At 61.7% G+C, this 115,343-nt stretch carries 103 protein-coding genes, 1 tRNA gene and 1 pseudogene (2 of these 105 cut by a window edge); 47 read left to right on the top strand and 58 right to left on the bottom strand.

The features are described 5' to 3' along the window. The 4 genes from NLI84_RS08855 to NLI84_RS08840 form a co-directional block, all read left to right on the top strand. Positions 1–417, top strand: the 3' portion of a protein-coding gene (locus tag NLI84_RS08855; protein ID WP_255989678.1) for an MFS transporter. 825 nt of this gene lie to the left of the window's left edge; the window shows 417 of its 1,242 coding nt (coding positions 826–1,242); its start codon lies off the left edge, out of view; its stop codon occupies positions 415–417. After that, on the top strand, positions 414–935 hold the full coding sequence (locus tag NLI84_RS08850) for a GNAT family N-acetyltransferase (RefSeq protein ID WP_255989677.1): 522 nt from the start codon (positions 414–416) through the stop codon (positions 933–935). Before NLI84_RS08855 ends, NLI84_RS08850 begins: the two co-directional genes overlap by 4 nt. Continuing rightward, a complete protein-coding gene (mnmC, locus tag NLI84_RS08845; protein ID WP_255989674.1) occupies positions 932–2,815 on the top strand; it encodes a bifunctional tRNA (5-methylaminomethyl-2-thiouridine)(34)-methyltransferase MnmC2/FAD-dependent 5-carboxymethylaminomethyl-2-thiouridine(34) oxidoreductase MnmC1 in 1,884 nt (627 codons plus the stop codon). Before NLI84_RS08850 ends, mnmC begins: the two co-directional genes overlap by 4 nt. A 141-nt stretch (positions 2,816–2,956) precedes the next feature. Continuing rightward, entirely contained in the window at positions 2,957–3,349 is a 393-nt protein-coding gene (locus NLI84_RS08840; protein ID WP_255989672.1) for a lysozyme inhibitor LprI family protein, read from the top strand. Positions 3,350–3,420: 71 nt separating this feature from the next. Here the strand turns inward: NLI84_RS08840 and NLI84_RS08835 are convergent, their stop codons facing one another. Beyond that, positions 3,421–4,941, bottom strand: coding sequence for a fumarate hydratase (locus NLI84_RS08835; RefSeq protein WP_255989671.1), 1,521 nt, complete (start codon positions 4,939–4,941; stop codon positions 3,421–3,423). A gap of 177 nt (positions 4,942–5,118) precedes the next feature. On the opposite strand from NLI84_RS08835, the gene NLI84_RS08830 reads away from it, so the two are divergent. Genes NLI84_RS08830 through NLI84_RS08815 form a run of 4 tightly spaced genes read left to right on the top strand, consistent with a single transcriptional unit; the run spans position 5,119 to position 7,191 of the window. Further along, complete coding sequence (locus NLI84_RS08830) at positions 5,119–5,343, top strand: hypothetical protein (RefSeq protein WP_255989670.1); 225 nt, start codon at positions 5,119–5,121, stop codon at positions 5,341–5,343. Next, entirely contained in the window at positions 5,343–6,134 is a 792-nt protein-coding gene (locus tag NLI84_RS08825) for an NUDIX hydrolase (RefSeq protein ID WP_255989668.1), read from the top strand. Before NLI84_RS08830 ends, NLI84_RS08825 begins: the two co-directional genes overlap by 1 nt. Then, the gene (thpR, locus tag NLI84_RS08820) at positions 6,124–6,699 is read left to right on the top strand and encodes an RNA 2',3'-cyclic phosphodiesterase (protein WP_255989667.1); all 576 of its coding nucleotides are present in this window, start codon (positions 6,124–6,126) and stop codon (positions 6,697–6,699) included. Before NLI84_RS08825 ends, thpR begins: the two co-directional genes overlap by 11 nt. Continuing rightward, entirely contained in the window at positions 6,700–7,191 is a 492-nt protein-coding gene (locus tag NLI84_RS08815) for a hypothetical protein (protein ID WP_255989666.1), read from the top strand. 3 nt (positions 7,192–7,194) lie between these two features. Here the strand turns inward: NLI84_RS08815 and NLI84_RS08810 are convergent, their stop codons facing one another. Beyond that, positions 7,195–7,950 (bottom strand): sporulation protein, encoded by a 756-nt coding sequence (locus NLI84_RS08810; RefSeq protein WP_255989664.1) that lies wholly within the window; start codon positions 7,948–7,950, stop codon positions 7,195–7,197. 457 nt (positions 7,951–8,407) lie between these two features. Here NLI84_RS08810 and NLI84_RS08805 point away from each other — a divergent pair, with 457 nt between their 5' ends. From NLI84_RS08805 to NLI84_RS08790, 4 genes are all read left to right on the top strand, one after another. Beyond that, entirely contained in the window at positions 8,408–9,604 is a 1,197-nt protein-coding gene (locus NLI84_RS08805; RefSeq protein ID WP_308445821.1) for an RtcB family protein, read from the top strand. A 28-nt stretch (positions 9,605–9,632) separates the two neighbouring features. Then, positions 9,633–10,112, top strand: a complete 480-nt coding sequence (locus tag NLI84_RS08800) for an ASCH domain-containing protein (RefSeq protein WP_255989662.1) — start codon at positions 9,633–9,635, stop codon at positions 10,110–10,112. A gap of 165 nt (positions 10,113–10,277) precedes the next feature. Beyond that, on the top strand, positions 10,278–11,174 hold the full coding sequence (locus NLI84_RS08795) for a hypothetical protein (RefSeq protein WP_255989661.1): 897 nt from the start codon (positions 10,278–10,280) through the stop codon (positions 11,172–11,174). Further along, entirely contained in the window at positions 11,171–11,326 is a 156-nt protein-coding gene (locus tag NLI84_RS08790; RefSeq protein WP_255989660.1) for a hypothetical protein, read from the top strand. Before NLI84_RS08795 ends, NLI84_RS08790 begins: the two co-directional genes overlap by 4 nt. Positions 11,327–11,390: 64 nt before the next feature. On the opposite strand, the gene NLI84_RS08785 is transcribed toward NLI84_RS08790, so the two are convergent. From NLI84_RS08785 to ybaK, 5 genes are all read right to left on the bottom strand, one after another. Beyond that, positions 11,391–11,834: a hypothetical protein gene (locus NLI84_RS08785; protein ID WP_255989659.1), complete on the bottom strand. Its 444-nt coding sequence runs from the start codon at positions 11,832–11,834 to the stop codon at positions 11,391–11,393. 20 nt (positions 11,835–11,854) lie between these two features. Next, positions 11,855–12,406: a cob(I)yrinic acid a,c-diamide adenosyltransferase gene (locus NLI84_RS08780; protein WP_255989658.1), complete on the bottom strand. Its 552-nt coding sequence runs from the start codon at positions 12,404–12,406 to the stop codon at positions 11,855–11,857. 24 nt (positions 12,407–12,430) lie between these two features. Then, positions 12,431–12,826: a hypothetical protein gene (locus tag NLI84_RS08775; RefSeq protein WP_255989657.1), complete on the bottom strand. Its 396-nt coding sequence runs from the start codon at positions 12,824–12,826 to the stop codon at positions 12,431–12,433. Further along, positions 12,826–13,257 carry a tetratricopeptide repeat protein gene (locus tag NLI84_RS08770; protein ID WP_255989656.1) on the bottom strand — a complete coding sequence of 144 codons (432 nt, stop codon included), beginning with the start codon at positions 13,255–13,257 and terminating at the stop codon, positions 12,826–12,828. The genes NLI84_RS08775 and NLI84_RS08770 overlap by 1 nt, the downstream gene beginning before the upstream one ends. Positions 13,258–13,362: 105 nt before the next feature. After that, a complete protein-coding gene (ybaK, locus tag NLI84_RS08765; protein WP_255989655.1) occupies positions 13,363–13,851 on the bottom strand; it encodes a Cys-tRNA(Pro) deacylase in 489 nt (162 codons plus the stop codon). A gap of 106 nt (positions 13,852–13,957) precedes the next feature. Between ybaK and NLI84_RS08760 the strand changes: the two genes are divergently transcribed. The 7 genes from NLI84_RS08760 (at position 13,958) to NLI84_RS08730 (ending at position 24,236) form a co-directional block, all read left to right on the top strand. Next, positions 13,958–15,409 (top strand): protein adenylyltransferase SelO, encoded by a 1,452-nt coding sequence (locus tag NLI84_RS08760; RefSeq protein WP_255989653.1) that lies wholly within the window; start codon positions 13,958–13,960, stop codon positions 15,407–15,409. Between the two features lie 146 nt (positions 15,410–15,555). Further along, positions 15,556–16,896 (top strand): efflux RND transporter periplasmic adaptor subunit, encoded by a 1,341-nt coding sequence (locus NLI84_RS08755; RefSeq protein ID WP_255989652.1) that lies wholly within the window; start codon positions 15,556–15,558, stop codon positions 16,894–16,896. A gap of 2 nt (positions 16,897–16,898) precedes the next feature. After that, positions 16,899–18,848 (top strand): MacB family efflux pump subunit, encoded by a 1,950-nt coding sequence (locus NLI84_RS08750; protein ID WP_255989651.1) that lies wholly within the window; start codon positions 16,899–16,901, stop codon positions 18,846–18,848. 11 nt (positions 18,849–18,859) lie between these two features. After that, complete coding sequence (locus NLI84_RS08745) at positions 18,860–20,245, top strand: efflux transporter outer membrane subunit (protein ID WP_255989650.1); 1,386 nt, start codon at positions 18,860–18,862, stop codon at positions 20,243–20,245. An 85-nt stretch (positions 20,246–20,330) separates the two neighbouring features. Next, positions 20,331–21,566, top strand: coding sequence for a lipoprotein-releasing ABC transporter permease subunit (locus tag NLI84_RS08740; protein ID WP_255989649.1), 1,236 nt, complete (start codon positions 20,331–20,333; stop codon positions 21,564–21,566). Beyond that, positions 21,559–22,260, top strand: a complete 702-nt coding sequence (gene lolD / locus NLI84_RS08735) for a lipoprotein-releasing ABC transporter ATP-binding protein LolD (protein ID WP_255989648.1) — start codon at positions 21,559–21,561, stop codon at positions 22,258–22,260. Before NLI84_RS08740 ends, lolD begins: the two co-directional genes overlap by 8 nt. Before the next feature lie 233 nt (positions 22,261–22,493). Then, entirely contained in the window at positions 22,494–24,236 is a 1,743-nt protein-coding gene (locus tag NLI84_RS08730) for a DEAD/DEAH box helicase (protein WP_255989647.1), read from the top strand. A gap of 70 nt (positions 24,237–24,306) precedes the next feature. On the opposite strand, the gene NLI84_RS08725 is transcribed toward NLI84_RS08730, so the two are convergent. After that, positions 24,307–24,648 carry a YkgJ family cysteine cluster protein gene (locus NLI84_RS08725; protein ID WP_255989646.1) on the bottom strand — a complete coding sequence of 114 codons (342 nt, stop codon included), beginning with the start codon at positions 24,646–24,648 and terminating at the stop codon, positions 24,307–24,309. Positions 24,649–24,750: 102 nt separating this feature from the next. On the opposite strand from NLI84_RS08725, the gene NLI84_RS08720 reads away from it, so the two are divergent. From NLI84_RS08720 to NLI84_RS08710, 3 genes are all read left to right on the top strand, one after another. After that, complete coding sequence (locus tag NLI84_RS08720; protein ID WP_255989645.1) at positions 24,751–25,251, top strand: GNAT family N-acetyltransferase; 501 nt, start codon at positions 24,751–24,753, stop codon at positions 25,249–25,251. A gap of 68 nt (positions 25,252–25,319) precedes the next feature. Then, a complete protein-coding gene (gene rnk, locus NLI84_RS08715; RefSeq protein WP_255989644.1) occupies positions 25,320–25,697 on the top strand; it encodes a nucleoside diphosphate kinase regulator in 378 nt (125 codons plus the stop codon). A gap of 50 nt (positions 25,698–25,747) precedes the next feature. Beyond that, positions 25,748–26,926: a DUF2863 family protein gene (locus NLI84_RS08710; RefSeq protein ID WP_255989643.1), complete on the top strand. Its 1,179-nt coding sequence runs from the start codon at positions 25,748–25,750 to the stop codon at positions 26,924–26,926. A gap of 162 nt (positions 26,927–27,088) precedes the next feature. Here NLI84_RS08710 and NLI84_RS08705 read toward each other — a convergent pair whose 3' ends face one another. The 6 genes from NLI84_RS08705 to NLI84_RS08680 all read right to left on the bottom strand — a co-directional run bounded on the left by NLI84_RS08705 (position 27,089) and on the right by NLI84_RS08680 (position 33,957). Beyond that, positions 27,089–28,234: a Gfo/Idh/MocA family protein gene (locus NLI84_RS08705; protein ID WP_255989642.1), complete on the bottom strand. Its 1,146-nt coding sequence runs from the start codon at positions 28,232–28,234 to the stop codon at positions 27,089–27,091. Beyond that, complete coding sequence (locus tag NLI84_RS08700; protein ID WP_255989641.1) at positions 28,231–29,295, bottom strand: sugar phosphate isomerase/epimerase family protein; 1,065 nt, start codon at positions 29,293–29,295, stop codon at positions 28,231–28,233. The genes NLI84_RS08705 and NLI84_RS08700 overlap by 4 nt, the downstream gene beginning before the upstream one ends. 144 nt (positions 29,296–29,439) lie before the next feature. Further along, on the bottom strand, positions 29,440–30,393 hold the full coding sequence (locus tag NLI84_RS08695; RefSeq protein WP_255989640.1) for a substrate-binding domain-containing protein: 954 nt from the start codon (positions 30,391–30,393) through the stop codon (positions 29,440–29,442). Positions 30,394–30,483: 90 nt separating this feature from the next. After that, positions 30,484–31,473, bottom strand: coding sequence for an ABC transporter permease (locus NLI84_RS08690; RefSeq protein ID WP_255989638.1), 990 nt, complete (start codon positions 31,471–31,473; stop codon positions 30,484–30,486). Further along, complete coding sequence (locus NLI84_RS08685) at positions 31,454–32,941, bottom strand: sugar ABC transporter ATP-binding protein (protein WP_255989637.1); 1,488 nt, start codon at positions 32,939–32,941, stop codon at positions 31,454–31,456. Before NLI84_RS08685 ends, NLI84_RS08690 begins: the two co-directional genes overlap by 20 nt. Next, positions 32,941–33,957 (bottom strand): LacI family DNA-binding transcriptional regulator, encoded by a 1,017-nt coding sequence (locus tag NLI84_RS08680; RefSeq protein WP_255989635.1) that lies wholly within the window; start codon positions 33,955–33,957, stop codon positions 32,941–32,943. The genes NLI84_RS08685 and NLI84_RS08680 overlap by 1 nt, the downstream gene beginning before the upstream one ends. 295 nt (positions 33,958–34,252) lie before the next feature. Here NLI84_RS08680 and ettA point away from each other — a divergent pair, with 295 nt between their 5' ends. Continuing rightward, positions 34,253–35,920, top strand: coding sequence for an energy-dependent translational throttle protein EttA (gene ettA / locus NLI84_RS08675; RefSeq protein ID WP_255989633.1), 1,668 nt, complete (start codon positions 34,253–34,255; stop codon positions 35,918–35,920). Positions 35,921–35,994: 74 nt separating this feature from the next. Here the strand turns inward: ettA and NLI84_RS08670 are convergent, their stop codons facing one another. Together NLI84_RS08670 and NLI84_RS08665 are read right to left on the bottom strand one after the other, a co-directional pair. Beyond that, positions 35,995–36,588 carry a hypothetical protein gene (locus tag NLI84_RS08670; protein ID WP_255989631.1) on the bottom strand — a complete coding sequence of 198 codons (594 nt, stop codon included), beginning with the start codon at positions 36,586–36,588 and terminating at the stop codon, positions 35,995–35,997. 68 nt (positions 36,589–36,656) lie between these two features. Beyond that, positions 36,657–36,998: a hypothetical protein gene (locus tag NLI84_RS08665; RefSeq protein WP_255989630.1), complete on the bottom strand. Its 342-nt coding sequence runs from the start codon at positions 36,996–36,998 to the stop codon at positions 36,657–36,659. Here NLI84_RS08665 and NLI84_RS08660 point away from each other — a divergent pair. After that, positions 36,991–37,884: an alkaline phosphatase family protein gene (locus tag NLI84_RS08660; RefSeq protein WP_255989629.1), complete on the top strand. Its 894-nt coding sequence runs from the start codon at positions 36,991–36,993 to the stop codon at positions 37,882–37,884. The genes NLI84_RS08665 and NLI84_RS08660 overlap by 8 nt on opposite strands. Positions 37,885–37,901: 17 nt before the next feature. On the opposite strand, the gene NLI84_RS08655 is transcribed toward NLI84_RS08660, so the two are convergent. From NLI84_RS08655 to coq7, 3 genes are all read right to left on the bottom strand, one after another. After that, positions 37,902–38,516 (bottom strand): histidine phosphatase family protein, encoded by a 615-nt coding sequence (locus NLI84_RS08655; protein WP_255989628.1) that lies wholly within the window; start codon positions 38,514–38,516, stop codon positions 37,902–37,904. Positions 38,517–38,578: 62 nt separating this feature from the next. Then, positions 38,579–39,442 carry a formate/nitrite transporter family protein gene (locus NLI84_RS08650; protein WP_255989626.1) on the bottom strand — a complete coding sequence of 288 codons (864 nt, stop codon included), beginning with the start codon at positions 39,440–39,442 and terminating at the stop codon, positions 38,579–38,581. 139 nt (positions 39,443–39,581) lie between these two features. Then, positions 39,582–40,217, bottom strand: coding sequence for a 2-polyprenyl-3-methyl-6-methoxy-1,4-benzoquinone monooxygenase (gene coq7 / locus NLI84_RS08645; protein WP_255989625.1), 636 nt, complete (start codon positions 40,215–40,217; stop codon positions 39,582–39,584). An 83-nt stretch (positions 40,218–40,300) separates the two neighbouring features. On the opposite strand from coq7, the gene NLI84_RS08640 reads away from it, so the two are divergent. From NLI84_RS08640 to NLI84_RS08630, 3 genes are read left to right on the top strand one after another with little or no spacing between them, the layout of a single operon-like run. Then, positions 40,301–40,897: a peptidylprolyl isomerase gene (locus tag NLI84_RS08640; RefSeq protein ID WP_255989624.1), complete on the top strand. Its 597-nt coding sequence runs from the start codon at positions 40,301–40,303 to the stop codon at positions 40,895–40,897. 18 nt (positions 40,898–40,915) lie between these two features. After that, positions 40,916–41,416: a peptidylprolyl isomerase gene (locus NLI84_RS08635; protein ID WP_255989622.1), complete on the top strand. Its 501-nt coding sequence runs from the start codon at positions 40,916–40,918 to the stop codon at positions 41,414–41,416. 60 nt (positions 41,417–41,476) lie between these two features. Next, a complete protein-coding gene (locus NLI84_RS08630) occupies positions 41,477–42,229 on the top strand; it encodes a UDP-2,3-diacylglucosamine diphosphatase (protein ID WP_255989621.1) in 753 nt (250 codons plus the stop codon). 13 nt (positions 42,230–42,242) lie between these two features. Here NLI84_RS08630 and NLI84_RS08625 read toward each other — a convergent pair whose 3' ends face one another. From NLI84_RS08625 to gloB, 5 genes are all read right to left on the bottom strand, one after another. Beyond that, positions 42,243–43,259, bottom strand: coding sequence for a hypothetical protein (locus NLI84_RS08625; protein WP_255989619.1), 1,017 nt, complete (start codon positions 43,257–43,259; stop codon positions 42,243–42,245). 96 nt (positions 43,260–43,355) lie between these two features. Next, the gene (locus NLI84_RS08620; RefSeq protein ID WP_255989613.1) at positions 43,356–44,165 is read right to left on the bottom strand and encodes a hypothetical protein; all 810 of its coding nucleotides are present in this window, start codon (positions 44,163–44,165) and stop codon (positions 43,356–43,358) included. Between the two features lie 8 nt (positions 44,166–44,173). Further along, complete coding sequence (locus NLI84_RS08615) at positions 44,174–44,818, bottom strand: GAD-like domain-containing protein (protein WP_255989721.1); 645 nt, start codon at positions 44,816–44,818, stop codon at positions 44,174–44,176. A 125-nt stretch (positions 44,819–44,943) separates the two neighbouring features. Next, positions 44,944–46,497 carry a lytic transglycosylase gene (locus tag NLI84_RS08610; RefSeq protein WP_255989612.1) on the bottom strand — a complete coding sequence of 518 codons (1,554 nt, stop codon included), beginning with the start codon at positions 46,495–46,497 and terminating at the stop codon, positions 44,944–44,946. A 138-nt stretch (positions 46,498–46,635) separates the two neighbouring features. Then, positions 46,636–47,379, bottom strand: coding sequence for a hydroxyacylglutathione hydrolase (gene gloB, locus NLI84_RS08605; protein WP_255989611.1), 744 nt, complete (start codon positions 47,377–47,379; stop codon positions 46,636–46,638). Here gloB and NLI84_RS08600 point away from each other — a divergent pair. Further along, complete coding sequence (locus tag NLI84_RS08600; protein ID WP_255989610.1) at positions 47,378–48,139, top strand: class I SAM-dependent methyltransferase; 762 nt, start codon at positions 47,378–47,380, stop codon at positions 48,137–48,139. The genes gloB and NLI84_RS08600 overlap by 2 nt on opposite strands. Then, positions 48,136–48,606: a GNAT family N-acetyltransferase gene (locus NLI84_RS08595; protein ID WP_255989609.1), complete on the top strand. Its 471-nt coding sequence runs from the start codon at positions 48,136–48,138 to the stop codon at positions 48,604–48,606. Before NLI84_RS08600 ends, NLI84_RS08595 begins: the two co-directional genes overlap by 4 nt. Here NLI84_RS08595 and NLI84_RS08590 read toward each other — a convergent pair. Together NLI84_RS08590 and NLI84_RS08585 are read right to left on the bottom strand one after the other, a co-directional pair. Then, positions 48,599–48,886, bottom strand: a complete 288-nt coding sequence (locus tag NLI84_RS08590) for a hypothetical protein (protein ID WP_255989608.1) — start codon at positions 48,884–48,886, stop codon at positions 48,599–48,601. The two genes, NLI84_RS08595 and NLI84_RS08590, sit on opposite strands and share 8 nt — an antisense overlap. Before the next feature lie 75 nt (positions 48,887–48,961). Continuing rightward, positions 48,962–49,399, bottom strand: a complete 438-nt coding sequence (locus NLI84_RS08585; RefSeq protein WP_255989606.1) for a host attachment protein — start codon at positions 49,397–49,399, stop codon at positions 48,962–48,964. A 177-nt stretch (positions 49,400–49,576) separates the two neighbouring features. Here NLI84_RS08585 and rnhA point away from each other — a divergent pair, with 177 nt between their 5' ends. From rnhA to NLI84_RS08550, 7 genes are all read left to right on the top strand, one after another. Beyond that, positions 49,577–50,029, top strand: coding sequence for a ribonuclease HI (gene rnhA / locus NLI84_RS08580; RefSeq protein ID WP_255989605.1), 453 nt, complete (start codon positions 49,577–49,579; stop codon positions 50,027–50,029). Positions 50,030–50,293: 264 nt separating this feature from the next. After that, positions 50,294–51,031, top strand: coding sequence for a DNA polymerase III subunit epsilon (gene dnaQ / locus NLI84_RS08575; RefSeq protein WP_255989603.1), 738 nt, complete (start codon positions 50,294–50,296; stop codon positions 51,029–51,031). Next, the gene (gene ispD, locus NLI84_RS08570) at positions 51,028–51,726 is read left to right on the top strand and encodes a 2-C-methyl-D-erythritol 4-phosphate cytidylyltransferase (protein WP_255989601.1); all 699 of its coding nucleotides are present in this window, start codon (positions 51,028–51,030) and stop codon (positions 51,724–51,726) included. Before dnaQ ends, ispD begins: the two co-directional genes overlap by 4 nt. A gap of 13 nt (positions 51,727–51,739) precedes the next feature. Then, on the top strand, positions 51,740–52,228 hold the full coding sequence (gene ispF, locus NLI84_RS08565; protein WP_255989600.1) for a 2-C-methyl-D-erythritol 2,4-cyclodiphosphate synthase: 489 nt from the start codon (positions 51,740–51,742) through the stop codon (positions 52,226–52,228). 136 nt (positions 52,229–52,364) lie between these two features. Next, positions 52,365–52,583 carry a hypothetical protein gene (locus NLI84_RS08560; protein ID WP_255989598.1) on the top strand — a complete coding sequence of 73 codons (219 nt, stop codon included), beginning with the start codon at positions 52,365–52,367 and terminating at the stop codon, positions 52,581–52,583. 126 nt (positions 52,584–52,709) lie between these two features. After that, complete coding sequence (sstT, locus tag NLI84_RS08555; protein ID WP_255989596.1) at positions 52,710–53,924, top strand: serine/threonine transporter SstT; 1,215 nt, start codon at positions 52,710–52,712, stop codon at positions 53,922–53,924. Between the two features lie 88 nt (positions 53,925–54,012). Beyond that, entirely contained in the window at positions 54,013–54,789 is a 777-nt protein-coding gene (locus NLI84_RS08550) for a secretin N-terminal domain-containing protein (RefSeq protein ID WP_255989594.1), read from the top strand. Positions 54,790–54,935: 146 nt separating this feature from the next. On the opposite strand, the gene NLI84_RS08545 is transcribed toward NLI84_RS08550, so the two are convergent. Further along, entirely contained in the window at positions 54,936–55,655 is a 720-nt protein-coding gene (locus tag NLI84_RS08545) for an LOG family protein (RefSeq protein WP_255989593.1), read from the bottom strand. Between the two features lie 380 nt (positions 55,656–56,035). Here NLI84_RS08545 and NLI84_RS08540 point away from each other — a divergent pair, with 380 nt between their 5' ends. Then, a complete protein-coding gene (locus NLI84_RS08540) occupies positions 56,036–57,589 on the top strand; it encodes a cellulase family glycosylhydrolase (protein ID WP_255989592.1) in 1,554 nt (517 codons plus the stop codon). A 497-nt stretch (positions 57,590–58,086) separates the two neighbouring features. On the opposite strand, the pseudogene NLI84_RS08535 reads toward NLI84_RS08540, so the two are convergent. Then, positions 58,087–59,040 (bottom strand): annotated as a pseudogene (locus NLI84_RS08535) (integron integrase). 186 nt (positions 59,041–59,226) lie between these two features. Here NLI84_RS08535 and NLI84_RS08530 point away from each other — a divergent pair. The 4 genes from NLI84_RS08530 to NLI84_RS08515 all read left to right on the top strand — a co-directional run bounded on the left by NLI84_RS08530 (position 59,227) and on the right by NLI84_RS08515 (position 61,748). After that, the gene (locus tag NLI84_RS08530; protein ID WP_255989586.1) at positions 59,227–59,520 is read left to right on the top strand and encodes a toxin-antitoxin system YwqK family antitoxin; all 294 of its coding nucleotides are present in this window, start codon (positions 59,227–59,229) and stop codon (positions 59,518–59,520) included. Positions 59,521–59,624: 104 nt separating this feature from the next. Then, positions 59,625–60,005, top strand: a complete 381-nt coding sequence (locus NLI84_RS08525) for a hypothetical protein (protein ID WP_255989584.1) — start codon at positions 59,625–59,627, stop codon at positions 60,003–60,005. Between the two features lie 600 nt (positions 60,006–60,605). After that, entirely contained in the window at positions 60,606–61,091 is a 486-nt protein-coding gene (locus tag NLI84_RS08520; protein ID WP_255989583.1) for a hypothetical protein, read from the top strand. 90 nt (positions 61,092–61,181) lie between these two features. Next, a complete protein-coding gene (locus tag NLI84_RS08515) occupies positions 61,182–61,748 on the top strand; it encodes a hypothetical protein (protein WP_255989581.1) in 567 nt (188 codons plus the stop codon). A 409-nt stretch (positions 61,749–62,157) separates the two neighbouring features. On the opposite strand, the gene NLI84_RS08510 is transcribed toward NLI84_RS08515, so the two are convergent. Continuing rightward, positions 62,158–63,177 (bottom strand): IS110 family RNA-guided transposase, encoded by a 1,020-nt coding sequence (locus NLI84_RS08510; RefSeq protein ID WP_255989580.1) that lies wholly within the window; start codon positions 63,175–63,177, stop codon positions 62,158–62,160. A gap of 146 nt (positions 63,178–63,323) precedes the next feature. Here NLI84_RS08510 and NLI84_RS08505 point away from each other — a divergent pair, with 146 nt between their 5' ends. Continuing rightward, positions 63,324–63,623 (top strand): hypothetical protein, encoded by a 300-nt coding sequence (locus NLI84_RS08505; RefSeq protein ID WP_255989579.1) that lies wholly within the window; start codon positions 63,324–63,326, stop codon positions 63,621–63,623. A 583-nt stretch (positions 63,624–64,206) separates the two neighbouring features. Beyond that, positions 64,207–64,539 carry an ankyrin repeat domain-containing protein gene (locus NLI84_RS08500; protein WP_255989578.1) on the top strand — a complete coding sequence of 111 codons (333 nt, stop codon included), beginning with the start codon at positions 64,207–64,209 and terminating at the stop codon, positions 64,537–64,539. 136 nt (positions 64,540–64,675) lie between these two features. Here NLI84_RS08500 and NLI84_RS08495 read toward each other — a convergent pair whose 3' ends face one another. From NLI84_RS08495 to NLI84_RS08370, 26 genes are all read right to left on the bottom strand, one after another. Then, positions 64,676–65,416, bottom strand: coding sequence for a transglutaminase-like domain-containing protein (locus tag NLI84_RS08495; RefSeq protein ID WP_255989577.1), 741 nt, complete (start codon positions 65,414–65,416; stop codon positions 64,676–64,678). A gap of 112 nt (positions 65,417–65,528) precedes the next feature. After that, on the bottom strand, positions 65,529–66,401 hold the full coding sequence (locus NLI84_RS08490) for a rhodanese-like domain-containing protein (RefSeq protein WP_255989575.1): 873 nt from the start codon (positions 66,399–66,401) through the stop codon (positions 65,529–65,531). Beyond that, entirely contained in the window at positions 66,398–66,988 is a 591-nt protein-coding gene (locus tag NLI84_RS08485) for a type II secretion system protein (protein ID WP_255989574.1), read from the bottom strand. The genes NLI84_RS08490 and NLI84_RS08485 overlap by 4 nt, the downstream gene beginning before the upstream one ends. Continuing rightward, entirely contained in the window at positions 66,963–67,355 is a 393-nt protein-coding gene (locus tag NLI84_RS08480) for a type IV pilin protein (protein WP_255989573.1), read from the bottom strand. Before NLI84_RS08480 ends, NLI84_RS08485 begins: the two co-directional genes overlap by 26 nt. A gap of 1 nt (position 67,356) precedes the next feature. Further along, positions 67,357–67,851, bottom strand: coding sequence for a type II secretion system protein (locus NLI84_RS08475; protein ID WP_255989571.1), 495 nt, complete (start codon positions 67,849–67,851; stop codon positions 67,357–67,359). A gap of 3 nt (positions 67,852–67,854) precedes the next feature. After that, entirely contained in the window at positions 67,855–70,206 is a 2,352-nt protein-coding gene (locus NLI84_RS08470; RefSeq protein ID WP_255989569.1) for a secretin GspD/PilQ domain-containing protein, read from the bottom strand. Beyond that, complete coding sequence (locus NLI84_RS08465; RefSeq protein ID WP_255989567.1) at positions 70,203–70,691, bottom strand: hypothetical protein; 489 nt, start codon at positions 70,689–70,691, stop codon at positions 70,203–70,205. Before NLI84_RS08465 ends, NLI84_RS08470 begins: the two co-directional genes overlap by 4 nt. Then, positions 70,688–71,227 (bottom strand): hypothetical protein, encoded by a 540-nt coding sequence (locus NLI84_RS08460; RefSeq protein ID WP_255989566.1) that lies wholly within the window; start codon positions 71,225–71,227, stop codon positions 70,688–70,690. Before NLI84_RS08460 ends, NLI84_RS08465 begins: the two co-directional genes overlap by 4 nt. An 8-nt stretch (positions 71,228–71,235) precedes the next feature. Next, positions 71,236–72,516: a hypothetical protein gene (locus NLI84_RS08455; RefSeq protein ID WP_255989564.1), complete on the bottom strand. Its 1,281-nt coding sequence runs from the start codon at positions 72,514–72,516 to the stop codon at positions 71,236–71,238. Then, complete coding sequence (locus NLI84_RS08450; RefSeq protein WP_255989563.1) at positions 72,503–74,182, bottom strand: GspE/PulE family protein; 1,680 nt, start codon at positions 74,180–74,182, stop codon at positions 72,503–72,505. Before NLI84_RS08450 ends, NLI84_RS08455 begins: the two co-directional genes overlap by 14 nt. Further along, on the bottom strand, positions 74,179–75,366 hold the full coding sequence (locus NLI84_RS08445) for a type II secretion system F family protein (RefSeq protein WP_255989561.1): 1,188 nt from the start codon (positions 75,364–75,366) through the stop codon (positions 74,179–74,181). Before NLI84_RS08445 ends, NLI84_RS08450 begins: the two co-directional genes overlap by 4 nt. 146 nt (positions 75,367–75,512) lie before the next feature. Continuing rightward, a complete protein-coding gene (locus tag NLI84_RS08440) occupies positions 75,513–79,361 on the bottom strand; it encodes a hypothetical protein (RefSeq protein WP_255989560.1) in 3,849 nt (1,282 codons plus the stop codon). 217 nt (positions 79,362–79,578) lie between these two features. Further along, a complete protein-coding gene (locus NLI84_RS08435) occupies positions 79,579–81,189 on the bottom strand; it encodes a hypothetical protein (protein ID WP_255989559.1) in 1,611 nt (536 codons plus the stop codon). 20 nt (positions 81,190–81,209) lie between these two features. Beyond that, positions 81,210–83,498 carry a choice-of-anchor Z repeating domain-containing protein gene (locus tag NLI84_RS19290; protein ID WP_255989558.1) on the bottom strand — a complete coding sequence of 763 codons (2,289 nt, stop codon included), beginning with the start codon at positions 83,496–83,498 and terminating at the stop codon, positions 81,210–81,212. A gap of 134 nt (positions 83,499–83,632) precedes the next feature. Further along, the gene (locus NLI84_RS19155; RefSeq protein WP_255989557.1) at positions 83,633–84,007 is read right to left on the bottom strand and encodes a glutaredoxin family protein; all 375 of its coding nucleotides are present in this window, start codon (positions 84,005–84,007) and stop codon (positions 83,633–83,635) included. Between the two features lie 222 nt (positions 84,008–84,229). Further along, entirely contained in the window at positions 84,230–84,760 is a 531-nt protein-coding gene (locus NLI84_RS08420; RefSeq protein ID WP_255989555.1) for a hypothetical protein, read from the bottom strand. Next, positions 84,757–89,934 carry an RHS repeat-associated core domain-containing protein gene (locus NLI84_RS08415; protein ID WP_255989554.1) on the bottom strand — a complete coding sequence of 1,726 codons (5,178 nt, stop codon included), beginning with the start codon at positions 89,932–89,934 and terminating at the stop codon, positions 84,757–84,759. The genes NLI84_RS08420 and NLI84_RS08415 overlap by 4 nt, the downstream gene beginning before the upstream one ends. After that, positions 89,931–96,518, bottom strand: a complete 6,588-nt coding sequence (locus NLI84_RS08410; RefSeq protein WP_255989553.1) for an Ig-like domain-containing protein — start codon at positions 96,516–96,518, stop codon at positions 89,931–89,933. Before NLI84_RS08410 ends, NLI84_RS08415 begins: the two co-directional genes overlap by 4 nt. 127 nt (positions 96,519–96,645) lie before the next feature. After that, positions 96,646–98,187 carry a hypothetical protein gene (locus NLI84_RS08405; protein WP_255989552.1) on the bottom strand — a complete coding sequence of 514 codons (1,542 nt, stop codon included), beginning with the start codon at positions 98,185–98,187 and terminating at the stop codon, positions 96,646–96,648. A gap of 91 nt (positions 98,188–98,278) precedes the next feature. Continuing rightward, the gene (locus tag NLI84_RS08400) at positions 98,279–102,073 is read right to left on the bottom strand and encodes a choice-of-anchor Z repeating domain-containing protein (protein WP_255989550.1); all 3,795 of its coding nucleotides are present in this window, start codon (positions 102,071–102,073) and stop codon (positions 98,279–98,281) included. A gap of 666 nt (positions 102,074–102,739) precedes the next feature. Continuing rightward, positions 102,740–103,747, bottom strand: coding sequence for a LacI family DNA-binding transcriptional regulator (locus tag NLI84_RS08395; RefSeq protein WP_255989548.1), 1,008 nt, complete (start codon positions 103,745–103,747; stop codon positions 102,740–102,742). Between the two features lie 135 nt (positions 103,748–103,882). Next, a complete protein-coding gene (gene rbsB / locus NLI84_RS08390) occupies positions 103,883–104,821 on the bottom strand; it encodes a ribose ABC transporter substrate-binding protein RbsB (RefSeq protein ID WP_255989547.1) in 939 nt (312 codons plus the stop codon). A gap of 123 nt (positions 104,822–104,944) precedes the next feature. Then, positions 104,945–105,883 carry an ABC transporter permease gene (locus NLI84_RS08385; protein ID WP_255989546.1) on the bottom strand — a complete coding sequence of 313 codons (939 nt, stop codon included), beginning with the start codon at positions 105,881–105,883 and terminating at the stop codon, positions 104,945–104,947. A gap of 16 nt (positions 105,884–105,899) precedes the next feature. Then, the gene (locus NLI84_RS08380; RefSeq protein WP_255989545.1) at positions 105,900–107,381 is read right to left on the bottom strand and encodes a sugar ABC transporter ATP-binding protein; all 1,482 of its coding nucleotides are present in this window, start codon (positions 107,379–107,381) and stop codon (positions 105,900–105,902) included. 30 nt (positions 107,382–107,411) lie between these two features. After that, positions 107,412–107,810: a D-ribose pyranase gene (rbsD, locus tag NLI84_RS08375; RefSeq protein ID WP_255989544.1), complete on the bottom strand. Its 399-nt coding sequence runs from the start codon at positions 107,808–107,810 to the stop codon at positions 107,412–107,414. Further along, positions 107,807–108,700: a ribokinase gene (locus NLI84_RS08370; RefSeq protein ID WP_255989543.1), complete on the bottom strand. Its 894-nt coding sequence runs from the start codon at positions 108,698–108,700 to the stop codon at positions 107,807–107,809. Before NLI84_RS08370 ends, rbsD begins: the two co-directional genes overlap by 4 nt. 408 nt (positions 108,701–109,108) lie before the next feature. Here NLI84_RS08370 and NLI84_RS08365 point away from each other — a divergent pair. Beyond that, positions 109,109–109,199 (top strand) — tRNA-Ser (locus NLI84_RS08365). 894 nt (positions 109,200–110,093) lie between these two features. Here the strand turns inward: NLI84_RS08365 and NLI84_RS19245 are convergent. Beyond that, positions 110,094–110,438: a hypothetical protein gene (locus tag NLI84_RS19245; RefSeq protein ID WP_255989723.1), complete on the bottom strand. Its 345-nt coding sequence runs from the start codon at positions 110,436–110,438 to the stop codon at positions 110,094–110,096. A 342-nt stretch (positions 110,439–110,780) separates the two neighbouring features. Between NLI84_RS19245 and NLI84_RS08350 the strand changes: the two genes are divergently transcribed. Beyond that, positions 110,781–111,014 (top strand): hypothetical protein, encoded by a 234-nt coding sequence (locus tag NLI84_RS08350; RefSeq protein WP_255989542.1) that lies wholly within the window; start codon positions 110,781–110,783, stop codon positions 111,012–111,014. Positions 111,015–111,169: 155 nt separating this feature from the next. After that, positions 111,170–112,228 (top strand): substrate-binding domain-containing protein, encoded by a 1,059-nt coding sequence (locus NLI84_RS08345; protein WP_308445820.1) that lies wholly within the window; start codon positions 111,170–111,172, stop codon positions 112,226–112,228. A 179-nt stretch (positions 112,229–112,407) separates the two neighbouring features. Here NLI84_RS08345 and NLI84_RS08340 read toward each other — a convergent pair whose 3' ends face one another. Together NLI84_RS08340 and NLI84_RS08335 are read right to left on the bottom strand one after the other, a co-directional pair. Then, positions 112,408–113,754, bottom strand: a complete 1,347-nt coding sequence (locus NLI84_RS08340) for a GntP family permease (protein WP_255989540.1) — start codon at positions 113,752–113,754, stop codon at positions 112,408–112,410. A 191-nt stretch (positions 113,755–113,945) separates the two neighbouring features. Continuing rightward, the gene (locus NLI84_RS08335) at positions 113,946–114,458 is read right to left on the bottom strand and encodes a gluconokinase (protein ID WP_255989538.1); all 513 of its coding nucleotides are present in this window, start codon (positions 114,456–114,458) and stop codon (positions 113,946–113,948) included. 794 nt (positions 114,459–115,252) lie between these two features. Between NLI84_RS08335 and NLI84_RS08330 the strand changes: the two genes are divergently transcribed. After that, on the top strand, positions 115,253–115,343 hold the beginning of the coding sequence (locus tag NLI84_RS08330) for a GntR family transcriptional regulator (protein ID WP_255989537.1). Its footprint extends 641 nt past the window's final position; 91 of the gene's 732 nt are visible here — the first part of the coding sequence; it begins with the start codon at positions 115,253–115,255; the stop codon falls past the right edge of the window.

Here is a 115,343-nt window from a genome sequence, read left to right as displayed (position 1 = left end):
CTCACGCATTACGCCGACCGGGCGCCGGTCACGCGGCTGGTGTGGCTGGCGCTACCGCCGGTGCTGACAGGCCTCGTGATCGCCTGCGGCGCGCTGCTGCAGCCGCAGGCGTGGGGCTGGCTGGTGGCGGGCATCAGTATCTATGCCTTTGGCTTAGGACTGGCCAACGCCGTGCTCTACCGCTTGACGCTGTTCGCGAGCGAGATCAGTAAGGGCACGGTGTCGGCCACGCTTGGCATGATTACGCTGGTGTCGTTCTCGCTCGCCATCGAATTCGTGAAGGCCGGTTACAGCTGGGGCGGTAACATCTGGTTCGCGCTGGTTTCGCTCGCCACCGGCGTGCTGTTCGCTGTGGCCGTGCGGGCATTCCTGAATTATCCCACCGTGAACAACCCGCTGATCAGGACTACCCCGTGACTGCGTTCACCACACTGCTCGGTACCGGCATTGCGCTGCGCCCTCCCTATGCAGCGGATGGCCCGGCGGTCTGTGCTGCGGTCACCGAGTCGTTGACAGCGCTACGTGCGTGGCCTGTTTCTTTGCCATGGGCACAATATCCACCATCCGAGGCCGCAAGCACTCAATGGTGTGACGAAAGCCGAGCAGCATGGCAGGACAGCGCCTCGCTGCAATGGCTGATGCTGGATCGCTCAAGCGAATCCTTGCTGGGCGCCTGCGGTATCCATCATATCCGGGGCGCCCAAGGACAATTGGGCTATTGGGTGCGCCAAGCCGCGCATCGCCGGGGACACGCGGCAGAAGCAGTGCAGCTCATGACCGAATTCGCTTTCCATACGCTGCGCCTTGAATCACTGCGTATCCATATCGAAGCTGCCAATTTGGCTAGCCGCCGCGTCGCAGAGCGCGCTGGCTTCCGTCTTACCGATACAGCATCCAACAACGGCATGCTGATCTACGCCCGCTCCCGAACATGAACCATCTCACTCCCGCCACGCTCGGTCTGACGGATGCCGGCGTGCCCTATTCCGCCGCCTTCGACGACGTCTACCACTCGGCCGATGGCGGCCTGGGTCAGGCGCGGCACGTGTTCATGGCCGGCAACGGCCTGCCTGCCGCCTGGCAAGGACGGCAGCACTACACCATCGTCGAGACCGGCTTCGGCCAGGGGCTCAACTTCCTCGCCACCTGGCAGGCCTGGCGCATGGATGCCGCGCGCTGCCAGCGGCTGCACTTCGTCTCGGTCGAGCAGTTTCCGTTCACTCGCGACGACCTCGCGCTGCTGCATGCCCGCTACCCGGAACTCGCGGCAGTCTCGGCCGAGCTCTGCGCGCACTGGCCCGACCTGACCCAGGGCGTGCACCGCATCTGGCTCGACGAGGGCCGGGTCAGCCTCACCCTGCTGCTGGGCGACGCGCAAACGCTGCTGCCGCAACTGCAGGCGGTGGCCGACGCGATCTATCTCGATGGTTTTTCCCCGGCCAAGAATCCCGAGCTGTGGTGCCTGCCGATCTACAAGGCGCTGTGGCGGCTCGCCCACGCCGGCACCACGCTGGCGACCTATACCGTGGCGGGCGACGTGCGCCGTGGCTTGACCGAAGCGGGCTTCGCGGTCGAGCGCGTCGACGGTTTCGGCGGCAAGCGGCAGATGCTGCAAGGCCGCGTGGCCCGTGCAGCACGCCGTGAGCCTGCGCATCAGGGCGAGCGCCATGCGCTGGTGATCGGCGCGGGGCTTGCCGGCTGCAGCGTGGCCGAGCGCCTCGCCGCGCGTGGCTGGCAGGTGACGATGCTGGAAGCTGCCGCCGAAATCGCTAGCGCATCGTCGGGCAACGCCGCCGGGCTGATGCATGCCTATTACTCGCGCGACGACAACCTACAGGCGCGCCTCACCCGCGCCGGCTGCGCGCTGACGCGCCGACACTTGGCCGTGCTTGCCGGCGCCAGCCACACGGTAGCGCACGACGCCGGCGGCATCCTGCAACTGGCCAAGACAGATGCGCAGGCCGCGCTGATGCGGGAAATCGCCGAGCGCGGCAACTGGCCGGCGCTGCGCTACCTCGATGCCGACGCCGCCAGCGAACTTGCCGGCACAGCGCTGGCACGCGGCGGCTGGTGGTTCGCCGACGGCCTGACCATCGCGCCGCCCAGCCTGTGCCGAGCCAACCTCTCACGCCATGCCGAACGGATCAACCTGCGCACCGCTTGCCACGTTGAGGCGCTGCGGCAACACGAGGGTGGCTGGCAGGCGCTGGCCGCTGACGGCAGCATTTTGGCCTGCGCGCCGGTACTGGTCCTCGCCAATGCCACGGCGGCCGCCCAGCTGCTGCCCCAGCCCATGCTGCCTTTGCAGGATGCCAGGCGCGTCGCCACCCGCGTCGATGCTGCCACGCTGACCGCCCCGCGGGTGGCGCTGGCGGGCGATGGCTACGTCACCGCTGCGCTGGAGGGTGTACGCGTCATCGGCGCCGCCGACTACGACGGTGACCTCGCTGCCGCCGAGGCGAGCAATCTGGTCGAACTGGCAGCACTTGCGCCCAGCCTCGCTCCGCCCGCTGTCGTCGCCAGCCGCGCCTGCGCCCGCCCCGCCTCGCCCGATCGCCTGCCCCTGATCGGCCAGCTCGCCATCACTCCGCCGCCGGAGCAGCCCGTGCACCAGCTCTACCACCTGCCGCGGCTCACCGGCGCCTACGCCGTATTGGGCCTGGGCGCGCGCGGCCTTAGCTACAGCACGCTGGCCGGCGAGATCATCGCCGCCCAGCTCGATGGCGAGCCCTTGCCGCTGGAGAGCAAATTGATCGACGCCATCGATCCCGGCCGTTTCCTGTTGCGGCAGCGACGCGGTGCGCAACCAGGCTGAGAGCCAGCTCAAAGACGCCCTGCGACGCGACGGTTCCTGCATAAAGCGCGCTGCAAAACAGGCCGCGCGCCATGTATTACATCCCGCTTGCGCTACACTGCGAGGCGCTACCTGACAACCATTCCAAACAGGGAAAACACCATGAACAAGTTTGCACTCACCTTGTCCACCGCACTGCTCGGGACCGCCCTCTTCGCCGGGCACGCCCAAGCCGCTGGCTGTGGCAAGCCGCGCAATGCCTTCGATACCGTCTACTGTGCTGGCAACCTGTTTACGCAAACCGACAAGACGCTGAATCAGACCTATACCGAGCTGCGCAAGCAATTGAACAGCGCCCAGCAAAGCACGCTGAAGCAATCGCAGCTGGCCTGGATCAAGCAGCGCGATGCGCAATGCAGCCGCGAAGACAGCACCGGGTATTTCGTCAATCTCGACTGCGCCAACAGCATGACGCAGGAGCGGCTGGACTTCCTGAAGGAGCGCCAGCGCGAGTGCAGCAGCACCGGCTGCGAAGCCAGCAAACTGGCGCAGTAAGACCGCCCGGCCTGCATGCTTCTAGAAAAAACGCCCCGTCTTCGCGGGGCGTTTCTCTTGGGCCTGATTAATCAGGCCGTTGCGACCGGGATCTTGCCGATCCTGGTCTGCCATTCCTTCGGCGCCACCGCGTGCACCGAGGTGCCGCCCGAATCGACCGCCACCGTTACCGGCATGTCGACCACGTCGAATTCGTAGATCGCCTCCATGCCCAGGTCCTCGAAGCCGACGACGCGTGCGCCCTTGATCGCCTTGGACACGAGGTAGGCGGCGCCGCCCACGGCCATCAGGTAGACCGACTGGTGCTTCTTGATCGCTTCCAGCGCAGTTGGGCCGCGTTCGGCCTTGCCGATCATGCCCAGCAAGCCCGTCTGCGCCAGCACCTGCTCGGTGAACTTGTCCATGCGCGTCGCGGTGGTCGGGCCGGCCGGGCCGACCACTTCGTCGCGCACCGGATCGACCGGACCCACGTAATAGATGAAGCGGTTGGTGAAATCGACCGGTAGCTTCTCGCCCTTGTTCAGCATCTCGACCATGCGCTTGTGCGCGGCATCACGGCCGGTGAGCATCTTGCCGTTCAGGAGCAGCGTCTGGCCCGGACGCCACGATGCGACGTCTTCGCGGGTGACTGTATTGAGATCGACCCGAGTTGCAGCAGCGGACGGGGTCCAGGTCACATCGGGCCAGTCCTCCAGCCTCGGCGCTTCGAGCACCGCCGGGCCGGAACCGTCGAGTATGAAGTGCACGTGGCGGGTGGCGGCGCAGTTCGGAATCATCGCCACCGGCAAGCTAGCGGCGTGGGTCGGGTAATCCTTGATCTTCACATCCAGCACGGTGGCCAAGCCGCCCAGGCCCTGCGCGCCGATACCGAGCGCGTTCACCTTTTCATACAGCTCGATGCGCAGTTCCTCCGCGCGGTTTTGCGGGCCACGCTCGATCAGCTCATGGATGTCGATCTCTTCCATCAGCGCTTCCTTGGCCATCACCATGGCCTTCTCGGCGGTGCCGCCGATGCCGATGCCCAGCATACCGGGCGGGCACCAGCCGGCCCCCATCAGCGGCACGGTCTTGAGCACCCAGTCGACGATGGAATCGGACGGATTCAGCATCACGAACTTGGTCTTGTTCTCCGAGCCACCACCCTTGGCGGCGATATCGATCTCGACCGTATCACCCGGAACGATCTCGTAATGGATCACCGCCGGCGTATTGTCCTTCGTGTTCTTGCGGCCACCGGCCGGGTCCATCAGGATGGACGCGCGCAGCTTGTTGTCCGGGTGCAGGTAGGCGCGGCGCACGCCTTCGTTGACCATGTCGGTCACACCCATGGTACAGCCGGCCCACTGCACGTTCATGCCGACGCGCACGAAACAGGTGACGATGCCGGTGTCCTGACAGATCGGCCGCTTGCCTTCGGCGCACATGCGGCTATTGGTCAGGATCTGCGCGATCGCATCCTTGGCGGCTTCGCTTTCCTCGGCCTCGTACGCGCGGCCGAGCGCCTGGATATAGTCTTTGGGGTGGTAGTAGCTGATGTACTGCAAGGCATCGGCGATGCTGGCGATCAGATCGTCCTGGCGGATCACGGCCATGGCAAAACTCCGGGTAACGGCGGGTCGGGCAAAGCCGCGATTGTAGCAGCAGCGCCGGCACTGCCCCTATGTGGGAAGCCGGACATCTGGCGGCGCCGGCCAATCTATCCGATCATCCCAATGAGATGCGCCGCGCCTGCCTTGCGCGGCCGCTCGACTGCGGGAAGCCATGAGTCCATGAACAACGAGATCGAATCCAGCGCAGGTGTATCTTTGCGGCGACAGATCAAAGCCGTGCCGGCTGGCGACATTGGCACCCAGTGCCTCAACGGTTTCCGCCACAACGCGCTAACGCTGGCCACACGCTTGGGCGCGAGCGGCCATGCCATCGGCCGCGTGCTGCAAGCGCGCAGCCTCGTGCGCATTCTGCAGCCGATACTCAAACCGGATCGGGCCAGCTGATGGGCACCGCCACCTACCTTGCCCAGCAGCCGGTGTTCGATCCAGCGGATCTCACGCGGCTTTTCGTACTTGGCCTGCCGCTCGGTTGGTTGGAAGCACCCACCGCGCGTTTCCTCGCCCATTTCGACGTGGCCTTCGTGCCACTGGGCGACGCCGGTATGACGCTAACCGCCGAGACCGCCAGGCAGGCCGAGGCGTTGCTTGCTCGCGCCACGCTCGCGATGCGTGAGAATGGCCTGGTACGCGGCTGGCGCAACGAGCGCTATACGGTGTTCGTTCCCGGCGCCGATGGTGCACCGGACTTGCACCAACCCTTGTTCGCGCTGGAGCGCGCCGCCTTTCGCCGCTTCGGTTTCACCAGTCGCGCAGTGCACGTCAATGGTTACACGGCCGAGGGCGCGCTATGGATAGGCCGGCGCGCCGCCAGCAAGAGCATCGATCCCAACCGGCTCGACAACCTCGCGGCCGGTGGCCTGCCGGAGCAGGAAGATGAATTCGCTTGCGTGATTCGCGAGCTGGCCGAGGAAGCCGGCGTGCCAGAGCACCTGGCACGGCAGGCGATCAAGACCGACACCCTACGCGTCACGCGCAACGAGGCGGACGGCACCCACGACGAATGGCTGTACGGCTACGATCTGCTGCTGCCGGATGACTTCACGCCGCGCAACACCGATGGCGAAGTGGCGGGCTTCATGCAGCTGAGCCGCGAGGCGGTGATCGCGCGGCTCGAGGATTTCACCTGGGATGCCGGCGTCATCACCTGCGGCTGGCTGCAACGCCATGGTGACTGAGACAGAGCGCCTCTTTATCGCGCTGACGCCGCCCAACCGGGTGCGGCAGTCGCTCGCCCGATTGCGCGATACCTTGCTGCGCGAACGTGGCGGGCGCGGCATGGTGACCGACAACCTGCACCTGACGCTCGCCTTCCTCGGGGTCACTCCTAGTCACCGCATTCCCGAGCTGTTGACGCTACTCGCCAGCCTGCCGCCTGCCATATTCAGCCTGACGCTCGATTGCTATGGCAGCTTCAAGGCCAACAGCCCCAAGGGCAGCATCGTCTGGGCCGGTTGCCAGACGCCACCCGAGCTGGCCGCCCTCGTCGACACGCTATGGCAACGCTTGAGCGACGCGGGCTTTGCCTTCGATGCCAAGCATTTCGTGCCGCATGTCACCCTGCTGCGCGATGCGAGCCCCGACGCCGGCCCGTGCAAGGCCATCGTGTGGCCGGCAGGTGCGCCAGTGCTGTTTCGCACCGAAGCTACAGCCAAGGGGCCGCGCTACCACGTGATTCCGGGCTTGGCAGCGGCCGGCAAAGATGCTGCAATGCCGCTGTCACCTTTGGATCCGGACCGTTGAATGTCGCTCCAGCACATCGTCGATGAACTCGTGCACAGCCACCAGCTGGCGGAGCATGATCTTTACCTGCTGAACCTCGTGCCCATCATCGAGCTGATGTGGGCCGACGGCAAGGTACAGCCGGCCGAAACCAGCCTGCTGTACGAATACGCGATCAGCTGGGTGGCCCATTTGTCGAGCGAGGCCGGCGGCGAGGTCATCGTCTCGGCCGAGGACGTGAACCGTTTCATCCTGCGCTTTCTGGAACAGCGCCCGGACCCGGCGCTGCTGGCGCGCCTGTCCGAGCTGGCACTGGAATGGCTGAACGCGTCACCGGGGCTGATCCGCAACAACGGCCGCGATCGCGAGCTGATCGATTACTGCCTCGATATCACCGCGGCGGCCGTCGCCAACTATCCGTACGAGAAGCGCGAGCGCATCGTCGCCGCCGAAAAGACCCTGCTGCTGAAATTGATCCAAGAGCTGGGCTACTCCGCGCACCGCGCCGCCTGAGCCTTAGCCGAGCATGCGCTGCAGCTCGGCTTCCCAGTTCACCGATTGCCAGTTCGACCCTATGGTCAGGCTGAGATAGCCATCGCCGCGAAAGCGTCGGTCGATCTCGATCAGCACCGCGATATCGTTCGGCCCCGGCACGAAAGTGACTTCCACCTCGGCAATGCTCCAGCTGCCACCGGCCGGCTTGAATTCGAACTCCTGATAGCAGCCCAGCGTGCTGCTGCGATTGGCCGCGCGCACGGCGCCCTGTTCGATGTCGACCCGCACCAACGTGAAGCCGACGTTGTCCATCGCAGCAAGGAAACGCTGCATCGCCGGCGTTGGCTGCACCGCGAGGAAGTCGCGGTCGGTGGCGTCGATCGCGCGTTCGATCGCCAGATCGGTCTCGACCCACACCGGCGCCTTGATATGCGGCTGGTAGCCGCTGCGCGACGGGAAGCCCGCATTGAGCGGCAACTCCAGCGGCAGCGTGAACGAGAACGGCAGGCGGATTTCCTGCCCCGGCTGCACGTCCTGGCGACCGGCAACGCGGATCGAGCCCAGCGTATGGCTGCTGCGGTACTCGGTATCGTCGCGCTCCACTTCCACCTCGGTCATCAGCGCCAGCACCACATGCTCGATGGTCTGGGCGACATCGCCGCCACGAATCACCACCTCGCCGGTAAGCGGGCCGCCGGGCTGCACCGTACTCTGGTGCAATCGGGTATCGACACTGGCGCCGCCGACGCCCAGCGACGCGAACAATTTCTTGAACATGCATGCTCCTTGTGGTTGAGGCCGCGCTGGGACCACGGCCGCGCAGCGGCAGTTCCCCGGCAAGTCGCGCAGCCTATGGCAAACGCATGTCGGCGGGCAATGGGGTGCTTCACCGGCCCTCCCGTTACGGCTGGCAGTGGCAAGTTGACGTTGCGCTGACGCAACAGCAAAACCTGTCTTCATCGAAACACCATTGACGGCGAGCCTGTGCTGCGGTGGAATGCCGGCTCCGTCAACCCGCAACCGAGAGGAGTACCCCCGCATGACCCAATACCACGCTCCGCAAACTCTGCGCTGACCCCCATTCCGTAACACGGCGTGGGGAGGTCTGCCCCACGCCGGTGAGCAAAAGCCCCGGCAATCCCGGGGCTTTTTTGTGCCCGCTCGCCGCGCATCCGGTCCACAAGGCCGGGTCCGCGTGGCGAGGGGCTTGCAATGGAAAACCATCATGCCTGTCATGAAAACCCTGGCCGGCCGCGTGCCGGTCAAAGTCTGGACCGACGAGATCGAACCCGCCGCGATCCAGCAACTGAAGAACGTCGCCCAACTGCCCATCGTGCACGGCCATGTGGCCGCCATGCCCGACGTGCACCTGGGCATCGGCGCCACCGTCGGCTCGGTGATCCCCACCCGCGGCGCCATCATTCCGGCCGCCGTCGGCGTCGATATCGGCTGCGGCATGAACGCGGTGCGCACTTCGCTCACCGCCGCCGACCTGCCCGACAACCTGGCGAAACTGCGATCCCACATCGAGGCCGCCGTGCCGGTGGGCTTTAACCAGCACGCCTGGGACAAGGTGCGCGGTTCGGCCCACCAGCGCGCGGCCCGGCCGCTTGACGACAGGCTCGATCGCATCGTCGGCAAGCATCCTGGCCTGATGAAGATGCAGCGCCAGTTCGCCCAGGCCTGGATCTGCCAGATCGGCACGCTGGGCGGAGGCAACCACTTCATCGAGCTGTGTCTCGACGAGGAGGACCGGGTGTGGATCATGCTGCACTCGGGCAGCCGCGGCACCGGCAACGTGATCGGCCGCTACTTCATCGAGGCGGCGAAGAAGGACATGCGCCGCCACCAGGTGAACCTGCCCGATCGCGACCTCGCCTATCTGAGCGCGGGCTCGACGCTGTTCGACGACTATGTAGAGGCGCTGGAATGGGCGCAGGACTACGCGCTGACCAACCGCCGCGAAATGATGCGACTGGTGGTCGAGGCCATGCGAGTGCAGCTGCCGACGTTCACGCTGACCGACGAGGCCATCAATTGCCACCACAACTACGTGGCGCGCGAAACGCACGACGGTGAAGCGCTGTTCATCACCCGCAAGGGCGCGATCGCGGCGCACGCCGGGCAGCTCGGCATCATTCCCGGCTCGATGGGCGCCAAGAGCTACATCGTGCGCGGCCTTGGCAACGCGGCATCGTTCTGCTCGTGCTCGCACGGTGCCGGCCGCCGCATGAGCCGCAGCGAGGCCAAGCGCCGCTTCAACCGCTTCGATCTTGCCGCGCAGACCGAGGGCGTGGAATGCCGCAAGGACGGCGGCGTGGTCGATGAGATCCCCGGCGCCTACAAGGACATCGATACGGTGATGGCGCAGCAGGCCGATCTCGTCGAAGTCGTCCACACCCTCAAGCAAGTGTTGTGCATCAAGGGCTGATCGCCCGCAAACCATCAGGAGTCACACCATGGAACAGACCCTCGCGGTAATCCCTGCGCCAGTTACCCCGTTCTGGCAAGCCTTTCTGGCCCACGCCGGACTGACGGAACACACCCCGCTGTACGAGACCTTCGCCTTCAGCGACAACCCGGCCGATGCCGATGCGCTGGCCGCGCTGGTACTGGCCGGCCGCAAGACCGGCACTGCCTCACTGGCCTGGGAATACGGCGCCGACCGGCCGCTACCACGCGCTGGCGACTACAGCCTGGTCATCGATTGGCAAGGGACCCCGCTGTGCGTGATCGAAACGCAGCGCGTCGATCTCAAGCCTTTCGACCATGTCGACGCGGCCTTTGCCGCAGCCGAGGGCGAGGGCGACGGCTCGCTCGCCACCTGGCGCGAGGGGCACTGGCAGTATTTCGAGCGCCTCTGCGCGCGGCAGGGCTGGCAAGCCTCGCCCGGCATGATCGTGGTCTGCGAGAGTTTCCGCCGCGTCTGGCCAGCGTAACCGTGAACGCGCCCGTGCGCGACAAGACCACCCGATAAACCCGGGCCGCCGCCGCGAGGCGGTCCCCAGCCCAAGGAAAACCCGATATGAGCCAGCCGCATCTGCCGCTACGCCCTCACCATCAATACACGGCCGCGCGCCTGACGCGCGACCTGGAGCCCCCATATGGAAACGAAGCTGGTCGACGACATCGTCGCCATCCTGCCGCAAGGCCGGACCCGATTTGACTACTATCCCGAGCGCTACGCCTGGCTGTTGCTGCGCCACGCCGTCGGCGAGGGCTGCCGCATTGCCGATCTGAAGCAATCGCCGTACGCCGGCCTGCTGCAGAAACCCCGCGTCAAGGCCTGGCTCGCCCAGCTCGGCAATACCCGGCTGCAGCCGGACGACGTGCTCGCCGCCGATGGCGATGCCACGCCGCTGCACTTCACGCTGACACTCGGCCGCTGGCAAGGCCAGCAGACCACGCGCGACGGCGGCAACCTGGTGCTGCAACTCAACTTCGACCGCAGCCACGATCAGCGCTACCAGGCAGAAGTTGCCCCCGGCAAGGATTGCAATCCGTTTTCCTGGTCTTGCCACCCGACCAACCGCAGCGGCCGTAGCACGCTGGCCTGGGCACGGCTGGATATCGACCTCGACACCGGCGAAGTGCTGATCGAGGAGATCCAGAACGACTGGCTGCGCGAGGTGCGCTACTACGCAGATCACCCGCGATGGTTCGATGGCGAGGGTGATACTGCCGGCATGCAGCGCTACGCCGCTTGGCTGCTGCCGCGCTACCAGCGCATCTGGGCCGAAGCCATGCTGGCGGCCGCCGTCTGGTTCGTGCGCGAGGAGCTGGGTATCGCGCGCATGTTCTACCACTCGCCCGAGTCGAACCTGCGGTTGAAGAACCTGGAGGCCGACTGGGCGCCGCCGCGCTCGCTCTACACCGATCTGCCGCGCCAGTTCTGCTTCCGCCAGCAAGGCACGGTGCCGCATTTCCTGCGGCACAAGCGCGCCAAGCTGTCACGCCACGCACCACTCTATGAACTCGACCTGGGGAGGAAGGCCGCATGAAGATCAAACTCACGCTACCCAAACCACGCAATCCGGTCGCGCAGGCTGCCCGCCAGCGCCATGCTGGGGTGCACGATCGCGGGCACAAGGCCCGTCGGCAGCAGGACCGGCAAGCGCTGCAACAGTGCCTGCGCCGGGACGACCACGAGTAATGTAACTTGAGCGGCGTGACGTAGACGGCGAAGCCGGCTGTGTCACGTGTGCTCGAAGGCGCGGTCAGGCGTCGCTGTCCGCATTGTGAGACCCTCTCCATGAGCGCACGCGAACTCGCGAGTAGACAACATCGAGCGGCGGCTTCAAAGACTCGCCGGGTTCAAGCTGCGAACACACCTTGCACGCTTCTTCTTGCCACCACGACGCAACGGCAACCTTTTCATCAAGCACTGACTTGACGTAAAAGAGCGCGGACGTGTGCCTGTTATCGCCTTCCACCGGGTTCCAGCGATCGAAGTGGGTGTGGTAGTAGTCAAATTCGACCGTCACCTCGTCATCCCAGGTGCTGATCCGAAGCGGGTGATCAGACTTGGCCTCTGGTGGAGCTGGCACGGTGACGACCAGGTAGGGCCCGCTGCCCTTGAATGCCTGTTCAACGGCGAAGGCTGACCACTCGGGGAAAGTGGCGAGTACTTCTTCTCTGATACGAATGGAGAACGGGCTCATTGACGACACCTAACATTGGCTCAGGCGTGCTGGCCAGGTTGCCACAGTACATCGGGCACCCCGGCCTCGACATTGGCGACACGGGCCAGCACGAACAGCAGGTCAGACAGGCGATTGAGGTAGCGCGCGCCCGGCGCCAGCTCGCCGTCATCACGCGCCAGCGGCGTCAGCGCCCGCTCGGCACGGCGGCATACGCAACGCGCCACATGCAAGAGGGCCGCGGCGCGGCTGCCACCGGGCAGGATGAACTCCTTGAGCGGTGGCAGCGCGGCGTTGAACGCGGTCACTTCTTCTTCTAGGCGCGAGAGCTGCACATCGGTGATGGCGCGGTGGCCGGGTATGGCGAGCTCGCCGCCCAGGTCGAACAGGTCGTTCTGCACGCGCCCGAGGCAGTCGTGGATGGCGGCCGACACCGGCTCGCAAAGCACCACGCCGAGCGAGGAGTTGAGCTCGTCGACCTCTCCGAGCGCATGGATGCGCGGGTGGTCCTTGGCGACGCGGGTGCCGTCGGCAAGGCCAGTCGTGCCGTCGTCGCCAGTGCGGGTGGTGATCTTGCTGAGGCGGTAGCCCATGGTGTTGCCCTGGTGATGAGAAACTCAGGCCGGTTCGCTCTGACTGCGGTAAGGCGTGTCGCCGGGGTTCCAGATGCCGAGCCGGCCGTTGGGCGCAACATCAAACTGCCCCCCCAGTGCCTCGACCAACCGGTTGACCGCACTCGTATCGTCGACGCTGGCAAACTCGAATGCCTGCACGTCGGCAATCACGTCGCCGTAGTGCTTCTCGGTGAATACGCGCGCAGCCTCCACCGTCAGCGGCGCTGCCTGGTGATGGACGTGGATATCGAAATCGACCCCGAAGGTACGCACGCGCCACGCTTCATCGCTGGCCAGCCACCACTGCACGGTATCGACATCATTGCCCTCGGCCTCGTACTCGGTGTTCTCGACGTAGCTGCTTACCACCTGCAGCCGGCAGACCAAGAGCGTCGCCATCACAGCACCAGCCCGACGCGTTCCTTCAGGAACGCAAGATAGTGCGCGTCCTCGTCCTCGAACACGTCAAGGCCGCCGCTCTCGAACGCCTGGCCCAGCTGGTCCGCTGCACGCGCTTCGTTGCCAAGCTCGAGTGCGCATTGACCCAGCCGCAGGTGGATGAAGGGATTTCCTTCGCCATCGGGGCAGCGCAGCGCCAGGATCAGCGTATCGGACGCTGCGGAAAAATCGCGTAACTGAAACAGCGTGTCGCCAATGGCGGTGAGCACAATGGTGCTGGCCTCGAAACGTTCGCGCTCGGTGGGCAACAGCGCCTCCGCCTCCCGGTACTTGGCAAGCGCCTGCTCGTCGCGCCCCTTCTCGAAATGCTTGTCACCCTCGTCGAGCAAGGTGGTGATCTGTTCGTGCAGGATGGCGGGCAAAATGGTCATGGTCTGGGTGTCGTATGAAGGTAAGGGTCGCTATGGCCAACCGAAGTATGAAAGCGCGCCACCGCTTGCGCCAGCCCTGCGTCAATCGCGCTGGCGCGGTATGGCTCAATCGTGGGGGATGGCCACCTCGACCAGGGTAGGCTGCAACACGGCCACGAGATCGGCTGGCGCCAAGCCCACCAGAAAGCCGCGCTTGCCGCCATTGAGATAGATTCTGTCGAGCGCTGCGATACTGCGCTCCATATAAACCGGCATCGCCTTCTTGGTCCCCAGCGGCGAGGTGCCGCCCACCATATAGCCGCTATGCTTGTTGGCGATATCGGGCGCGCATGGCTGGATAGTCTTCCTGCCGGTCAGGCGCGCCAGGTTCTTGGTCGAGGTCTCGCAGTCGCCATGCATCAGCACCACCAGCGGCTGCTTGTTCTCGTCTTCCATCACCAGGGTCTTGATCACCGCGTGCTCGGGCACGCCGAGCTCGCGCGAGGACACGGCGGTGCCGCCTTTTTCCTCGTAATCGTAAAGATGCTCGGTGTAGGGCACCTTGTGCTGGCGCAGCACGCGGATGGCGGCGGTAACGGGGGCTTTTTCGCTCATACGGGGCAAGGGGTACAATACCCGACTATTGAACTCAACTAATGGAACCACACTGGTCCAAGTGTGATTCCCGCATCCAAGGTAAACGGCGGTTGCGCCGCAAAACATGAAGCATACCTTCCCCGCCCTGCCCCTGGCACGCCGATACGCCGCGCTGCCGCCTCGTTTCTACACCGCCGTGCCATCGACGCCGCTGCCCGAGCCACAGCTTGTTGTTTTCAACACGGCGCTGGCGGACGAGCTGAACCTCGCGAGCGACGCCGTCGCGCAAGCGGCGCTGACCGATTTTCTCGCCGGCAACAGCGCACTGGCGGGCTACCCGCAGCTCGCGTCGGTATATTCCGGCCACCAGTTCGGCGTCTGGGCCGGGCAATTGGGCGATGGGCGCGCACTCCTGGTAGCGGAGATCGACACCCCCACCGGCATCCGCGAATTGCAGCTCAAGGGCGCCGGGTTCACGCCCTACTCGCGCATGGGCGACGGTCGCGCGGTGCTGCGCTCGTCGATCCGCGAATACCTCGCCTCCGAGGCCATGCACGCGCTGGGCATCCCGACCACCCGCGCGCTGGCGCTGGTGGCGAGCCCGCAACCGGTGTGGCGTGAAACGCGCGAAACCGCGGCAGTGGTCACCCGGGTGGCGGCTAGCTTCCTGCGTTTCGGTCATTTCGAGCATTTCTACTATCGCGGCGAATTCGACGCCGTGGCCGAGCTCGCCGACTTTGCCATTGCCCACTACTACCCCGAGTGCGCGGCTGCCGATCAGCCTTATCTCGCACTGCTCGATGGCGTGATCGAACGCACCGCAGAGCTGATCGCGCGCTGGCAGGCGGTTGGCTTCTGCCATGGCGTGATGAACTCGGACAACATGTCGCTGCTTGGTCTCACGCTCGACTACGGCCCCTATGGCTTCATCGATGGCTTTGACGCGCACCACATCTGCAACCACTCGGACGAGACCGGTCGCTACGCCTACGATCAGCAACCGGCGATTGCGCTGTGGAATCTGCATTGCTACGCCCAGACCCTCCTCAAGCTGATCACCAAGGAAGAGGCGCTGGACGCCTTGCGCCGCTTCCAGCCGCTGTTCGAGGATGCGTTCGCCGAGCAACTGCGTGGCAAGCTCGGCCTTCTCGCCTGGCAGGAAGACGACTGGACGCTGTTCACCGATCTGCTGGCACTGATGCAGGCCGCGCATACCGACTGGACGATCTTCTGGCGCCAGCTCGCGCGCCAGCACGAGGACGCCACGCTGCGCGACCTGTTCCTCGATCGCGACGCGTTCGACGCCTGGCTCCTCCGCTATCGCGCGCGGCTGGCAAATGAGGACCGCCCGCACGGCGAGCGCATCGCCGCGATGAACGCGGTCAACCCGCGTATCGTGCTGCGCAACCACCTGGCCGAGACGGCGATCCGCGCGGCCGAAGCGGGTGATTACACCGCGCTGCATCGGCTCGCTAGCGCGCTCTCCCGCCCGTTCGACGATGCACCGGAATACGACGACTACGCGGCGCTGCCGCCCGACTGGGCCAGTCAGCTGTCGGTATCCTGCTCATCCTGATAGGCACGTACGATTTGTGCTGCCTTGGCAACAGCGCTGCGAGAATGCGAACCGATCACGTGTCAACGCGTCACAATGTCGCCGCGTTATGCTCGCCGACCGACCCGCCAAGCTGACGGGTCGTAGAAAACCAACAGGACTCCTTGATGTCGAAATCCCCTGCCAGCCGGCTTTCCTGGCTGAAACGCTATCGCCTGTGGCTGATACTCGCGGCCTTCGCCATTGCCGCCATCGTCTGGTGGCGTATCTCGGCCGCCCAGCCCGATGCACCCGCAGTGCTGACGGCAACAGTCACCCGCGGCGACATCGAGGTCTCGGTGCTCGCCAGCGGCAGGATCGAGGCCTCCAAGCAGGTGGATGTCGGCGCGCAGGCCTCCGGCCAGGTGCAGAAGCTGCACGTGGCGCTCGGTGACACGGTGAAGAAGGGCGACCTCTTGGCCGAGATCGATCCCACCGTGACCCGCAACGAATTCGACGAAGCCCAGGCCAGCATCGACAACCTCTTGGCCCAGCAGGAAGCGGCCAAGCTAGACTTGCTGCTGGCGGAGCGGGAAAACCAGCGCCAACAGGACATGCTGGCCGCCGACGCCACGCCGAAGAAGACCGCCGAGGACTCCGCCATCGCCGTACGCTCGGGGCGCGCCAAGCTCGCGCAGATCGCCGCGCAGATCAAGCAGTTGCAGATCCGCCTCGATACCGCCCGCGCCAACCTGGGCTACACCCGCATCGTTGCACCGATGGATGGCCAGGTGGTCAGCATCACCACCCAGGAAGGCCAGACCGTGAACGCCGCGCAATCGGCGCCGACCATTCTCACGCTGGCGCAGATGGACCCGATCACCGTGCGCGCCCAGGTAGCCGAGGCCGACGTCACCCGCCTGTCCGCCGGCATGCCGGTCTACTTCACCGTGCTCGGCGCACCCGACCGGCAGATCGCGGCCATGCTGCGCACCATAGAGCCGACGCCGCAGACCATCAACGACGCCATCTTCTACAACGCGCTGTTCGATGTGCCGAACGCCCACAGCCGGTTGCGCCTGCAGATGACCACCCAGGTGTCCTTCGTGATAGCCCGCGTGGACAATGCGCTGACCATCCCGGTGACCGCACTGGCGGGCAAGGGTGATTCGGGCGCCGACGGTCAGCGCGATGCGGCTGCGGGGGAACGCCGCAATGGCGGCGCTGCTGCCGCGACCGGCGAGCGCAAGCCGCGCGCCGGTGACGCCGGCAAGCGTGGCGAGCACCGCGCCAAGCGTGAACGCGGCGAAGGCGAGCGCGACGGCGGCCGCCCCCAGCTGCGCACGGTGCGGGTGAAGCTCGCGGATGGGTCGATCGCCGAGCGAGAGGTCGAGATCGGCCTCAACAACAACGTGGTGGTCGAGGTGAAGGCCGGCCTGAAGGAAGGTGACGAAGTCGTCACTGGCGGTGGAATGGGCAATACCCGGCAGCGCGAAGGTGGCAACCGCCGTCCGGGGCCGGGCTTCTGAGCATGAGCGAAGCACTGATCGAACTCTCGGGGCTGTATCGCCGTTTTCCGGCGGGCGAAACCGAGGTCACCATCCTTGACGACGTCAATCTCGTGATCGAGCGTGGCGAAATGGTCGCCATCATGGGCCAGTCGGGCTCGGGCAAGTCCACGCTGATGAATATCCTCGGCGGGCTCGACAGCCCCACGATCGGCTCGTTCCGCTTCGCCGGGGTGGAAGTGGGCTCGCTCGACGATGATGGCCTGGCCGCACTGCGCCGCGAGCACTTCGGCTTCATTTTCCAGCGCTATCACCTGATCCCGGCGCTCAATGCCGAGGAAAACGTCGCCATGCCGGCCATCTACGCCGGCATGGACAGCAATGATCGCAGCGAGCGCGCACGGGCATTGCTGGCCCGGCTGGGCCTGGAGGAACGCACCCACCATCGGCCGAGCCAGCTCTCCGGCGGCCAGCAGCAGCGCGTATCGATCGCGCGGGCATTGATGAATGGCGGCGAGGTCATCCTTGCCGACGAGCCGACCGGCGCGCTCGATTCCCGCAGCGGCGAGGAAGTGCTGAAAACGCTGAAAGAGCTGCACGCGCGTGGCCACACGGTGATCCTGGTCACCCACGATGCGCACGTGGCGGCGCAGGCCGAGCGCGTGATCGAGATCCGCGATGGCCGCATCGTTGCCGATCGGCGCAACGACGCCGGTCGCGACGAGGAAGCCGCGCCCGATCGCCCCGCCCCGCCGGTTCACCCCAAGGGTTGGGCTGCCAACTGGGGGCGCTTCGTCGAAGCGTTCAGCATGGCCTGGCGCTCGCTGGTGGCCAACCGCCTGCGCACGCTCCTGACCATGCTCGGCATCATCATCGGCATCGCCTCGGTGGTGTCCATCGTTGCGCTGGGCGAAGGCATGCAGCACTCGGTGCTCGCCAACATGTCGTCGCTGGGCGCGACCAATATCGACATCATGCCGGGCTCGGGCTTGTCCGATGACCGCAGCGGCGGTGTACGCACCTTGCGCGAGCCGGATCTCGTTGCGCTTGCGGCCGAGCCCTATGTCGATGCGGTCACGCCACTGAACCAGAAGGGCCTGCGCGTGCGCTATCGCAACAGCGACGCCAACGCCACCGTCTATGGCGTGGCGCCGAGCTACTTCGACGTGCGCGGCCAGGCGATCAGCATCGGCAGCAACTTCAGCACGCAGGACGTGCGCCGGCAGGCCCAGGTGGTGGTGATCGGCGAGAGCACGCGCAAGGCGCTGTTCAGCGACGGTAGTGGCCTCGGCGAGATCATTCTGGTGGGTAACGTGCCGCTGCAGGTCATCGGCGTGGCCGAGGCCAAATCGAGCGGCTGGGGCGGCGACAGCCTGGAAGTGTGGATGCCCTATTCCACCGCGGCGAGCCGCGTGCTCGGCCAGCAGCATTTTCGCCGCATCACGGTGAAGGTGCGCGAGGGCGTGCCGATGAAGGCCGCCGAAGAAGCGTTGACGCAGCGGCTGCTGCTGGCGCATGGCAAACAGGATTTCTACACCCGCAACATGCAGGACATCCTCGATTCGGTCGAATCGTCGACGCGCAACATCAAGCTGTTCCTGACCATGATCGGCGTGATCTCGCTGGTGGTCGGCGGCATCGGCGTGATGAACATCATGCTGGTCTCGGTGACCGAGCGTACGCACGAGATCGGCATCCGCATGGCGGTGGGCGCAAGGCAGAGCGACATCATGCGCCAGTTTCTGATCGAGGCCATCGTCGTGTGCATGCTGGGCGGCGCCATCGGTATCGGCATCTCGCTCGGTATCGGCGCGCTGGTGGCGCACTTCCTCACCGATTTTTCGATGATCTTCTCCGCGCAATCCATCCTCACAGCCGTGCTGTGCGCCACCGCCGTCGGCGTGGTGTTCGGCTTCTTGCCCGCCCGCCGCGCGGCCAGGCTGGCTCCGATCGAGGCCTTGGCACGCGAATGACCCCCAAGAACATGACCCAACCGTTCCCCCAACACGCGCTGCTCGTGGCGCTGCTGCCGCTCTTCGTCGCCTGCGCCGGCAACCCGCAACCGCAAGCAAACGTCGCCATCCCCGCCACCTGGCAGAACGCCGGCGCGGCAGGCACACTCGCCGAGGCTGATATCTACTGGGCAAGCTTTGGCGACACGCAGCTGGATGCGCTGCTCAGCCAGGCGCGCGCCAGCAATGCGGACCTCGCCACCGCGGTACTCAAGCTCAAGGCCGCGAGCTACGCGCTCGATGCGGCCGGGCTGGATAGACAGCCCGACATCGACGTGTCCGGCCGGGTCAGCAGCAGCCGCAACCTGCGCCGCAACGAGGCACTGGGCGAGAACTACAACGTGTCGGCATCCCTCTCGTGGGAGCTCGATATCTGGGGACGTCTTGCCGACCAGCAGGACGCCGCGCGCTGGCGGCGCGATGCCACCGAGGCCGATCTGAACGGCGTGCGCGTGGCGCTGGAAGCCAATGTCGCCACGCTGTACTGGCAACTGGCGCTGAACGACGCGCAGGTCACGCTGGCCGAACAGGATCGCGAGACCGCCCGCAAGACCTTTGCCCTGGTTGAGGCGCGCTATAAGGCCGGCACCGTATCCGGCCTCGATCTTGCGCAAGCGCGGCGCGCGCTCAGCAGCAGCGACAGCGCGCTGGAATCGGCCAGACTCACACGCGGTAACACCGCCCGCGCGTTCAACCTGCTGTTCGACACGCCGCCGCAGCAGGCCGCCGTCGATGCGCCGCCCCGCCTGCCCGAACTGGAGCCGGTGGTGCCGGCCGGCCTACCCAGCGATCTGCTCAGCCGTCGCCCGGACCTCGCCGCCAGCAGCGCCCGGCTCGCCGCCTCGTTCAAGGACACGGAAGCGACGCGCAAAAGCTGGTTGCCGACCTTCTCGCTGACCGGCAGCGTCGGCAGCACAAGCAGCACGCTGGTCGACGTGCTCTCGGACCCGGTCGCCACGCTGGGGCTGGGCCTCGCCCTGCCCTTCATCCAGTGGAACGAGCGCGAGCTGGCGCTCAAGGTGAGCCAGAACGAATACGAACAGGCGGTGATCGCCCACCGCCAGACGATCTACACCGCGTTTGCCGAGGTGGAGGATGCGCTGGCTGCGCGTGGTCAGCTCGATGGCGAAACAGCGCGCCTCGTCGCGCAGCGTGACGACGCCGCCACGGCCGAGCGGTTGACCGCTGTGCGTTACAAGGCCGGCGCGGTCGATTTCTCGACCTGGCTTACCGCGCAGGACACGCTGCGCGCCGCCGAGCGCACACTGCTGCAGCATCGCTACCAGAAGGCCGCCAACCTTGCCACGCTGTACAAGGCGCTGGGCGGCGCGCCGTTAGTGGCAGCCACGCCGGCGTGACCGGCCGCCGTCAACGCCAACCCTGCACGCGGCCCGATAGCGGCCGCGTGATAAACTCGCCGCGCTTTACTCCACTTGGGCAGCCATGTACGAACTGCTGATCGGCCTGCGCTACACGCGCGCCAAGCGCCGCAACGGCTTTATCTCCTTTATCTCGCTGATCTCCATCGTCGGCATCGGGCTGGGCGTGGCCGCGCTCATCATCGTGCTCTCGGTGATGAATGGCTTCCAGGAAGAGGTGCGTAATCGCATCCTCGGCATGGCGGCGCACGTGCAGCTCACCGGCGGCGACGGCACGCTGCGCAACTGGCAGGACGTGGCGAACCCCGTGCTCAAGACCGAACACGTGCGCGCCGCCGCGCCCTATGTGCTGGGCCAGGGCCTGTTGAACTACAGCGGACAGGTGAAGGGTACGCTGATCCGCGGCATCGACCCCGAGCTCGAGCCGGGGGTATCGGAAGTCACGAAGAAGATCATCGGCGGCACGCTCGATCAGCTGCGTCCCGGTCAGTTCAATATCATCCTGGGCTGGCAGCTGGCCGCCGAACTGGGCGCCCAGGTGGGCGACAAGATCACGCTGATCACGCCGCAAGGCCAGGTGACCCCCGCCGGCCTCGTACCCCGGTTTCGCCAGTTCACCATCGCCGGTGTGTTCAAGGCCGATTACTATCCCTACGACGCCGGGCTTGGCCTTGTCGCGCTCTCTGACGCGCAAAAGCTCTACCGCACCGGCGAGGCCGTAACGGGCCTGCGCTTGCGGCTCGATGATCTCTTCAATGCGCGTAGCGTCGCCATGCGCATCACGCGCGAACATCCGGGCGTGGTCGCGAGCGACTGGACACAGGAAAACCCCACCTATTTCCGCGCGGTGGAAATCGAAAAGCGGATGATGTTCATCATCCTGACGCTGATCGTCGCGGTGGCCGCGTTCAACCTGGTGTCCACGCTGGTGATGGTCGTCACCGACAAACAGGCCGACATCGCCATCCTGCGCACGCTGGGCGCGACGCCCGGCTCGGTGATGAAGATCTTCGTGGTGCAGGGTGCGATTTCCGGTTTTGTCGGCACCGCCACCGGTGTGATCGCCGGCGTGCTGGTTGCGCTCAATCTTGGCACCATCGTGCCCTTTATCGAGCGCATCATCGGCACCCATATCCTGTCACCCGACGTCTACCTGATCACCGAGCTGCCCTCGCGCGTCGAGTTCACTGATGTCGGCAGCATCGCCGCCATCTCGCTGCTGCTGGCCCTCGTCGCCACGCTATACCCATCCTGGCGCGCCTCACGCATCAACCCGGTGGAGGCGTTGCGCTATGAATAAGCCGATTCTCGAAGCCATTGCCCTGTGCAAGACCTACCGCAGCGGCAAGCTCGACACGCCGGTACTGCACGAGGTGAGCCTCACGCTGCACGCTGGCGAAACCGTGGCCATCGTCGGCGCCTCGGGCTCGGGCAAATCGACGCTGCTGCATTGCCTGGGCGCGCTCGATACACCCACCAGTGGCCGGGTCACCTTGCTGGGGCAGGATCCATTCGCCGTCGGCGAAGCCGAACGCGGCAGGCTGCGCAACCAGCACCTCGGTTTCGTTTACCAGTTCCACCACCTGCTGCCCGAATTCACCGCCGTGGAGAATGTGGCGATGCCGCTGCTGATCCGCCGCCATGACCGAGCCGCCGCGTACGCAACCGCCAGCGAGATGCTGGCGCGGGTGGGTCTGGGCCATAGGCTGGAGCACAAGCCGGGCGAATTGTCCGGTGGCGAGCGCCAGCGAGCGGCCATCGCCCGCGCGCTGGTGACCCGGCCGGCGTGCGTGCTCGCCGACGAGCCTACCGGCAACCTCGATCGCGGCACGGCCGACGCAGTGTTCGCGCTGATGATGGAACTGAACACCGAACTTGCCACCGCCTTCGTCATCGTCACGCACGATCCCGATCTCGCGGCGCGCTGCCAGCGCGTGGAGCACATTCGCGATGGCCGGCTGCTCGATGTAGAGGCGATTGACGCGGCACCGTAGTCGATCAGTGGCTACTACTTTTTAAGAAAAATCAGAAACTTGTTGCCACATCTGCCCCTTGTGTGGATAATCCGCAACCTTCGAGCCACGACCGATCGTCGGCGTGGCCGATAGCTTCATCGCCTCTAGCCTTTCCGCGGTTTTACGCCCAGTCCGGGTGGTAGTTCTGAGTTGCGGTAGTTCCGGTTAGCGTCGATGCCATGCGCACATAGCGCCTAACCGAGGAATACTGCATGACTCAGCCCATTGAGGCGGGTAGCGGCTTTGCCGCGCTCGGCCTTTCCCCCGAACTCGTCCGCGAACTCTCCAAGCAAGGCATTTCCGAGCCGACGCCGATCCAGGCGCAGGCCATTCCTGTCCTGCAAGCCGGCCACGACATCATGGCCTCGGCCCAGACCGGTACCGGCAAGACCGCAGCGTTTCTGCTGCCTGCCCTCAATCGCCTGTCGCGTCAGCCGACCCATCACGGCAAGGGCCCGCGCATTCTGGTGCTGACCCCGACCCGCGAACTCGCCGAACAGGTTTCCAAGGTCGCGATCACCTTTGCCCGCAGCACCCAGCGTTGCAAGGTCGTGACCATCACTGGTGGTGTGCCCTACCCGGTACAACATCGCGAACTGGCGCTGCCGGTGGAAGTGCTGGTGGCAACGCCAGGCCGCCTGACCGACCTGATGCAATCGGGCCGCATCGATTTCCGCCGCCTGGAAATGCTGGTGCTCGACGAAGCCGACCGCATGCTGGACATGGGCTTCATCGATGAAGTGGAAGCCATCGTCGCCAAGCTGCCGGCCGAACGCCAGACGGCACTGTTCTCCGCCACGCTGTCGGACGCCGTGCAACGTTTTGCCGCGCCGATGCTGAAGGATCCGCAAAAGGTGGAACTGGCGCCGCAAGGCCTGCCGACCGCCAACGTCGAACAAGCCGTGCACTACGCCGACGGCTACGAACACAAGCAAAAGCTGACCGCCGCGCTGCTCAAGGCTGCGCCGGAAACCCAATCCATCGTCTTCGTCGCCACCAAGGCCGACGCCGACAGCATGGCCGACTGGCTGCGCCTGGAAGGCCTGCGCGCCGACGCCATGCACGGTGATTTGCAACAGCGCATGCGCCGCAAGGTGCTCGATCGCCTGCGCCGCAGCGAGATCGACGTGCTGGTCGCCACCGACGTGGCCGCCCGCGGCATCGACGTGGCCGGTATCGGCCAGGTGATCAACTTCGATCTGCCCAAGTTCGCCGAGGATTACATCCACCGCATCGGCCGTACCGGTCGCGCCGGTCGCAAGGGCCGCGCCGTTTCGTTGGTGACCAAGAACGATTTCGGCGCCTACACCCGTATTCGCCGTCGCTACGAGATCGAATTCGAACAAATGACGCTGGAAGGCCTCGAAGCGCGCTTCCGCCCGGGCCAGGGTCGCCCGCAAGGTGGCGGTACCGAACGCAAGAGCTATGGCGGCAGCAAGCCGCGTAGCGGCGGTTACGGTGGCAACGGTGGTGGTTACGCCGGTCGCCGCGAAGGTGGCTACGAAGGTCGTGCCCCGCGCGAAGGCGGTTATGAAAACCGTGCGCCGCGTGAAGGTGGCGAGCAACGCGCTCCGCGTGAAGGCTACGGCCAGCGCGCACCGCGCGAAGGTGGTTACGAAAACCGCGCGCCACGCGAAGGCGGCTATGCCGATCGCGCGCCGCGCAGCTACGGTGACCGTCCGGCCGGCGACCGCGCCCCGCGTGAAGGTGGCCCGTTCGAGCGCGCTCCACGTCCGTACGCCGATCGTGCACCGCGTCCGCAAGGCGAGCGCAGCGATCGTCCGCAACGCACCTTCGACGAGCGCGCTCCGCGCAGCTTCGATCGTCGCGAAGGTGGCAACGAGCGCAGCTTCGACCGTGCTCCGCGTGAAGGTGGTTTCAAGCGCGAAGGCGTGCGTCGCGATGGCGACTCCGCCCGCGCCCCGCGCACCGGCGGCAACCGCTACGAGAGCTGATCCCGGCGGCGGTTGAATGAAAACGGCGCGGATTCCGCGCCGTTTTTTATTGTCGCCGGATCAACGGCGGCTAATCGCGATCAACGGGCAAGGGTGGCAGGCCATGCCGCGCCCGCGCGCGGTTGCAGGCGTCGGCAAAGTGACCGATCTCGGCCAGCGGCGCGAACTCGCGGCAAGGCCCCGGGCGCTCGCGGTAGATGCCGCAACGCACTTCCCGGCCGATCTCGCCGATCAGCGCCACGCAGCGCGGCCGGGCGTAGTCGGTGCCGCGCAAGCGAGCCAGCGTCGCGTTCTCGCGATCGGCGAGGCCATCGGGCACGCAGCCGCCCTCACTTTCCAGTTCGGAAACATCGAAACTGACGCGGAACGCGGCGCAACAGGCGCCGCAACTCAAGCAGGTATTGGTACTCACGGCGGATAGTGGACCAGGCAAAGCACGGATTTTACCGGTAGCCCCCGATTGCCGCGAGCGGGCGATCCGGGCTACCCTGACCCTTCCCGGAATTATTTAGAAATGAACATGCAGATTCGGCTGCTGACCGAAACCGATCTCGACGCCGTGCTGGATATCCAGCACCAATGCTACCCCGCAGCGTGGCTGGAGGCGCGCGCGACGTTCGCGCGCAAGCTGGCGCTGTCGCCGCAATCGAACTGGATTGCATTGGACGACGCAGGTGCAGTCGGCTATTTCTTCACCCATCCGTGGGCCGGCAACGGCCTGCCCGCGCTCGACGAAGCCCGGCTCACGCTGCCCGCCCAGGCACATGCCCATTTCCTGCACGACCTTGCCGTGCATCCGCGCGCGCGCGGTCGCGGCGTCGCCGCCCGGCTGGTCGCACAGGCGCTGGCCTGGGGCGTGGCGCAGGGCCTTGCCGAGGCGCGACTCGTCGCCGTGCTGGGCGCGGAATGTTTCTGGCGCGGCCTCGGTTTTACCGCGCAGGCAGAGCGCGACGCGCGCCTTGCCGCATACGGCGCGGACGCCATCGTCATGCAGCGTGCGCTCTCTCCACCCTGACCGATTGTTGAACGTCGATCAGGGCCGGCCACCACGCCGGCCCTTTTTCTTGCCCGAAGGAGGCAACCATGAAACCCAATATCATCCTCAGCGAAACCGACCTGGAGCGCCTGGAAACGCTGATAGCCCGCCAGACCCCGCGCACCGCAGCGCTGGATGCGCTGGAAGGCGAAATCGCGCGTGCCGAGATCGTCGCGGCGAGTGAGCTGCCCGCCAACGTGATCGCCATGGGCCGCAGCGCCTGTTTCGTCGATGAAGGCAGCGGCCGCGAATACCGTTACACCCTGGTCTATCCGCACGAGGCTGATCTGGAACACGGCCGCATTTCGGTGCTGCTGCCGGCCGGCAGCGCGCTCTTGGGGCTGCGCGTCGGCCAATCGATCGACTGGCCCTTGTCTGATGGCAAGACATTACGCCTGACCGTGCTGGCAGTCGAAGAAGCCTGAGCGCCGCATGCGCTACAATCGCGCTTAACCCGCAACCTTCAGGAAAGTTCATGATCAAGCGCAACCGCCCGTCCCGACGCGGCCGCAGCACCGCCGACGAAGTCGATCTGGTCCGGCTGGCCGAAGGGCTCGCCGATTCGTCGAGCCGCATCGAGGATGCGTTCTGGAACGCGCGCATTTCCAGCGTGGTCGCCCGGCTGATCGCCGATCGCGACGAGGACACGCTGAACGCCGTGCTCGATCAGCTGAGTCAGCACGATCCCGAGGCGTACAACGCGCTTGCCGACGTGGTCGAGGCCGCCAGCGAATCGACGCGCATCGAGCGCAACGGCGCGGCCTGGGACGTGCTGCTATTCACCGCGCCGGTACTGGCCTGGTCGCGCTGGCAGATTCCGAGCGAGCGCATCACAGGTAGCCGGCTGCAGAACCTGAAGGTGCAACTGGGCGCGCATATCTTCGCGCGCGATGTGAAGCTCGGTTTTGCCGACGTGCTGTTCAGTCCGGACCAGTTGCCGCGCGGCTTTGTACCAACGGCCGAGCTGACCCAGGCGCTGGCCGAAGCCGCCTTCGACGATGGCACGCTGGAAATCGACGACAAGGAGCTGGCAGAGACCAAGCAGTTCCTGTCCGATACCCGCTACGTGATCGGCGCGGCCGTGGTGCCTGCTGGTGGCGCCATCTTCCGTTGGCAGGAAGATGACGGCGACCGCGAGGAGAGCCTCAAGCAATGGCAGAAACAGGGCGGCGCCGTGCTGCAATCGCTGATGCCCGGTTGCGCCACCGAACCCTGCCTGCCCGGCGCCTACCATGCGGCCTGGCGCGAAGCTGATCGTGCTTCGCGCGCCTATTCTCTGCAGGCTACCGTGTCATTCTTGATGCTGGCGCTCAATGTCCAGCCGCAACAGCTGCGCGCCACCATCGGCCCCTTCGTCGGCCGCCAGCTGGAGGAATACCGCGTCGGCTTCGTCAAGCGTGGCGAGGATCAGGTCCTGCATGGCGTGGTGTGGCCGCTGCTCGACGGTGAGGACGAGAACACCGACATCGCCGGCGAGATCGAGGCAGTGTTGAAGGAAATCGGCATCACCGATATCCGCGTACTGGAACACGATCTGCCGCTCGACTATTGCGACGATTGCGGCGCGCCGTTCTACCCCAATCCGGAAGGCGAGCTGCTGCATGCCGAGCTGCCGGAAGAGGAAACGCCGGATCAGCCGCACCACCTGCACTGAACGCCGCCAACAAAACCCTGCTGGCTACGTTACGCTCACTGGCCGTACAACTTGTACTGTCTGCGTTTCGCGTGCCTTGCCAGCACCGTTGCACTGGGTTTTGTTGCCGGCTCCAACTGCGCTGAACCGCAGACCACGCCACCCTCGGCCGCATGCTAGAGATCAGCCCAACGCCGTCCAGGCGCTACCGGCATCGTGGCTGGCAAGTGCCGCCTCGATGAAACGCATTCCCGCCACGCCCTCAATCACCGTGGTCAGGTGGAGCGTAGCTAGCGGCAGCGGCTCGCCTGCGTTGATCGCGTGGATCTGCAACGCGGCATCGGTGTAGATCTGGGCGAACGCCTCGAGGTAGCCCTCCGGATGACCCGCCGGCACACGGCAGGCATGGCGCGCCGCATCTCCACTCGCCCGCCCGCGCGTGAGCCGCTGCGTCTCGCCACCGAGCGGCGTCAGCCACAGCGTGTTGGGCTCCTCCTGGCTGAACACGAGGCTGGCGCGCGTGCCATAGACGCGCAACACCAGCCGGTTCTCCTCGCCACTCGCCACCTGGCTCGCCACCAGCGCGCCGCGCGCGCCGCCCGCGTAGCGCAACCAGACCTGCACATGATCATCGACCCGCCGCCCCGGCACGAAGGTATTGAGTTCGGCCGCGAGTGCACTCGGCTGCTGGCCGCAGACGAAGGCCGCGAGCTGCCAGGCATGCGTGCCGATATCACCCAAACACCCTGCACGCCCAGCGCGCGCCGGATCGGTGCGCCAGTCGGCCTGCTTGTTGCCACCGGCCTCAAGCGGTTCGGCCAGCCAATCCTGCAGGTATTCGACCTGCACATAGCGCAAGTCGCCGATCTCGCCTGCAGCGACCAACTCACGCGCGTGGCGCACCATGGGGTAGCCGGAATAGGTATGCGTCAGAGCGAATACCCGGTTCTGCCGCTTTGCCAGTGCGGCCAGCGCTTCGCCCTCGGCCACGCTCAGCGCCAGCGGCTTGTCGCAGATCACGTGGATGCCGGCTTCAAGGAACGCCGTCGCCACGGGGGCATGCAGGGAGTTGGGCGTGACGATGGCGACGACGTCGATGCCATCACCACGCGCCGCCTCGGCCTGCGCCATGGCGCGGTAGTCGGTGTAGCTGCGCGCCGGATCGAGCCGCAGCTCGGCGGCGCTGGCTGCCGCGCGCACAGGATCGCTGGACAGCGCACCGGCCACCAGTTCGTAGTGATCATCGAGCCGCGCAGCGAGCCTGTGCACGGCACCGATGAAGGCGCCCTGCCCGCCGCCGACCATCCCTAAGCGCAAGCGTCGTGTCATCGCCCACCTCCGGTGCCCAGCAACTGCTTGAGCTGTGCCGCATCGACGCCGCTGCCGGCAAAGTCGTCGAAAGCCCGTTCGGCCACGCGGATGATATGGCTGCGGATGAAGTCCGCGCCTTCCGCTGCGCCATCTTCCGGGTGCTTGAGCGCGCATTCCCATTCCAGCACCGCCCAGCCGGGGTAGTCGTACTGCGCCAGCTTGGAGAAGATGCCGACGAAGTCGATCTGCCCGTCGCCCAGCGAGCGGAAACGCCCGGCGCGCTCCACCCAGCCGCTGTAGCCGCCGTACACGCCCTGGCGGCCATCGGGGCGGAACTCGGCGTCTTTCACATGAAAGGCCTTGATTCGCGTGTGATAGAGATCGATGAACGCCAAGTAATCGAGCTGCTGCAGCACGAAATGGCTGGGGTCGTAGAGGATGTTGGCGCGAGGGTGATCGCCCACGGCAGCAAGGAAGCGCTCGAAGGTCACGCCGTCGTGCAGGTCCTCGCCCGGGTGCAGCTCGTAGCAAAGATCGACCCCGGCATCGTCGAACGCATCGAGGATGGGCCGCCAGCGCCGCGCCAGCTCAGCAAACGCCTCCTCGACGAGCCCCGCTGGTCGCTGCGGCCACGGGTAAAGATAGGGCCAGGCCAGTGCGCCACTGAAGGTGACGTGCGCGGCAAGCCCCAGCCGCTGCGAGGCCTTCGCTGCTGCCTTCACCTGGGCTATCGCCCAATCGGTACGCGCCGCTGGCCTGCCTCGCACCTCGGGCGCGGCAAAGCCGTCGAACAAAGCGTCATACGCCGGATGCACCGCCACCAGCTGGCCTTGCAGGTGGGTCGACAACTCGGTGATCGCGAGACCGCGGGTGGCGATGCGCCCGGCGATTTCGTCGCAATAGGTCTGACTTTGCGCGGCCAGCGCCACGTCGAACAGGCGCGGATCGTTGGTTGGCAGCTGCACGCCCTCGAAACCGAGACCAGCGGCCCAGCCGGCCAGCCCATCCAGCGTATCGAAGGGCGGTGTATCACCGACGAACTGCGCCAGAAAGATCGCCGGACCCTTGATGGTTTGCATGTTGAACTCCTTGTAAGGGCGTACGCTGCGCGGCAAGCTGCCCCGCAGCGGGTCCACGGCCGCACCAACGTTCGCTTGGCGAGCCCGGCGTTGCCCAGGCCCGCCCTGCATCCCCACCCATCGCCGATCAGTTCAAACAGGCACTCAGAACGGCGAATCCGGGAAGTAGAAGTCCTTGGCGTTCTGCTTGGTGATCAGCACCGAAGGAATGATGGTGTTGGCAGGCAGCTTCTTGCCGGCCAGGCGCGCCTCGGCGGTGAGCTTGATCGCGTCGTACATGAACTTGGGCGAGTACGACACATTGGCCTGGATGCGCGGATCGCTGCCATCCATCAGCGTCTTGATCGCGCCCTTGGCACCGGCGCCGCCGAATACCACCTTGATGTCCTTGCGCTTGGCCTGGTCGATGGCCTTGAGCACACCCACCGCCATGTCGTCATCGGCCGCCCACACCGCATCGATCTGCTTGAAGCGGGTCAGGTAATCCTGCGTCACCTTGAACGCATCGTCGCGGTTCCAGTTGCCGTACTTGGCATCGAGGATCTTGATGCCCGGGTGCTGCTTCATCACGCTGGTGAAGGCATCGTAACGCTCGTTGTCGAGCGTGGTCGGAATGCCGCGCAGCGCCACGATGTTGCCCTTGCCGCCCATGGCCTTGGCCAGGTACTCGGCCGGCAGCTTGCCAAAGGCGGTGTTATCCCCAGCCACGTAGGCATCCTGCGCGCTAGTGTCAGTCAGGCCCCGATCGACCACGGTCACGTACACCCCCTTGCCCTTCACCTGCGCCACGGGCTTCGTTAGCGAGGCCGATTCGAAGGGGAAGATCACCAGCGTGTTGATCTTGTTCACCGTCAACAGATCCTGCAGCTGATTGGCCTGCTCGGGGGCGTTGGCGGCGGTCTTCACGATCACCTTCAGGCCCGGGTTGGCCTTTTCCAAATCGGCCTTGGCCTTGTTCGCCCACCAGACGATGCCGGCGGTGAAGCTGTGGGTCGCCGCGGGGATCGATACGCCCAGGGTCACTTTCTCCGCGGCCCAGCTGCTGCCGACGGTCAGTGCCAGTACGCCGGCACTGATTGCACGAATCACGCTGTTCATGGTGTTGCCTCCTGTCTATCGGGCCTGCGCCCGTGGGTCCGTCTGTAAACGATTACAAATTGGGCCGGCGTCGCCGTCGACCCCGCACGATCACCGCCCGCGCTGCATGAAGGCGACGATGATGATCACCACGCCCTGCACCGCGGCGTTGAGATACACGCTGATGATGCTGGTGAGGTTGAGGATGTTGCTGATCACGGAGAGCAGGATGGCGCCGATCACGGTGCCGAAGATCCGCCCCTCCCCGCCCTTGAGCGCCGTGCCACCGACCACCACGGCAGCAATGGCTTCGAGCTCCCACAACAGGCCCGTGGTCGGCGAGGCCGAGCCCAGGCGCGGCACGTAGAGCAGCGTGGCGATGCCGACGCACAGGCCCAGCAGCGAGTAGGTGGCAAGCTTCACGAAGTCGACCCGGATCGCCGCATAGCGCGCCACCTGCTCGTTCGAACCTATGGCCTGCACATGGCGGCCGAAGGCGGTGCGATTGAGCAGCAGCCCACCTGCCAGCGCGACGGCGGCGAAGACCCAGACGGGAATGGGAATACCGAGCACGCTGCCGTAATAGACAGGGCTGTAGAGATCCGACAGCGCGCCATCGAGCGTGAGCGCGCCGCCATCGGCGAGGTAAGTAAGATAGGCGCGGAAGATGCCTAGCGTGCCCAGCGTGACGATGAAGGGCTCGATTCGCCCCTTGGTGATCAGCACGCCGTGCACCGCACCGAACGCGCTGCCCAGTACCAGCGCCAGCACGATGCCGGCGCTCACCGCCAGCACGGCGCTGCCGCTCGCGCCCAGGTGGTTCATGAACATAATCATGCAGCCGGCGATCAAGGCCGCCATCGAGCCCACCGACAGGTCGATGCCGCCCGACATGATGACGAAGGTCATCCCGACTGCGATGATGCCGATGAAGGCGGTGCGGGTCAGCACATTGAGCAGGTTGTCGACAGTGGCGAAATCCGGGTTCAGCAGCGTGCCGGCGATGCACAGTGCAACGAGGCCCAGCAAGGGGCCGATGCCGGATAGCCGCGACAGCAGATGGCGCCAGGCAGGCAGCGCTTCAGTGGGTACCGGTGGCATGGGCGATCAATTCCTCTTCGGTCAAGTGTTCTGCGGTCAGTACCGCCTGCAGCCGGCCGGCCCTTAGCACCGCGACGCGGTGGCACAGGCCGATCAACTCGATCAGTTCGCTGGAAATCACGATCACCGCACGGCCTTCCGCGGCCAGGCGCTGGATCAGAAAATAGATGTCGCGCTTGGCGCCGACGTCGACGCCCCGCGTGGGCTCGTCGAGCACGATCACGCGCGGGTCCGGGTGCAGGAACTTGGCGAGCGCGAGTTTCTGCTGGTTGCCGCCTGACAGCATCCGCGCCCGCGCGGCGAGATCGCCGGTGCGGATGCCGAACCCTTCCACCGCCTGCTTTAGCGCAGCGTGCTCTGCCGTATGGCTGAGCCAGGGCTGGGCGTAGCGCTCCAGCGTCATCAGCGTCAGGTTCTCGGTCAGGCCCAGGTTCACATGCAGGCCCTTGCCCTTGCGGTCTTCCGATAGATAAGTGAGCCCGTGCTTCATCGCCATGCGCGGGTTGGAGAGCGCGAGCTCGCGTCCGGCGAGCGCGATGCGGCCGGCGCTTCTTTCGCGTAGGCCGACGATGGCCTCGAATGCCTCGGTTCGGCCGGCACCGACAAGGCCGGCAAAGCCGTAAATCTCGCCGGCTTGCACCTCGAAACTCAGATCGTCGACCCAGCCCGGCACCGCGAGGCCCTGCACCGTCAGCGCCGCTGGCGCGTCCGGTGGCGGCGGCGCCTTGTCCGGGAACATGTCGGAAACATCGCGGCCCACCATCAGGTTGGCCATCTGTGATCGTGTGAGACTGGCCGTGGCTTCACGAGCGACGAAGCGGCCATCGCGCATCACCACTACCTCGTCGGTGATGCGCTCGACCTCGTCGAGCTTGTGCGAGATGTAGATGATGGTGACGCCGTCCGCCTTCAGCTTGCCGATCAGCGCGAACAGCCGCTCGGTCTCGCCCGGCGTCAGCGTGGCAGTGGGCTCGTCCATGATCAACAAGCGCGCCTTGCGCGACAGCGCCTTGGCGATCTCGACGAGTTGCTTCTCGGCAACAATGAGCCGCCGCACCGGTGTATCCGCGTCGGCCGCGAGCCCCACTGCGGCGAGATGCTCGGTGGCGGCGCGACGCATTCCCGCGTCGTCGAGTAGCCAGCCGCGCTTCTGCTCGTGGCCGAGGAAGATGTTCTGCGCGATGGTCAGGTGCTCGGCCAGGTTGAATTCCTGGTGGATCAACACCACGCCGGCACCTTCGGCCTCGCGCGATGAAGCGAAGCGACGGGACTCGCCGTCGATCTGGATCTCTCCCTCGCTCGCCGCCTCGTAGCCGGAAAGGATTTTCATCAGCGTGGACTTGCCGGCGCCGTTCTCGCCCAACAGGCCATAGACCCGGCCCGGCTCCAGCGCGAAATCGACGCCATGCAGCACGCGCACCGGACCGAAATCCTTGCAGACCCCGCTAAACCGTACCGAGAGGCTCATCAGGCAGTCCCCCGCTTGACCAGCCGGTGCGGCAGCAGCACGCCGGGTACGGCGAGCTGCGGCTGGGCCAGCCGTTGCAACAGCAAGCGCGCGGCGGTCTCGCCCAGTTCACGCATCGGTTGGGCGATGGTAGTGAGGGGAGGATCGATCTGCGCCGCCATCGCGATATCGTCAAAGCCCATCACCGCCACATCGCGCGGCACGGCCAGCCTGGCCTCGCGCAGGCCGCGGATCACGCCGATGGCCAGCGTGTCGGACACCGCAAAGATCGCCGTCGGCGCCTCGTCGCGCGAGATGAGTTGCCGCGCGGCCTCGGCACCAGCGTCGAAATCGAGGCTGTCCACGGTGACGTGCCACGCCGCCGGCAGGGTCAGCCCCGCCTCGGCCAGCGCATCGCGCATCCCGGCCTCGCGCTGGCGCGCATAGAGGTAGCGCGCGTCCGTATTGATCAGCGCGATGCGGGTATGGCCTTGCGCGATCAGGTGGCGCACCGCGTCGGCAGCGGCGGCCCGGTTGTCGATGCCGACATAGGGAACGGCGACATCGGGATCGAATTCGCAGCAAGCCACCCAGGGCACGCCGTTCATTTCCTCGGCCAGTGCATGCTGCACCGTGTCGGGATCGAGGCAGATCGCGCCATCGGCTCGGCGGGTACGCAGCAGGTCGAAATAGCTGCGCTCGCGCCCCGGATCGGCACCGGTGTCGCACAGCAACACGAAGTAGCCCTGCTGCCGCGCCACGCTGTCGATGCCGCGCACGATCTCGGCATAAAACGGGTTGCCCACGTCCGGCACCATGGTCAGCAGCATGCGGCTCTCCGCCGTGCGCAGGTTGCGCGCCAGGTGATTCATGCGATAGCCGAGTGCTTCCACCGCCGCCAGCACCTTGTCGCGCGTCGCGGGCTTGACCACGCCCTGCCCGTTCATCACGCGGGACACGGTCGCGACCGACACGCCCGCCTGTTCGGCCACTTCCGAGATCGACACCGCACCACCGGATGCACCACTTTCAGCCATCACCCGCACCAGTCAATGTAATCGATTACATATTGCGTGCAGGCATTGAGGAAACGCAAGAAAAATGTAGCTAAGTAAAAACCACTACATCGCTGCGGTGCCGCTTTGCGGCTGGCGATGGCGCTGGTGTAGTCACCATTGGCAACGGCCTGCAGGCATGTCGGACGCACTGGTTTTGTGCACGCAGCGGCCTATCGTCGTCACAAAGGCAGCCATTGCGTACAAGCTCGATTGGGCAGCGCCACGCGGCTCGATTAAACTCTCGGCCATCGTTGCAACCTCTCAGGTTTCCCCCATGGCCCAATACGTGATGTCCATGCTCCGCGTGAGCAAGATCGTTCCGCCCAAGCGTCAGATCATCAAGGATATTTCCCTCTCCTTCTTTCCCGGCGCCAAGATCGGCCTGTTGGGCCTGAACGGTGCCGGTAAGTCCACGGTGCTGCGCATCATGGCCGGCGCCGACAAGGAGTTCGATGGCGAGGTGCAGCACCTCGCTGGCGTGAAAATCGGCTATCTGGAGCAGGAACCCAAGCTGAACAACGAAGCGACCGTGCGTGAGGAAGTCGAGGGCGGAATGGGCGAAGTGATGGCCGCGCAGAAGCGACTGGAGGAGGTCTACGCCGAGTACGCGCTGGAGGACGCCGATTTCGACGCGCTGGCCGAAGAACAAGCCCGGCTGGAAGCCATCATTTCCGCCGGCGCCGGCGACAACACCGAGCTGCAGCTGGAGCTCGCCGCCGACGCGCTGCGCCTGCCGCCGTGGGACGCCGTCATCGGCAACCTCTCCGGCGGTGAAAAACGCCGCGTTGCGCTGTGCAAGCTGCTGCTCTCCAAGCCCGACATGCTGCTGCTCGACGAGCCGACCAACCACCTGGATGCCGAATCGGTCGAATGGCTGGAGCAGTTCTTGGTGCGCTTTCCCGGCACCGTGGTCGCCGTCACCCACGATCGCTACTTCCTCGACAATGCCGCCGAATGGATCCTGGAACTGGACCGCGGCCACGGCATTCCCTGGAAGGGCAATTACTCAAGCTGGCTGGAGCAGAAGGAAGCGCGCCTCAAGCAGGAGGAATCGCAGGAATCGGCCCGGCAGAAGGCGCTGCACAAGGAACTGGAGTGGGTGCGCCAGAACCCCAAGGCGCGCCAGGCCAAATCCAAGGCGCGGATTGCCCGCTTCGAGGAGCTTTCCAGCTTCGAGCACCAGAAGCGCAACGAAACGCAGGAAATCTTTATCCCGGTGGCCGAGCGCCTCGGCGACAAGGTGATCGAGTTCAAGGGCGTCTCCAAGAGTTTCGGCGATCGCCTGTTGATGGATAACTTCAGCTTCGCCGCACCGGCCGGTGCCATCGTCGGCATCATCGGCCCCAACGGCGCCGGTAAATCGACGCTGTTCAAGATGATAGGCGGCAAGGAGCAGCCCGATAGCGGCGAGGTCGAGATCGGCTCCACCGTGCAGATGGCCTTCGTTGAACAGAGCCGCGAAGGGCTGGAAGGCGACAAGACCGTGTTCGACGATGTCTCGGGCGGGCACGACATCCTCAACGTCGGCAAGTTCGAGATGAGCAGCCGTGCGTACCTTGGCCGCTTCAACTTCAAGGGTGGCGACCAGCAGAAGAAGGTCGGCATGCTCTCGGGCGGCGAGCGCGGCCGCCTGCATCTGGCGAAAACGCTGCTCAAGGGCGGCAACGTGCTGCTGCTGGATGAACCGTCGAACGATCTGGACGTGGAAACGCTGCGGGCGCTGGAAGACGCACTGCTGGAATTTGCCGGCACCGTGTTCGTGATCTCGCACGATCGCTGGTTCCTCGACCGTATCGCCACCCACATCATCGCTGCCGAAGGCGATAGCCAGTGGACCTTCTTCGACGGCAACTACCAGGAATACGAAGCCGACAAGAAGAAACGCCTGGGTGAGGAAGGCGCGAAACCGAAGCGCATCCGCTACAAGCCGGTCACGCGCTGATCGAAATGCGATCCAATAGAAGACCGGCCGAAAGGCCGGTTTTTTCTTTCTTCAATAACACCGGACTCTGACCACTACAGCAGCTGCCTCGCCAGCTGCTTCCAATCGCGTTCTGGTGCCAAGCCAATGGATTCGATAAATCGCGCAAGACTGTCAGCCAGTGCGACAGGAGGGATGTTCGAGCTTGCACTCCATTCCACTTCGTAACACAAGAAGCAAATATCCATCTGGCTCAATAATTTATCACCCGCATAAAACCGGATCGTATGATGCGGCTCGAAAATACACGCGGACACGGCTTCCGGTATCTGTGTCTCCAGCGCCTGTATCGCTGTGAGAAAGTGGCTTTTCTGCGCGGCATTCAGCGTCACCCTGCGGTATACGATTTCTTCCTTGAGCAAGGAGCGTCCAGTGTTTTCATCAATTGCATCATATTCATATGAGTGCTCAGTCACCACAATGCGATCGGCTCGAGCTATCGTTTGAGCCAGTGCATCGCGATATTGCGCACCCTCCATGTTCTGGCTCGCCAGTTCCGCTGGTTCCTGCGGCGATTCCGAATCAGAAAGGCAGCCTGATATGCTGCCCACGCACGCAGCGCTCAATATCAATACACCAGCAAATCGAACAAGCACAGACCAGCGAAAATGGATGTCATTGAAAATCATGTAGTCTCTTGGCTGGCAATAGCCGGTTGATCGAAGATACGGTTCAAAAAGCGTAATGGCTCGATAAACTATTGCGCGCGATGGATACTCGGATAAGCTGTGTCGACTCCAGCCTGTTCAAGACGATAATGCCGCAACGCGATCACTGCAGCGATATTTACTGGCCCAACTACCACGGCAACAGCCTGCTCAACTTGATGAGCACGCTGAGCCGCGAACTCGCTGGCCCCACGCTTGGGCACGCAGTGCTTACCCATCCATTGCTCGACGGCGTCGGTCGGCATCGCCACGTGGTGATGATACTGGTCGATGGCCTGGGGCTGGCGCAGCTTGATCGGCTGGCTGCACGCGGCGCCACGCACGGTGATCGACAGCGTGTTTCCACCCACCACGGCGGCGGCCGTGACCACGATCCTGACCGGGCGCTCGCCGGCCGAGCATGGATTGATCGGCTGGCACCAGCTGCATGGTGACGAGATCATCGCGCCGTTGCCGTTGTACGTGCGCCATCCTGCGGCATCGCCCAGCACGCCCGATGCACTGGCTGCTTCGCTTTATGTAACTCCACCGCTGTTCGATCGCCTGGACCGGCCGGCCACCTTGCTGATACCCGATTTCATCTGCGATACACCGTGCAGCCGCCATCATGCTGGCCAAGCCGGGCGCCTGCCCTATCGCGATTTCGACGATGCCTTCGCCCAGTTGGCAGCGCGGCTGGCGCAGCCCGAGCCGGCCTTCCATTACCTCTACCTGCCGCAGCTCGATACGCTGATGCACGAACGTGGGCCGGAATCGTCAGACGCTGCGGCGCTGCTTGCCAAGCTGGAGGTGCATCTCGCACGACTCGCGGATCACGCCAGCCGGCACGATACGGCCATCGTCATCACCGCCGATCACGGCTTCGTATCCGCACCGGCTGCGCAGTGGGTCGATGTGGATGACATCGCGCCGCTGGCTGCGTTGCTGGCTCGGCCGCTATCCGGAGAAACACGGCTCGCCTATTGCCATGTGCTGCCAGGGTGCATCACGCTTTTCATCGCGCTGGCGCAGACGCATCTAGGCCACGCCTGCTGGCCACTCGAGAGCCGTCCGTTGCGCGAAGCCGGTGTGTTCGGCCCTGGCATCCCTCACCCGGAGCTGGCACGGCGTTGCGGCGACGTGATCTTGATTGCCAAGCCGGGCTGGAACCTGCGCGATACGCTGCCGGGGGAACGACAGCTGCAGCTGGCCGGTGTACACGCAGGGGTGACGGCGGAGGAAATGCAGATTCCGCTGATCGTGCTGCGACCGCACTGAACCGGGTGGCGGCAAGATCAGGCGCTGGCGCTGGCTGCCTCGTCGGCCACGCAGGCGATCCGGCCAACCTGCCCGCCATGCAGGTGAAACAAGGCATCCTGCGGCATGTCCTGCTGCCACATCGCCGCAGGTTCGAGGCCGAGGTAGATGCCACGCAGTACGCGGCCGAGCATGCCGTGCGCGATCACGATCAGCCGCTCGGGCCGTTCAGCGTCATCGAGAAAATCCATCACGCGGGCGGCAACATCGGCATAGGACTCTCCCCCGGGCGCGGAGAACAGCCAGTCCGGCCGGGTGGCCAGTTCCGGTTGCACGGCGTGCAAGGTGGGCACGTGCATCGTTTCCCAATCGCCCAGTCCCACTTCCACCAGCCGCGGCTCGGCGCGAACGGCATCAGGCGCCAGTCCGAGCTGATCGCTCACCAACCTGGCCGTCTGCATGGCCCGGCCCAACGGGCTGGCCCACACCTGCCAGCTGTTGGTGTCGCCCAGCTCGCGGCGCAGCGTGGCGCCCATGGCACGGGCCTGCTCGATGCCCAGTTCCGTCAGCGGGGAATCGCACTGGCCTTGCAGTCGTCGATCGCGGTTGTATTCGGTCTGGCCGTGGCGTAGCAGGTAGAGGGTGCGGGACATCGGAAGTCTGGAGCGGGGAAAGTAGATAGTTTAATGGTCGCCGAGGCCGGCGCCAACGCGGCTTACTGCACCGGTCTTGCCGTATGGGCCAGCGGTACCGACGCAGGACGAGTGGCTCCCGCCGCCTGCTTGGCTGGGTAAAGTACAGCGTACGCAAGGCCGAATACCACGGCGCCGCCAACGATGTTGCCCAGCGTCGCCGGGACCAGGTTGGCCCAGATGAACTGGCCCCAGCTCACATCGAGCCCGGCGAGCATGGCAGCGGGAATGAAGAACATATTGGCGATGCTGTGCTCCAGACCCAGCGCAACGAAGGCCATCACCGGCAGCCAGATCGCCGCCATGCGACCCAGCGTATCGCGCGCGCTGTAGCCTTGCCACGCAGCAAGGCACACCAGCAGGTTGGCAAGCACGCCTTTCATAAAGGTCATCCAGAACGGGTGCGACAGCTTGCCGTGTGCCAGTTTCATCAGGTAAGCGGTCCAGGGTTCGCCCGGCACCAGGATGCCGGTCAGCCAACCGAAGCACAGCGCGGCGAGCATGGCGCCGACAAAATTGCCGGCGTACGACACGCCCCACACCCGTGCGAGATCGCCCCAGCCGATCTCGCGGCGCCAGGCAGCCACCGTCTGCGTTGCGCAATTGGAGGTAAAGAGATCGACGCCGGTGAGCACTACGGCGATGAAGCCCAGCGGGAACACTGCGCCGAACACCAGTTTGACAAGGCCCGGATCGCTGCTCGAGAGCCCGATCATGCCGCCCGCCACCACCAGCGCCAACAGGCCACCCAGCGCGATATAGACGCCGCCCAGCACCGCCATCAGCCCGAGGCGAGGCAACGGCAACGCTGCCTTGTCGACGGCGCCGTGCGCCACATAGTCAACGATTTCGGAAGGGGTACGCAGGCTGGGAGCGATGTCAGACATGGCGGTAACGGGGCGGGGCTATGCAATGCCATCGTTATACCGCCGAGCCACCACGCCAGCATGTGGCAAAAACACAAAGCGCCGTCGAATGCGGCGCTTTGCTGATCCAGATCAAACGCGCCCTGCTAGCATGCGGCGATCACAGCCGGTAAGCCAGCGTCGTCATCACCTTGGAGCTGGCTTGCATCAGCGATTTCACCGGCAAGGGCAAGTCGGCTGCGCCCAGCTCCACCGCGAGTTCGGCATGCTCGGTCTCGTCGGTGTGCATCTGGCTGACAATGGCGCGGCTCTTGGCATCCTCTACCGGCAGCGTCTGTAGGTGGCCTTGCAGATGCGCGCCCACCTGACGCTCGGTTTCGGCCAGAAAACCGAGGTTCCACTTGTCACCGATCAGTCCGGCGGTGACACCAATGGCCAGACTGCCGGCATACCACAGCGGGTTGAGCACGCTGACGTGGCCGCCCAGTTCGCGGATACGGCGCTCGGTCCACGCCAGATGCTCCACCTCTTCGTGCGCAGCTTCACGCAGCGCTTCGCGCGTGGCCGGATCGCGCGCCGTGAGCGACTGTCCTTGATACAGCGCCTGTGCACACACTTCGCCGCAATGATTCACGCGCATCAGCCCAGCGGCGTGCGCCTTGTCCTCGGCTGAAAGCTCGGCGTCGTCAATATGGGCATCGGGGTGCGGACGGGCACTGCTGGCGCTGGCGGCCAGCGTGCGCAGGGCAACGTCGAATTCGGTGATCAGAGTGTCGAGCGTGGGCAGTTTCAGCATGGGAGGATCTCTGGCGGAACGCGGATTCCGGCGGGGGTGCGTGCTATGATACCCGCCATTTCCCCATACCGAGTCCTACGTCGATGAAATCGCTGCTTTGCGCCGCTCTGCTCTTCGTTGCCAGCACCGCCCTCGCTGCCGACCCACAGGTCGAACTCGTCACCAACAAGGGCAAGATCGTGCTGGAGCTCTATCCGGAGAAAGCCCCGGCCACCGTTGCCAACTTCCTGCAGTACGTGAAGGACAAGCACTACGACGGCACGGTGTTCCACCGCGTGGTGCGCGATTTCGTGATCCAGGGCGGCGGCTTCGATACCAAGGGCAACCAGAAAGCGACCCGCCCGCCGGTGAAGAACGAAGCCAAGGCCACTGTCGAAGCCGGCCTGAAGAATGATCGCGGCACCGTGGCCATGGCCCGCACCAACGATCCGCACTCGGCCACCAGCCAGTTCTACGTGAACCTGAAGAACAACGATACGCTGAACTGGCCGTCGTTCGACGGCTGGGGCTATACCGTATTCGGCAAGGTCGTCGCCGGCATGGATGTGGTCGACAAGATCGGCCAGGTGCAGGTGATGCCGGGCGATGCGCCGGCCGACGAGATCGTGATCCAGAGCGCGCGCGAGCTGCCGGCCAAGGAAACGGCCAAGTCCCCGAAAAAAGACAGCAAGAGCAAGTAACCAGAGGAAAAACCACCCATGACCCAAGTCAAGCTCACCACCAGCCTCGGCGAGATCGTGCTGGAGCTCGATGAAGCCAAGGCGCCCAAGACCGTCGCCAACTTCGTTCAGTACGTGAACGACGGCCACTACGATGGCACCGTGTTCCACCGCGTGATCAACGGCTTCATGATCCAGGGCGGCGGCTTCGAGCCCGGCCTCAAGCAAAAGCCGACCCGCGACAACATCGAGAACGAGGCCGCCAATGGCCTGAAGAACGATGCCTACACCATCGCCATGGCGCGCACGCCCGATCCGCACTCGGCGAGCTCGCAATTCTTCATCAACGTGGCCAACAACGATTTCCTGAACTTCCAGCAACCCACGCCGCAAGGCTTTGGCTACTGTGTGTTCGGCAAGGTCGCGAGCGGCCAGGATGTGGTCGATGCGATCAAGGGCGTGAAGACCGGCAGCCGCGGCTTCCACCAGGACGTGCCGAACGAGGACGTGTCCATCGTCAAGGCCGAAGTGCTGGCCTGATCGCGTTTCGACGCAGTTAAAAACGCGGCTTCATGCCGCGTTTTTCTTTAACATCGCCCCATGCCTGCCGCGCAACGCCCCATCCTCTTTATCTCCGACCTGCACCTGTCGCCGGCCGACCCGGCCACGGCGGACGCCTTCGTCCGTTTTCTCGCAGATACCGCACGCGAAGCTGAGGCGCTCTACATCCTGGGCGATCTGTTCGAGGTCTGGATCGGCGACGACCAGTTGCACGAGACGTTCTATGCCGACGTGGCCCGCCAACTGGGGGCGATCGCGGACGGTGGCGTAGCGGTGTACTTCATGGCGGGCAACCGAGATTTTCTCTGCAGCGATCGCTTCGCCAGCGCAGCGGGGCTGACGCTGCTGGCCGACCCCACGGTCGCGACGTTGGCAGGCCAGCGCCTGTTGCTCACCCACGGCGATGCGCTCTGCACCGACGATGCGAGCTACCAGCGCTTTCGCCGCATCGTGCGCCACCCGCTCACCCAGTGGCTGTGGCTGCGGCTGCCCTACCGCTGGCGCATCCGCCAAGCCGCGCAGATCCGTGACCAATCGAGCAGCATGAATCGCAGAAAGGCCGCCTACATCATGGACGTGAACCCGGATGCAGTCGCAGAGCTGATGCGGGAGAGGCATTGCGACGCGCTGGTCCACGGCCACACCCATCGGCCCGCACGCCACGCGGTCGGCACCGGTACGCGCTGGGTGCTGCCGGACTGGCACGCGGGGGTTGGGGGCTATCTGCGTGTGGATGCCGACGGCCTGAGCTTGCTTACGCTGGATGGGCTGCCGTGGCCTTTGCTGGACTAGGTCGGCGGGGCCGTTAACGGATGAGGTCGAAGCGGCCAATGCCGGTCTTCACGCCATGCAGCCGGCGCCGGGCGTTCACCTCGAACTCCATCCACCCTTCCATCCCTTCCACCTCGGGCTGCAACAAGTCCAGTTCCATCCACAAGCCGCCCTGGCGCGAGTAGTAACCGAAACGATCCACCAGCTGACTGACATAGCACTCCCCGTCAATCCAGACCGGGAAGCTGGCGGCGCGATCGAGATAAGAGGAGATCGCCCCCGCACCAAACCAGTAATCCCTGCGCTGCGGGTCTACATCTTCGGGGATGGGGCACACCGGCTGACCAGGACGCGGCCACTTGGCCAACGTGCCCGCCTCCAGCCGGGCTACGGTCTGTGCAAGCAGGGTAGTTCTGGCTGCAAGCTCGGGTATGTTCCAGACATCGTGACGCATTTGTTTATCGGTCACGACAATTTGAACGTAACGATAACTCAGCGTGATGACGGGCACCTTCCGGTTGGTCACGAACGGCCGTACGAGATACACCCGGTCCTGACCGTGGCTGCCATCGCGAAATGCCAGATAGCTGCGTCCCTGTAGTCTTACCCAAAGATCCACCTGATTCGCACCGCGCTCGCTGTAGGAGACCAAGGGCTTTCCATCCGGCTGGACCCAGACCACAAAGCGCCCAGCGTGCTGCCATGCCAGATCCACAAAGTTCCAGACGCCCGTTCCGTCCATGAGTGATCTGATGATGAGGTCACGATCGCCGTCGCCGTCCAGATCAAGCAAGCCGTAGTTGGTGTGAGCAACCCCGTCCGCCGCGACCGTCTCTTTCACGCTAGCGCGTAAGGCACGCCATTCCGCTGGACTGACCCCGGCTGGTCGAGCCAACGGAAGATGCCGGGTTTTCCGCTCTTCATCCCATACATCGCCAAACCACGTGATATCCGCTTTGAGCGGGGCCGACTCGACCGCCGTTTCCAGCGCAAACTCCGGCTGCTGGATGGCGGCCCGCCTGATTGCCGCAGCCAGTTGCGCCGCTGCCACCCGGTCGATTTCGTCGGGTGCAGCTGCAACACACCCAACAGCCCAGCACGCGACCAAAGCGACTATTGCACTTATCCGGTAGTGACAACGCACGCCTCAGCGCTCCTGCTGATTCTGGTGGGGTAAAGTTCGGCCCATACGCGCCACCTGCAGCACCGAAGTGCAAAGCCATGCCGGCAGCAACAGATTGAGCACGGGCACCAGCAACACCAAGGGCAGCAGCAATCCCAGGCACAGCAGCACCCTGCTCTGGTGGGCGTTCGGGGAAGGCAGCATCAGCCCGTCCCGCCGGAATTGCCGCCGCGCCGCCGCATACAGGCTGCGCACGTTGATGTAGCAAAGGCCGGCCCACACCAAGAGGCCGGCAAGCACGGGGATGCACAAACCGATCAAGATGGCGCCAAGCCATAACCAGTAACGCGGTCTCGCGGATTGCTCCAGGGGGCTATCAACCGGTGTGAGCGGCACCCGCTCCATCGCCTGGCGCAGCAGTAGCGGCACCGCCACCAGGCGCACGCTGAGCGACACGGCGATCACGTATCCGAGCACGAACACCACGCCGGCGGCCAGGCCCACCAGCACGGCCAGTTGCGCCACCTGCAGCAGGGCGGCGCCCATCTGCCCCATGGCCACCACGCTGCCGGAAGTGCCAGCCGGCGCGCCCCAGAGCGTCAGGCTGCCGCCTAGCAACAGGCCAGCTATCCACAGCGTGGCTGCGCTTAACGATGCCAGCGCCAGCGCCTTGCTGAAATGGATATAGGCCCACAGGCAAAGACCGGCGAGCACCACGCTCCAGCACGCCGAGCGCCACGCCAGACCTGGCGAGCAGGCGTCGACCAGCCCTTTGCCGAGGCAGACCAACGTCGTTTTCGTAGCAGCACCCCAGGTGCGCAGCCAGCTTCTCATGGCCGTGCTCATTCGCCGTTGGCCAGTTGCAGCAGCAAATCGAGCTGGACCGCAGCATCGCCGATTTCGAGCTGCTCCGGCATTTTGGCGCCACCGAGTGCCAGCGCAGGGACGAAGCAGTAGCTTTGCCCTGCCCGCAAGAGCCCAAGCCGGGTAAGCGCAGCGGCGAACAGCTCAGCGTCGAGCAGCTCAGCCTGCGTCTCCGTGCTGCACAGCGCCTCGTTGAACGCTGCCTCGAGCGACCAGGCCAGCACGCCGGCTTCTCGCAGGTTGGGGTCGATGTAAGCGACGTCCTCGGCGTCCTCGCCCAAGCGCCGGTAATAGATCAGCAGGCCAAACCCCGTCACGGCAATCGGCAGCCGGGAAGGGTCCTCCTCGTCATACATCAGCCAGCCATACAGCTGGTCCTTGTAGTCATCGGGATTGACCAGCGTGATCAGGCCATTGCCGTAGCGTCCCAGCCCCACCCGCTGCCAGAGCGCGAGCAGCGGTTCAGGTAGCTGGCCGCGATAACGGGCCAGCAATTCGTCAGATGCGGGACGTACATCGTCCGCGGGTGGATGGCACTCAAGAAAGGGCTGTAGGGACAGCGAGTGAGAAATGCCTACCCTTTGCGCGGGATGCCTGAACAACCGTGACCACCAGGAAGACATCGAAAGCTCCGTGCCAGCAAAGCCCGGTTTGTAACACACCAGATCCACACCTGCCAAAACGACAGGTACTTCGAGTCCGACAAAGAAAAACCCGCCATCGGCGGGTTTGTTCCAATGCAGATCGATCAATTCGCCGGATCGATGACCACCTTCATGCCGGGGCGCAGCGGCTTGGGGTTCCAGCGCTTGAGATCGGTCAGTGCCACGTCGTAACGGCGGGCGATGTCGGCGAGCGTATCGCCACGCTTGGCGGTGTAGGTGCGGGGCTGCTTGCGGCTGGTACGCTTGCCGTCCTTGACCACCGTCTTGGCGTCCCCGGTCACCTTGAGCTGCTGGCCGGCGCGGATCTGGTTGTTGCGCATCCGGTTGAGCGCTTTCAGCTCGTCGACGTTCATGCCAAAGCGTTGCGCCACGCTGTAGAGCGTATCGCCGCGCTGCACACGGTAGCGGTCGGTCTTTTTCGGCACCGGCTTGGGCTGATCCTGCTCACCGGTATCGACCGGGTCGGCCACCTTGTTCACCTTGAGTGCCGCCAGCGCCGTGCGCTCGCGCAGGTCCATGCCCGGGGTCAGCGGCACCAGGATGGTCTGCCCACGCGCCACGCGATCACCACCGGTGAGGTCGTTGATTTCCAAGAGCTCGGAGAGCGCAATGCCGTGGCGCTCGGCCAATGCGCCGAACGTCTCACCCTGCTGGGTCACATAGGGCTGCCAATTGAGCAGTGGCTTGTCGTAAGCGGCGAGGTTGCGCTGGAATACGTCCAGTTTCTCTGCCGGCAGCACCAGCTTGCGTTCGTCCTTGTGCGCGATCACCGGCCGGATGAAGCCCGGGTTGAGCTTGAGCAGCTCGTCGACCGGAATTTCGGCGAGCTCGGCGGCGATCTGCACGTCCATGTGCCGGCCCGTGGTGATGCCGACGAAATACGGGTCGTTGTCCAGCACCGGCAGGTGCACGCCGAATGCGTCGGGGTCGGCGATGATATTGCGCACCGCCAGCAGCTTGGGTACGTAATTCTCGGTCTCCACCGGCTTGCGGATATCGGAGAAGGTGAGCGGCAGGCCGGCTGTGCGGTTCTTCTCCAGCGCGCGGCCCACAGCCCCCTCGCCCCAATTGTATGAAGCCAGCGCCAGCTCCCAGTCGCCGAACATGCCGTACAGCACCTGCAGGTAATCGAGCGCGGCATCGGTCGCGGCAATCACATCGCGGCGACCGTCATACCACCAGGTACGCTCCAGCCCGTAATGCTTGCCCGTTGCCGGCATGAACTGCCACATGCCGCCGGCGCCGACCACCGACACCGCCTTGGGGTTGTACGCCGATTCGATCATCGGCAGTAGCGCCACTTCCATCGGCATGCCGCGTTTTTCCACCTGCGCGACCACGTGATAGAGGTAGCGCGAACCGCGCTCGACGATGCGGTTCAGGTATTCCGGACGGCTGGCGTAGTAATTTTCCCATTTCTCGACCAGCGGGCTGTCGAGATCGTTCATGGTGAAACCGTTGCGCATGCGCTCCCACAGACTGGGGTACTGGGCCCGGTTCGAATCGCCGAACAGATATTCGGTGACCATGGGGTCAGCGGGCTCGACCAGCAAATCGGTGTCGGAGAGCTCGGCGGGATCATTGGCCGATGCAAAGGCGGAAAGCAGCAGGCACGCGGCGAGAAGACGGAATTTCATGGGTGCGCGCACGAAGGGAAGCGGAAACAAGGCTGCGATGGTGCCGGGGCCGGGTATGCCATGTCAACGTAAGCAAGCCATGCCCCGTCGTAGCGCGGACGGACGGGCCATCGCCATTCCCCCGTCATGAACGTACGGCTAGCGAAAACCGTTACGACGCGCCCTGAGCGCGGCAAAGGTGGCGAGCGCATCGCCGGGAGTGCCGGTCACCGTCTGCAGCGCAGCTTCGCACGCGCGCAAAAATGGATTGGTGGCCCGCTCTTCGGTGATGGAGCCGGGCAAGGTGGGCTCACCGCGCTCGCGCCGCGCTACATCGCGCCGCCAACGGTCCGCCAGCGCCGCATTGTCGGGATCGACCTCGCGCGCGAAGCGCAGATTGATCAGCGTGTATTCATGGGTACAGCACACCAGCGTCTCGCCTGGCAGCGCGGCGAGGCTGGATAGCGAGGCATGCATCTGCGCCGGTGTCCCCTCGAACAGCCGCCCGCACCCGGCACCGAACAGCGTGTCGCCGCAGAACAACCACGGCGCGCCGTAGTAGGCCAGGTGATCGAGTGTATGCCCCGGCACTGGCAGCACCGTGAACGACAGCCCCAGCACCGCGATGGTTTCGCCCCCGGCCAGCGGCTGGTTCACCACCGCGACGCTGGCGGGGCCATAAATGGTCAAACCGGGTTGCGTTGCCAGCAGAACCGGCAGTCCCTCCACATGGTCCCAGTGGTGGTGGGTAATGAGCACCGCTTCCAGCGTCAGCCCGCGAGCGTGCAGCCAGGCCAGCAAGGGCTCACCGCGACCGGGATCGACCGCCAGCGCCTGCCGGCCATCGTGCAAAACCCAGATATAATTGTCTTCCAGTATCGGCAAGGCTTCGAGTTGCAGCATGACATCTCCCGATAGCAGCAGCGCCACCCCGTTCCGTCATTTTGCCGACTGGCTCGCCACGCCGCTAGGTACTTATCTCGCGGCCGAAGAGGCGAACTGGTACGGCCGTGTGGCGCAGGACATCTTTGGCTACAAGGCCATCCAGCTGGAGCTGCCCGAGCTCGACTGTCTCAGGACCAATCGCATGCCCTGGCGCGGCTTGGCCGGCGCGGCAGGCGGTTGCAACATCCGCTGCACCCCCGAGGCGCTGCCTTTTTCCAGCCAGAGCCTGGACCTCGTCGCCCTGCCCCACGTGCTCGATTTCTGCGCCGATCCGCACCAGGTGCTGCGCGAAGTGGAACGCGTACTGGTACCCGAAGGGCGGCTCTTGATCACAGGTTTCAATCCGTGGAGCCTGTGGGGGCTCAAGCGCCTCAAACGCAATGGCGGGCAACCGTGGGATGGGCACTTCGTCGCGCAGCCCCGGCTCAAGGACTGGCTGTCGCTGCTGGGGCTGGAGGCGCGCAGCAGCGACTTCCTCTGCTATCGCCCGCCGGTGCAGCGCCACGGCTGGCTGGAGCGGACCCGCTTCCTGGAAACCGCCGGCGATCGCTGGTGGCCGGCCGCCGGCGGTGTGTATTGCCTCGACGTGGTCAAGCGCGTGGCCGGCATGCGCATCATCGAACCGCAATGGCGCCGGGTTTCACCTTCCAAGGCCGCAGCGGCATCGGCGGTCGAGAAGATCAAGCTGCAGGCCGCCAAGGATAAGTGCAAGCCGTGAACCTCACGCTGCGGCAAGCGCGCGAAGGCGACGCCGCCACGCTGCGCCAGGTGTTGCACGCGTCGGTCCACGGTCTGGCCTCCCGCGACTACACACCCGAGCAATGCGCCGCCTGGGCACCTGCCGACTACGACACAACTGCCTGGGCCCAGCGGCTGGCCGGCCTGACCACCTGGGTGGCCGAACGAAATGGCATGGTCGCGGGCTTCGCCTCGTTGCGCGACGATGGCTATGTCGATTTCCTCTACGTTGCGCCAGCGCACGCCGGATGCGGCGTGGGCAGCGCGCTGATGCGCGCGGTACTCGAACGCGCCAAGGAGCAAGGCTGCCCGGTGCTATGGTCTGACGTCAGTGAAACGGCCCGCCCCTGCTTCAGCCATCATGGCTTCACGGTGCAAGCACGCCAGCAACTGGTGCGAGAGGGCGTGGCGCTGCACAACTACCGGATGCGCCACGCGCTCATTTGAGGGCGCCGTCACAGCGCCTGGCGGCCGCCTCCAGATTGGCCAGGAGCTGCCGCCCCTCATCGCGATTCTTGACCAGCAAAACCACATCGTGGCCACTGCCCAGATTGCCGCCACCGAAGACTATGCGGACCGATTCGTCACCCACCTCGACGTACTGCACCACGGTCAGATTGATGTAGCGCTCAGTCCTGGCCTCGCCCGGCACTTTCCAGGGGCAGAACGGCGCCGCCCAACTGGGCGTGCCAAGCAGCAGGAACATCAAAACGGCGGGCAATTTCATGTGGACCTCGACCATAACGGCGTTGGGCGCCAGCATACGTCAAGGGACTGCCCCTGGGCTGAATCGACACGACGCCTAGTGCAGCGCATGCGTTTCGAAATATTGCGCAATCTCGCGCGCGCCGAGTTTGGATACATCCTTGGGCAATTCCTCGTCGATCAACGCCTGCGCTGATCGGCTGAGCTGCTGGCGCATCAAGCCCAGGAACCGGGGCGACGCCACCACCTTGAGCTTGTCGTAGCGATGTTCATGCAACGCTTTCTCCAGGTATTGCCCCAGCTCCTTGGAAAATCGCTGGGCCTCGTGCTCCATGGCATCGACCGCCGGCTGCGCGGTATGACCGGCCCGCCCCGGTCCGCCGCCCCGGTAGCGCCCATACGCATCCGAATTGAGTTCGCGATTCTGCGCCTGTTCGTGCAAGAAGCATTGGACCTCGGTGGCATGATGCTGTAGGTCCATCTCGTAGATATGGGCGCGGCTCGAATCCGCAGCCAGGATCCAGGTGACAGGCATGGTGCTCTCCTTGCGAGGATGGAGTAGGTGCGACCGAGGGCACACGGGCGAGTTCGCCCCATCCGACAGCCCGGCCTGATTGCGCCCGTCGCTGCACTCACCCTCTGCGGCGCCAGCCGATATACTCTGTGCCCGTTTTGCCCCGCCCTCATAGCGACGGCGATATCCTGGAACACCATGACCACACTCGAGATCTACACCGACGGCGCCTGCAAGGGCAATCCCGGCCCCGGCGGCTGGGGCGCGCTGATGCGCTACCGCAGTGGCGACACGCTGCAGGAGAAGGAGCTGTTCGGCGGCGAGCGCGACACCACCAACAACCGTATGGAGTTACTGGCGGTGATCGAGGCGCTGGCCGCGCTCAAGCGCCCGTGCGCGCTGACGCTGTTCACCGATTCGCAGTACGTGAAGAACGGCATCGAAACCTGGATTCACAACTGGAAGCGCAATGGCTGGAAAACGGCCGACAAGAAGCCAGTGAAGAACGCCGACCTGTGGCAAAGGCTGGATACCGAAGTGGCCAAGCATCAGGTCACCTGGCGCTGGGTGAAAGGCCACGCCGGCCATGAATTCAACGAACGTGCCGATCAGCTCGCCAATCGCGGCGTAGACGCGGCACTGGGGCGCTAGCCCCAAGCGCTCTGACCCCAAGCGGCCAAACCGCTCGTGCGCGCAAGAGCACCGCTCTGCACTTCCCTCGCATTGAGCGCTGCCCTTGCTAGCTGCCGGAGATAGACACGCCTGCCCTCCGCTCGCTGTGGCGCAGCGTATCTTGCTGATAGATGGGGACTTTATGGCAGTACGCGGCGTGGCGCCCGGCCGGGCCGGAAACCCGCGCTTTGCCAGTTGCGGCGCGCGGGCGATAATCTGCGCTTTGCTCCACCGGTCCCACCCATGCGCCAGATCATTCTCGATACCGAAACCACCGGCCTCAGGGTCGAAGACGGCAACCGCATCCTGGAAATCGCCGCGGTCGAGATGATAGACCGCAAGCTTTCCGCGCCCGATCGCCACCTGCACCGCTACATCAACCCGGGGCGCGACTCCGAGGAAGGCGCGCTCAATGTGCACGGGCTGACCACCGAATTTTTGGCCGATAAGCCCAAGTTCGCCGACATCGTCGATGACTTCCTGACCTTCGTCGATGGCGCCGAGCTGATCATCCACAACGCGCCGTTCGACGTCGGTTACCTCAATATGGAGCTGGAACGTGTCGGCCGCGGCAAGATCACCGATTACGTCTCGGGCATCATCGATACGCTGCGCGAAGCCAAGGATATGTTCCCAGGCAAGCGAAATAGCCTCGACGCGCTGTGCGATCGCTTCGAGATCGACCGCAGCGGCCGTACGCTGCATGGCGCACTGATCGACTGCGAGCTGTTGTCCGAGGTCTACCTGGCGATGACGCGCGGGCAGGACAGCCTGCTGATCGATTTCCACGTCGATGCCGCCGGCAATGGCGCCAGCGCCGCCGATCTGTCGCGCCGCGCCGCGAGAAAGCCGCTCAAGGTATTGCAGGCTAGCGCCGAGGAAGCCGCCGCGCACGAAAGCTACCTCGCCGAGCTCGACAAGGCGGTCAAGGGCGATTGCCTGTGGCGGCAGTACGAGCCCCGGCCGGAGAACGCCGCGTGAGCTGCGTCGCCCTGCTTCCGGCCGCCGGCAGCGGCAGCCGTATGGGTTCGGACACGCCCAAGCAATATCTCGACCTGCTGGGCAAACCGCTGATCTGGCATACGCTGGCCGCGCTGTCCCGTGTGGAGGAGCTCGCGCGCATCGTCGTAGTGCTCTCGCCCGATGATGCCTGGTGGGATAGTTACGACTGGTCGGCCTTCCCGACACTGCAGGTGCTGCGCGTCGGCGGCGCCAGCCGTGCCGAGTCGGTGTTGAACGGCTTGCAAGCATTGTCGACGCAGATCCCGGCCGATAGCTGGGTGCTGGTGCATGATGCCGCGCGCCCCTGCCTTGCTCCACAGCTCGTGCGCAAGCTGATCGACACGCTGCTAGGTGATGCCGTCGGCGGCATCCTGGCGGTCCCGGTGGCCGATACGCTCAAGTTCGCCGCACCCGATCAGACCATTGCGCACACGCATCCGCGCGGCGGCCTGTGGCAGGCGCAGACGCCGCAGATGTTCCGTCTGGCCGATCTTGCCGGCGCGCTGGAAACCGGCATGGGCCCGGACATCACCGACGAGGCCAGCGCCATGGAAAAGCTGGGCCTTGCGCCCCGGCTGGTACACGGCAGCCCGTGGAACCTCAAGGTCACGTATCCGCAGGATCTGGCGTTGGCCGCCTTGATCCTTCAGGCGGGCGATGCGCTCACCCATTGATAAGGATAAGACGATGAATCTCCCGTTTCGCGTGGGCCAGGGCTGGGACGTGCACCGGCTGGTGCCGGATCGCTTGCTGATCCTCGGTGGCGTAAAGATCGAATTCGAGCTCGGCCTCCTGGGCCATTCGGACGCCGACGCACTGCTGCATGCGATCACCGATGCCGTACTCGGCGCGGCGGGACTGGGCGACATCGGCCGGCATTTCCCCGATACCGCCGCGGAGTTTCACGGCGCCGACAGCCGGGTATTGCTGCGCGAGGCGGTGCGCCGGGTACGCGAAACCGGCTGGATCGTCGGCAATGTCGACGCCAGCATCCTGATCCAGCGCCCCAAGATGGCGCCGCACATCCCGGCCATGGTCGCCAATATCGCGGCCGATCTCGGTGTTGCCCCTGAGCAGGTGAACGTGAAGGCCAAGACCTACGAGAAGCTGGGGCATGTGGGCGCCTCTGAATCGGTTGAGGCACAGGCGGTGGCGCTGCTGCTGCCGGCGGCATAGCGTCGCAACTGGAGCTTCATCGTATGCGGCGCCAGTTTCTGTCAGCCGCTTTGCTGTCTGCCGCTATCCTGGCCGGTTGCAGCAAGCCGGCTCCAAAGGAAAAGGCCGCCTATGGGGGTGGTGGCATGGCCCGGGTATGACGCTGCTCATCCGGCAGAATGGCAACGTGGCCTACCGGCGTAACGAGGGCAACTTCGGCAAATCCATTGATGCGCCATTGCAAGGCTTCGATGGCAATCATTTCACCGTCGGCATCGGCCCGCTTGCCACCACATTCACCGTTACGGTAACGCCCCACCCGGAAGCAGGCATCTGGACCATGACAGTCGATGGCGTGGCGCTCGCCCGGCGGTGAAGCGCCACACGTTGATGCGAGTCAAATCCTGAAGCGGCCCTGCCGCACAAGTACCGAAGTCGGGCACAGACGCGCGCCCGGTTCTCGCCGAGAATGCACAGTTGAATACAGCTTTCGCGGGCACCCATGAAAACCCTCACCGCTTTGATGCAACGGCTGCTGGCCGGCAACATCGTGCTGCAGATCCTGATCGGCATGATCGTCGGCGTGTTGTTTGCGCAGGTCTGGCCGGGTGCCGGGCAGTCCGTCAGCCTGCTCGGAGAGCTGTTCGTCTCGGCGCTGAAGGCGGTGGCGCCGCTATTGGTGTTCGTGCTGGTGGCTGCCTCCATTGCCAACAAGCAGCGCAACACCCCCACGCATATGCGCGGCGTGCTGTTGCTCTATCTGATCGGCACGTTTGCCGCCGCCATCGTCGGCGTGGCGGCGAGTTTTCTGTTTCCTTCGACGCTGCACCTGATCGCGCCGGCCACCGCCCAGGGAGCGCCGGGGGGCATCCTGGAAGTGCTGCGCACGCTACTGTTCCAGATCTTCGATAACCCGGTGCACGCGCTGTCCACCGGCAACTACATGGGCATCCTGGCCTGGGCGGTCGCGCTCGGCATCGCGCTGCATCACGCCAGCGACAGTACGCGCGCGCTGCTGGCCGATGGTGCCGATGCGCTCGGGCGTATCGTCCACCTGGTGATCCGCTTTGCGCCCATCGGCGTATTCGGTCTGGTGGCGCATTCGGTGGCGAGTACCGGGTTCTCCGCCCTCATCGGCTACAGCCATCTACTGGCCGTGTTGATCGGCGCCATGCTGACGGTGGCGCTCGTCGTGAACCCCGCCATCGTCTATGCGGTCACGCGGCGCAATCCCTATCCGCTGGTGTTCACCTGCCTGCGCGAGAGCGGCGTCACCGCCTTCTTCACCCGCAGCTCGGCGGCCAATATTCCGGTCAACCTGGAACTGGCGCAGAAGCTGGGGCTCGACGAGGGCACCTACACGGTCTCGATTCCGCTGGGTGCCACCATCAATATGGCCGGTGCCGCGATCACCATCAGCGTGCTGACGTTGGCCGCCACGCACACGCTGGGCATCCCGGTGGACCTGCCGACAGCCTTGCTGCTCTGCGTGGTCGCCAGCCTCGCCGCCTGCGGCACATCGGGCGTGGCCGGCGGCTCGTTGCTGCTGATCCCGATGGCGTGCAGTCTCTTTGGCATCAGCAACGACGTGGCGATGCAGGTGGTCGCCATCGGCTTCATCATCAGCGTACTGCAGGATTCGGCAGAGACTGCGCTCAACAGCTCCACCGACGTCCTGTTCACCGCCGCAGCCTGCCGGGCACGGCAGCCCGCCTGACGGGCTATCGGCGCGGTGTGAACCATACCGCCGCGCGGCGGTATGGCACGGCGTATGCTGCAAGGACCGCCTCACCGGACAGCTCGCCATGCGCCCTCTTGCCTTCCTGCTGACCCTGCTGCTGTCGTTGCCCGTGCTGGCCGACCGCGTTGACGTGATCGAACTGCGCCATCGCACCGCCAACGAGGTGGCGCCGGTATTGCGCGACACGCTGCCCAGCACGTCGATACAGGCCTTCAACAACCAGCTGATCATCAAGAGCCCCGATAACGCCACCTACGAACAGGTGCTGGCGCTCATCGACCAGCTCGACACCGCCCAGCGAAATCTCGTCGTCACCGTGGAGCAACGCCAGGGGCAGAGCCGCAGCGGGGCTGCCATGGCGCTCGATGGCGTGGTGATCTCCAACCGCGGCATCGGCGCCGGGATACGCCTGTTTGGCGGGGGCAGCAACAGCTACAGCGGCGGCACGCAAAGCGTGCGCGTGCTCGATGGCGGCCAGGCCTACATCCGCCTGGGTAGCAGCCGCTTCTATCCGGAGATCGGCTTCGGTTATCGCGACGGTTACGCGATTGCGATCCGCGGCGGCAACTGGGTGGATGTCGGCACCGGCTTCTGGGCCCAGCCGCGCCTGGTGGGCGGCGACGTCATGCTCACGCTTTATCCGGAATCCAGCCGTTTCGAGCGCGATGGCAGCATCGCCAGCAGCGGCGTACATAGCGAGGTGCGGGGCCGCCTGGGCGAATGGCTGCCGGTGGGCAGCAGCGCGCTGTCGGGCAGTGCCAGCAGCGTGGGCACGGTCAGCGGCAGTGGCACACGCGCCAGCAGCTACACCGTATGGGTGAAGGTGGACGAGGCGCCGTGAAACACGAAACGGCGTGCCGCGTGTTGCTTCCGCTTTGTCGTGAGATACGGGCGATCACAACGCGCTGATACGCCCGAGTACCTTCGTACGCGCTGGGGCAGCCGCCCCCCGCCCCATCTGTGAGCAGGGGCACGACCGCAGTCGGCTCAGCCCAACGCCTTGCCATCGGCCTGCCAGCGGCCGTGGTGCTCGCGGATCAGGTGCACGGCATCCTCGACGGTATCGACCACCACCGGGATCTGCATATCCACGGGGCTTGCCAGGCCCGCGCCATTGTCGACCATGTAGCGGCGCGCCCAATCGACCATCTCGTGCCACATGTCGCCGACCAGGATCAGCGGCGTGTCGTAGAGTTTGCGCACCTGCAACAGCTGCCAAACCAGCATCAGCTCCAGCGCGGTACCAATGCCGCCGGGCGTGACGATAAAGGCGTTGGAGCGCTGCACGAAGTGATGCAAACGCGAGAAGAAGGTCTTGTGCTCGTAGGCGCGGCCGACGAAATCATTCACGTGCTGTTCGAAATCCAGATCGACGCGGATGCCGACCGAGGCATCGGGGTTATCCGGTGCCGCCTGTGCCGCGCCCTCGTTGGCCGCCTGCATCAAACCGGGCCCACCGCCGGTGACGATACGGCATCCCATTGCGGCGAGTTCGGCAGCGAGGTGTTTCACGGATTGATACGCCGGCGTGTTCTCCTGAATACGCGCGGAGCCAAACACGGTGACATGGTAGTGCGGCGTATGCGCCGGGCGCAGGCGGGAGAGATCGTCGACGGTATCCCATAGTTTCAGTACGGCATCGGCCACGATACGCAGCGCTTCGTCGTCATCGACCACGCCTATGGGTTTGTTCTTGGGGTTGATCAAGGTGGATTCTCGCGGCTACGGGCAAAGGCGTGAGGTTAGCCGCGGCGGCAGAACAAGTCCAACCACCAGGGCGAATCACGGCGAGATATGCGCCTTGTGCCACTGCCGCACCACGCCTGCCGCGCGCGCGCAATGCCCGAAAATGGCGCTGCCATGACGTCATCCGTGAAATGAAAAGCCGCACACAAACCGAACAAGATATTGATCTTATTGGTTTTTTAATGAGAACCGTGAAACCAGATCGCAACCCGTATAGGCAAGCGCAAGGCCACCCCTGATGATGGCTGCCATGGCTCAAGACGGCGAAGCTGTTCGCGCATTTTGATCCATAAGCCACAGCCATACCCAAACCGAATAATCGGATGGAGGAGATAAACAAAATGAAGCAACTCAACCGGGCCTTAAGACCCATCGCAGCCGTACTTGTTGGCTGCACCTTGCTGGCCAGCGCCGCATTTGCGGCGCCGGCCTGGCAGGAAGGCAATACCTATTCCGCTGGCACAGTAGTCACCTATAACGGCGTCGATTACAAGGCGCTGGTCACCCACACTGCCTATGTGGGCGCCAACTGGAACCCCGCCGCGACCCCCACGCTGTGGAGCACCGTCGGCCCGGCCACCGGCACGCCCACACCGACGGCCACGCCGATCCCGGCCACGCCGCGCCCCGCAACACCGACACCCCAAACGGCCACACCGACCCCGCAAGCGGCCACGCCGACGCCTGCCTCCGCCACCTGCTACGCCGCCTGGAATGCAGGCAGCGTCTACACCGGCGGCCAGCGCGTGACCCATCAGGGCGTCAATTACGAAGCGCGCTGGTGGACGCAGGGTGACAACCCGACACAATCGGGTGACTGGGGCGTGTGGAAGCAGATCAGCCAATGCGGCCCGACCACCCCGGTGCCGGCCACGCCGACACCCAAGCCGGCCACGCCCACCCCGCAATCTGCCACGCCGACGCCAAGCCCTGCCACGCCCACGCCGGTGACCCCGGCCCCGAGCGGCACCCCGGCCGAACGTAACGGCCAGCTCAAGGTTTGCGCCAACAACCTCAACCTGTGCAACGAGCGCAACGAAGTGGTGCAACTGCGCGGCATGAGCACGCACGGCATCCAGTGGTACGGCTGGGGTAACTGCCTGACCACCGGCTCGCTCGATGCGCTGGCCAACGACTGGAAGTCGGATGTGCTGCGTATCTCGCTCTACGTGCAGGAAGGCGGCTACGAGAGTGACCCGAACGGCTACACCGCGCAGGTGGAACGCCTGATCGACGAAGCCACCCGCCGCGGCATGTATGCGCTGGTGGATTGGCACCAGCTCGATCCGGGCGATCCCAACTACAACCTGGAACGCGCCAAGACCTTCTTCACCCGGATTGCCACCAAGTACGGCAACCAGAAGAACATCATCTACGACGTGGCCAACGAACCGAACAACGTGAGCTGGACCAAGATCCGCGAGTACGGCGAAAAGATCATCCCGGTGATCCGTGCCATCGATCCGGATGCACTGGTGCTGATCGGCACGCACGGCTGGGGCTCGTTCGGCGTATCAGATGGCCGCTCGGTCGACGACATCATCAACGACCCGGTGCGTTATTCCAACGTGATGTACACCTTCCACTTCTACGCGGCATCGCACGGGGATCAATACCTGAACGAGCTGAAGAAGGGTGCCGCCCGGCTGCCGGTGTTCATCACCGAGTGGGGCTCGCAAACCGCCAGTGGTGACGGCAGCAACAACTTCACCATGACCCAGAAATACCTGGACTTCCTGGCGGAGAAGAAGATCAGCTGGACCAACTGGAACTACTCGGACGACTTCCGCTCAGGCGCGGTGTGGAAGACCGGCACTTGCTCTAGCGGCAACTGGGCGGCTTCCAGCCTCAAGCCCGCCGGCGAGTTCGTACGCAACGCCATCCGTAACCGCTGATCGCGGCGATGGATATACAAGCGGGGCCGACCGGCCCCGCTTGTTGCGTTGCCCCAGGGCCTGCTCCCCTTGGTGGCAAGGGCACGGGGCCAGCTCAGCAAGCCCGATCGCAATGTGGCGCGTGCGCGAACGATCTGGCAGAATGCGCCGCTTGGAGCGCCCGTGGCGAAATTGGTAGACGCAAGGGACTTATAAATTTGAGCACCGGGATGGCGAAAGCGCCCGCGTGAATGGCGTCAAATTCAGCGAACCCCCTGCCCCACGGCGAGGCAACGCTGAGCGAAGCCCGAGCCAGCTCGGGAACGTGCAGAGACTTGACGGCGCCGACCTAAAGCCTGGCCACCGCCAGAGCCATGGTCAAGGCAAAGTCCAGACCACGAACATCATCAGGTGGCGGCGAAAGCCGAAGTGGTAAGAAAATCCCTCGACATTGTCGTGCCGGTTCGACCCCGGCCGGGCGCACCACCCTCCCCATCTACGCACGGGCGCGAGCCCGTTCAATGCTGTGTCATGCGATCAAGCGGGCTATCCACACCCCGCCCGCCCCGGTTCAGCACGTGGGTATAGATCATCGTGGTGCGCACATCGGCATGCCCCAGCAGTTCCTGCACGGTGCGGATGTCGTAACCCGCTTCCAGCAAATGCGTGGCGAAAGAATGCCGTAGCACGTGGGGCGATACGCGCTAAACCAGCCCGGCCGCACGCACAGCCACCTTGAGCGCCCGCTGCAAGCCTTTCTCATCCAGATGATGGCGCTTGATCACCCCATCACGCGGATCGGCACTGAGCCGGACCGAAGGAAAAACATACTGCCAACCCCAGGCGCGGCTTGCCTGTGGATACTTGCGCGCCAGTGCATAGGGCAGGAACACCTCGCCGAAGCCCTCCTCCAGATCCCGCTGATGCAATTGCCGAACCTTGAGCAAATGTTGCTGCAAGGGCTGCACCAGACTGGCCGGCAGCATGGTGACCCTGTCCTTGAAGCCCTTGCCCTCTCGGATCACCAGTTCGCGCCGATTGAAATCGATATCCTGAACGCGCAAGCGCAGACCTTCCATCACCCGCATGCCCGTGCCATACAGCAATCGCGCCAGCAAACCCCAAGTACCTTGCATCAGCGACAATAGCTGCCCCACCTCATGCTGCGTCAACACGACCGGCAAGCGCTTGGGCTGCTTGGCCGCCACCAGATCGTTCAACCAGGGTAAATCAATACGCAGCACTTCCTTGTAAAGAAACAACAGCGCCGACTTGGCCTGTGATTGCGTCGCTGCCGCCACGCGCCGCGCCACCGCCAGATGTGTCAAAAACGCCTCAACCTCCTGCTTGCCCATGTCTTTCGGATGCCGCTTGACGTGAAAATGGATAAATTGGCGTATCCATCCCAGATACGCCTCTTCCGTGCGCAAGCTGCAATGCTTGACGCGGATACGCTCACGCACTTGCTCCATCAGCCGTGGGGAATTGGATAGGGTGTTCGCCAAGGTGTGTTTACCCACTTTTTTAGGGTGCCTAACACCAGGCCTAGCCTGCCAAAGCAAGCGCCAGCAAGGGCTGACTGCCGAACGGCTTAGGGGTAAACACACCCGACACCATGCACAACACACCTTTTAGGGTGTCTACTTAACGTTAGAACTATGGCCGACCTGAATATCGCAGAAATCCCATATCCTTCTGGCAATATCCAATTCCGCTATTCACGGTATCTATCCGATGACGGCTCCAAATGGATTCGGCACGGGCGGTTTGAGGCATACCACCAGAATGGTGCTTTAGCTTCGAGCGGAAACTATGATCACGGCAATGAAAGCGGGTTATGGCGGGATTTCCATCAAAATGGCCAGCTAGCTTCCGAAGGCTATTATGAAAACGGCCAAGAAGTAGGCAGTTGGCAGTACTGGAATGAAGATGGCACATCACATCGAGAATAGTTCTAACCTTTCGGTCAACGTGACGGCCCAAAGCTGCGCTTTGGGTTCCCTCCACGCCTGCGGCGTTCCGGCCGCACGTTACCTCCAACGTTAGGCGTCGCAACATGCATGTAGTTCTCCTCCTGAGAAGTTCAACGCCAGTAGCTGGCCTATCGGATCTCGCCGTCCGGGTATTCGCCGCGTTGGGGCTTACTGAGTACGAGGAACGCGAGAGCTCAAACTACCCACCCGACGATCACTACTTCTGTGGGTACGCTCGCAATGTCACAGTAGAAGTGTGTGATTCAGATGAATCGGAAATGCCGGAGTACGCATATTGGCTCGTGCTAACCGACAAGACTTCTTGGAAAGACTCCAAGACAGAGCTTGTTGCTGAGCCAGATTCAGTTGCCCAAAAGCTAGCGAAAGCAGGCTTCAAGGTCTTCATCCCAACGGAGGGATGGGGACGAAACGACTGGAAACCCGATGGCAAAGTCTTCGAATAGAAACAGCAATCAGGTGGCAGCACAAGCAGCGACGCCTAACCCTTCAATCAACCGGACATGCCCCGGCAAGCCGGGTCATGCCGGTTATCTCAAACGTTAGGCATCGGGGCGGAGCTATGGCAATCTCTCGATTCTCTTGCTTGGTCGCTGCGCTAATATTGTCTGCGCCGGCTATGCTCGGCCTGCTCTCGCTAATTGCGGGCCTTCACAGTTCTGCCGATCAGGGCAGCAGCATCGGGGTAATGGTTCTTCTCACAATTGCAGCACTTGTCGCTGGTTTTAACTTCTACTTGTCGTTCGTTCGGCCTGCACTATTTTCGCACCACAATGGGTCCCTGCAGGGCTATCGCTTTATCTCAGGAATCCCCATTTTGGGGTCCATACTTGCTACCTTCGGCGTGCTCTTCGCATGGGGCCAATTCAGCATTGCAGCCTTCATGTTGCTACTACTTGTCGTTGACACTGGAAGCCCATTGTTCGCTCTCATCGCTATCTATCGTGGGTCATCTTCCAACCTCTCAGTAGGCGGTGACGCCTAACCTTTCATTCAAGCGGGACGCGCTAAAGCGCGCCCCTTAATTCCAACGTTAGACCGCTCTTATGTTCAATCTCCAAAACAAGAAGCGCAGCGCTTACCTCGCAGACGATCTGAAGAGGCTCGAAGCGATGATTGAAGACTATTGGAATAAATCGCGCTCTTTGGAATCGGAGTCAGTAAATGATCTAGAGAAGCATTTGTGGCTTGCCAACGGGGCCGCTGCAACAGCATCCATCGGTTTTATTCAAGCAAAGCAGATCATTGCTTGTTGGCAATACGCGGGGGCTTGGGCATTTGTCTCTGGCATCCTCGCATTGGTAATCATGAAATATGTGTCAGCATCGAACGCATCAAGAGATCGCAATAGATTTCAAAACGCCAAATCACGTTTTGATGCCGAAGAAGTTACAGACATTGTGTTTCGAGATATTCGGGACTGTAAGTTTCGTGTGCTTAAGCGGGTTTACCTTCTACTTCAATGGAGCGCAGGAGCCGCTTTCATTGCAGGTTCAGTCTTCACTCTCATCGGGGTGGGCCATGCGGTCTAACACTACAGTCGAGAGGGACAGCCACAAGCTGCGCTTGTGGTTCCCTGCGCTTCGCTTCGGCTGCCCCTCACTTCCACGTTAGAGCATTCCATGGACGCCAAAGAGGCAATCGATAGGTTTCGGGATGATCTTACTGCGGTAAAAAAAGGCGGTCGAAAGACTGTCCGAATTGAAGCCGTCGAAAAATATCTCCAAGAACTCGAGCAAGAATCGGGAGTGTCGTTAGAGCTGAGGAAGCTTGAAATGCAGCAAACCCTCGCTCACTTCGATGCGGTCACACAGTCTGGCTTTGAAATGTTCCGCGCCGTCATCGAGGCGGGAAAAGAAGCGCTCAACTCGGCATTGCTAGTTAACGGAGGCGCAGTAATAGCCATACTCAGCTTCCTGAGCGCAAGCGCGGCAAAAGAAGGTACTGGCAAGCTGGGGCAAGCTCTTACGGTCTCGCTCTTGTTGTTTGGATGCGGTGTACTTTTAACGGCAGTAGCTTTCGGCGGCCGGTATGTAACCCAGCTTTTGTATCAACACGAAGCCCAAAAATCAGCAATTGCTGCACACATCTTTACTGTTCTTCTTGGTCTTGGTTCTTACGCTGCTTTCTCGTGTGGTGTCTATCGTGCTTATCTGGCCCTATCTGTTCATTTCGGCGCGCTGCTCTAACCCGGCAGTCGAGCGGGACGGCCACAAGCTGCGCTTGTGGTTCCCTACGCTCCGCTCCGGCCGCCCCTCACTTCCACTACAAGGGCTTCCCCGTCCCTTGCAATAGCAAAGTCCGGTTTACTCGCTTTCTTGCGGCACCGCCGGCCAGACTTAGAAGCAGGTGAAGGACTGCAACACTACAAACGGTCATGTTGGGCTGATTCAGCCCGGACCCTGATCAAAGACGCGCTTGGGGGCCTCCATCGTTAGCCGGGAATCTGATCTTCCCCTGGAATTAATCAGGCATTCCCCAAGCAGGTCCAACCTCTTCACAATCAACGCCAGCAGTTCACACTCGATTCACTTCATCCGCTCATCCCAGTCTCCTGGCCTGCAGCCCCACCCTTGCAGGGCGTCGGCGCCGGCCAATTCAATCGGCCAGTACCGTGAACTCATCGCCATAACGCAAGATCGCCCACGCCATCCGTGCGTTCTTGGCCGCAATCGCTACCACCGCTTTCCAGTAACCGCGCCGCGCTTGCAGGCTGCGCACCCAGCGGCTGTAGCGGTCCTGTTTGTCACCCAAGCCCGCCAGCACCGCACGGGCACCCAGCACCAGCAGGCTGCGCAAATATCCGTCGCCGGCCTTGGTGATCCGCCCTAGTCGGGTCTTGCCACCACTACTGTATTGCCCAGGCACCAGCCCGATCCACGCTGCCAGTTGCCGGCCCGAGTCGAAGTCATGGCCGGCACCGATGCTGGCCAGCAGCGCACTGGCGGTGGTGGGGCCGATGCCCGGCTGGCGCGGCAGCCGCTGGGCGCGTGGATCTTGCCGGGCCAGTTGTTCGATGGCTTGACTGTACTGCTCGATCCGTTCGCTGAGCTGGCTGGCGTGCTGCAGCAGATCACCGATGCAGCAGTTGGCCCAGCCCGGTAGCGCTTCCAGGTGGGCGCCAATCTCGCGCCGTAGCCGTTCCACCTTCTGCGGCAGCACGATGCCGAATTCGGCAATCAGGCCGCGGATGCGGTTGTAGCTGGCGGTGCGCTCGGCAACCAGCGCTTGCCGGGTACGATGCAGGGTCAGGATAGCTTGCTGGTCGGCATCCTTGATCGGTACGAAGCGCATGTGGGGGCGGGTCACCGCTTCGCAGATGGCGGCGGCATCGGCGGCATCGTGCTTGCCCTGCTTGCCGCCAAGCCGATAAGGGGCGACAAACTTGGGGGCGATCAGTTTGACGGTATGGCCGTGCTGCTGAAACAGCCTGGCCCAATGGTGGGCGCCGGAGCAGGCTTCCATGCCAATCAGGCACGGCGGCAGCTGCGCGATCAGTTCCAGCAACGCCGCCCGCGGCACCCTGGGTTTGCGCAGCGCCGGTTTGCCCGTTTCATCGACGCCATGCACGGCAAAGACATTCTTGGCGAGATCGATACCAACCGTGATAATGGTCATGGATTTCCCCTCCTGTAAGTGAGGTGATGAATGTGGAAATTCCATCATGGCAGCGCGTGCTGCCCGCGGCTTCCGCCGCAGCCTCGGGACGGGGAAGTCCCTTTGATTCGTTAGACATTTACCTCTCTATATTTCCAAGATAGGCAATGAAAAATTACCTCAACACCGTATTTCTCTCTCGCCGCGAGGGTCAGATCGTTCTGCTTGGTGTGGTTATTTACCTCACAATCTCCCTTCTTCACAATTATGCCCCGAACATCTCGCCGGTGCCGCCTTTTTACGGCATGTTCAGCCTCTGTGTCCTCTTCGCCCTTGGGCTTATCTATCTACAGATGGGCGGCTTCAAGCGCACAAATTTTGAATCCGGCTTGTTTAATATATCGATCCTTATGCTTGTCGTGCTAACCCCGGTCATTATTGCAATAAAATCCTCTCTAGGTCTTTAACATTCTATTTTGCTACAAAATGTCTAACTTTTCGGTCAAGCGGGACGCTCCGCCGGCAATCCGGCTCCGCGCCCCTTACCTTCAACGTTAGGTGAACACAACATGACTCAGCTGCATGAATATGAAGCCTGGCTAGATTCAGTTGACTCAAGATTTCGACTTGAAGAGCACTCGATCGAGTTCAGTTTCGATAAGAACCACTCATTCCATCTATCTTCACTAAACAATTTCGCTGACGTCATGGAGCAGGCAGAAACCCTAAAGGAACTAGTGTTTAGTAACACTGAAGGGTTACCTCTCGAATATATATGCAAACGACTAGTACATCTGACAAATTTGAAGAACAATGCAAACATTGACACTGCGCACATCATCAAAGAGCTCAAGGGAAAATGGGGTAGCTTTTATAAACAGCCCCAGTGAGTCACCTAACAATGCGCTCAAAGCGCTCACTTCGTTCGCTGGGACCGCGTTCCGCGGCCCCTTAACTTAATCGTTATAAGACACCGGCATGAGCGCTGAAAGCTCGAAGGCCCTAAGCCCCGACGTCCTTGCACACCTCGAACCTCATTGGCGGTGCGCCATGGACGAGGATGCGAACTACGTGCCATTGACGCATGTTGATCAACTCAACGCGTTCGGCGAAGCGCCAATTCACCTGGCTGCTTGGAAATGCGGTCCCAACGACATCAAGTGGCTGTTGCAGAACGGGCCGAGCTTGGAGCAGCGCGGCGAGCATGAAATGACGCCGCTCCACTATGCCTACCTGGGAGGAAAGGCAGAAAACGTTGAAGTGTTGCTGTCTGCTGGAGCGGACCAAACCGCGAGAACTGAGTATGGCTTGCTGCCCGCAGGTGGGAGCACTGCGGAAGGTCTGCGAGCGGAAAAGAACCGATACTTGGTCAATGGCAACTGAACGTGGGGGGGACATCACCCCAAGCGTCGCCACGGGAGCAACGAGCGTCTCTCGCCGGTGGAGTTTGAGCGGCGCTATTTCGATAGGCTCGCAAACGTCTAAGAACGTTGTGGCGATTCAATCAGATGACGCGACGTCACTCCATGGTGAGCTTTACCCCACCAGAAGCCCAGAATTTGCTGACCGAATCAATCCCGTCAGCTACGCCACTCTGCAACTCACGATACGCAATATACTCGAGCGATTGCGGTAAAAACATCTGCTTTTGTGCATCCACGACCTGCCAGCCCTCATCTATCCACACCTCAGACCAATTGTGATATTCAGCAGAGCGGATCAGCCCATCGCGATTCAATACATATCCCCCCATCACCCGTGCGGGAATCTGGCAACCCCGAGCCAGTGCAGTGTACAAATAGGCATATTCAGTACAGTCCCCGCGCCGATGGCGCAGCGCATAGGCTGCGCCAAAATCGTCTGCCGTGAACCCGGCGTAACTGAGATTGCCGCTCACCCAGTCATAAATGGCTCGAGCCGTAAGTAATGGACTGTCTTGGCGCAGCATATTGGCCAATGACTGCACAGTGGGATCATCAACCTCAATGAACCGCGAACCGTGCAAATAGAGAGTAGGTTCAAGCAACGTATCATTCCAATAGGGTGACAGGGTTGCCTGGACTCGGATAATCTTGCTGGAAAACGCCGGCAGCTCGGGTAACACGATCTTGACCAAGCTTTGCCCTCGTCCCGCATCGATCAACTGGAATCCCATTCCATGGATATCAAGGGCAGTACGACGTTGTCCCGCTGCAACACGCATTGGGACATAGAACCAAGCCGTGGCATCGTTCAGTGCAAGCTCACTGGAATTGGTCATGGTCAGCTGTTGTCGGACCAGCCGTTGCCTGGAGGATGCCTTGGCCCAAGTGCTAGAAAAACACGATGCCATAGATAAAGACAAAAACGTTCGCCGATTCATTGCAATGAATTCATGTACCACAGCGTGGTTGTTTTGGGCCTCGCTCACGGGCATGCCACTGCGCCTGCTGCTGCCTCGAAAATGCCGAATAGGCCGCAACCGAGCCTGTGTAATACAATACCGGTGCCTCGGGGACTGCCAGCTGTAGCGCACGCCAAGCCGACTCATCCAAAGCTCCGCTCACTACGATCACGCTAGCCAAAAGCAAGTTAGGCAGCGCTTTGCGCCGCTGCTTGAGCAATCGGACCAAAGCAGACGGCAGTGCAGACTCCGCAGGGACGGCTTGCGCGAGATAGTCTCGCAGGGCTGCCCCGTCCGGCAAAACGATGACTGCGTTTTCAGCAAATCGGCTTGCCTGATACAACTCTCCGGCCTGCAATTGAGCCGACTCGAAGCTCGATGGTGTTTTTCCTGCGACTACCTTCCCTTGAATGTCCCAACTCAACATCCCTCCCTGAAGAACTGCAATATGGTTAAAACCTGTCTGCTTGAGGCGTCGGCACAGGGTGTACAACTCCACATCCTGCCTGCCACTACCAACCAGCACTAAGGGTTTAGATTTCAGATAATGTTTGGAGCTCAAACCTTCTGGACTGAGATTTACGGAGTTCGGAATATGATAAATGGCATATTCATTAGTTCTACGCGTATCAACCCATATCGCCGTAGGCGGCTGCGATAACGAATTGGTAACTGACAATGCGCAGGAGAAATCGGGAGCAAAACCGCGCTCGGACAACTCCTGCAAGGGACTTACCTCAGCTTGTTGCTTGCACTGAGCACCGACTTGAGGCAAACGCTGGACCTCTTCCGGCAGATCAAATGCCATTGCATGCTGAACACCCAAGACCATCAATAACCAGCATCGCCAGAGATGCATCATTTTTCGGGTTCCTCGATTTCCTTAGCTGGCATCGCCGAGGGTTGACCATCATGCACGGCAACCGGTGGCCTACGATCCGCAGGATCACAGAATGCCCAATCCCGGTAACTTGCAGCATGCTTGAAACTCGCATCATCAGGCTCAAAACCATCCTGTTTGATTGGTTTCAGCTCACTCAGAGAGTAGATGCATACAATACGCCCGTTCTGCAGAAGCAGACCCCATTCTGCCTTACTCACAATGGGATCACGATAAATCTTGCGCAGATGTCTACGTAACGTTTGAGAGCGTGGATCAGAAAGCAGGTTGACAAGTTCGCGCGGATATTCCCCCTGGCCACCTACCAAGGAGCCACGGTGATAACTACGCAAAGCGGCCCGGAATTGCCCCCCGATGAAAAGCAGCTCTTGCTCCCGCTCTCGTCTTGAATGTGTTGCATCGACCTCAACAACCAGTAAAGCACTCAATGCAAACAGCAATAATGTGAACAACAGAAATAGATAGGCAAATCCTGTCTGCCTAACGTAGGGGACCACCGAACCGCAGGCCTTGCGCACTGGGTCACCACTCACTGAACGCTGTGCCATCCAGCCCGGCACCGCTGGCCCCACTGCGAACCTGAGCAACCCCACCGGCCCCCGCCCCATCCGGCGGCAACTCAATCCAGCTAGCAGCAGTTTCTGTCAACGGATCAACAGGTACTGCATGCAAATAGCGCTCGCCGACCAGCTCAGCCAAGTTACTCGGGTAGCGGCCTTTGTCCGCATAAAAGCGGTCTATGCTGCGCCGCATGACCAGCAAATTTTCCTGAAGCACGCCCTCCTTGGCTCGCTCCAACGACTGGAAGTAACGCGGCAACGCGATTGTGGTAAGCATTGCCACAATGGCCAGCACCACGAGCAGTTCGATCAAGGTGAACGCCTTGGAGCTAGTCCTTGACACCTGGGCTCGCATTTCACCACTCCTGATAGGGCACACCGTTGAGCCCAACTTTGTCCGACAATGAATACACATCGTAAACATCCTCACCTTCGCTGGGCGCGTCTGCTGGCGAGGCGTAGCTACGTCGCCCCCAGCTGTCAGCTGCCTCGATCGTTGGGTCGGAATAAAAAGGATCTCTCGGTAAACGACGCATGAAGTAAAGCTTGCGCTTGTCTGGACTACGAACGTCATCAACACCTACAACCAGATCTTCCAACGCTTTGGGATAACCGGACTCTCCCAAAGCCAATGCAATACGTCCCTGTTCGGCAGCACGCTTGTACGCATCGATTCCGCTGCGTATTTCCTGTAATGCTAAACGCAACTCACTCTCCTTAGCCCTCTGACTGGCCAGTTGCGCGACAGGAATCGCGACCAACGCCAACACCGCCATGATGGCCAGCGTGACCATCAGCTCAATGAAGGTAAAGCCATGTATTCTGACTCGCCAAGTCGTGAGGTTGTCCACCGTCTAGTTCCCAATTTTCATGGCATGGACAATCGGTAGCGGCAACGCCTGCGCCGGCACGGGCTCCGGACTGATGGACATGACATTCACCTTGGTAAGTCCAGCCTTCAACGATTTGAACGTGAATGTAGCCAGCGAACCACTCCCATTCACTCCCGCCGGACCATGCCTGACATTTGACACAAAGACCTTGCCTTGTACTGGATCGGTACGCTGGTTAAATACCGTTCCTCCCGCCTGTTGTTTGAGGAAATCCCCCTCCTGCACCGAAATCAACTGCACATAGGCCGGGTCGTACGAGACCAACATTGGCACCCCCTGCAAGGGCTCGTTGCTGTTGATACGTACCACGAGACTGAACTGCTCTCCAGATCCAACCTCTGCAGGCCCACCCCATGCCAAGCTCAACCCGCCGGCTTGAGCTGTTCCAACCGCGATGGACTCGCTCGCCGAGCCCCCAGCCAACGCACCATTCTTGACTGGTACCTTGCCAACGGCAGCCCCAGGGATAGTCACCTTGGCTGTAGCCTGCTTTTCTACGGTACCAGCTGGTGAAGTTTTGTCTTCCTGGGCTGGAACCAGGCGCAGAGGCTTTGCGCCGACCGAGACCTCGGTACCAGAATCAAACTCGGTATTAGCCAAGTCCGGACGACGTATGCTACGTATCACCCGGGGCGTGATCGACAGCATGATCTCGCTGCGTTTGGTATCGTCTTTCTGGCTACCAAACAGGCGCCCCAAAACGGGAAACTCTCCTAAACCAGGTACACGGTTGCCGGTACTGCGATCCTCGTCGCTGATCAAGCCAGCCAGGACCTGCGTTTCCCCATCCTTTAGCCTCAGCACGGTCGAGGCATTGCGTGTACCGATCTGGTACGCAATCGATTTCGCGGAGCCGATAACCTCGCGAATGATATTCGAGACTTCCAGATTCACTCGGATAGCGACATCCTCGTCCAGATAGATATTCGGTTCCACCTCCAGTTTGAGACCCACATCAAGATAGCTAACCGACTCGGATGCAAAACCTGAAGTCCCGTTCTGATTGGTGGTAAAAACCGGAACCCGGTCGCCGATCATGATTTTGGCTTTTTCCTTGTTCCGTACTCGGATGCGTGGATTGGCGAGGATATTGCTATCCTGATCTTCCTTGCGTGCATTGATCGTGGTATTTCCGAGACCAACTGCAATCTTGTCCTTGTTCAAGTTGAGCAGGTCGTTCAGCGTAAAGGCGGCCCCCTCAGCGACCAGTGGCGATAAGCTGAGCTGTTCCGGCCAGCGGACGCCCAGTTCCATCAAGCGTGAGCGCTGTACCTCTAATACCTCTACTTCCAGCATCACTTCTGGGTCAGCCACATCTTGCAAGGCAACGAGTCGCTCCGCCATACGGATCACATCCGGTGAATCGCGAACGATCAGAATGCCCAGGCGCTCGTCAGCCACCATGTCCTTGACTTTGAGTATGGTCTTGAGGGTATTGGCAACCGCCTTGATATCAGCATTCGCCACAAAAAACGAACGTACCGACAACGATTGATAATCCTTCGTTTTTTGCGGCGTATTTGGATAAATGAGTATGGAGTCCGCACCAAGTACTTTCTGCTCAAGCTGATTTGTCACCAACATCAGACGAACTGCATCCTCTATCGAGGTATTCTTGGCCAGAATGGTAACCTTGAGATCTGGCCGTATCTCCTTGTCAAAAAAGAAGTTGAGCCCCGAAACTTTGGAAATGACGTCAAAAACAGACTTGAATGGCGCATCTCTAAACTCAAGCGTAATTGGCTTCTTGTACTTGGCAGAAAGCGCCAGCTCGGCCAATTCACCGCCCTTTTGCGCACTGGCAAGCCGCTCTTTGAGTTGCAATGCCTCTTTCTGTTGCGGATTCTCAGCCAACACGGACCGCAACATCTCCCCGGCCTGCTCCAGTACTGCAGGGTCGCTGGTGCCTATCATTGCGTCCACCTCTACCAATACCTGCCTGTGCTTGCGCTCCTGATAGATTGCCTCTAGCCCTTGCTTGGCGACGACGTTATCCGGATCGATAGCCAGCGCCTGGCGGTACCCCTTCTCCGCGTCGGTGATATTGCCATTGCGTCTCGCCAGATCGGCGGGTCGTAAAGTCTGGTTTATCAGCAAGTTCCGCTGCGACAACAACGCTATCCTGTACTCTGCATTACCGGGATCCAGTCTGGATGCCTCCTCCAACTTTGCCAGCGACTCCTGCTGCTTGCCTTGTGCCGAAAGCTCCTTGGCATCGCGAAACTCCCGATAACCAGCACATCCGCTCAATACCAGGACAAGAACAATCCAAGCGATCCGGCGAAAAAATCCCGTGTAGATACAGCTCCTCAATTCTGTTCTCCGACCACCAGGGTCTGTTGGATATCAAGTGGCAGATAGTTAAATTTCAAGACACCTCCCTCGAGCGACACCAGCTTGTACGTATCGTCAATCACGTCTCCAATACTCGCAACGACGTTCCGTTCCCCGTACTGCAGGAAAAAGGATTCGCGCTCATCATCCACATATCGCCCCAGCAACTTGAACGGTAAAACAGGTGCGGAGGGCGAAGCCGGTACTGCGGCCGCAGATGGGGCCGGTGTGGTCTCTTTCCGCCAAGCGGCTACTTGGAATGGATTTTCACCGCCCGCAGGTTCACGCCGATCCTGCCGCAGTAGCTGCGATTGCTTTTGCATCGGCAGCGGAGTGGGCGATGTCAGGCTAGCGTGGCGAATGATCGCCTGCGCAGGCACCACCTCTTCAGCGTGACCAGCCCACCAGGTCAATGCCGACGACACGATTAGGGCAAATACCAATCCAATCTGACGCACCTTCACCGCGGAGCCTCTATTTGCAATAACAGCTGCAACTGCAATTCGGCTTCCAGTTGATCGGCATCAATGCTGTTACGTTTCAGGTGGATCGACTCGACGGTCAACGTGGGAATGGCATGCAATGCCTCCGCAACAAAGCCGGAAATCGCGTCATAGCTGCCAACAACTGGCAACTGCAATCGATAGCGTTGCACACCGGCTTGAGGATCTAACTGGAGCAGGTATTCACCTGCGGACAACTGCAGTGAGTGACGTGCAGCAAGTACAAACAAACGGTCCAGCAAGATCGGCAAGCCTTCACGCTTAGGTAGCGAGGCATAGAACATTGGCAAATCATCGATAGGCGACTGGATTGGCCGCACCTCATCGGTACGAGCTGGCTTGGTTTTCAGTGCTATCAGGATGTCCTTCGCTTCTTGCCTTTGCTGTTCAGCGAGCTCAAGCATGTATGAACCGAGCAGGGCCACCACTACGCCCAATGTCCCCACCCAGCCCAACCAAACCCAAGTGCGCCACATCCCCCAGCGCAGCCATAACATCCATCGTCTTAATGCCATACGGCCTCCAGCTCGAAATCGAACTGCGGTGCCGTGGTCTTGGCAATCTCATGCTTGAGCAACAGCACCCGATCCAACCGCGGATGACGTAGCAGCTGAGCGTAGTATCCAGTCATCGCTGCAGCATCGCTGGATGACACCATCAGCTTTACTCTGGCACCGTCAGCGCTTTGCCTGAGCTGTATATCGCGTAACGCAATCTGGTCGGATGCCGGCGCCAGCGCCGACATCAATGCCGGATAGGGCAGATTCAGTTGCAAAATCAGCCGGTTCACGGCCTCCACTTTCTGCTGCAGCCGTTTTTGTTCAGACTCATTCAACACAGACTTACGGATCAAACGCGGCTCGGCGCGCGCAAGTGCCACCTGTGCCTTAGCCAGTTCTGCGTGGGCCTGCCATAGGCTCCAACCAGATATCAGCGACAGCAGCACACCCACTGCCAGCGCACCGAATCGGATCTTGTCATTGCGCGAGACCGGGGCAAACTCTGGCCACTCGTTGGCTCCGATGGCCGGCAGTGCAAGCTGGGCATATGCATCAGGCCAATGCAATCGCTTGCCTGGCAATTCGCGCTGCATCGAGCCTTCGCTGATCAAGGACAGCACATGCAGCGGCATGGGCTTCAAGCCCCTGACCTGTGAACGGTGCCACAGCAAGGACACCACCTCAGCCCAGTCTTCGTGCCAGGATTGCCCTGCGACGTAGCGCAACCGTCCACCATCGCAGACAAACAGCGAGACCACCCCTTCCTCAATCACTGCATAGCCATAACATGAATCTGCGACCTGTCGCTGAACCACGTACCATGTATCTACGGCAAGGGCGCGCAAACCGCGGAGGCGCTTACCATGCCGCACCAGCACCCGGTTCAGACAAGCAAAGAGGTCACGATCAAGGCAGACCGCTGCTGCCGGCTTTCCATAGCCATGGCTGGCCACTTCACATAGGGCACTAGCAGCACGCTGATCGCCCCATAAATCCAATAAACGAAAACGGCATTGCGCTTGTGCCCCGTCTGGGCCAACCAGCGCGCCGCTCCATGGCAGACTGAACCACTGCGCCAGATTGGCAGCGAGCAACACCCGCACATCGCGCGCCTGCAGCGATGCCAGCACTTGCTCCAGTGTTGACTCCAGTTCATCGATCGCCTGCGCGGATAGCGGCTGAAGCTGACTTGCAAACACGAGCTCCTGTTCCTCGCCTGCCGGGTCAGTATCGAGCCAGCGCAGGCCCGTGCCATGCAGGTAGATCCGCGCTTCAGCCGATGACACGCATCACCTCCTGCAAAGTGGTCTCACCTCGCGAGACCCATTCCAGAGCCTGCAAGCGCAATGGCCGCATTCCGGACTGCCGCGCCTCTTCCTTCAACCGCGCGACGGACACCTTGGACGCAATCAGCTCACGCAGCACATCGTTCATCACCAATACCTCAACCACTGCACGCCGCCCCTTGTAACCGGTGCCGCGGCATACACCGCACCCTTGCCCCGCCCTGAAGCGCCAGGTGCGCAAGTCCAGTTGATTCAAACCCAGGCCATGCAACAGTTCCTGTTCTGGCTCCACGTCAATCGCACAGTGGGCGCAGCTCATGCGCAGCAGACGCTGGGCCACGATACCGTTCAATGCCGCCGCGAAACTGTAGGGATCGACACCCATATGCATAAAGCGTCCGAGCACGTCGAATACATTGTTCGCATGTACGGAAGTGAATACGAGATGGCCAGTCAAGGCCGACTGCACTGCGATCTGAGCCGTTTCCTCATCCCGAATTTCGCCGACCATGATCTTGTCCGGGTCGTGACGCAGAATGGAGCGCAGGCCCTTGGCAAACGTAAGCCCCTTCTTCTCGTTCACCGGAATTTGCAACACCCTAGGCAAGCGATATTCCACCGGATCCTCGATCGTGATGATCTTGTCCTGTCCGGTATGCACTTCGGTCAAGGTGGCATATAAGGTGGTGGTTTTGCCGCTGCCGGTCGGGCCGGTTACCAGCAGCATGCCGTTGGGCTTGCTCGCCAGGAGCCGGACCTGGCTGATTGAGGTTTCGTCGAGCCCCAGACTGTCGAGTCGTAGCGCCTGTGACGCTTCGGTCAGCGCCTGCCGGTCCAGCAAGCGCAGCACCGCGTCCTCACCAAAGATGTTGGGCATTACCGAAACGCGAAAATCGACCTCCCGCCCCTTCACCCTGACCTTGAACCGGCCGTCCTGCGGAATGCGTCGCTCGGCGATATCGAGCTCAGCCATGACCTTGACCCGAGAAACGACCTGCTCAGCCAAATCCTGGCCATTGACCTGACCTACCTGCACGATCACGCCATCTATCCGGTACTTGATGTACAAGCAACCCGCATCACACTCCAAATGGATATCGCTGGCCTGCAGCTTAAGTGCGTCGTAGAGCGTGGAGTTGACAAGTCTCACCACCTGGCTTTCATCATCATTGATGCGAGCTAGCGTGATGTCTTCGATCTGCTCATCACCGCTGGTACCGCCATCCTGCTCATGCGATAGCCCGTGCATCGCCCTGAGCTGCTCCTCCTGTCTGGCCAGGAAGGCCACGATGTCGTCCCGATGCGCCAGCGCAGAGCGATGTGGCCTGGCGATACGGCAAGCCAGCCAGGACTCAAGCTCGGTATCAAAAGGGTCAGCGAAGACCAGCCAGAGCTGCCCTTCGGCGTCCGTACCGCAAGCCAGGCCTCGCTGAATACATTCGGGATAGGAAAGCACGTCGAATTCGGCGCTCAGCGCCGACAATGCCGGCATCGGCTTTACTGGATAGCGAAACAGGCTGCCCAGCCCCTCAACGAACAAATCCGGTGCAACACCGCTCAGGTCCTCCAGTACCGCGATCAGTGGGCACCCTTGGGCCAAGGCTTGCGAGCGCGCCTCTGCAATCCGAGCCTGACTCAGCCAGTTAACGAGTTCCGGGCTACTCATTTCAAGTTCCCGGCCAAGTCTAGAATGGGCACGTAAAGCAATATCACGACCGTGCCGATCACCAAGCCGATCAATGCCATCAACACGGGCTCTAGCAGCCGCGAAATCCAATCGAGCCAGCGCGAAAAATCGTCATCGTAAAATCGGGCGACGCGCTCAAGCATGTCGGCCAATCGTCCGGTCTGCTCGCCCACCTTGATCAGCGATTCGTCTATAGGCCCAGCCAGTTGGTGAAATTGCAACACGTCGGAGAAAGACTTACCGGATTCCAGCTCGCGGCGGGCCCGCGAGAGTCGCGTCTGCTGCTGCTGCGACAACAGGCCCGACAACATTGAGAGTGCCCGTGGCAGAGGTATCCCTGCCTGTAACAGCAAGCCACAGGCCCGATAGAACCTGGCCATGCGAAACTCATCACTTTTGCGCGCTAGCCACGGCAACGCGAGCAGGCGCTCAAGCAACCGCTGACGCCAGACCGGATGCACCACGATGTATGCCAGCAACGAGCAACTCGCCACCGTGGCAAGGGCCGCCTGCCACCAATATTGGTTGAGCAAGCGTCCGAACCCCAGCAACGCCATGGACAAAACCGAAACGTCGCGACCGGTCGCATCGTAGACCGCACTGAAGCGTGGCACCACGTAGCCCAGCAGGAACAGGGCGATGAAGCCGCCGACCAGCATCAGCATCACCGGATAGATCGATGCCGCGATGAGCTTCTTGCGTATGGCGTCGAACTGCAGTTGATAACCGATGTAACGCGCCAGGACTTCCTGCAGGTTGCCCGTGCGCTCGGCGGCGCGTACGGTCGCGACGTACAGCTCCGGAAAATGTTCGGGATAGCGCGCCAGCACGTCGGAAAAGTTGCTGCCCTGTTGCAGACCGCGAACGATAGCCTCCAACAGGGTGCGTGCGACCGGCGAGCGCTCCTTGCGTAACAGGGTTGCCAACGCCTCGGTCAGAACGAGACCTGCTTCCAGCAACGCAAGCAGCTCCTGGCTGAACAAGGGCAGGGAAAAACGCCTGCCAGTAGCCGGGATGCGCGCAGCGGAAGGGCGATCAAAACCGACCACGGTCACACCCAGCGCAGCAGCCTTGCGCACTGCCTCCCCTTCGCTGGCAGCGTCTACCGCAATGCTATGCACCTTGCCCTCCAGCGTCTGTACACGCAAGGAATAGCTCACCATCGCCATCCCCAGCTTGCAAGCGCCAGACCAACGCCTTGCCGCGCCCCCAACCACTTTCTCACTGCAACTCCCTGATACTGCTTTACTTTGTTTTGTAACAGCGATTTTATCTTAGCTAAGTGCCGCCGTGTTGCGGTGATCGAAACTTATTGCGCAGTCACCACCACGGCCCAGCGGAAGCCCACACTCACTTGCAGCAACACATCCTTCAACGAATACGGCGCACGGACCGTAATCGTATCCGCCGAGCGCGCACTCTCCTGGCTACGTACCGCACCAAACTGCGACACACCGTCCACCACGGTGAATCCACCAGGAACCTGGCTCAACTGCGCCCGGATCGCGGCCGCATCATGACCGGTATTGGTCAACTCCACCGACAACACCGCCTCCCAATACCCCCCGCCCACCTGTTTCTCGCTAACCAGCGCCAGATCACACAGATTGATGTTCGGATTATTGCTGCTGCCAGACCAATCGGTATCATCCATGTTGACGAGGCTGACCTTAGTACCGCTGATCCCCATGTACTGCCCATCCAGCGAGATCGCCTGCCCTGCCGTCACCGTGTAGGCCTGATTGCCATCCCGCACACAATCGTTGCGACCGCGGATAGTCACTATCTGGTCTGCTGCCCAGTTTTGCGGGGTGAACACCAGTTGAGCAGGCTGAGTGTAGGCCTCGCGTGAATTGTTCACGATCAGTGGCACAACCACATCCTGGGCCGGCTTATTGCCCAACTTGACCTTGATCGTGGTACTACCGCCGGCTTCATTGGTCACCCCCCCTTGCCCGGACGTCACCAGAATCCGGCCGGAGCGGACCGCAGGCGCGATCACCACCGCACCGGGCGCGTAGGCTCTGCCCACGCCACGCGCATCATAGATCACCGCATACACGTAATAGGTGCCAGGGGCGAGCTCAGTCACGTTCCATAGGTAGCTGGCAGCCACACTCCCGGCAGATTGCTTAATCCCGTCGATGATCTGAGTGCCAGAGTAACCGGTTTGTGTATTGCTGTAATACAACGCCACCGTGGCATCCAGACTGGGGTTGACCCCTCGCCAGGTAATCGACACCCACTTGGGGCTGTTCCCGCCATTCCAGATCGGCTCCAACGGCGTAGCCGGCGTGATCACTTGTATGGTTGGATCCTGATACGGTACCGAACTCACATACAGCTGTGCAGCAGCGCTCCAGGCACTAGCCGCACCCTGCGCATCCACAGCCCGAGCCCGCCACCAGAACGTTGCCCTATCCTTCAAGGCGCTGCTGCTGACCCAGGCCGCGCTGTTGGCGCTGCCTTCCACCACCAGCTGGTTCAGCCCCTGATCGGCGAATACCTGGAACTGATAAGTCACCGTATCGCCTTCCGGATCTTCCACCGGATGAAGCTCCAGGCTCGGATGTACCGTGCCCACCCAGGCACCGTCTCCCGGATTATTGATCGCGGGCGACGGCGGTGCTTCGTTGACGGCATTCATCAAGAAATCAGCCACCGCCCAAGCCGATTCGGCCCGCCCATCCTGCGCCTGCACCCGCCAGTAATAGCGCTGGTTTTCCCGCAGATTGTCGACAGCCCAGGCCGTGCTGTCACCCAGCGACTGGATCACCTGCCCGGAGCTGCGCTTGTTACCGGAATCGAAGGTATTGACCGTATCCAGCTCAAATACATAGGTGATCAGGTCGCCATCCGCATCGCTGCTGTTGCTAATCGTCAATGCCACCGGGCTGCTCTCCGCCTGGCTACCCGGCAGTGGGTTCAGCACGCTGGGGGCCGTCGGTGCCGCGTTGCCGGTGTCGACCACGAAGGAGCGCGCCGGACTGGCCGTCTGGGCGCCGAGCGCATCCCGAGCCATGACCCGCCAGTAATACTTGGCATGGTTGGTCAACGCCAGCGGTACCAACCAACTGCTGCTACCGCCTTCTGCCGGCGACAGCTCGGCTGCGCTGGTCACCACCTGGCTCAGCGCAGCGTCCTTGTAGACGGCAATGCTGTAAGTGATGGCATCCCCATCCTTGTCGAGGGCATGGGTCCAGCTCAGCGTCGGCTGCACTTCCGCCACCTCGGCGTTAGGCGCCGGACTGGTGAGGTTGAAACCTTCCGGCGCATCGTTGAACTGATTGATGAAGAATTGCCCCTGCACCCAGGCGCTATAGAGCTCACTGCCATCGTGCGCCCGAGCACGCCACCAATAGTGCGTATTGTCATTCAGCGCCTCAGTCAGCGTCAGCGCGACGGGTGCGTCACCCACCTTGCTGGCTGCGCCCACCGCCACCTGCTGCGTCATCGCCGCATCGGCGTAGACCTCGAATTCGACACGGGTGGTCGGATCACGCTCGTGCCGGCCCGGCTGCACGCTCAGCGCCGGTTTGAGTTGCGTCACATGCGCACCGGCCAACGGCGCAAGCAGCTGCGGCGTGCCAGGGCCCGGCGGCGGATCATCCGCTTCCACCGTGATCAGCGCACTACGGGTCGCGCTGAGCTTGCCATCGGTCGCCGTGTATACCACCAGATAGCTGCCGGCCTGGCCCTTGGCCGGGGTCCAGTCGAACAGGCTGCGTGCCAGCCCGCCCTGCGCGGCCTGCGCGCTGAAGCCAGCCCCGGCCGGCAGCGGCGCGGCCCCCAGTTGCACGGGTTTGCCATCCGGGCTGGAGCCCTCCACCAGGAAGGAAACCTGCTGCCCTTCCTTAACGGTTCGATCCGGAATGAATTGCAGCAGCGGCGGCCGGTCCGCCACGGGCGGGGCCTGGAATTCAGCGGCATACTGGCCGTTGCTGTTCACGTCAAACAGGTTGAACCAGTACTGCCATTGCTTGGTATCCGGATTGCGACTGCGCGACAGCCAGACGTTTTCGGCGGAAAGCACCTTGCCATCGGCACGAACCAGCCGACCCAGCGCCTTCTGCCCCTGGAACGGATCGGGCAGGCGCGCATAGACGAACCCCGCGATTGGCGGCACGCTCAGCTTGTAATTGGCGGTGCTGCCGCCGGCCACCGCCTGCAGCTGGGCCTGGGCCGAAAAATCGGTGACCTCGGTATCGGTGCTGTCCGATTCGTACACCCGGATCACATCCCCATCCTGCGCCAGGAAGTCGCGCACGTAATCGCGCCCCGGCAAATCGACCCGCACATCGCGGATTAGGGTGTGGGTATTGGTCGCCTGCAACAGCGAAGTCAGTGCCCCGCCCAGCTCGTCGGCATGGGTGAAGCGCGCGGTGAACTCGGTAAAGCGGCCGGCCAGACTGGTTTCCATGATCCAGCGGCCCATCTTGGCCGTGTCGGCCGCGATGTCGCCAAAATTGATCAGCAGCGAGTTCTGCGCCGGCGCGTCGTTCACGTAGCTGCCAGTAAGCTGGAAGTTGATCGCCAGCCCCTGTTTGTTCTCGATGATCTTGGGTTGAGCCGAATCGATCTTCAGGTTTTTGGCGGCGGCCACGCCGGTGTTGCGGACCCGCACGCCGAGCGTGAACGGCACGACAGGTTCGATCTCGCTGGTCATCGGATCATCGCCTTCCACATCCCGTGGCAGGAAGTAATCCAGTGTCAACGAGGGCAGTGGTTTCACCGTGATCACGTCCGGCGAGATCTCCAGCACCGTGTTCTCCCCGCCATAGCGATAGCGCAAGGTGGCACCGACCAGGTATTTCTTGCCGCTTGGCGCGGTACCGGCCGAGCCCGGCGCCGGAATGATCAGCCAGTTGATGATGGCCGTGGTCTTGGGGTTGACCGTGCCGGTGCCATCCACGTCCGAAATCTGCTGTTTGCTGGAGAGTCGGACGAAGAACTTGGCCGACAGATCGTTCGGGTTGCTGGTGATGGATATCGGAGTGCCATCCTCGTCGGTGACCTTGACCACGACCTCGACGTTCTCGATCACACCACTGTCGGTGGTGTTGTTGATCTTCATCTCAGCGTCGAACGCCTGCCGCTCCAGCGTCAGCTCCTGCTTGATCTCGATCTTGACCTTGGCGCAGACGGTGTCTTCGGCCATCGCTACAGCAGGCAAGGTCGCAACACCCAACATCATCAGTGTGGGTAGTGCCGTGCGCAGCAAAACCGTCAAGTTCAGCGGGACAGTCAATCGGGACAGCAAGGTTGTGGCCACAAAACGGGTCATGGAGAGCTACCGTGTTATTGGTGTTTTTTACAAGGGGGCGCGGCAAGGCATGAGAACTGATCAGTTGCCCAGCGCTAGGGCTGCCGGTCTATCAACCCAGCACATTGCTTACCGCTTCCAGCGCCACATCAAACTCCTTGCCGGAAACCGTAATCAAACGTGCGCGCTGTGACTGATCCAACCCTGCAATCAATTTCACCTGCACGACCCGTTCGTTATTGGCAAACCGGGAAAGCGCCTCGCCTGCAGCAACCGTCAGCGTATACGTTGTCGATGCGGTCAAAACACTGGAGCCTGGTGGCAACGCCACTTGAACGCTGGTCGAGCCGTTTTGCACGGTTCCGGTGATGGGCGCGCTTTTCACAATGATTTTGTCGCCAAAGGAAGGCACCACCATCAATTCCACGATATTCGACAGCGGAATCCCGCTGGTTGCAAATGCAACGGTCACCGGATTGGTGATATCGCCCGGCAGGATCATATCGACGCTGCCAGTGGGTTTGGCAGGCGCATTGGCGCCAGCGACGCTGACGATCTGCAGGCTAGGCAAGGCTTGCGGCAAAGCCGGCGCCGGCTCCACGCTGGTCACGGCCGACGGCGTAGCCGTACCGGTAAACGCAAGCGCCTGCGATTCAAGGCGGATACGGCCGTGAGATCCGGCCGACCCTCTTCCTACAGTACCCATGTCGGGCAAATAGGCAGTACTGTGACTGATGGAATAGGGAGTACTACGACACGTTGCTCCCGAGGTGCATACATTCCCGCCGCCCCCTTTCGCAGCAAGCTCGCCGGCTCCGGTAATCTGGCTGGCGACGACGCGAATCGCGCCGCCTGCGCCGCCGCCGCCCCAACCACCGATATAGGTGGCGTTGCTGCCGATATTGGCGCCGGCGATATCGCCACCGGCGCCGCCGTTGGCCAGCACCTTGCCATTGATCGTCACCTTGCCGCTTGCGGCGATCAGCAAGGCGCCGCCGCCGCCGCCGCCGCCGGAGCCGACAATGTTGTTACCACCAGCGCCACCGCCGCCGCCCGAGCCGCCGAGCAATACCCGCAGCCACGACGAACCGTATACCTTGCCGATCGCTGCGTTGAAGTAACGGAGGCTTAAACCCATATTAGGCACATGGCTAAAATTGGGGAGCATCGCGGGCGCGGCGTAGCTACCTCCTGCACCTCCAGCTGGCCCCATGTAATCAGGCGAGGAGTCAGGTGTCCACCACGCCTTGCCGCCGCCGCCGCCGCCGGGACCTTGGCCGGCGCCGCCATACATCGGGACATAGCTGGTTTCAACGCCGGTCCAATCGTGCGCACGAATTAAGGCACCCGCCACACGCCCGCCGCGGCCGCCGTCAAAGCCACCGGGGCCGCCCAGGCCGGGCAAACCGTCGGTAGTGAAATCCGGATACTGGGTATCCGCGCCAACCTTGTAGGCCTTGTCGCCGCTCACGTCGATCACGCCATCGATACTCACATCGCCGGAAGCCAGAATCTGCACGGGGGTATTGAGCGTGTTGCGTTTGAACTTTACCGTCACACCGGCCGGAATATTGATCGTGGTGTAATTCAGAATGCCGCTTTCCGGCAACTGCAGCGTGATATTGGAAGTCGGGTTGAATGCGCCATCAGCGCCCGAGCTGCCGCTATCAAAAGCCTGGGCCAGCGCCGGCAGCAAAGCCAAACAAATCAGGTGGTATTTCATTTTTTATCTCACAATCAATATCAAGGAACAATAAGCAGCCGATCTGCACCGTTTTTCGCGGGAATCACGCCGGTGGGCGTCGCCAAGGTAAAGCGCCGCCCACCCAATGTGGCATCGGCTGCAACGCTGAACGATATCCGCACCGATCGACCATCTTGTGCGGGGGCATATCCCGTAATCACAATTCCCTGCGCTGGCGATACGCTCACTTGATTGACACCATCAAGATTTGCGCCATACACGATCAATTCGGCAATCTGCCCACGAGCCAGGCTGGTAGGCCCCAAACTCGAAAGAATCGACCCAACGACAACATCCATGGGCTGCGACACGATTTCGCCCAGCGGCGAAGCGCCTTCATCCGGATTGCCAACGCGAATCCAAAGCGATGGCGAGACAATGACGTAACGCGGATCTTCCTCACGCGCACCAGGCGCGTCGACAAAGATGCCGAGACTTGGCGAGGCGGTGGTGTTCACGATATCCGAGCGGCCGATGTACTCGCCACCGGGGATATAAATACCCAGGGGATAGGTATGCGTCGTTGAGAGCGCATCATATTCGGCACTGACATAAACCGGAATTGAAACCGTACCTGCCATAGGCGACGTGGCGGTGATTTCGGTATAGCCCTCAGCCAGCCCTTTTAGCTTGACCGGCACACTCACCTGCCCAGGCACGATAGTCACGGAGCTTGCGGCCAGCGACACAATCGCCGGATTCGCAACACTGAAACTAAACGTGTGCGCCGCCGTTTCGACGTGCGATAACGAAAGCGTAAATTGCCGATCCGCGCCGCCAATAGGCAGCACCAGCGCCGAAGGCTCAACAGATGCCGAGAGCGGAACATCGACCACTGCACTGAGCGATGCCGTGGTATATCCATTCTGATTCGCGGATATGGTCGCCGTACCGCCGCCCACCGCCGTTAATTGCACGGTTTTTTCGTTCGAGCCCGCGGGAAACAGAACCGTAGCCGGCACCGATACCACCGCAGGATTGCTGCTCGTCAGTTTGATAACCGTATCCTCAACAGCCGGGTAGGACAAACGCAATTGGGTGACCTTGCTTTCACCATTGGCAATCAACACATTGGCATCCTGAAACAAGAGCGATTGTGCATCAACAGCCAGCTGAAGCGGATCAGTGTATGCGTAGCCACCTGATGTATCGGCATCCGGGTTGCGTACCCGCAAAGCCAAACCACCTGTTTTGGTCTGATTTGGCACCGTTACCCGTATCCGACTCGAGTCAACCAGTTGCGTGGGTATTTCCTTGTCATCGAGCAATGCCCGGGACTCGGGGCCAAAGGTATCGCCACCCAATTCCACCGAAACCGCGCCCTGCCCGACCACGACACGGTTAGGCGACATCGCCGTCAGCCTTCCCTTTCTTGGCACGATGGTCAGTGCGTTTGCCAGCCTAGCCTCACCGGCATCGGACAGGGTCGTGATTGCCACTGGGCCAAGCGGCGCATCCATTGCGGCGCTGACTTCAAAGCGACCGCCAACATCGCCATTGATCGATGTGATTTTCGCCGTCAGCCCGGATGCTTCCGGGCGGACACTTGCCAAGCCAGCAAGACGAGAGCCGGCAAATTCATATACAGCGGAACGCCCGCGCTCGAGCACAGGCCCGGTTACCGATGCGATCGAGGGCGACACGCCCACAGACAACACGCCAGATTGGACCAGAAAAGGAATTCCTTTCACGCCCCAGGTAACCGTGCCCTTGATATCCGCTGCAGGGACCAAAATTGCGTTCAGGTCATTCTCGAGCGCTGAGTTGCCTGCGCCAAAGAGCGACGAGCTTGCGTCAATCTGTATGGCCGCCCCTTGGTGCCCCTTGATAGTCACATGATTGACTTCAAGCGATGCCGCGCTGACCGAAATCCCTTTGCCGTACTCAATATCCACGTAATCCAAGCGACTGAGCACAGTGGCATTTCGGAATATCCAGCCACCCCACTCGCCCTTGGCTGGCAGCTGGCCCGACCTGCTCGCGAGCGCGGTCACCTTGATCGGATTTTGTTGCGTACCAAGCGCCTTGATCGAGCCACCGTCAACGACAATACGCGCGCCGGGGCTCATATAGATCAACGCCCCAGGTTCGATGGTCAACGTCACGCCCGATGGCACCAGCACATCGGCGCTCAACACATAGGGGCCATCGCCCGCCTGCCAAGTAGCGTTTTGTGAGATCGAACCGCTGATTTGCGTGTCGGCTTGAGCCACACCCCAAAACAGCAATGCAATAACAATGGGGAACCATGGCATTTTGACGCCAGCCCGTTTGATGAATGTGTTCACGGATTAAGTGCAACAGTAGATAAATTGTAAAGTAACTTCATGCGTTTTTATGCAACCAATCCTATGTCGAAACGATCCGCCCTTAGACACTACACTGCATACATCAGACTATACTTGCGGCACGATGGCCACGCTTACAGCGCGGCCAGGAATTCAGCGGAATCGAATCCGTCCTTCATATGGTGCTCACGCCCGGCACGGCGGATCACCAGGTAAGGCGTGCCCGTAGCCCCATATTGCTCGAACTCGCGTACGCACTGCGCATCGATACTCATATTGCATTCGGTAAAATCAAAACCGTACTGCTGCAACCAGGATTTGGCCTGCGTACAATAGCCACATTCGGTGGTGGAATACATCACCACCTGATCGGCTCGCACCGTGGCAGCCAGCGCGCGGATTTGCGTTTCATCGAGGTCAGCGACTGTCGCGCCACCTGACTTTGAAAAATGTTGCCAACCCCAAAAAACGCCGGCCAACACCAGCAAGAACACGACGAAACGTTGCACATCCCCTCCCAGGGCGATTTTTCAAGCAATCTGGCAGCCATTGAGATTTACCCGCTCTGACGAAAAGGATCTCCAGCTTGTCTTTACCTATTGGCCCGCGTCGTGCGAGCGACAATTGTTTAGAGAATTGCCGTGACAAGCGCTTAGCCAGCTGTCTCCAAGCTCCGCAACTAGCTATACAAAATCGACGCAAAAGGCAAGACCTGACCCCATTTTTCCAAGCTACTCATCGGGCACATGAATCGTAATCTCCCCATCGGGGCGAACCCTATTCTCCAGCCACTCCGTATCTCCAAAGTATTCCCTTACTTTAAAACTTATCCCTGCTTTTTTTAGCAGCCCACAGAAATACTTCTCTTTTATCAAGCTCACCGACGACCAATTTTCAGCCAAACTAGAAACGACGCTATCGGAGAGCGAACCAATTATCCGCACCCGCTCATCAGCAGGTGCGTGATATCCGCCTCGATTAGAAAATTGCAATTCCAGGTCTTCCGCATTCGTCACTATATCTGCCAGCTCCGCGCTCATATGGTAGCCGCCAGAGTGTGGCAACTTCTCTGGCAACGGCTCAATTTCAGGAAACCAAAAACAAACTCTAAAGTAGTAACTATCTGAATTTCTCGACCAATCAAAAATAAAGATCAAATAACAACCTTCCCCCTCCAAGACCCACTTCTGGCTCACCCTTTTAAACCCACACCGTTTAAAGGAAAGTCCAACTATCTTCTTTAACTCATCATTCAGGTTCATTTTCCCGACCTATACAAATCCAAAAACCCCTGCCATTTTTCGCCTGTCTCCTTCTCCAGCTGCTTAACATACCCATCCAATTGCTTGAGTCCTTTTTTTATTCCACTAGGGGTGTCCGGTTTCAGCTCACGAACAATTTTATTCACCCAATCAATTGAATCTGGGCGCATTCCGTTTTCCAGAGCCTGTTCCACGTGACCTAGAACATCCTTGTAAGCCTTATGTGCACGTTTCCCCGCCTGTATAGCTTCCTGAACAATTGGGTTTCTACAACCCTTGCCGTTGTGCACCAACAGCCCCGCTTCCCCGATGAAGAAGGTATGGGCATTGGCCACTTCCAGATTGAAGACATGCAACGTCTTCTGTTCGGTACGAACTTCGGCAATCGTAGCCGTTCGTTCTGCATCAGCATCGCCGTCGCTGCCCTTGAGCAGCAGTTTCCCGCCCTTCTTCAGCAGAACGGCATCACGCCAGCCTTCTGTCGTTTTGAACGGGTGCCCCTCGGTTGCGGTCAGTTGCTCGCCGTTATCCAGCGTCAAATAGACCAGCGTTTGCTGCTTCTGGCTGGTAAAGATATCGGTGATCTTTTCGTAGCTCAGGCGCTGATCACGCTTGGCCGATTTGCCCTTGTCCTTCCAGTCCGATTGAGCGAGGACTTCATCGCCGACCCTGAGTTCGGAAATCGGCTTCAGCTCCACCTTGCCGAGCTGAGCATCGTTTTCCATAGCCTTTACAGGCCGGACATGCACCAAGGTTTCCGAAGGAAAGCTGTTAATGGCGCAGGGCAAACTATCCCAGGCGCGCTTGCCCCACTCCCAGCCGCGCTTGGCCCCCTTCCACCCCCACTTGGCCAAACGTCCGAATGGGCCCAGCAGGCAACTCAAGCTACAGTCTTTTAAATCACCGGTCAGGTTCTGGCACTCGTCGGTGAGTTCCTTGATGACTACATTTTCCGCCATGCATTCGGCGACGCAGGTGGCATAAGCCTCGGCAACAACCACTCCACCGGCAACAAGCGGTACGATTTCGCCAGTAGGATCAGTTTTATTCACCGGGTCGGCATAGGCGTAGCGGTATTGGTTGATCCCGCCGTCGAGCCCGACGGGGTCCATCGTGATATAGCGGCCGATGCTTGGGTCGTAGTAACGCCGCAAGTTGTAATGCAGCCCGGTTTCCGTATCGGCATATTGGCCCGGCAGGCGCAGGTTCGACGCAATGGTCGGGTTTTCCGCAGTGGCTGCCGGGGTGATGAGCGTTGCCTGGCCGAACACATTGTAGTTTGCGGCCCAAACGATACGGCCAGCCTTGTCGGTGGCCTGCAGCGGCTTGCCCAACTCATCGTTGTGGTAGTAGGCAAAGGTGGGCTGATCGCTGCTATTGCGGGTTTTGACAAACAGATAGCCAGTGGTGAATTCGCTATCGGGCCTTGGGCCATACTGCGTGACCAGGGCCGGAGTACCGATATCGCTTACGCTCTCATCGGCATTCAGGGCTATGGCTTGCTCGGCCTCAGCGATCAAGCCTTCGTCGGCATACAGGTAATAGGTGCGGTTGGCCGGGTTCAGCCCATTGCGCTGGCCATCCTGATACTGAGTCTTCCAGACGCGTCGATCGAGCGGATCGTAGCCGTATTCGGCAATCCGCTTGCCGGCGGCATCGAGTACCTCGGTCAGCCGGTTCTGCGTATCGTAGCGATACTGGGTAACCTTGTTACCAGGCTCGGTCTGCTTGAGCAGATTGCCGATTTCGTCGTACTCGTAGGTCGTGGCGTTGCTGCCGCTGCCACGCTGGAGCAGGCGGTTGTTGTTGTCGTAGACCCAGGCGCCGGTGATCTTGCTGTGGGCGACGCGGTTGCCGACGGCATCGAGCTTGAAGCTTTCGGTCTCGGTGCCAAACAGGCCACCGCTATCGGTTTCCACGCTGGTCAGCCGCGTTTCATCGTCATAGCTGAACGTGCTGTTCTTGGTGCTGCTACCGCTGGCGCTACTATCGGTACGCTGATTGGCCTTGAGCTCCTGAACCTTGCCATAGCTATTGGCGACATTCAGTACCGTTTGCTGGCCAGGGGTTCTGACTTTCAACGCCTCCAGATTCAATAGGCCGTCGAATACGCGCTCCTGCGTCGTGCCACCGGGCAACGTGGTCTTGGCAGGCGCCAGCCACTTGAATTGATTGACGCTGATGGTGCCTTCGCCGGGGATCGTGGCGGTTTCAAGCGCGCCGTTGCCGTTGTAGCCATAGGTGATGGCCGTGCCATCGGGCCAGGTGAGGCTGGTCTTATTGCCTGCAAGGCTGTAACCGTAATCGAAGGCCAGGGTGTAGCCAGCGCCATCCGGTGTGGGGTAGCTGACCGTTTCGCGGGTCTTGCGGCTGGCGTTGTCATAGCTCAGCGTGCCACTGGTGGTCTGTTGACCGGCCGGCCGCGTTGCATCGACATCGCTCCAGCTGAGCAGATTGTCTTCTTCGTCCCAGGTGTACGTGCTGGTACGGCTCAATACACTGCCATTGCGATACTGCTTGACTTCAACCAGACGGTTTCCGGCGTCGTAGCTCATGCGGCTGACGTTGCCGTTGGCGTCGGTGCGCTGGCTCAGATTGCCTGCCGCGTCATAGCCGTACGACGTGGTCTGCCCCATGGGCAGAATATCCTTGATCACGCGCCCATTGCGGTCGTATTCAAATCGGCTGACCCGGCCTTTGGCATCGGTGATTTGCAGCAGATTGCCGTTTACGTCGTAGTCCGATGCGGTTTTATTGCCCAGACTGTCGGTGATTTCGGCAATGAAACCAAAGGCGTTATAGCGATAAAAGCGCGTCTTGCCATTGGCATCTGTTTCGGATTTGACCTGGCCGCGTTTGTCATATTCATAGCTGTTGACCAGCCCTTCGGTGCCCAGGCTGTTTGGGTTCAGCGTGGTTTGCGTCGTGGGCTGTTCGCGCTGATCGAATCGATTCTGCTGCGTAAAGGTGGGGAACTTGACTTCGGTCGGGCTGTAAAGCGCGCCCCGGCTGCCATCGGGGAGCTGATAACCATATTGCGTGACATTGCCCACGGCATCGATCTGGCGGGTCAGGCGCAGGAAGTTATCGAACTCGGCAACGGTACGGCGACCATCCTCATCGGTGTCTTCCACCGGTGAGTTTTGCGCGTCATATTTGAGCGTGGATTCCCCGCCTACCTGATTGGTGGTGCGAATCAGGCGGTTCAAGGCGTCGTAAGCCGCCTGTATCGCCTTGCCGCGCCCATCCACATAGCTGGTCAGGTTACCAACCTTGTCGTAGCTGTAGCTGGCACTGCGCCCCAGCGCATCGGTGGTACTGAGCAAATAGCCGTCGGCATCGACTTCGAAGCGTGTTTTATTGCCGCGCGGATCGGTGAACTGCACCAGGTTGCCGACGCGATCGTACAGGTAGTGCCGTACATGGCCTTCTGGGTCGGTGGTCTGGCTGATCAGGCCCAGCGCGTCGTAGCCGATCTGCCAGCTGGCATCCGGTGTGACCGTGCCGTTGGCTTCAGTGCGGCCCTTGCGCGTAGTGCGGGTGACCCTGCCCTGGCTGTTGACCACGTATTCGGTCACGCGCTGCTCGGGCAGGCCGGCGGCTTCGATCCGCTTTAGCAGATTGCCCTTGCCGTCGTACTGGTACTGGGTCTTGACGCCGAGTTCGTCGATTTCCTCGGTCGGCACCAGGTTCAGCGTGCTGTAGCTGCGCTTATAACTACTGCCATCGGGTCGGTCGATCTGGGTGATCTGCTCGAATTCGTTCTTGACGGTGCGGGTGGTGAAGCCGCGGGCGTTGGTGCGTAGCTCGGCGCGCGCGCCGGTGTCGTATTTGATTTCTTCGTCGGTCTGGCCATTGACGAGGCGCCGCACCAACAGGCCCTGGCGGTTGTGGGTCAGGTCTTCGACACGACGGCCGGCGGCAGTCTCGGGGCCGGTGATCTTGCTGATGAACTGTTTGTTGACGTCGTCGTATTCGAACAGGTAATCGGTGACACCGCCGTCGGGTGCGGTGCGCTTGGCGACGATGCCTCCGTTGTAGGCGATCTGTTCGATGCGGCCTTCCGGATCGGTGATCTTGATGATGTGGTTGCCGTTGTCATAGTCGTAGCGGGTGGTGTTGCCACGCACGTCGGTGACGGCAATCAGCCGGTTGGCATCGTCGTACTGGTATTTGACACTGCGTGGCGCCAGATCCTGGGCGTGCCCGGCAACCGGGTAGTCACGCACCTCGGTGAGCAAGTCATCGGTGTAATGCAGGCTGAAGGCGACCCGGCCGTTGCCGTCCACGGCGCCAGCGAGCCGGCCGTCGCCGTCACGGGTCAGCCAGATGGTGTTGCCATTCTTGTCGCCGTAGGAGAGCACTTGGCCACGGGCGTCGTATTCAATCCAGTCCCCTTCCTTGTGCGTCCAGCGAAAGCCCTTCTCGACCGGTTTCGGTTCGAGCGGAATGCTGCCAACGCTGATGCCGCCAGTGCCACTGCTGCCTCCGCCGCTGCTGCCGATGTAGACCGCCTTTGTACTGGCCTTTTCCAGGAAGGAGCGGCTGCTGAACATAAAACGATTGTTCTCGCCCAGGTAAAGCTCGCTGCCGCGCCGGAAACCTTCGTATTCGAAGTTGGGCGATGAGAGGCCGCCGCCCATGCACAGACTGGCGTAGTCGACGTTGACCCTGGCCGCGACCGGGTAGTCGGCGACCTTGTCACCCATGGCCCGGTTGAATGGCGTGCTTCGCGCGCCCGACATCTTGCCGACCGGGGCGCCACCGATGCTGACCAAGCCACCGGACGGCTGCCAGTCTTCATCGACCCAGACCGAGCAGCCACTTGAGGCACCGCCGACAAAGCCGGTGGTGATCCCCCCAGTCATGTTGTTCCACGACTGAGAAAGGCTTTCCCACTGGGGGTTGAACTTCCACTCCTGACCATCCCATTTGCGCTGCCAGCGCACCGGTCCGGCCGGGCTCTGCACCCGGATATCCTCGACCGAGATGTTGGCATAGCCGTTGGGCACCGTGACGGTGAGGCCGGAATCGGCCCGCACGACACCGGGCAGCAGCGCCGAAATGGCAAGGGCCAGCCCCGCAACGAAGCGCTTGGCGATGCTCGACCAACTCTGTGACTGTTTCAAATGCATGGCAATCAACTTGTAGTTATTCATTACGTTCTTGGTCATTCGCATTCCGATTCGCCATCGCCCTTGGGCACGAACACGCACTTCTTGCCTTTCATCAAGATCGGCGTGCTGGTACTGCCGCCACCCCAGCCGCCACCGCTGCCGCCACCGCTGCCACCACCGCCACCGCCGCCGCTGCCACCGCCGCCACTACCACCCGAGCAGGTGCTATTGCTCGACGAGAACCATGAGCTGCCACTGCCGCACTGCGACTCCTCACCATTCATACACGTAAAGCTGCACGTCACTTCCGCACGGTTGCTGTAGCTGTAGCAACCTGCACCGCTGGCACTGCCACCCGCCGCCTCTTCCAGCGACTTCAGCGCCACCACGCGGTAAGGAATGGTGATGCGTTGCTTGGCTTCCAGCGTGGGAGGTACATCCACCAGGAATTCAAAGCGGAAGAATTGATCGCTCTTGGGCAGGTGCATCTTCACGTTATCGGCACGAATCAAACCGTGATTGGTCAGGCTGAGTTCGCCGTAGTACACGTCGCCACCTGCCATCTTGGGCAAGTTGATACTCGGCGGCTGCATCACCACCACGGCCGCAGGGACGTCCGTTTCAAATGTGGCATTCAGGATGATGTCGTAACGATCCTGGATCGTTACCTCCCGTACGCTCCATTCCACGGTGATCAGGTTGTAGTCGAGGAACACCGGCTGGGTCTGGGTGATCCCCGGCTTGATCTGCAAGCGGCCACCGACCTCCTGGTGGTTGTTGGCCTTGGCCCGGAACTTGTAGCGACCTGCAGGCAGATCCTGGAACAACGCCTCACCCAGGCTGTCGGTCTTGAGTTCGTGGGTAATGGTGGCCACTTCCTCGTTCTGTACCGTGATCGTGGCACCTGCCAGACCCGGGATCAGCTGGCCACTCTTGCCCACCGTGGCGGTGAAGATGTCCGAGGCTTTGAACAGCACACCACCCACGCCGCTCTGGCTGACGCTGGCGTAGACGTTCATCGACTGCTGCGGCACGTTGTCGCCGCTGACGATCAATTTGAACTCGTAGACACCTTCCGCCACGGCTTCGCTTGGCGTGAAGCTCACATCGATTGTTTGCTGCTCGCCGACCTTGAGGGTGCCATTGGCCTGACTTGCCAAACTCACCCAAGACGGCGCTGCGCTGCCGTCGGCCCGCATCAGCGTGAACTGCAGATTCAAGGCGTCCTGCAAGCCCTTGTTCTGTACGGTGATCGATTCAATTTGCGTAGCGCCCTGCGCCACCCCGGTTTCGACCAGGCTGGGTTTGCCCACCAGGAAAGGCTTGGCCTCCGACAAGGTGTAATTGACACGCACTTGGCTCAGCGGCGTCTGCGCATGCTCATCGCTATAGACATCCAGGATCACCGAACCGGTGTTCTGGGCGGTGTTATCCGCCGTAAACAGGACCGGGACATTCAGCGCTTGCCGTTCACTGAGGTTGACCGCGGCCGGCAGCTTGAGACTGATGCCCGCCGGGAGCTGGCCTGTCGGCTGGCTGGCCGGGTTCAAGACCAGGCGCAGATTGCGCGCCGTGGTGCCAACGCCCGCCTTGGCCACAAACGGAATGCTGAACGGGTAGTTCTTCGGCACATCGAGCTTGTAAGGTGTCGGGGCCACCGTGACACGGTTGATGGTGAAGCTGCGTTGCTCAGGCCTATCCGTGACATCCGGATGCACCGCGCTCACCTTGTACAGACCCGCATCGGTCAGCGTGGGCTTGAACGTTTGGCTGAATGCACCGGTTGCATCGGTCAGCACCATGAACACCCGCTCGAACCCTTGCTGGTTCAGCACCAGCTTGACGCGGGTATTGGGCAGCGGTGCCTGGGTCGCCCTATCCAAGGCTTGCCCCTTGATGATGACGTCCTCATCCCCAAACGAGTTGACTGGGCTGATGTCGGTAAGCTCCGCGGTATAGGCGGTATCAAGCAGCGACACCGAGCGTTCCGAGCCGCGGCCAGCGATCACCACCTCGTCCGCTCGGCCACTGTGGTACCGCAATTTATCCACTTCAAGCACCACCCGCAGTCGATCCGGGCTGCTGGCCGGCACGTTGAGCTCGAATGCGTCGGAGGTATAACTGGCACCCGCCGGGATCCGGGCCACCGTCTGACCATTGGTCAAGGTGATCACGTTGGCGCCCAGCGCCTGCAGATAGGGCTGGTTGGTCAGGACGTTGCCATCGCCGTCGAGCAACTTGAACCGCAGCTCGTTCGAGGCAGTCTGCCCGTTGTTGCGGGCGGTCAGCAGCTCGACCTCGACGTCGCTGGTGTTCTCGATCGTAAGGCGTACCTTACCAACTGCACCACGGACGAACGAATCGGTCGCCATACCCACAACCAGCGTACTATCGCCAATCTCGAACTGGACATCCTGTACCAGACTGACGAGTTCGCCTTCGTTGGGCTCCTGCTCCAGGCCAAGCTGCGCGGTAGTCAACCCAGGCAGATCGGCATAACCGCCGACCACAACCGGAACCAGCCGGGTTTCATTCGCGGCGAGGCTGAAAGCATCGGAGACATGGCGCTTGTTACCCAGCTTGATCACGACCTTGGCATTGGCCAAGGCTGCAGTCGAGGTGTTGCTGACCTGAACCTGCAGCCGGTTCATTACCCCACGCTTCACTGGAAGGCCGGATGCGACCTGCAAGGCCACGGCTGGCAGGCGGATGCCGCGGGCCATTTCCACGCCGTCGCCATCGACTGCCGATACGGTGTAATACCGGTCGCCGGCGGTGAAACCTGTATCCACATATTCCAGCGCAGCCAGCGGCGTTACGGTGAGGCGGGTCTTGGCCGCATCACCCAGATCGACGTGATAGCCAGCCACAGCCGAGCGCGAAGCCCCCCAGCTCAGCTTGGGCAAGGTATTGCCTATCTGTTCGACCTTGAGCGACGGCACCGGCAACAAGGTGGCATTCAGGTACGCCGAGTTGGACATGGCCGATTCATTGCCAGCGGCATCGACGGCCGTCACCACGTAGGCGTGCTCGGTCGGCGATGGCGTGGCATCGACGGCGGCAGTCTGCCGGATCCCTGTTCTCAACGGCGTCTTGCCATCGATCGAGGTAATCTCCGTTCCGTTGCTGCGATACAGGTTGTAGCTATCCACTGCACTGGCTAACGGCGCCAGCCAGCGCGCAACAATCCCTTGTCCGGTCAGTTGCAGATTGAGGCCTTGCGGTGCGCCAGGTGCCGTGGCGCTGGCACTGACTTCCACCACCACGCTTTGCTCCGACAATGACTCCTGGCCATTGGATAGGCGAACGGAGGCGACGGCATAGCGATACTTGCCATCCTGCGTGGTGACATCGAGATGCTGAACCCCGGTAACCCGTGCCAGCGGCGTCAGGACAGTCTCGCCCGGTGCTTGGCGATACAACTGATAGCCCGAGGCCTCATTGACGGCTTGCCAGCTCAGGGTGATCTTGCCGCCCGGCTGCGCCTTGGCGGTCAACGCGAAGGGCACTTCAAGCGGCGGCAGATTGCCCTGATACACCTGGAAGCGATTGGCCGCAGTGATCCGGGTCGAGATATTGTCCAGATCGTCCTCGGTGCGAACCGCGAACGACAGGGTTTCGGGCGTGCTGGCACCCGCGTCGCCCGGCAAGGTGAAACTGCCGCGCCAGGTGGTCGGGTTCAACTGCGTCACACCGGTGATTGCCACTGGGCTACGCAACGGGCCGGACAGACTGTACGACAGTTGTGGCGCTACGCCAGCCTTCATGGCCTTGTCCAGCGTCAACGTCACAGTCACTGCGCTGGCAGCGTCTGCGCGCAGCGGTGCAGCAGGATCGACGACGAGCGCCGTCACCACAGGCCCGGCGGTATCGATCTTGAGCGTCGCGCCACTGTCAATCTCGGTACCACGGTTACCCACCAGGTCACGTGCCGAGAACAGTGCATTGGCAGTGCCGGCTGGTGTGTTGGCATCAACCTGGAAGGAGCCGGTATAAGTGGTGGCATCGGTCTTGACCAGCTCGATCGTGATCGGCGCCCCGCCCTGCGGCACGATGGCCAGATACGGATCAGCCTGCAACGCTTCGCTAACCTTCAGCGTCACGCCTACCTTGCCTTGGCCAACGCGGCCACTGGCCGGGTCAACCTTGCCTTGGGGGTTGAAGACCAGGGAAATCGCATGCGGCGCCGTGCCATCCGACACAACCTGGGCCTGTTCGGTTGGCACCGACGGCGTGCCGACGCTATTCACCGCCACGACACGGTAGTACCAGGCGCTGTCCTGCGACGGAAGATCGTCATAAACCGTGACCGCGAGCGGGCTATGGTTCAGCTTGGTTGCTTCAGCCGTTGCTGCGAACGGCACGGCAGCGCGATAGAGGTCGTAGCCCGTGGTATTCGAATCGGTCGACTTGGTCCAGGAGAGACGCACCTTGCCCGATGCTTGCGCTGTCGCCACCAGATTGGACGGACTTGCCGGTACCGTGATGTCGAGCGTTACCGACAACGCGGCCGACAACGCACTGGTTCCCCATTGATCAGTCGCCGTCGCTTGGATCTGGTTGGCGCCCGGACTCAAGGTGACCGTGGTCGAGAACTTGCCGTCATTGCCGGCTACCACTGTCCCGCCTGCAGCCTGACCATTGATCAGCGTCTGCACCGTGCTAGCTGCAGGCGCAAGACCGACAACTTGCAAGGTGGCATTCCGCGTCACGGTGCCCGCGGCCGGACTGCTCCAGCGCGGTGCATCCGGCAGCTGATGCGTCACATTGATATTGAAGTTCTGCGTGCTGACATTGCCCAGCGAATCGGTCGCGCGGAAACCCAGGACGTGCGCCCCATTCGGCACCTTGCTGATATCCAACGTTGCCGAATAATTCGCCACGCCCGAAGCCGTGCCAACGACTGCGCCATCCAGTAGCAGCTCGACCTTGGAAATACCGCTGCGGTCGCTGATGTCAATGCCCACCACGGTACTACGCTGAATGGAGGCCCCATCGGCCAAAGCAACCGCACCAAGCTTGGCGTTGCTTAGATCCGGACCTGATGTATCAGGAGTTGCGTTCGGGGGATATGGAACCCCATACACTTCGATATTTCTCAGCCCCACCCAACTCTGCGAACTGGGTACAGAAATTTGCAGATACCGGCCGACCTTCGAGGCTATAACAACGTCTCGACGCACGTCATGTTTTGCAAAAACAGACTCAGAATAACTTTCAACGAAGTCACTTCCGTTGGAAGACAACAGTATTTTTTCAACCCGAGTTTCCGAGTCAGCCCCAGTACGAGTCAACACCCCAGTTGCATAAGAAACCTTGGAAATCGTGTATTCGGTCCCGAGATCAACCTTGATCCACCCGGAAAAGGCCCCCGCCAACCAGTACCCGGAATTGAAACCTGCATATGCCGTGTCCGACCGATCCCAAGACGATGCCGTGTAGTTGTTGATTGGTAGGTTACGGGAGATCACACGTACAGCATACGGCGACCGTACCACAGACACCGTATTCGTTCTCTCCGAAACACGTCCATTCTGATCGATCGCCACCACTCTCAAGGCATGAGCAGATTCGGAAACACTGCTCGGGTCCCACACTATCGAATAAGGTGCAGCGGTTTTTACCCCTAACAGGGCTCCATCCAGGTAAAACTCTACCTGTTTGACACCAGCGACATCCGACGCTTCGACATCAATAGAAATTGGGTCTGAAACGTAACTACCTGCGGCCGGATTCGTAATGGCCAGTTGCGGGGCTTGCGTATCCACCAGTACGGAACCCGCCAGCGCAGCTGTAGCGATCGTTCCAGCTGCATTGCGAAATTGCACCGAAATCGCCTTGGCACCGTCACCCGCCGAGGTCTCAAAATCGACCGTTGCGCTGCCATTAGGCAGCGGTTTGAACGAAACTCCGGCAAAGGCCCCGTTTTCGGCAATCCGGTATTCCGTTGCGTTGGCGCAGGAAACTTCCAGCGCCACATTGTGTTGCTCGAAATATGGAGCCGAATTCGTCAACCGCACACTGGGGTTAAGCAGCGGCGCGGCGCTGAGATAGCTGCCATAGTTAACGCCAGCCGAAACCACATCCCCCAAGCCCTGCGGATTGGCAATGCTGTCCTTGGGGCCCGTGCTGTGGCCCCACCAATTGCCGGCAGCCAGCACCGGCGTTTGTGGGTTCAGATTGGAAATGGCGTGGCTGGTGTTCGTGCTGAACTGACTGTTGGTGACCGTGGGCGCAGAGCCGGATTCGGCCAGCAGGCCCACGCCGTTGCCAATGAACGACATGTTCGCAAGCGTCGGACTGGCTGCATCCAGTAGCCGCAAACCAATAGCGTTACCGGAGAAATACAGCGACTTGAGCACAGGTTTCCACCCGCGTACGGTCAACGCGGATTGAGCCTGTCGGAACGTCGCCTGTTCCAGCGTCAGGCCATGGGTGGATGCGGACTTTTCGATCCGCACGCCGCCCCATTGCACGGGCGGTTCATCCGCGCTGGTGGTGCCGCCTGTGCTGGCGTCGGCACGGCTGGTGAATACCACCCCCTTGCCAGCATTCAGCTTGTCTCGCACCACCAGTTGGGCATCCTGACCGAACTTGACGACAACGTCGTCCAGTATCGTCAACTCGGCGGCACAGATCATGCCACTAGCCAGTACCAAGGCCCACAAAAGGCCCTGGGGACGCCCCCATCGCTTCATACCTATCCCGCGCATCGCTGTTCTTCTCTATGGTTACCGGCGCTTAGCCCCGTGCAGTTCGCATCTCGACTCAGACAGACGGAATCTGCCCCAGCACGGAGGCCGGCACTTCATAGGTCTTGCCCGAGACCGTGATCAGGGTCACCGTGCCCGTGGCCGGCAGGCCCAGTGCCGCAGTCACGGCGATTTTTTCCACCCGCTCGTTGTTGGCATAGTGCGACAGCGCATCGCCCAGAGAAGCCACGATGGTGTACATGGTCGTCGCCGACAACGTGCTCGGGCCCTTGGGCAACGCGACCTGCACACTCGCCGTAGCGCTCTGCGCGGTTCCGGCAAGCGCCGGGCTTTGCGCCAGAACGCGATCACCGTAGGCCGGCGTGACGGTCAGCATGACAGTATTGCCCACCGGTACGCCGCTGGTTTCGAACTCCACCGTCACGGGGTTCTGCAGGTCTTCCGGCAGCACGATATCGGCGTTGCCGGTCGGATTGGCCGGTGCGGCCACGCCCGCCACCTTGGCAATGCGCAGCGCAGGCGCATTGGCCACAAAGATCGGGCCCGGCGTGCCCGGCTTGTAGGTCGGCGTGTTGGCCCCGTTGTAGGTGATGGACTCGCCTTCGAGACGGATGCGGCCAGAAGAGCCATTGCCACCGGTATACGTTTCGTCGCCGTTGCTACCATTCGCTGTACCACGCCAGCCACCGCCGGCCTGCAGCTGACCATTCCCCGAGATGCGGGTGGCAACCACCCGAATGGCGCCCCCCGAACCGCCACCACCCGATGCGCCATAACCCGTGCCTGCGGAACTGCCGCCCGCACCGCCTCTGGCATATATGCCACCGGTAATGTTGACCGTTCCGCTGGCCGCGATCAGCAATGCGCCGCCGCCACCACCGCCACCAGTACCCGGATAATTGCTGCCACCGGCGCCGCCGCCGGCCCCCGAACCCCCGATCAACGGGAGAAGAAGCTCCGACCCATAGGAAGTACCCGCCGCTCCGCCGCCTTTGTCATAGGAAGAGCCAGGATCATGTCTGTATCGATATGAGCCCTCCCCTGCCCCAGCGTGGCCACCGCCACCTCCCCCCATCCGGTAGAGATCGTCGCTATATGGAATGCGATAAGAAAGACCGCCGCCAGCGCCAGCGCCGGGGCCAAGCGCTGCACCACCGGTGTATAGAGCCTTCTTTGCAATCCCGTCTGCATTGGAGCTCGTAGCTTGTGCCTTGCCCCCACGCCCTCCTGCAAATCCGCCCGGACCACCGGCTCCCGGCAAGCCGTCATCGCCTTGATTGCCGTCACCGGCAGTGCCGCTGTCCGCGCCTTTGTCGCCATCGAGGTTGAGCGTGCCGGCTATCGTCACATCGCCGGAAGCGAGGATGACAACCGGCGTATTGGCGGCATTCTTCTTGAACTTCACCGTCACACCCGCCGGAATACTCACCGTGGTGTAATTGAGAATACCGGAAGCCGGCAGCTCGACCACGGTATTCACCGTGGGATTGAAAGCACCATTGGAACCGGTACTGCCGCTCTCGAACGCATGCGCCATCATCGCCGGGAGCAGGGCCAGCACTGCCAGTGCCCTACCTGCCTGTTTTGCCAACATCATTTGATCTCTCCTTCCCTGTTCATCGATGGCGGTTTCAGGTCCAGCTTGTGGGCACTGACCGCCATCAGGCCCTGCTTAGTGTTGCGCCGTATCACGGCGCGATAATCGTCAAGGTATTGGTCGGCCCCGCAGTACCGTCGCTTTCGCCACCGGCGACCCACAGTTGCACCACAAACGCACCCAGTGCCGCGTCGCTGGCCACGCTCACCGGTACGGTCAGCTTTTCGCCAAAGGTATCGGTGCTCCACTGCGGCGGGCCCGACTGTGCGACCCCCACCGCCGGCGTAAACCTCAAACCTTCGACCAGACGCAGCCGGTTGCCGCGGAATACCAGCGACGTGGTTTCACCCTGTTTGGCCACAATGGGCGACATCGAAGTCAGCTCAGGGATACCCTCGCTGATCTTGATCGTTGGCGCACGGCCAAGTGCCGATACGGTGCCGGTGTCCGATTGCAATGCAATCGTGTGCCAGCCCGGCAGTGCATCGGCCGCCACGCTGATCGGCAATGTCAGGCTACGGCCGTCCGGGGCCACCACGACAGCCCCCAGCGTCACGCCAGCCGCAGGAAGGGCCAAGGCCCCTCGCAACGATTGCAAGTTGACGCCGGTGTAGGTCAAGGTTCCGCTCGCCCCCGGCAGGAAGCCGCTCCACTCGTCGACGCCATCCAACACGGCACCTACGCTGACCCCAAGCAGCGAAGCGCTGGCCTGCACCGTCCGCTCGACAGGAACTACGACCGGCTCTTCGCCGACCCGCACTCCCACCGGGCCTGCCAGCAGCAAGCCATCGTATGGCTGGGCCTGCGCCTCGTTACCGACACGCACACCGACGACAGGCGCTGCGATAGGAGACACGCTCGACAATACCTGGCTGCTCAAGGTCACCTTGTTGGCTGGCATCGCCACACCGGTGGAATCACCCGCTGGCGTCGTCACCATCACAACCCGGTCGCCGGCTACGGCAGCCGCTGCGGCACTCACCGTCACCGTCAGGCTGAGCCCATCCCCAGCCACCACCGGCGGACTGATCGACATCCCTTCACCAGGCTGCAGGCGTACCTCACTGGCTTGAGCCAGGTTTCGCCCTCGCACTGTCATGCTGACTGGATTCGCCCCGAGAAGCAGGTAGTTGGGCGTAACGGACTCAACCACGGGCAGCGGCGCGACGATACGCAAGCGCTCCAACTCTGCAGAGCTGAACCGAACCACGTTCGTGCCCGCCATGGCCCGTAGCTCTCGCAAGCCATGAGGCGCATCCACAGCCACCACAACCGGAATATCCACCTGCCGCCCATCGGCCGAGACCACGGGGCTACCAAACTGGATGCCATCCGGCGGCAGGGCCTGCAATTCAGTCAGGCTTGCAAGGCCATTGCCACTCAAGCGCAGCGTGAAGCTGGTTCCAACCACACCGACATTCGGGCTCACGGCACTGATGCCGCTCCCCCAGATCACGCCGAGTTCGGGAGCAAACGCGTTGGTCGGGACCAGAACATCGTTGTTTGCCGACCCAACGGAAACCCCCAGCACGCTCGAAACCACTGGCCCCAATGTCTGGTTGATCTGCTGCACCACCTTGAAGGTGTTGTTGGGGCCCGCGGTTTCGCTGGAAGTACCCGCTGCGGTTTCAAGCACCAGAACATGACTGCCTGGCAGGGCGGCTGCACCGACCTGAAGCTGCAGCGTCATGCTGGAGCCATCCGGCGCGATCACCGGACTGTCGTCGAGCACCAAGCCCTCACCGGGCAACAGGCGCATTGCGCTGGCACCCTGCAAGTGCTTGCCACGCACCGTCAGCGCCACGTTCTGCCCCGCAAGCGCATGGAGCGGAGCGATCGAATGCACCGCTGGTAATGGACGGGTAAGCAGCAAGCGTTCCGCAGCTGCAGTTGCCGCCGGAACCGCCTTGCCCTGACCATCGGTCACGACCAAGGTCCGCAAACCGGGCTCAGCATCGGCAGAAACGGCCACTTGCACTCGAACTGAACGACCATCCGCCGCCGGCTCCGGCACACCGGCAGTCATGCCGTCGCCGGGCCTGAAACTCACATTACGGATATCGCCAAGACCCATGCCATTCAACGCGATCCATTCCGTGGTACCGACAGTGATGCGATCCGGAGCAAGCGCGGTGTAACCAGCGCCCACGTTGATGCCCAGCAAACGGCTGGTAAGCGGCCCAACTGAAATGTCGATTGGTGGCTGAGGCGCCTCTGCGACCACCACCCCCAATGGAGGAGCAAAGCTAACCGACAAGGCGCGGTAGTCAGCTGTGACAAAAACCGGCACTTCGACGGTCGCCAAGGTGGGTGAAGTAATGACGACCTTGGTCTGGCCCGCAAGCTTGCCCTTGATGCTGACGGTGATCGAAGTCTGGCCTGCTTCAAGCTGCAATTGTGTCGGCGTCACTTCAGCCACTGCCGAATTTACGGAGGCAAGCGTCAGTACATGCGCAATCGTATCGGCGCGGGACAACTTGAGCTTGAACGGACGGGATACGGCATCTGGCGGAATCGCCAGTGGTACCGGCTCCACATCCAGTGTGGGCGGTGCTACGACCGTCGCATTTGCTACAGCGCTTGCAAAGCCAGTTCGGGTCGCGGTCACGGAGGCCGATCCTGCCGCGGCTGCAAGTGCCACAACGTTCTTTTCCTGCTCACCCGCTGCAAAAATCACAGGGGATGGCACGGACAACACTGCAGGATTGTTGCTCTTCAGATCGATTTCGACCCCGCCGACCGGTGCCGGGTGAGCCAATCGCAACGTCAAAGCATGCTGTGCGCCCACGACCAAGCTGGCCGTAGCGGGTGACAACGCCAGCTTGTTGGCCTCAACGGCCAACAAGGCCTCGTTCGAAACGAAGTAGTTGCCCGGCTTCGCTGCGTCCTCAGTGCGGACGCGCACGGACAACGATGCAATTTGGGGTTGGTTCGGTATCGTCGCAGCCAATTCAGTCGCGCTGATATACCTGCTTGGAATCAGATCACCATTGAGCATCGCCGAGCTGGCCTCGGCAAAGCGAAGCCCACTCAGGACGACTTCGACCGGCCCCTGGGCTACGCTGATTTTCGACGGAACAATATTGTTCAATTCTGGCTGCAGCGCGACGATGCTGAACGCGTCGGCGAACACAAGCTCGCCCGCATCGGTCAACGCCGAAAAAGTGGCCAAACCCACATCGGCATCAGGTGCTGCTGTCACCCGGAGCGTTGCCGCACCCGCCGTCGGGCTACCCACCACCTCGGCGGAGACGCCGCGCCGGTCGAAGCGAGGTTGCGTCAATCCGCTCAATCGAGTGCCAGTCACTGCAATGGACGCACTCTGTCCAACCTGCAGGCTGGCCGGACTCATCCCCTGCACCAAAGGCGGGGCGCCCACCGAGAGCGTCCCCGTCTGCAGCAGGTAAGGGATGCCCCGCAAGCCCCAGGTCACTGAACCGGAAACGACGCCAGGCGCCACCAAGATCGCATTGACATCGTTGTCTTGTGCTGAGTTGCCCACACCAATTGGCGATGCCGTAGCGTCCAGGCGAACCGCCGCCCCCTGGTGACCTCTCAACGTGACGTGATTGAGCACGGGGGATGCATTGTTGATCTGTAAGCCCTTGCCGTACTCCACGACGACATGCTCTAGCAGGCTCGCATTGCCACCCGCATTGATTGCCAGGCCTCCCCAACTGCCACGTGGCGCCACTCCGCTGCCCTTGGCCATCTGTGCGGTCAGACGAACTGGTTGCTGCGAGGTCCCAGCTAGCTGAAGCGCCCCCCCTTGGACAACGATGCTTGCAGCTTGGGTCACATAAACCGTTACCCCAGCCTCAACCCTCAGCGTAATGCCATTGGGGACGAGAAGATCGGAAACAACCGTGACATCGCCGTCGGACACTCGCCATGTCGTATCCCGTACCAAAGAACCAGACGCCGTGATATCGGCACTGGCCCCCAAGCTTGAGAGCAACGTACAAGCAACCAGCGCGGCCCTAGCCCATGCAGCTCGCACAAGCCCCTCCCCACGCAGCTCGCCTATCACGCGAGCGCAGATCAATTTTTGTCATTAGTTCGCTGAAAGCGATTCGTAAGGCATTGATTTGCCAAAAAAGTCAGCAAATGGATTGTCAACGACTGCACTTGAATGCACATCAATACAAAACTTACAACATAGCAACACCCACATTTCTGATCGGGTCGAAAAATACATGAAACTCCACGGAAAAGTCATGCCCGCACCATACACACGGCCAAAATTACCGACGAACGGAAGAACAAAACAGAAAAAGGGGCGCCACCCAGTTGCGCCCGTCATAAAGATACTTACTGTAAAAATACACTCTTCCGCAGATCTCACGATGCGCGAGCCCACAAGAAGGGCGTATGGAACCTGCTTTGCCAAAAGCGCCAACTAGCCCACATTCACGAACCGATCGAGGCATCGAACTCAATGGAATGCGGCGAGCATAACCAAAATTCTTGGGCTTCGGTCGTGATGACATTAACTTCGATCAGTACAAAGGCGAGAATCAAAAGCTTACAAAATAAACTACACTCGTAAGAGTTAGACTTCTTCGATACGTCGGCGGATCTGCGCCGGCACCCAGGTGGAATCGACCGCCCCGCCCTCGATCAGCGCGATCACGCGGGTCAGGCTCTCGCGAGCCAGGCCCTCGGCATCCTGCGCCACCGACGCGATCTGCAGTGGCAGGCAATCAAGCAAGGGGTGATCGTCAAAGGTCATCAGCCGGGGTGCGCGGCCGAGCGCGCCCTGAGCGATCAGCTCGGCCAGCACGCCTTCGAGCAGCGTGATGGCGCCGGTGAACAGCGCCTGCGGATAGCGGCCGTGTTCGGCCTGCCACTCACCGATCAGCGCCTGGCCGGAGCTGCGGCGGTAATCGCGCTGGCGTACGAAATCATCAGGTGCGGCGACCTGTGCGGCAGCCAGCGCGGCGCGATAGCCGGCCAGCCGGTCGCGGCTGGGTGAAAGCTCGGACTGGCCGCCGAAGTACACCACCTCGCGGCTGCCAGCGGCCAGCGCTTCGCCGACCAGCGTCGTCACCGAATCGGCGGCATCGGTCACGACAAAGGGAATCTCGCAGTCGTCGACCCGGCGATCGGCGAACACCATCGGCAGGCGCGATTTCCAGCGCAGGTAACGCTCGGCGTCGTTGCTCGCGGGCACCACGATCAGCCCTTCCACCTGGCGCGCCACCAGCTGGGCGATACCATCCGTTTCCTGCTCGGGATCATCGTCACTGGTGACGATCAGCAACTGGTAGCCAGCAGCGCGGCTCTGCGTTTCCAGCGCCTGCGCGAAGTTGGCATGCGCATAGTTGACGAGCTCGGGCACGACGAGGCCCAACGTACCACTTTTGCGACTGCGCAACGCACGTGCCGATTGCGAGGGCTGGAAATGATGCTGCGCCGCAGTCGCCTGTACCCGCTCCACCGTCGCCTTGGCAATGCGATAGCGCTCGGCATGGCCGTTGAGCACCATGCTCGCCGTGGTTCGGGAAACACCGGCGAGGCGGGCAATATCGTCGATGGTAAGGCGTTCGAACTGGCTCATGGTATCCAGACGTGACAAGCAAGGGCCGAAGTTTAAACCAAGGTGGGCACCATTAGGGTAAACACCTACTCCGGTACTTTGCTATTACGGCTGCCAGTTGCACACAGGGCCGGCGAACCGGCCCTGTTGCGGGTTTTATTGCTTCACCAGATCGAGCGGCACCGGGATGTTCTTGTCGACAGGCTTGCCGTCGATCAGCAGCTTGGCCGCCTCGATGCCCATCTTGCCGATCAGCTCGGGCTTTTGCTGCACGGTGGCAGCCAGCGTGCCGGCCTTCACCGCCGCAACGGCGTCGGGCGTCGCATCGAAGCCGACGATGACGACGTTCTTGAGGCCGGCAGCCTCGACGGCCTTTTGCGCACCCAGCGCCATTTCATCGTTATGCGCGAACACGCCCTGCACGTTCTTGTTGCCCTGCAGAATGTTTTCCATCACCGATAGCCCCTTGGCCCGGTCGAAGTCGGCCGGCTGCTTGGCAACCAGCTTCACGTCCACCTTGCCGTCGACCACCGAGTGGAAGCCCTGGCCGCGCTCACGCGCGGCGCTGGAGCCAGCAATGCCTTCGAGCTCGACAATATTGCCTTTACCGCCGATCTTCTCCAGCAGGAACTCGGCTGCCATCTTGCCGCCGGCCACGTTGTCCGACGCGATATGCGCGCTGACTTCGGCGCCGTTCACGCTGCGATCGAGCGAAATCACCTTGATGCCGGCGGCGGTAGCCTGCTTCACCACGTTGGCCACCGCATCCGAATCGGTCGGGTTGATCAGGATGACCTGCACCTTCTTCTGGATCAGATCCTCGACGCTGGCGATCTGCTTGGCCGGATCGTCCTGCGCGTCGACGGCGATCAGCTTCACGCCCCGGGCCGTGGCTTCGGCCTGCGCGCCATCGCGCAAAGCAACGAAGAAGGGATTGTTGAGCGTCGATACCGCAAGGCCCACCGTGGCTTCGGCCTTGGCGCCCGCCGGTGCGGACGCCGCCTCGGGGCTCGCGGTATCGGGCCCCTGCTTGGAGCAGGCGATCAGTCCAACGGCCAGAAGGCCAGCGAACAGGGTGGTGATGGTGCGTTTCATGGTCGACTCCTCAGTCGCGTTTTGAAGCGGGCTCGTGGCCCGTTTGGGGTTGACCCTTGCGGATCGTTTTGCCCACGGAGCCGACGCATTGCCCCAGCCCCGTCCCATTCCGATGCGTTGCGATTACCGTTTGCCGGCACGGTCCAGCAGCACCGCCAGCAGGATGACGGCGCCTTTGACGATGAGTTGGTAGAAGGACGAGACGCCCATCAGGTTGAGGCCGTTATTGAGCACGCCGATCAGCAAGGCTCCCACCAGCGTGCCGAAGATCCAGCCACGGCCACCCGCGAGGCTGGTGCCGCCCAGCACCACCGCGGCGATCGCATCGAGCTCGTAGCCCACGCCAGCCGTGGGTTGTGCCGAGTTGAGTCGCGAAGTCAACACCACGCCGGCCATGGCCGCCATTGCGCCGGATATCGTGTACACCCAGATCTGCACGCGATCGGTCTTCACGCCGGAGAGCCTGGCCGCTTCCGGGTTGCCACCGGTGGCGTACACATGGCGACCGAATACCGTTTTCTTCAGCACAAACCAGAACAGCGCGAACATCAGCAGCGTCCATACCACCGGAACCGGTACCAGTCCGGCTAGATAACCACCGCCCAGCGTGGAGAAAAAGTCGCTGGAAAACCCGGTGATCGGGCTACCGTTGGACAGCACCAATGAAGTGCCACGCAGCACCGTCATCATGCCCAGCGTGGCGATGAAGGGCGCGACCTTGCCCTTGGCGACAATCAGGCCGTTCACCGAGCCCATCAGCGCACCAGCCAGGATGCCGACCAGCGTCGCCAGCACCGGGTCGTAGCCGGCCTTCATCAACATGGCGGTCAGCACCGAAGAGACGGCGAGGATGGATCCCACCGACAGGTCTATGCCGCCCAGAAGGATCACCAGCGTCATGCCGAAGGCGATCAGCGCGTTGATCGACACCTGGCGCATCACATTCATCAGGTTGCCGACGGTAAGGAAGTCCGGACTCATGAAGGCGAGGCCGACACAGACAACCATGAGGGCGATAAAGGGCCCGAGTTTTTGCAGCGTGGCTTTTTGTTGCGGGGTCATGGTCGTTTCCCTGTGATCAGAGTCCGCCAGTGGCGGCGGTCATGATTTCTTCCTGGTTGGTGGTCCTGGCGTCGAAGATGGCGGCCTGGCGCCCCTGGTGCATCACCAGGATGCGGTCGCTCATCGCAAGCACCTCGGGCAACTCGGACGACACCATCACAATGGCGGTACCAGCCGCGGCCAGCCGGTTGATGATGTGATAGATCTCGGCCTTGCCGCCGACATCGACGCCACGGGTAGGCTCGTCGAGCAACAGCACGCGCGGTGGCTTGGCCAGCCACTTGGCGAACACCACCTTCTGCTGGTTGCCTCCGGAGAGGGATTTCACATCAAGCTCGGCATCGCGGGTGCGGATGCGCAGCTCGCCGATTAGTTGCTGCACCGCTGCGCTCTCGGCGCGGCCATTCACCACGCCGCCGCGGGCGTATTCATCGAGATGAACCAGGGTGGCGTTCTCGCGCACCGACAATCCGAGCACCAGGCCCTGGCTCTTTCTATCCTCGGTGACAAAGCCGATGCCGGCGGCAATCGCCTCGCCCGGATCGCGCGGCACCACCGGTTTGCCGTCGAGCTCGATCTGCCCGCAGGTTGCGCGGTTGACGCCAAAGAGCGTCTTGAGGATTTCGCTGCGCCCTGCCCCCATCAGCCCTGCCACACCCATGACTTCGCCGGCGCGCACTTCGAAACCTATCCCGCTGATATTGCCTTCGTCCGACAGATCGGCCACCTTGAGCCGCACCTCGCCTGGCGTCACTTCACGCGCCGGGAAGCGCTCGCCCAGCTCGCGGCCAACCATCAGCTTCACGATCTCGTCAAAGCCCGTTTCGGCGATCACGCGCTCGCCAACGAAGGAGCCATCGCGCAGCACCGAGATCTTGTCGCAAATCTTGAAGATCTCTTCCATCCGGTGCGACACGTAAACAATGGCCACGCCGCGCGCCTTCAGGTCCGCCATGATCTGGAACAGCGTTGCGATCTCGTGCTCGGTCAGCGCGGCCGTGGGCTCGTCCATGATCAGCACCTGCGCGTTCAACGACAGCGCCTTGGCGATTTCCACCAGCTGCTGCTGACCGATCGACAGCGTGCCGGCCTCGCGGGTGGGGTCGATCTGCCCCGCACCCACTTTCTGCAGCCAGACGCCGGCCTCGCGGCGCATGCGACCGCTATCGATCACCCCGAACCGGCGCGGCTCGCGGCCGAGGAACAGGTTTTCCATCACCGACAGTTGCGGGATCAGGTTGAGTTCCTGGTGGATGATGGCGATGCCGCGCTCTTCCGCATCGCGCGTCGATCGGATGTTCACTGGCAGCCCATCGACGGTAATGCTGCCGGCGTCCGCGCTGTACACGCCACAGAGGATTTTCATCAGCGTGGACTTGCCGGCACCGTTTTCGCCCATCAGCGCGTGGATCTCGCCTCCCGCGACCGAAAAATCGACGCCCTCGAGCACTCGCACCGGGCCGAACGCCTTGTTGATGCCTGCCATGGCCACTTGCATGCTCAGCTCCTTAAGACCGTGAACAGGTGCTTAAAAAATCACGCCGGAATACAGGATCACGTTGGCGTAGGGCGTGGCCTCGCCGGTACGGATCACCGCGCGCGCGCTGCGGCTCAGCTCCTTGAATTTTTCGTGCGTGACGTAATCGACCTGCACGCCGTCGCGCGCCAGCGCCGAGGCCCGCACCGCCACCGCGCTGTTGTGCGTCAGCGCCTCGCTGGCAAACACCGCGCGCTCCACCTGCAGATCAGCCAGCACCGTTTCCAATACATGGAAGAAGGCAGGATCGCCGATGGCCAGCGACAGATCGATGCATTCCACGCCAGCAGGGATAGGCAAGCCGCAATCGGCGATCACCACGCTATCGGTGTGCCCCATGCCAGCCAGCACGCGGGCGATGTCGCGGTTCAGGATGCCCAGTTTTTTCATGGCCGGCTCCCGAGAAAGGCATTGAGTTCCGCCAGCGTCGGCATGCCGCCCTGCGCGCCTGGCTTGGTCACCGACAGCGCGCCGGCGGCGCAGCCGCGACGCACCGCCTCGGCCAGGCCCAAATCCCAGAACGCAACCAATGCACCATTGAAGGTATCGCCTGCACCGGTGGTATCGACTGGCTGTACCGGGAAACCGGCTTGATGCAGGACCGCTCCCGCGCCATCGCTGTAATAAGCCCCCTCGCCGCCCTTGGTCATGGCCACCCGTCCCGGCAAGGCGGCAAGCAGCCCCTGCCAGTGGGCATCGGGCTCACCCAGCGCCATCGCGAGTTCGTATTCATTCGGGGTGATCAGCGTGCTGCGCGCCAGCAGGCTGTCCGGCAAACGCATGGCCGGCGCCGGGTTCAGCACGAAGGGTTTGCCATGACGCACTGCCAGCGTGGCGGCGTGTTCCACGGTGGCCAGCGGCACTTCGAGCTGGGCCAGCACCACATCGGCCTCGGCAAATGCCGCCTCCGCGACATCGAGGTCGTCCGGGCTCAGCAAAGCATTGGCACCGGGAACCACGATGATGGCGTTGTCGGCGTTGCACAAGGTGATTGCTGCGATGCCGGTCGAGACTCCCGCTGTCACGCCAACCCAGCGCGTATCGACGCCATCGGCGGAAAGGCCCGCCATCAACTCGCGGCCAAACGCATCGTCACCCACCCGGCCGAGCATCGTCACCTTTGCGCCGAGCCGCGCCGCCGCCACGGCCTGGTTCGCGCCCTTGCCGCCGGCATGCGTGGCAAAGCCCTGCCCGAACAAGGTTTCACCCAGCCGCGGAAACGTCGCCGTCGCCACGACCAGATCCATATTGATACTGCCCACCACTAGCACCCGCGTCATCGCGGTTCTCCTTGTGCGCCCAGCCTGATAGCCACGCAGCAAACCGGTCAAAACTGCGCGCCATCGCAAAGCTAAATCGTGATCAGCAGCACGTTGTGTGCGTTATAGCAGAGCCCGTGGCGCTTGTGAAGGTCACTATAGGATATGCCTTAGCCAAAGGTAGATCGGGTCTGGCGCCTCAGTCACGCAAGTGCAAAACGGCGGGGTAAGCGTGCTCGCTGCGGTTTGGGCGGCAGGCCTGCGCGTGCAAGAATACAAGGCGAGCCGGAGATCCCGCCCTCCATCTAGGCGCATACCAGCACCGGTACACTCTGAAGCGGGCCACCACCCAGCCAGCAAAGTTGCCGAAATCGCTGCGGCAAAGGCTTGGCAAGCCCAAAGAGCTCACGTATAGTTCCGCCTCTTCCCGGAGAGATGGATGAGTGGTTTAAGTCGCACGCCTGGAAAGCGTGTATAGGTTAATAGCCTATCCGGGGTTCGAATCCCCGTCTCTCCGCCAGAACAAAAGAATAAAGCCCTGATTTTTCAGGGCTTTATTCTTTTGGCGATTTCAGTGTGCCATTCCTTGTTCGCTGATACTGGCTTTCGCTGAACTACTTTCGCTCAGCGTACCCCCAAGTTTGAGTAGCGCGCAGCATTCGCTTGGGGCGAAAAATGGCCGTTCTTGGGACGTACGATGGCGGAGCGCATTCCAGTTGAGCTGACCAGCTGCGCCGGTTACGTGGCCAGCATGTCCCATTCGCCCCCGAGTATCCAGCGCAACGCCGAGCGCTTGCCGTTGATCATTCCCCACTCGAAGTCTGTCCATGGGGCATGGGTTGTCGATGCCTGCTAAGTCTGTCGATACGCTCAATCGAGCCGCCTACCGCGTCTCCGTCAACGCCCATTTGATGGTCAATCTCGCTCAAGCCCGCCAACAGATCGGCTTGGCATTCATCGTCACTCGAACTGGTTAACAACCTTCCTGACCGACCGGAAGTGGGACTACAAGCCGCGTCTGGTCTCGTCAAAGATGCGCACCTTGTTCCGCTCGAATTCATCCAACACCTGCCGTGGCAGATCAGTTCAATTTCTCCGTTCTCGGCAAGGACCTCGAGCGCACCGATGACCGGCTGCCCGCGAAAGTCCTTCGAGAGGTCGAGCCAGACGCATGTATCAACCGGGCCCCGGATTGCCACGCCGTTCCTGTTTCGGAGGAATCTGAGAATTCTATGGCAGGTGTAGGCACGCCATGGGCCTAGAAAGCTATAGACGCAAAAAAACCCCGTTACCGGACGGTGGGGCTGCCGCTTGCGTATGGTGTATTCACACCTGCCGCAGGCTTAGGCTCGCCAGAGCGACGCGGTCAAACCGCGATCGCCGTCCAAACGGGGTTTGTCGATCGTGTGAAGAATCAGTGCTTGCTACGCACTGAGTCCACGATCACCGCATTGCCTTGGTAGCGTGCACTGCTCATGCCAAGGGCAGAACGGAACGTCACTTCGAAATCGCGGCCGATCGGCTTGATGTCGATCACTTCAAATCGGACCACTTTGCCTTCGGTTTTTTGGGAGAAAGAGTCTCCAGCTTTCAATGTGTTGATATGCATTTTTTCCAACTTTTCAGCGCCGCCTTTGTCGCGGCGTACTGACAACTTTACTTGTACGGTTTCTGATGAATGAAGCGGGCTTCGGTGAGAGCGTAGGGGGACATTCCACCTTGACGCTGTCACCCGGCAAGACCCGAATACGATGGGCACGCAGTCTTCCTGCGCAGTAGGCCAGAACGGTGATGCTGTTATCGGGCTGCACGCAAAAGCATGACTCCGGTAACGCGTCGATCACCCAGCCTTCCAGCGCCAGTGCGCCTTCCTTCTCTTTCATGGCTATTTCTTGAGCCACGCTCTGTCGACAGCACCAGGCAAACGCGATCGGATGAATGGACACAGCCGGCCGGCATGCTGGCGAACAGCAACGGGCACTAAGCGTTAGGCACATGGGGAGTTCGCGGGGGGCGGTGCGGCCAAGACCAGCCAAAGAGACTGAAGGCTAGAGACTGCTTATAACTACGCGTCTTGATGAGGGAGAGAACAACTCAAGACGTGGCCACCATACACTTCTTCAGCCATGCCGTCCAGAAAATATTTTCTTTTAAGATTCGTGGATTAGCAGCGAAGGCGATTAAAGCGGGCTCAAAATTCGGCACACGCGGCGCTTGCGCACTGTCACCTCTACTGCTCAATGCAACACGCGACCTCAGCTATGCCGTGGATCTGGCCGCCACTGGCGAACCGGATGCGCAAACCCGTAGCTTTATCGACAAGCACCTGCACTAGGCGCAGTCCAAGCGCTACCACGTCCAGTTGGAGACGCCCGCAAGAAATGAGGCACCAGCGAGCGGCAAATGACTGGATGAGCTGACTTCCAGTCCTCGGCCAAAGCAGGCGATCCAAACAGCTTGGTTGATGTCCTAGATCATTGAACCACAAAAATGTTACTGGTAACATTGAATTATGTTCCGCTGGACACGACGATGAGTCAGCCTAAACGCCCCACCTTGCAAGACGTCGCCGAACTGGTTGGCGTCACCAAGATGACGATCAGCCGTTATTTGCGCGATCCCAAGCAAGTTTCGGAAGCGTTGCACGGCAACATCAAGGATGCGCTGGATCAGCTGGGGTATATCCCGAACCGCGCGCCGGACATACTCTCCAAAGCCCGCAGTCAGGCGATCGGCGTCTTGTTGCCGTCAATTTCCAACCAGGTGTTTTCCGCACTGATTCGCGGCGTCGAATCGGTCACGGAACCCGCCGGCTATCAGACGCTGTACGCCCATTTCGGTTACGACATGCTGATCGAGGAAGCGCGCGTGGCGATGATGTTGTCGTTTCACGTCGACGGCCTCATTCTGTCCGAATCCCACCATACCGAGCGCACGCGACGAATGATCCAGACCGCTGGGATACCGGTCGTCGAAGTGATGGAGACACCGGACAAACCGATCGATCTGGCCGTCGGACTCGATCACACCGCAGCGGCAAGGGAGATGACCGAAGCGATGATCGCCAGCGGCAAACGATGCATCGTTTATCTAGCGGCCCGGCTCGACAGCCGCACGCACCAGCGGATTGCCGGATATCGGCAAGCCCTGGGCACAGCGGGGCTGACCGCGCACTTGGTTGAGACCGAAGCTCCTTCCACCTTCACGCTGGGCGGCAAGCTCGCCGACGATGCGCTCGCGCGCCATCCCGGACTCGACGCCCTGTTTTGCACCAATGACGACGTCGCCGTCGGCGCGATGCTCGCCTGCCAACAACGCGGTCTGCGCGTACCCGACGACGTCGCTATCGCCGGTTATAACGCGCTGGACATCGGGAAGGCACTGTCGCCGCAACTGGCCAGCGTGGTAACACCGCGCGAAGCCATCGGTCGCGTCGCCGCAGAGCGCCTGCTTGGTCGCCTTGCCGGCGGGGATTACCCGGACCGCGTCGTCGATCTGGGTTATACGCTGACGCTGGGCGGCAGCGTCTACGCGGCAAACCGTGCCTGACGCTGTACACGCGTCGCCCTATCCTGGAATCAAAAAAGCCCCACAGTATGCGAGGCTTTTTTGAAAGAAACCGCAATCAGTTCCGAGCTGCAACCCACCCCATTCACCGAACGCGGTTCCGTTCTTTTACAAGTTTTATGGATTTACATTAGCCACGCAAAACGGTGAGCAGCCAGAATTTATAAAACCAGACTCAGCAACAGCACAAACACCAAGCCAGCTACGGAAATAATGGTTTCAAGTAAAGTCCACGTTGCAAATGTTTCCTTCATGCTCAAACCAAAATACTCCTTGAACATCCAGAACCCAGCATCGTTAACATGAGAAGCAATCAGGCTCCCCGCGCCAGTTGCCAGCACTACCAGTGCGAGATTTACGTCTGTCTGGCCCAACAACGGAATGACCAAGCCCGCAGTGGTTAAAGCAGCAACCGTAGCAGACCCTAATGAAATACGTAAAATGGCAGCAATCAGCCAAGCAAGCAAGATGGGTGACATAGCGGTGCCTTTGAATAATTCGGCCACATAGCCACCAACACCACCATCAATCAGCACTTGTTTGAAGGCGCCACCACCACCGATAATCAGGAGCATCATCCCGATATGCGCGATGGCTGTTGCACAAGACTCCATTACATTCTTGATTGGAATATTTCTCGCCACGCCCATGGTATAGATGGCAACCAGCAACGAAATCGTCATTGCAGTACCAGCATCACCAATAAAGCGAACTGCACCCAGGAAATTATTGTCTTCGACACCCATTGTTTTCTGCAGCAGCGTAATCACTGTAGCAATTGACATCAGAATAACAGGTAGCAATGCAGTAAATACGCTGATTCCAAAATCAGGCGTATCTTCCAACTTGAATGATTTTTGCTCCCCTAGCGAAGCGATGTTACCGGTTTTGGTGAACGAGTCAGGCACCAGTTTTTTGGCAACGATCGTAAACAGTGGCCCAGCCAAAATAACGGTTGGAATGGCAACAATGAAACCGTATAGCAATACTTCACCAATGTTCGCACCATATTCACCAGCAATGACAGTGGGCCCCGGGTGCGGTGGTAAAAAGCCGTGCGTCACAGACAGCGCCGCAACCATCGGAATGCCGAGATATAATATGGAAATCTTTAACTCTCTTGATATTGCAAATACGATCGGAATTAACAACACAAGCCCGACCTCAAAGAACATTGCCACGCCAATGATAAAAGAAGCAACAACGACAGCCCATTGAATGTTCTTCTCACCGAACTTATGTATGAGTGTCATTGCAATGCGCTGCGCACCGCCCGAATCGGCAATCAACTTCCCCAGCATCGCACCAAGCCCGAAAATCAACGCCAAGTGACCCAGTGTTCCACCCAGCCCTGACTCAATCGTTTTGACGATTTTTTCTGACGGAATCCCAAGAGCCAAAGCAACCACGAATGACACAATGATTAATGAGACAAACGTATTCAGTTTGAATCTCATAATCAAAATCAGCAAAGCAAAAATGCCAAGCCCTACAATTAATAGCGGCATTGCAAGTTTCTCCAAATTATTAGCTTTAAGCGTCTTCCGCCCATATCTATACAGAATAGATAGCTAGTCACCTTGGAATCCAGACCCTATCGATGGCATTGCTGCGATCAATGTGAGTCACCCACTTTTTCTTGAATATAGCCGAAAATCAAAAGGCCGGATCAACAATCCCCCTCACGCAACAGGGCTTTTCAAACAGCAGCTCGAACCACCGCCAGCGTGCGCGCCAGCACCGACTCGAAATCGCCGTCGATCGATACGCGCAGCACATCGGATTCATCGTCAGTTGGCACTTCCAGTGCATCAAACTGGCTTTGCAACATGCCGGCCTTTTGATAATGGCCTTGGCGCGCCTGCATCCGCGCCAGAATCAGCTCGTAACTTCCTTCCATGAAGATGAACGTCACTTTGTCGTTGTCTTGGCGAATGCGATCGCGGTAACGCCGCTTCAGCGCCGAACAGACGATCACCGCGGTTTCGTTCTTGCGATCGACGGCAAACACCGCATCGTTGATCCGCTCCAGCCACGGCGCACGGTCGTCATCGTTCAGTGGCGTACCGCCCCCCATCTTCACGATGTTGGCGCGCGGATGCAGATCGTCACCATCGATGAACTTGGCGCCGATTGCCTTGGCCAGTGCTTCGCCAATACTCGACTTGCCGCTGCTCGAGACGCCCATCACCACGTAACTTTTCCCGGACATCTGTTGTTGCTCCTGGTTGCATTGGATCGGCCTATCACCAACTGCGGATATGGCACGCTTCTGAACTTAATGATGAGATGTTACCGGTAACAAAAATTTAAGCACAAGTCGTTTTTTGAAAAGAGCATCCGGATTAGATCTACGTCAAATTAAACGCTGACTTTGACCGCAACGGGATCCATCGTCCTGCTGTTGGTACGGGTGATGACGGTCAGGCTGCACGCACTCATTGCACTGATCCTCGTCTCGAGGATCGTCGGCATGCCGCGGGAATGAACCTGCCAAGATCGCCGACACACTCCTGCACAGCATGGTCGACACTCGGATTTGTCGCCACCGTCGTCGCGCTCGGCACGATGTTCGGCACCTCCTGGCCTCGACGTTGGGGGCTTCTAGCTGGCAAGGGGCAAGCAGTCTCATCAGCCACTGGCGGTGCTGCACGAAAACGCATGGTGGCAAAAATGCCCCTTGCTCAACGGAGCTGCCTCTTGAAGAGCCTTGCGATGGTTTTTCGGCAGCGGCAACTACAGCACAGGCCCACCCTCGCTCTGGCGTGCTCTGTGCCAGACATCTGCCGCGGCGACTCAGCACTTCCTCTGCTCAAACTCACTGTTCAAAAATCAGCAAACTGCTCATTGAACTGTTGATATATCAACATCAATAAAAACGAGACCACCTTGGCAAATATCCATAAAAACCATTCATTAACAACGAGTTGAATTAATACATCCAGCCCAGAAGGGTCTGGCACGGCCTTTGCAATACATGACCTGTCATAACGAGTTGCACAGGCCATGCCCCACACCCTGCTTGAAGCCTCACAGCCCATTTACGGGCGCATCCGCGATGAGCTGCGTACCCGCATCCATGCGGGAGCCTATGCGC

The sequence above is a fragment of the Chitinolyticbacter albus genome, from assembly GCF_024437655.1.
Classification (GTDB): domain Bacteria; phylum Pseudomonadota; class Gammaproteobacteria; order Burkholderiales; family Chitinibacteraceae; genus Chitinolyticbacter; species Chitinolyticbacter albus.
The sequence above is the reverse complement of the archived record's forward strand: the minus strand, read 5'-3'. Positions and strand labels throughout refer to the sequence as shown.

What these genes read in the sequence shown, in the direction of transcription:
- NLI84_RS08805 (WP_308445821.1), top strand. Translation starts at nt 8,408, where the DNA reads ATGAAAACCCTGGCCGGCCGCGTGCCGGTCAAAGTCTGGACCGACGAG.
- NLI84_RS08530 (WP_255989586.1), top strand. Translation starts at nt 59,227, where the DNA reads ATGGCCGACCTGAATATCGCAGAAATCCCATATCCTTCTGGCAATATC.
- NLI84_RS08585 (WP_255989606.1), bottom strand. Translation starts at nt 49,399, where the DNA reads ATGCCTGTCACCTGGATCCTGGCTGCGGATTCGAGCCGCGCCCATATC.
- NLI84_RS08770 (WP_255989656.1), bottom strand. Translation starts at nt 13,257, where the DNA reads ATGACCATTTTGCCCGCCATCCTGCACGAACAGATCACCACCTTGCTC.
- NLI84_RS08345 (WP_308445820.1), top strand. Translation starts at nt 111,170, where the DNA reads ATGTTACTGGTAACATTGAATTATGTTCCGCTGGACACGACGATGAGT.
- NLI84_RS08550 (WP_255989594.1), top strand. Translation starts at nt 54,013, where the DNA reads ATGCGCCCTCTTGCCTTCCTGCTGACCCTGCTGCTGTCGTTGCCCGTG.
- NLI84_RS08520 (WP_255989583.1), top strand. Translation starts at nt 60,606, where the DNA reads ATGTTCAATCTCCAAAACAAGAAGCGCAGCGCTTACCTCGCAGACGAT.
- NLI84_RS08690 (WP_255989638.1), bottom strand. Translation starts at nt 31,473, where the DNA reads ATGCCACCGGTACCCACTGAAGCGCTGCCTGCCTGGCGCCATCTGCTG.
- NLI84_RS08800 (WP_255989662.1), top strand. Translation starts at nt 9,633, where the DNA reads ATGGAACAGACCCTCGCGGTAATCCCTGCGCCAGTTACCCCGTTCTGG.
- NLI84_RS08515 (WP_255989581.1), top strand. Translation starts at nt 61,182, where the DNA reads ATGGACGCCAAAGAGGCAATCGATAGGTTTCGGGATGATCTTACTGCG.
- NLI84_RS08495 (WP_255989577.1), bottom strand. Translation starts at nt 65,416, where the DNA reads ATGACCAATTCCAGTGAGCTTGCACTGAACGATGCCACGGCTTGGTTC.
- NLI84_RS08790 (WP_255989660.1), top strand. Translation starts at nt 11,171, where the DNA reads ATGAAGATCAAACTCACGCTACCCAAACCACGCAATCCGGTCGCGCAG.
- NLI84_RS08380 (WP_255989545.1), bottom strand. Translation starts at nt 107,381, where the DNA reads ATGCAAGTGGCCATGGCAGGCATCAACAAGGCGTTCGGCCCGGTGCGA.
- NLI84_RS08785 (WP_255989659.1), bottom strand. Translation starts at nt 11,834, where the DNA reads ATGAGCCCGTTCTCCATTCGTATCAGAGAAGAAGTACTCGCCACTTTC.
- NLI84_RS08460 (WP_255989566.1), bottom strand. Translation starts at nt 71,227, where the DNA reads ATGTTATGGCTGCGCTGGGGGATGTGGCGCACTTGGGTTTGGTTGGGC.
- NLI84_RS08340 (WP_255989540.1), bottom strand. Translation starts at nt 113,754, where the DNA reads ATGCCGCTATTAATTGTAGGGCTTGGCATTTTTGCTTTGCTGATTTTG.
- NLI84_RS08720 (WP_255989645.1), top strand. Translation starts at nt 24,751, where the DNA reads ATGAACATGCAGATTCGGCTGCTGACCGAAACCGATCTCGACGCCGTG.
- NLI84_RS08670 (WP_255989631.1), bottom strand. Translation starts at nt 36,588, where the DNA reads ATGATTTTCAATGACATCCATTTTCGCTGGTCTGTGCTTGTTCGATTT.
- NLI84_RS08620 (WP_255989613.1), bottom strand. Translation starts at nt 44,165, where the DNA reads ATGAGAAGCTGGCTGCGCACCTGGGGTGCTGCTACGAAAACGACGTTG.
- rnk (WP_255989644.1), top strand. Translation starts at nt 25,320, where the DNA reads ATGAAACCCAATATCATCCTCAGCGAAACCGACCTGGAGCGCCTGGAA.
- NLI84_RS08815 (WP_255989666.1), top strand. Translation starts at nt 6,700, where the DNA reads ATGTCGCTCCAGCACATCGTCGATGAACTCGTGCACAGCCACCAGCTG.
- NLI84_RS08435 (WP_255989559.1), bottom strand. Translation starts at nt 81,189, where the DNA reads ATGAAATACCACCTGATTTGTTTGGCTTTGCTGCCGGCGCTGGCCCAG.
- NLI84_RS08410 (WP_255989553.1), bottom strand. Translation starts at nt 96,518, where the DNA reads ATGATCTGTGCCGCCGAGTTGACGATACTGGACGACGTTGTCGTCAAG.
- NLI84_RS08450 (WP_255989563.1), bottom strand. Translation starts at nt 74,182, where the DNA reads ATGAGTAGCCCGGAACTCGTTAACTGGCTGAGTCAGGCTCGGATTGCA.
- NLI84_RS08750 (WP_255989651.1), top strand. Translation starts at nt 16,899, where the DNA reads ATGAGCGAAGCACTGATCGAACTCTCGGGGCTGTATCGCCGTTTTCCG.
- rbsB (WP_255989547.1), bottom strand. Translation starts at nt 104,821, where the DNA reads ATGAAACGCACCATCACCACCCTGTTCGCTGGCCTTCTGGCCGTTGGA.
- NLI84_RS08525 (WP_255989584.1), top strand. Translation starts at nt 59,625, where the DNA reads ATGCATGTAGTTCTCCTCCTGAGAAGTTCAACGCCAGTAGCTGGCCTA.
- NLI84_RS08505 (WP_255989579.1), top strand. Translation starts at nt 63,324, where the DNA reads ATGAAAAATTACCTCAACACCGTATTTCTCTCTCGCCGCGAGGGTCAG.
- NLI84_RS08825 (WP_255989668.1), top strand. Translation starts at nt 5,343, where the DNA reads ATGGGCACCGCCACCTACCTTGCCCAGCAGCCGGTGTTCGATCCAGCG.
- NLI84_RS08655 (WP_255989628.1), bottom strand. Translation starts at nt 38,516, where the DNA reads ATGTCCCGCACCCTCTACCTGCTACGCCACGGCCAGACCGAATACAAC.
- NLI84_RS08370 (WP_255989543.1), bottom strand. Translation starts at nt 108,700, where the DNA reads ATGACGCGGGTGCTAGTGGTGGGCAGTATCAATATGGATCTGGTCGTG.
- NLI84_RS08780 (WP_255989658.1), bottom strand. Translation starts at nt 12,406, where the DNA reads ATGGGCTACCGCCTCAGCAAGATCACCACCCGCACTGGCGACGACGGC.
- lolD (WP_255989648.1), top strand. Translation starts at nt 21,559, where the DNA reads ATGAATAAGCCGATTCTCGAAGCCATTGCCCTGTGCAAGACCTACCGC.
- ettA (WP_255989633.1), top strand. Translation starts at nt 34,253, where the DNA reads ATGGCCCAATACGTGATGTCCATGCTCCGCGTGAGCAAGATCGTTCCG.
- NLI84_RS08480 (WP_255989573.1), bottom strand. Translation starts at nt 67,355, where the DNA reads ATGCGAGCCCAGGTGTCAAGGACTAGCTCCAAGGCGTTCACCTTGATC.
- NLI84_RS08810 (WP_255989664.1), bottom strand. Translation starts at nt 7,950, where the DNA reads ATGTTCAAGAAATTGTTCGCGTCGCTGGGCGTCGGCGGCGCCAGTGTC.
- NLI84_RS08415 (WP_255989554.1), bottom strand. Translation starts at nt 89,934, where the DNA reads ATGACCAAGAACGTAATGAATAACTACAAGTTGATTGCCATGCATTTG.
- mnmC (WP_255989674.1), top strand. Translation starts at nt 932, where the DNA reads ATGAACCATCTCACTCCCGCCACGCTCGGTCTGACGGATGCCGGCGTG.
- ybaK (WP_255989655.1), bottom strand. Translation starts at nt 13,851, where the DNA reads ATGAGCGAAAAAGCCCCCGTTACCGCCGCCATCCGCGTGCTGCGCCAG.
- NLI84_RS08755 (WP_255989652.1), top strand. Translation starts at nt 15,556, where the DNA reads ATGTCGAAATCCCCTGCCAGCCGGCTTTCCTGGCTGAAACGCTATCGC.
- NLI84_RS08760 (WP_255989653.1), top strand. Translation starts at nt 13,958, where the DNA reads ATGAAGCATACCTTCCCCGCCCTGCCCCTGGCACGCCGATACGCCGCG.
- dnaQ (WP_255989603.1), top strand. Translation starts at nt 50,294, where the DNA reads ATGCGCCAGATCATTCTCGATACCGAAACCACCGGCCTCAGGGTCGAA.
- ispF (WP_255989600.1), top strand. Translation starts at nt 51,740, where the DNA reads ATGAATCTCCCGTTTCGCGTGGGCCAGGGCTGGGACGTGCACCGGCTG.
- NLI84_RS08685 (WP_255989637.1), bottom strand. Translation starts at nt 32,941, where the DNA reads ATGAGCCTCTCGGTACGGTTTAGCGGGGTCTGCAAGGATTTCGGTCCG.
- rnhA (WP_255989605.1), top strand. Translation starts at nt 49,577, where the DNA reads ATGACCACACTCGAGATCTACACCGACGGCGCCTGCAAGGGCAATCCC.
- NLI84_RS08485 (WP_255989574.1), bottom strand. Translation starts at nt 66,988, where the DNA reads ATGGCACAGCGTTCAGTGAGTGGTGACCCAGTGCGCAAGGCCTGCGGT.
- NLI84_RS08445 (WP_255989561.1), bottom strand. Translation starts at nt 75,366, where the DNA reads ATGGTGAGCTATTCCTTGCGTGTACAGACGCTGGAGGGCAAGGTGCAT.
- NLI84_RS08560 (WP_255989598.1), top strand. Translation starts at nt 52,365, where the DNA reads ATGACGCTGCTCATCCGGCAGAATGGCAACGTGGCCTACCGGCGTAAC.
- NLI84_RS08740 (WP_255989649.1), top strand. Translation starts at nt 20,331, where the DNA reads ATGTACGAACTGCTGATCGGCCTGCGCTACACGCGCGCCAAGCGCCGC.
- NLI84_RS08500 (WP_255989578.1), top strand. Translation starts at nt 64,207, where the DNA reads ATGGACGAGGATGCGAACTACGTGCCATTGACGCATGTTGATCAACTC.
- NLI84_RS08680 (WP_255989635.1), bottom strand. Translation starts at nt 33,957, where the DNA reads ATGGCTGAAAGTGGTGCATCCGGTGGTGCGGTGTCGATCTCGGAAGTG.
- NLI84_RS08705 (WP_255989642.1), bottom strand. Translation starts at nt 28,234, where the DNA reads ATGACACGACGCTTGCGCTTAGGGATGGTCGGCGGCGGGCAGGGCGCC.
- coq7 (WP_255989625.1), bottom strand. Translation starts at nt 40,217, where the DNA reads ATGCTGAAACTGCCCACGCTCGACACTCTGATCACCGAATTCGACGTT.
- NLI84_RS08610 (WP_255989612.1), bottom strand. Translation starts at nt 46,497, where the DNA reads ATGAAATTCCGTCTTCTCGCCGCGTGCCTGCTGCTTTCCGCCTTTGCA.
- NLI84_RS08640 (WP_255989624.1), top strand. Translation starts at nt 40,301, where the DNA reads ATGAAATCGCTGCTTTGCGCCGCTCTGCTCTTCGTTGCCAGCACCGCC.
- NLI84_RS08835 (WP_255989671.1), bottom strand. Translation starts at nt 4,941, where the DNA reads ATGGCCGTGATCCGCCAGGACGATCTGATCGCCAGCATCGCCGATGCC.
- NLI84_RS08650 (WP_255989626.1), bottom strand. Translation starts at nt 39,442, where the DNA reads ATGTCTGACATCGCTCCCAGCCTGCGTACCCCTTCCGAAATCGTTGAC.
- NLI84_RS08440 (WP_255989560.1), bottom strand. Translation starts at nt 79,361, where the DNA reads ATGGCCGAAGACACCGTCTGCGCCAAGGTCAAGATCGAGATCAAGCAG.
- NLI84_RS08795 (WP_255989661.1), top strand. Translation starts at nt 10,278, where the DNA reads ATGGAAACGAAGCTGGTCGACGACATCGTCGCCATCCTGCCGCAAGGC.
- NLI84_RS08490 (WP_255989575.1), bottom strand. Translation starts at nt 66,401, where the DNA reads ATGATGCATCTCTGGCGATGCTGGTTATTGATGGTCTTGGGTGTTCAG.
- NLI84_RS08730 (WP_255989647.1), top strand. Translation starts at nt 22,494, where the DNA reads ATGACTCAGCCCATTGAGGCGGGTAGCGGCTTTGCCGCGCTCGGCCTT.
- NLI84_RS08405 (WP_255989552.1), bottom strand. Translation starts at nt 98,187, where the DNA reads ATGATGTTGGCAAAACAGGCAGGTAGGGCACTGGCAGTGCTGGCCCTG.
- NLI84_RS08335 (WP_255989538.1), bottom strand. Translation starts at nt 114,458, where the DNA reads ATGTCCGGGAAAAGTTACGTGGTGATGGGCGTCTCGAGCAGCGGCAAG.
- NLI84_RS08385 (WP_255989546.1), bottom strand. Translation starts at nt 105,883, where the DNA reads ATGACCCCGCAACAAAAAGCCACGCTGCAAAAACTCGGGCCCTTTATC.
- NLI84_RS08600 (WP_255989610.1), top strand. Translation starts at nt 47,378, where the DNA reads ATGACATCTCCCGATAGCAGCAGCGCCACCCCGTTCCGTCATTTTGCC.
- NLI84_RS08840 (WP_255989672.1), top strand. Translation starts at nt 2,957, where the DNA reads ATGAACAAGTTTGCACTCACCTTGTCCACCGCACTGCTCGGGACCGCC.
- NLI84_RS08510 (WP_255989580.1), bottom strand. Translation starts at nt 63,177, where the DNA reads ATGACCATTATCACGGTTGGTATCGATCTCGCCAAGAATGTCTTTGCC.
- sstT (WP_255989596.1), top strand. Translation starts at nt 52,710, where the DNA reads ATGAAAACCCTCACCGCTTTGATGCAACGGCTGCTGGCCGGCAACATC.
- NLI84_RS08830 (WP_255989670.1), top strand. Translation starts at nt 5,119, where the DNA reads ATGAACAACGAGATCGAATCCAGCGCAGGTGTATCTTTGCGGCGACAG.
- NLI84_RS08695 (WP_255989640.1), bottom strand. Translation starts at nt 30,393, where the DNA reads ATGAACAGCGTGATTCGTGCAATCAGTGCCGGCGTACTGGCACTGACC.
- rbsD (WP_255989544.1), bottom strand. Translation starts at nt 107,810, where the DNA reads ATGAAAAAACTGGGCATCCTGAACCGCGACATCGCCCGCGTGCTGGCT.
- NLI84_RS08395 (WP_255989548.1), bottom strand. Translation starts at nt 103,747, where the DNA reads ATGAGCCAGTTCGAACGCCTTACCATCGACGATATTGCCCGCCTCGCC.
- NLI84_RS08540 (WP_255989592.1), top strand. Translation starts at nt 56,036, where the DNA reads ATGAAGCAACTCAACCGGGCCTTAAGACCCATCGCAGCCGTACTTGTT.
- NLI84_RS08635 (WP_255989622.1), top strand. Translation starts at nt 40,916, where the DNA reads ATGACCCAAGTCAAGCTCACCACCAGCCTCGGCGAGATCGTGCTGGAG.
- NLI84_RS08615 (WP_255989721.1), bottom strand. Translation starts at nt 44,818, where the DNA reads ATGTCTTCCTGGTGGTCACGGTTGTTCAGGCATCCCGCGCAAAGGGTA.
- thpR (WP_255989667.1), top strand. Translation starts at nt 6,124, where the DNA reads ATGGTGACTGAGACAGAGCGCCTCTTTATCGCGCTGACGCCGCCCAAC.
- gloB (WP_255989611.1), bottom strand. Translation starts at nt 47,379, where the DNA reads ATGCTGCAACTCGAAGCCTTGCCGATACTGGAAGACAATTATATCTGG.
- NLI84_RS08745 (WP_255989650.1), top strand. Translation starts at nt 18,860, where the DNA reads ATGACCCAACCGTTCCCCCAACACGCGCTGCTCGTGGCGCTGCTGCCG.
- NLI84_RS08420 (WP_255989555.1), bottom strand. Translation starts at nt 84,760, where the DNA reads ATGAACCTGAATGATGAGTTAAAGAAGATAGTTGGACTTTCCTTTAAA.
- NLI84_RS08775 (WP_255989657.1), bottom strand. Translation starts at nt 12,826, where the DNA reads ATGGCGACGCTCTTGGTCTGCCGGCTGCAGGTGGTAAGCAGCTACGTC.
- NLI84_RS08590 (WP_255989608.1), bottom strand. Translation starts at nt 48,886, where the DNA reads ATGAAATTGCCCGCCGTTTTGATGTTCCTGCTGCTTGGCACGCCCAGT.
- NLI84_RS08700 (WP_255989641.1), bottom strand. Translation starts at nt 29,295, where the DNA reads ATGCAAACCATCAAGGGTCCGGCGATCTTTCTGGCGCAGTTCGTCGGT.
- NLI84_RS08630 (WP_255989621.1), top strand. Translation starts at nt 41,477, where the DNA reads ATGCCTGCCGCGCAACGCCCCATCCTCTTTATCTCCGACCTGCACCTG.
- NLI84_RS08710 (WP_255989643.1), top strand. Translation starts at nt 25,748, where the DNA reads ATGATCAAGCGCAACCGCCCGTCCCGACGCGGCCGCAGCACCGCCGAC.